The organism is Streptomyces sp. NBC_00691 (assembly GCF_036226665.1).
Taxonomy (GTDB): Bacteria; Actinomycetota; Actinomycetes; order Streptomycetales; family Streptomycetaceae; genus Streptomyces.
On record NZ_CP109007.1, the window covers coordinates 4,577,127 to 4,691,189 of the forward strand.

The 114,063-nt window shown below is 72.8% G+C and carries 99 protein-coding genes (2 of these 99 running past the window's edge); 55 read left to right on the forward strand and 44 right to left on the reverse strand.

Annotation, left to right across the window (positions count from 1 at the left end):
* The 4 genes from OG392_RS20745 to OG392_RS20760 all read right to left on the reverse strand — a co-directional run.
* Positions 1-776, reverse strand: partial view of a 1,4-dihydroxy-6-naphthoate synthase gene (locus OG392_RS20745; protein ID WP_329281563.1) — the 5' portion only. The gene continues 79 nt to the left of window position 1, outside the view; the window shows 776 of its 855 coding nt (coding positions 1-776); the start codon lies at positions 774-776; its stop codon lies beyond the left edge, outside the window.
* A complete protein-coding gene (locus OG392_RS20750) occupies positions 773-1,618 on the reverse strand; it encodes a futalosine hydrolase (protein ID WP_329281565.1) in 846 nt (281 codons plus the stop codon). The genes OG392_RS20745 and OG392_RS20750 overlap by 4 nt, the downstream gene beginning before the upstream one ends.
* Positions 1,619-1,625: 7 nt before the next feature.
* Positions 1,626-2,105, reverse strand: a complete 480-nt coding sequence (locus OG392_RS20755; protein WP_319311007.1) for a DUF2771 domain-containing protein — start codon at positions 2,103-2,105, stop codon at positions 1,626-1,628.
* A gap of 218 nt (positions 2,106-2,323) precedes the next feature.
* Positions 2,324-3,703, reverse strand: coding sequence for an MFS transporter (locus OG392_RS20760; RefSeq protein ID WP_329281569.1), 1,380 nt, complete (start codon positions 3,701-3,703; stop codon positions 2,324-2,326).
* Positions 3,704-4,151: 448 nt separating this feature from the next.
* Between OG392_RS20760 and OG392_RS20765 the strand changes: the two genes are divergently transcribed.
* Together OG392_RS20765 and OG392_RS20770 are read left to right on the forward strand one after the other, a co-directional pair.
* Positions 4,152-5,081: a DUF3027 domain-containing protein gene (locus tag OG392_RS20765; RefSeq protein ID WP_329281572.1), complete on the forward strand. Its 930-nt coding sequence runs from the start codon at positions 4,152-4,154 to the stop codon at positions 5,079-5,081.
* 365 nt (positions 5,082-5,446) lie between these two features.
* The gene (locus OG392_RS20770; RefSeq protein WP_329281574.1) at positions 5,447-8,593 is read left to right on the forward strand and encodes a sacsin N-terminal ATP-binding-like domain-containing protein; all 3,147 of its coding nucleotides are present in this window, start codon (positions 5,447-5,449) and stop codon (positions 8,591-8,593) included.
* 219 nt (positions 8,594-8,812) lie between these two features.
* Here OG392_RS20770 and OG392_RS20775 read toward each other — a convergent pair whose 3' ends face one another.
* Together OG392_RS20775 and OG392_RS20780 are read right to left on the reverse strand one after the other, a co-directional pair.
* Complete coding sequence (locus tag OG392_RS20775; RefSeq protein WP_329281575.1) at positions 8,813-11,221, reverse strand: cation-translocating P-type ATPase; 2,409 nt, start codon at positions 11,219-11,221, stop codon at positions 8,813-8,815.
* Between the two features lie 88 nt (positions 11,222-11,309).
* On the reverse strand, positions 11,310-11,621 hold the full coding sequence (locus OG392_RS20780) for a DUF2530 domain-containing protein (RefSeq protein WP_329281577.1): 312 nt from the start codon (positions 11,619-11,621) through the stop codon (positions 11,310-11,312).
* A gap of 148 nt (positions 11,622-11,769) precedes the next feature.
* Here OG392_RS20780 and OG392_RS20785 point away from each other — a divergent pair, with 148 nt between their 5' ends.
* Positions 11,770-13,221 carry an NCS2 family permease gene (locus tag OG392_RS20785; protein WP_329281579.1) on the forward strand — a complete coding sequence of 484 codons (1,452 nt, stop codon included), beginning with the start codon at positions 11,770-11,772 and terminating at the stop codon, positions 13,219-13,221.
* On the opposite strand, the gene OG392_RS20790 is transcribed toward OG392_RS20785, so the two are convergent.
* Positions 13,191-13,445: a hypothetical protein gene (locus tag OG392_RS20790; protein WP_329281581.1), complete on the reverse strand. Its 255-nt coding sequence runs from the start codon at positions 13,443-13,445 to the stop codon at positions 13,191-13,193. The two genes, OG392_RS20785 and OG392_RS20790, sit on opposite strands and share 31 nt — an antisense overlap.
* A 200-nt stretch (positions 13,446-13,645) precedes the next feature.
* Here OG392_RS20790 and OG392_RS20795 point away from each other — a divergent pair, with 200 nt between their 5' ends.
* Together OG392_RS20795 and OG392_RS20800 are read left to right on the forward strand one after the other, a co-directional pair.
* Positions 13,646-14,089: a MarR family winged helix-turn-helix transcriptional regulator gene (locus OG392_RS20795; RefSeq protein WP_329281583.1), complete on the forward strand. Its 444-nt coding sequence runs from the start codon at positions 13,646-13,648 to the stop codon at positions 14,087-14,089.
* Positions 14,090-14,115: 26 nt separating this feature from the next.
* Entirely contained in the window at positions 14,116-15,453 is a 1,338-nt protein-coding gene (locus OG392_RS20800) for an MFS transporter (protein ID WP_329281585.1), read from the forward strand.
* Positions 15,454-15,546: 93 nt separating this feature from the next.
* On the opposite strand, the gene OG392_RS20805 is transcribed toward OG392_RS20800, so the two are convergent.
* Entirely contained in the window at positions 15,547-16,053 is a 507-nt protein-coding gene (locus tag OG392_RS20805; RefSeq protein WP_329281587.1) for a GNAT family N-acetyltransferase, read from the reverse strand.
* Between the two features lie 33 nt (positions 16,054-16,086).
* Between OG392_RS20805 and thpR the strand changes: the two genes are divergently transcribed.
* Together thpR and OG392_RS20815 are read left to right on the forward strand one after the other, a co-directional pair.
* The gene (gene thpR, locus OG392_RS20810) at positions 16,087-16,671 is read left to right on the forward strand and encodes an RNA 2',3'-cyclic phosphodiesterase (protein WP_329281589.1); all 585 of its coding nucleotides are present in this window, start codon (positions 16,087-16,089) and stop codon (positions 16,669-16,671) included.
* Between the two features lie 210 nt (positions 16,672-16,881).
* Positions 16,882-17,871 carry an aldo/keto reductase gene (locus OG392_RS20815; RefSeq protein ID WP_329281592.1) on the forward strand — a complete coding sequence of 330 codons (990 nt, stop codon included), beginning with the start codon at positions 16,882-16,884 and terminating at the stop codon, positions 17,869-17,871.
* 20 nt (positions 17,872-17,891) lie between these two features.
* On the opposite strand, the gene OG392_RS20820 is transcribed toward OG392_RS20815, so the two are convergent.
* Entirely contained in the window at positions 17,892-18,437 is a 546-nt protein-coding gene (locus OG392_RS20820; RefSeq protein WP_329281594.1) for a MarR family winged helix-turn-helix transcriptional regulator, read from the reverse strand.
* An 80-nt stretch (positions 18,438-18,517) separates the two neighbouring features.
* Between OG392_RS20820 and OG392_RS20825 the strand changes: the two genes are divergently transcribed.
* Together OG392_RS20825 and OG392_RS20830 are read left to right on the forward strand one after the other, a co-directional pair.
* On the forward strand, positions 18,518-18,931 hold the full coding sequence (locus OG392_RS20825; RefSeq protein ID WP_329281596.1) for a carboxymuconolactone decarboxylase family protein: 414 nt from the start codon (positions 18,518-18,520) through the stop codon (positions 18,929-18,931).
* Positions 18,932-19,017: 86 nt separating this feature from the next.
* Positions 19,018-19,716, forward strand: a complete 699-nt coding sequence (locus tag OG392_RS20830; protein WP_329281598.1) for a PH domain-containing protein — start codon at positions 19,018-19,020, stop codon at positions 19,714-19,716.
* Here OG392_RS20830 and OG392_RS20835 read toward each other — a convergent pair.
* Complete coding sequence (locus tag OG392_RS20835) at positions 19,710-20,390, reverse strand: GDSL-type esterase/lipase family protein (protein ID WP_329281600.1); 681 nt, start codon at positions 20,388-20,390, stop codon at positions 19,710-19,712. The genes OG392_RS20830 and OG392_RS20835 overlap by 7 nt on opposite strands.
* Before the next feature lie 94 nt (positions 20,391-20,484).
* Positions 20,485-21,333 carry an alpha/beta fold hydrolase gene (locus OG392_RS20840; RefSeq protein ID WP_329281602.1) on the reverse strand — a complete coding sequence of 283 codons (849 nt, stop codon included), beginning with the start codon at positions 21,331-21,333 and terminating at the stop codon, positions 20,485-20,487.
* 130 nt (positions 21,334-21,463) lie between these two features.
* Between OG392_RS20840 and OG392_RS20845 the strand changes: the two genes are divergently transcribed.
* Positions 21,464-22,459: a WD40 repeat domain-containing protein gene (locus OG392_RS20845; RefSeq protein ID WP_329281604.1), complete on the forward strand. Its 996-nt coding sequence runs from the start codon at positions 21,464-21,466 to the stop codon at positions 22,457-22,459.
* Between the two features lie 110 nt (positions 22,460-22,569).
* Here OG392_RS20845 and serC read toward each other — a convergent pair whose 3' ends face one another.
* Positions 22,570-23,688, reverse strand: coding sequence for a phosphoserine transaminase (gene serC, locus OG392_RS20850; RefSeq protein ID WP_329281606.1), 1,119 nt, complete (start codon positions 23,686-23,688; stop codon positions 22,570-22,572).
* A gap of 51 nt (positions 23,689-23,739) precedes the next feature.
* Between serC and OG392_RS20855 the strand changes: the two genes are divergently transcribed.
* Positions 23,740-26,562 (forward strand): FAD-binding and (Fe-S)-binding domain-containing protein, encoded by a 2,823-nt coding sequence (locus tag OG392_RS20855; protein WP_329281608.1) that lies wholly within the window; start codon positions 23,740-23,742, stop codon positions 26,560-26,562.
* Positions 26,563-27,662: 1,100 nt separating this feature from the next.
* Here OG392_RS20855 and OG392_RS20860 read toward each other — a convergent pair.
* Complete coding sequence (locus OG392_RS20860; protein WP_329281610.1) at positions 27,663-28,520, reverse strand: LysR family transcriptional regulator; 858 nt, start codon at positions 28,518-28,520, stop codon at positions 27,663-27,665.
* A gap of 146 nt (positions 28,521-28,666) precedes the next feature.
* On the opposite strand from OG392_RS20860, the gene OG392_RS20865 reads away from it, so the two are divergent.
* The 8 genes from OG392_RS20865 to OG392_RS20900 all read left to right on the forward strand — a co-directional run bounded on the left by OG392_RS20865 (position 28,667) and on the right by OG392_RS20900 (position 37,798).
* Complete coding sequence (locus OG392_RS20865; protein ID WP_329281612.1) at positions 28,667-29,647, forward strand: EamA family transporter; 981 nt, start codon at positions 28,667-28,669, stop codon at positions 29,645-29,647.
* 112 nt (positions 29,648-29,759) lie between these two features.
* On the forward strand, positions 29,760-30,137 hold the full coding sequence (locus OG392_RS20870; protein ID WP_329281614.1) for a VOC family protein: 378 nt from the start codon (positions 29,760-29,762) through the stop codon (positions 30,135-30,137).
* Positions 30,138-30,265: 128 nt separating this feature from the next.
* Complete coding sequence (locus OG392_RS20875) at positions 30,266-30,448, forward strand: DUF1272 domain-containing protein (RefSeq protein ID WP_329281616.1); 183 nt, start codon at positions 30,266-30,268, stop codon at positions 30,446-30,448.
* Positions 30,449-30,605: 157 nt separating this feature from the next.
* A complete protein-coding gene (locus OG392_RS20880) occupies positions 30,606-31,415 on the forward strand; it encodes a TIGR03084 family metal-binding protein (protein WP_329281618.1) in 810 nt (269 codons plus the stop codon).
* Positions 31,415-33,106 carry an acyclic terpene utilization AtuA family protein gene (locus OG392_RS20885; protein ID WP_329281620.1) on the forward strand — a complete coding sequence of 564 codons (1,692 nt, stop codon included), beginning with the start codon at positions 31,415-31,417 and terminating at the stop codon, positions 33,104-33,106. The genes OG392_RS20880 and OG392_RS20885 overlap by 1 nt, the downstream gene beginning before the upstream one ends.
* Positions 33,103-34,704 carry an acyl-CoA carboxylase subunit beta gene (locus tag OG392_RS20890; protein ID WP_329281622.1) on the forward strand — a complete coding sequence of 534 codons (1,602 nt, stop codon included), beginning with the start codon at positions 33,103-33,105 and terminating at the stop codon, positions 34,702-34,704. Before OG392_RS20885 ends, OG392_RS20890 begins: the two co-directional genes overlap by 4 nt.
* A 26-nt stretch (positions 34,705-34,730) precedes the next feature.
* Complete coding sequence (locus OG392_RS20895) at positions 34,731-36,668, forward strand: ATP-binding protein (RefSeq protein ID WP_329287377.1); 1,938 nt, start codon at positions 34,731-34,733, stop codon at positions 36,666-36,668.
* Positions 36,665-37,798 carry an acyl-CoA dehydrogenase family protein gene (locus OG392_RS20900; RefSeq protein WP_329281623.1) on the forward strand — a complete coding sequence of 378 codons (1,134 nt, stop codon included), beginning with the start codon at positions 36,665-36,667 and terminating at the stop codon, positions 37,796-37,798. Before OG392_RS20895 ends, OG392_RS20900 begins: the two co-directional genes overlap by 4 nt.
* Before the next feature lie 59 nt (positions 37,799-37,857).
* Here the strand turns inward: OG392_RS20900 and OG392_RS20905 are convergent, their stop codons facing one another.
* Positions 37,858-38,658 carry a sporulation protein gene (locus OG392_RS20905; RefSeq protein ID WP_329281625.1) on the reverse strand — a complete coding sequence of 267 codons (801 nt, stop codon included), beginning with the start codon at positions 38,656-38,658 and terminating at the stop codon, positions 37,858-37,860.
* A gap of 184 nt (positions 38,659-38,842) precedes the next feature.
* Between OG392_RS20905 and OG392_RS37550 the strand changes: the two genes are divergently transcribed.
* From OG392_RS37550 to OG392_RS20930, 5 genes are all read left to right on the forward strand, one after another.
* Positions 38,843-39,652 carry an excalibur calcium-binding domain-containing protein gene (locus OG392_RS37550; protein ID WP_443054826.1) on the forward strand — a complete coding sequence of 270 codons (810 nt, stop codon included), beginning with the start codon at positions 38,843-38,845 and terminating at the stop codon, positions 39,650-39,652.
* Positions 39,653-39,831: 179 nt separating this feature from the next.
* Complete coding sequence (locus tag OG392_RS20915; protein ID WP_329281627.1) at positions 39,832-41,454, forward strand: AMP-binding protein; 1,623 nt, start codon at positions 39,832-39,834, stop codon at positions 41,452-41,454.
* Positions 41,451-42,179, forward strand: coding sequence for an enoyl-CoA hydratase family protein (locus OG392_RS20920; protein ID WP_329281629.1), 729 nt, complete (start codon positions 41,451-41,453; stop codon positions 42,177-42,179). Before OG392_RS20915 ends, OG392_RS20920 begins: the two co-directional genes overlap by 4 nt.
* The gene (locus OG392_RS20925) at positions 42,167-42,745 is read left to right on the forward strand and encodes a TetR/AcrR family transcriptional regulator (protein WP_329281631.1); all 579 of its coding nucleotides are present in this window, start codon (positions 42,167-42,169) and stop codon (positions 42,743-42,745) included. Before OG392_RS20920 ends, OG392_RS20925 begins: the two co-directional genes overlap by 13 nt.
* 374 nt (positions 42,746-43,119) lie before the next feature.
* Positions 43,120-44,163, forward strand: a complete 1,044-nt coding sequence (locus OG392_RS20930; protein WP_329281633.1) for an isopenicillin N synthase family dioxygenase — start codon at positions 43,120-43,122, stop codon at positions 44,161-44,163.
* A gap of 135 nt (positions 44,164-44,298) precedes the next feature.
* Here the strand turns inward: OG392_RS20930 and OG392_RS20935 are convergent, their stop codons facing one another.
* On the reverse strand, positions 44,299-45,399 hold the full coding sequence (locus OG392_RS20935; RefSeq protein WP_209496233.1) for a citrate synthase 2: 1,101 nt from the start codon (positions 45,397-45,399) through the stop codon (positions 44,299-44,301).
* Positions 45,400-45,635: 236 nt separating this feature from the next.
* On the opposite strand from OG392_RS20935, the gene pdxH reads away from it, so the two are divergent.
* Both pdxH and OG392_RS20945 read left to right on the forward strand, forming a co-directional pair.
* Positions 45,636-46,319 carry a pyridoxamine 5'-phosphate oxidase gene (gene pdxH / locus OG392_RS20940; RefSeq protein WP_329287378.1) on the forward strand — a complete coding sequence of 228 codons (684 nt, stop codon included), beginning with the start codon at positions 45,636-45,638 and terminating at the stop codon, positions 46,317-46,319.
* A 160-nt stretch (positions 46,320-46,479) separates the two neighbouring features.
* Entirely contained in the window at positions 46,480-47,838 is a 1,359-nt protein-coding gene (locus OG392_RS20945; protein ID WP_329281636.1) for a PAS domain-containing protein, read from the forward strand.
* An 83-nt stretch (positions 47,839-47,921) separates the two neighbouring features.
* Here the strand turns inward: OG392_RS20945 and OG392_RS20950 are convergent, their stop codons facing one another.
* Positions 47,922-48,689 (reverse strand): SIS domain-containing protein, encoded by a 768-nt coding sequence (locus tag OG392_RS20950; protein ID WP_055602727.1) that lies wholly within the window; start codon positions 48,687-48,689, stop codon positions 47,922-47,924.
* 196 nt (positions 48,690-48,885) lie between these two features.
* Between OG392_RS20950 and OG392_RS20955 the strand changes: the two genes are divergently transcribed.
* The 4 genes from OG392_RS20955 to OG392_RS20970 all read left to right on the forward strand — a co-directional run bounded on the left by OG392_RS20955 (position 48,886) and on the right by OG392_RS20970 (position 53,126).
* Complete coding sequence (locus OG392_RS20955) at positions 48,886-49,575, forward strand: metal-dependent transcriptional regulator (RefSeq protein WP_329281639.1); 690 nt, start codon at positions 48,886-48,888, stop codon at positions 49,573-49,575.
* 567 nt (positions 49,576-50,142) lie between these two features.
* Positions 50,143-51,033, forward strand: a complete 891-nt coding sequence (locus tag OG392_RS20960; RefSeq protein ID WP_329281641.1) for an alpha/beta fold hydrolase — start codon at positions 50,143-50,145, stop codon at positions 51,031-51,033.
* Between the two features lie 127 nt (positions 51,034-51,160).
* Positions 51,161-52,381, forward strand: coding sequence for an FG-GAP-like repeat-containing protein (locus tag OG392_RS20965; protein ID WP_329281643.1), 1,221 nt, complete (start codon positions 51,161-51,163; stop codon positions 52,379-52,381).
* 214 nt (positions 52,382-52,595) lie between these two features.
* Complete coding sequence (locus OG392_RS20970; protein ID WP_329281644.1) at positions 52,596-53,126, forward strand: GNAT family N-acetyltransferase; 531 nt, start codon at positions 52,596-52,598, stop codon at positions 53,124-53,126.
* Positions 53,127-53,135: 9 nt separating this feature from the next.
* Here OG392_RS20970 and OG392_RS20975 read toward each other — a convergent pair whose 3' ends face one another.
* Positions 53,136-53,603, reverse strand: a complete 468-nt coding sequence (locus OG392_RS20975) for a GNAT family N-acetyltransferase (protein WP_329281646.1) — start codon at positions 53,601-53,603, stop codon at positions 53,136-53,138.
* A 94-nt stretch (positions 53,604-53,697) separates the two neighbouring features.
* A complete protein-coding gene (locus OG392_RS20980) occupies positions 53,698-54,144 on the reverse strand; it encodes an Lrp/AsnC family transcriptional regulator (RefSeq protein WP_329281648.1) in 447 nt (148 codons plus the stop codon).
* A gap of 93 nt (positions 54,145-54,237) precedes the next feature.
* Between OG392_RS20980 and OG392_RS20985 the strand changes: the two genes are divergently transcribed.
* A complete protein-coding gene (locus OG392_RS20985; protein ID WP_329281651.1) occupies positions 54,238-55,074 on the forward strand; it encodes a TIGR03619 family F420-dependent LLM class oxidoreductase in 837 nt (278 codons plus the stop codon).
* Entirely contained in the window at positions 55,071-55,505 is a 435-nt protein-coding gene (locus OG392_RS20990; RefSeq protein ID WP_329281653.1) for a nucleoside deaminase, read from the forward strand. Before OG392_RS20985 ends, OG392_RS20990 begins: the two co-directional genes overlap by 4 nt.
* A gap of 185 nt (positions 55,506-55,690) precedes the next feature.
* Here OG392_RS20990 and OG392_RS20995 read toward each other — a convergent pair whose 3' ends face one another.
* The 3 genes from OG392_RS20995 to OG392_RS21005 form a co-directional block, all read right to left on the reverse strand.
* Entirely contained in the window at positions 55,691-57,343 is a 1,653-nt protein-coding gene (locus OG392_RS20995; RefSeq protein ID WP_329281655.1) for a transporter, read from the reverse strand.
* Positions 57,340-58,266, reverse strand: coding sequence for an ABC transporter ATP-binding protein (locus tag OG392_RS21000; RefSeq protein ID WP_329281657.1), 927 nt, complete (start codon positions 58,264-58,266; stop codon positions 57,340-57,342). Before OG392_RS21000 ends, OG392_RS20995 begins: the two co-directional genes overlap by 4 nt.
* Before the next feature lie 75 nt (positions 58,267-58,341).
* A complete protein-coding gene (locus OG392_RS21005) occupies positions 58,342-59,007 on the reverse strand; it encodes a bifunctional DNA primase/polymerase (RefSeq protein WP_329281659.1) in 666 nt (221 codons plus the stop codon).
* 279 nt (positions 59,008-59,286) lie between these two features.
* Here OG392_RS21005 and OG392_RS21010 point away from each other — a divergent pair, with 279 nt between their 5' ends.
* Together OG392_RS21010 and OG392_RS21015 are read left to right on the forward strand one after the other, a co-directional pair.
* Positions 59,287-60,669 (forward strand): transcriptional regulator, encoded by a 1,383-nt coding sequence (locus tag OG392_RS21010; RefSeq protein WP_329281661.1) that lies wholly within the window; start codon positions 59,287-59,289, stop codon positions 60,667-60,669.
* A gap of 123 nt (positions 60,670-60,792) precedes the next feature.
* Entirely contained in the window at positions 60,793-62,322 is a 1,530-nt protein-coding gene (locus tag OG392_RS21015) for a hypothetical protein (protein WP_329281663.1), read from the forward strand.
* 46 nt (positions 62,323-62,368) lie between these two features.
* On the opposite strand, the gene OG392_RS21020 is transcribed toward OG392_RS21015, so the two are convergent.
* Positions 62,369-63,679 carry an ABC transporter substrate-binding protein gene (locus OG392_RS21020; protein WP_443054828.1) on the reverse strand — a complete coding sequence of 437 codons (1,311 nt, stop codon included), beginning with the start codon at positions 63,677-63,679 and terminating at the stop codon, positions 62,369-62,371.
* 192 nt (positions 63,680-63,871) lie between these two features.
* On the opposite strand from OG392_RS21020, the gene OG392_RS21025 reads away from it, so the two are divergent.
* Both OG392_RS21025 and purU read left to right on the forward strand, forming a co-directional pair.
* Entirely contained in the window at positions 63,872-64,318 is a 447-nt protein-coding gene (locus OG392_RS21025; protein WP_329281667.1) for an SCO4402 family protein, read from the forward strand.
* A 46-nt stretch (positions 64,319-64,364) separates the two neighbouring features.
* The gene (purU, locus tag OG392_RS21030; RefSeq protein WP_329281670.1) at positions 64,365-65,216 is read left to right on the forward strand and encodes a formyltetrahydrofolate deformylase; all 852 of its coding nucleotides are present in this window, start codon (positions 64,365-64,367) and stop codon (positions 65,214-65,216) included.
* Between the two features lie 107 nt (positions 65,217-65,323).
* Here purU and OG392_RS21035 read toward each other — a convergent pair whose 3' ends face one another.
* A complete protein-coding gene (locus tag OG392_RS21035) occupies positions 65,324-66,583 on the reverse strand; it encodes a maleylpyruvate isomerase N-terminal domain-containing protein (protein WP_329281673.1) in 1,260 nt (419 codons plus the stop codon).
* Positions 66,580-67,161, reverse strand: coding sequence for a sigma-70 family RNA polymerase sigma factor (locus OG392_RS21040; RefSeq protein WP_030322256.1), 582 nt, complete (start codon positions 67,159-67,161; stop codon positions 66,580-66,582). The genes OG392_RS21035 and OG392_RS21040 overlap by 4 nt, the downstream gene beginning before the upstream one ends.
* Positions 67,162-67,340: 179 nt before the next feature.
* Here OG392_RS21040 and OG392_RS21045 point away from each other — a divergent pair, with 179 nt between their 5' ends.
* Entirely contained in the window at positions 67,341-67,748 is a 408-nt protein-coding gene (locus tag OG392_RS21045; RefSeq protein ID WP_329281677.1) for an STAS domain-containing protein, read from the forward strand.
* On the opposite strand, the gene OG392_RS21050 is transcribed toward OG392_RS21045, so the two are convergent.
* Entirely contained in the window at positions 67,726-69,234 is a 1,509-nt protein-coding gene (locus OG392_RS21050) for a class I adenylate-forming enzyme family protein (RefSeq protein ID WP_329281679.1), read from the reverse strand. The genes OG392_RS21045 and OG392_RS21050 overlap by 23 nt on opposite strands.
* Before the next feature lie 133 nt (positions 69,235-69,367).
* Between OG392_RS21050 and OG392_RS21055 the strand changes: the two genes are divergently transcribed.
* The 4 genes from OG392_RS21055 to OG392_RS21070 all read left to right on the forward strand — a co-directional run bounded on the left by OG392_RS21055 (position 69,368) and on the right by OG392_RS21070 (position 73,518).
* Positions 69,368-70,588, forward strand: coding sequence for an amidohydrolase family protein (locus OG392_RS21055; protein ID WP_329281682.1), 1,221 nt, complete (start codon positions 69,368-69,370; stop codon positions 70,586-70,588).
* Positions 70,588-71,724 (forward strand): acyl-CoA dehydrogenase family protein, encoded by a 1,137-nt coding sequence (locus tag OG392_RS21060; RefSeq protein WP_329281684.1) that lies wholly within the window; start codon positions 70,588-70,590, stop codon positions 71,722-71,724. Before OG392_RS21055 ends, OG392_RS21060 begins: the two co-directional genes overlap by 1 nt.
* A gap of 8 nt (positions 71,725-71,732) precedes the next feature.
* Complete coding sequence (locus OG392_RS21065; RefSeq protein WP_329281686.1) at positions 71,733-72,611, forward strand: acyl-CoA dehydrogenase family protein; 879 nt, start codon at positions 71,733-71,735, stop codon at positions 72,609-72,611.
* A 412-nt stretch (positions 72,612-73,023) separates the two neighbouring features.
* Positions 73,024-73,518 (forward strand): ATP-binding protein, encoded by a 495-nt coding sequence (locus OG392_RS21070; protein ID WP_329281689.1) that lies wholly within the window; start codon positions 73,024-73,026, stop codon positions 73,516-73,518.
* A gap of 70 nt (positions 73,519-73,588) precedes the next feature.
* On the opposite strand, the gene OG392_RS21075 is transcribed toward OG392_RS21070, so the two are convergent.
* Positions 73,589-74,515, reverse strand: a complete 927-nt coding sequence (locus OG392_RS21075; RefSeq protein WP_329281691.1) for a cyclase family protein — start codon at positions 74,513-74,515, stop codon at positions 73,589-73,591.
* Between the two features lie 100 nt (positions 74,516-74,615).
* Here OG392_RS21075 and OG392_RS21080 point away from each other — a divergent pair, with 100 nt between their 5' ends.
* The 3 genes from OG392_RS21080 to OG392_RS21090 all read left to right on the forward strand — a co-directional run bounded on the left by OG392_RS21080 (position 74,616) and on the right by OG392_RS21090 (position 78,057).
* On the forward strand, positions 74,616-75,605 hold the full coding sequence (locus tag OG392_RS21080; RefSeq protein ID WP_329281694.1) for an SDR family oxidoreductase: 990 nt from the start codon (positions 74,616-74,618) through the stop codon (positions 75,603-75,605).
* Positions 75,602-76,651, forward strand: coding sequence for a Zn-dependent alcohol dehydrogenase (locus tag OG392_RS21085; RefSeq protein ID WP_329281696.1), 1,050 nt, complete (start codon positions 75,602-75,604; stop codon positions 76,649-76,651). Before OG392_RS21080 ends, OG392_RS21085 begins: the two co-directional genes overlap by 4 nt.
* A gap of 137 nt (positions 76,652-76,788) precedes the next feature.
* Positions 76,789-78,057, forward strand: coding sequence for an MFS transporter (locus OG392_RS21090; protein ID WP_329281698.1), 1,269 nt, complete (start codon positions 76,789-76,791; stop codon positions 78,055-78,057).
* Here OG392_RS21090 and OG392_RS21095 read toward each other — a convergent pair.
* Positions 77,961-79,013 carry a GlxA family transcriptional regulator gene (locus tag OG392_RS21095; protein ID WP_329281701.1) on the reverse strand — a complete coding sequence of 351 codons (1,053 nt, stop codon included), beginning with the start codon at positions 79,011-79,013 and terminating at the stop codon, positions 77,961-77,963. The two genes, OG392_RS21090 and OG392_RS21095, sit on opposite strands and share 97 nt — an antisense overlap.
* Before the next feature lie 74 nt (positions 79,014-79,087).
* Here OG392_RS21095 and OG392_RS21100 point away from each other — a divergent pair, with 74 nt between their 5' ends.
* The 3 genes from OG392_RS21100 (at position 79,088) to OG392_RS21110 (ending at position 82,459) form a co-directional block, all read left to right on the forward strand.
* The gene (locus tag OG392_RS21100) at positions 79,088-80,335 is read left to right on the forward strand and encodes an MFS transporter (RefSeq protein ID WP_443054829.1); all 1,248 of its coding nucleotides are present in this window, start codon (positions 79,088-79,090) and stop codon (positions 80,333-80,335) included.
* A gap of 157 nt (positions 80,336-80,492) precedes the next feature.
* On the forward strand, positions 80,493-81,857 hold the full coding sequence (locus tag OG392_RS21105) for an MFS transporter (protein WP_329281703.1): 1,365 nt from the start codon (positions 80,493-80,495) through the stop codon (positions 81,855-81,857).
* Between the two features lie 20 nt (positions 81,858-81,877).
* Entirely contained in the window at positions 81,878-82,459 is a 582-nt protein-coding gene (locus OG392_RS21110) for a hypothetical protein (RefSeq protein ID WP_329281705.1), read from the forward strand.
* A 47-nt stretch (positions 82,460-82,506) separates the two neighbouring features.
* Here the strand turns inward: OG392_RS21110 and OG392_RS21115 are convergent, their stop codons facing one another.
* From OG392_RS21115 to OG392_RS21135, 5 genes are all read right to left on the reverse strand, one after another.
* Positions 82,507-83,121, reverse strand: coding sequence for a flavin reductase family protein (locus OG392_RS21115; RefSeq protein ID WP_329281707.1), 615 nt, complete (start codon positions 83,119-83,121; stop codon positions 82,507-82,509).
* A gap of 131 nt (positions 83,122-83,252) precedes the next feature.
* Positions 83,253-86,735 (reverse strand): hypothetical protein, encoded by a 3,483-nt coding sequence (locus OG392_RS21120; protein ID WP_329281710.1) that lies wholly within the window; start codon positions 86,733-86,735, stop codon positions 83,253-83,255.
* 294 nt (positions 86,736-87,029) lie between these two features.
* Positions 87,030-87,824, reverse strand: coding sequence for an enoyl-CoA hydratase/isomerase family protein (locus tag OG392_RS21125; protein ID WP_329281712.1), 795 nt, complete (start codon positions 87,822-87,824; stop codon positions 87,030-87,032).
* 22 nt (positions 87,825-87,846) lie between these two features.
* Positions 87,847-90,069 (reverse strand): acetate--CoA ligase family protein, encoded by a 2,223-nt coding sequence (locus OG392_RS21130; RefSeq protein WP_329281714.1) that lies wholly within the window; start codon positions 90,067-90,069, stop codon positions 87,847-87,849.
* A gap of 245 nt (positions 90,070-90,314) precedes the next feature.
* On the reverse strand, positions 90,315-91,466 hold the full coding sequence (locus tag OG392_RS21135) for a flavin-containing monooxygenase (RefSeq protein ID WP_329281716.1): 1,152 nt from the start codon (positions 91,464-91,466) through the stop codon (positions 90,315-90,317).
* 181 nt (positions 91,467-91,647) lie between these two features.
* Between OG392_RS21135 and OG392_RS21140 the strand changes: the two genes are divergently transcribed.
* On the forward strand, positions 91,648-92,097 hold the full coding sequence (locus OG392_RS21140; RefSeq protein ID WP_329281718.1) for a DoxX family membrane protein: 450 nt from the start codon (positions 91,648-91,650) through the stop codon (positions 92,095-92,097).
* Positions 92,097-92,501: a Zn-ribbon domain-containing OB-fold protein gene (locus tag OG392_RS21145; protein ID WP_329281720.1), complete on the forward strand. Its 405-nt coding sequence runs from the start codon at positions 92,097-92,099 to the stop codon at positions 92,499-92,501. Before OG392_RS21140 ends, OG392_RS21145 begins: the two co-directional genes overlap by 1 nt.
* On the opposite strand, the gene OG392_RS21150 is transcribed toward OG392_RS21145, so the two are convergent.
* The 10 genes from OG392_RS21150 to OG392_RS21195 form a co-directional block, all read right to left on the reverse strand.
* Positions 92,490-94,433, reverse strand: a complete 1,944-nt coding sequence (locus OG392_RS21150) for a serine/threonine-protein kinase (protein ID WP_329281722.1) — start codon at positions 94,431-94,433, stop codon at positions 92,490-92,492. The two genes, OG392_RS21145 and OG392_RS21150, sit on opposite strands and share 12 nt — an antisense overlap.
* 155 nt (positions 94,434-94,588) lie before the next feature.
* Complete coding sequence (locus OG392_RS21155; protein ID WP_329281724.1) at positions 94,589-96,838, reverse strand: FG-GAP repeat domain-containing protein; 2,250 nt, start codon at positions 96,836-96,838, stop codon at positions 94,589-94,591.
* 69 nt (positions 96,839-96,907) lie between these two features.
* Positions 96,908-99,061 (reverse strand): hypothetical protein, encoded by a 2,154-nt coding sequence (locus tag OG392_RS21160; RefSeq protein ID WP_329281726.1) that lies wholly within the window; start codon positions 99,059-99,061, stop codon positions 96,908-96,910.
* Positions 99,062-100,115: 1,054 nt separating this feature from the next.
* On the reverse strand, positions 100,116-100,667 hold the full coding sequence (locus OG392_RS21165; RefSeq protein ID WP_329281727.1) for a DinB family protein: 552 nt from the start codon (positions 100,665-100,667) through the stop codon (positions 100,116-100,118).
* Between the two features lie 42 nt (positions 100,668-100,709).
* A complete protein-coding gene (locus OG392_RS21170) occupies positions 100,710-101,369 on the reverse strand; it encodes an HAD family hydrolase (protein ID WP_329281730.1) in 660 nt (219 codons plus the stop codon).
* Positions 101,370-101,379: 10 nt separating this feature from the next.
* A complete protein-coding gene (locus OG392_RS21175) occupies positions 101,380-101,886 on the reverse strand; it encodes a DinB family protein (protein WP_329281732.1) in 507 nt (168 codons plus the stop codon).
* The gene (locus OG392_RS21180; protein ID WP_329281734.1) at positions 101,883-102,416 is read right to left on the reverse strand and encodes a hydrolase; all 534 of its coding nucleotides are present in this window, start codon (positions 102,414-102,416) and stop codon (positions 101,883-101,885) included. The genes OG392_RS21175 and OG392_RS21180 overlap by 4 nt, the downstream gene beginning before the upstream one ends.
* Before the next feature lie 86 nt (positions 102,417-102,502).
* Positions 102,503-104,731 (reverse strand): FG-GAP repeat domain-containing protein, encoded by a 2,229-nt coding sequence (locus OG392_RS21185; RefSeq protein ID WP_329281736.1) that lies wholly within the window; start codon positions 104,729-104,731, stop codon positions 102,503-102,505.
* 99 nt (positions 104,732-104,830) lie between these two features.
* Positions 104,831-105,337, reverse strand: a complete 507-nt coding sequence (locus tag OG392_RS21190) for a mycothiol transferase (protein ID WP_329287382.1) — start codon at positions 105,335-105,337, stop codon at positions 104,831-104,833.
* 64 nt (positions 105,338-105,401) lie between these two features.
* Positions 105,402-105,803: a J-domain-containing protein gene (locus OG392_RS21195; RefSeq protein ID WP_329281738.1), complete on the reverse strand. Its 402-nt coding sequence runs from the start codon at positions 105,801-105,803 to the stop codon at positions 105,402-105,404.
* 152 nt (positions 105,804-105,955) lie between these two features.
* Between OG392_RS21195 and OG392_RS21200 the strand changes: the two genes are divergently transcribed.
* Positions 105,956-106,792 carry a M23 family metallopeptidase gene (locus OG392_RS21200; protein ID WP_329281740.1) on the forward strand — a complete coding sequence of 279 codons (837 nt, stop codon included), beginning with the start codon at positions 105,956-105,958 and terminating at the stop codon, positions 106,790-106,792.
* A gap of 148 nt (positions 106,793-106,940) precedes the next feature.
* Here OG392_RS21200 and OG392_RS21205 read toward each other — a convergent pair whose 3' ends face one another.
* Positions 106,941-107,144: a cold-shock protein gene (locus OG392_RS21205; protein WP_015035453.1), complete on the reverse strand. Its 204-nt coding sequence runs from the start codon at positions 107,142-107,144 to the stop codon at positions 106,941-106,943.
* A gap of 261 nt (positions 107,145-107,405) precedes the next feature.
* Between OG392_RS21205 and OG392_RS21210 the strand changes: the two genes are divergently transcribed.
* The 5 genes from OG392_RS21210 (at position 107,406) to OG392_RS21230 (ending at position 113,153) form a co-directional block, all read left to right on the forward strand.
* Positions 107,406-108,278 carry a menaquinone biosynthetic enzyme MqnA/MqnD family protein gene (locus OG392_RS21210; RefSeq protein WP_030318861.1) on the forward strand — a complete coding sequence of 291 codons (873 nt, stop codon included), beginning with the start codon at positions 107,406-107,408 and terminating at the stop codon, positions 108,276-108,278.
* Positions 108,279-108,544: 266 nt separating this feature from the next.
* Positions 108,545-109,744, forward strand: coding sequence for a cyclic dehypoxanthinyl futalosine synthase (mqnC, locus tag OG392_RS21215; RefSeq protein ID WP_329281743.1), 1,200 nt, complete (start codon positions 108,545-108,547; stop codon positions 109,742-109,744).
* Between the two features lie 7 nt (positions 109,745-109,751).
* Positions 109,752-110,351 carry an imidazolonepropionase-like domain-containing protein gene (locus OG392_RS21220; protein WP_329281745.1) on the forward strand — a complete coding sequence of 200 codons (600 nt, stop codon included), beginning with the start codon at positions 109,752-109,754 and terminating at the stop codon, positions 110,349-110,351.
* A gap of 571 nt (positions 110,352-110,922) precedes the next feature.
* The gene (locus tag OG392_RS21225; RefSeq protein WP_329281747.1) at positions 110,923-111,618 is read left to right on the forward strand and encodes a demethylmenaquinone methyltransferase; all 696 of its coding nucleotides are present in this window, start codon (positions 110,923-110,925) and stop codon (positions 111,616-111,618) included.
* A gap of 248 nt (positions 111,619-111,866) precedes the next feature.
* Positions 111,867-113,153, forward strand: coding sequence for a geranylgeranyl reductase family protein (locus OG392_RS21230; protein ID WP_329281749.1), 1,287 nt, complete (start codon positions 111,867-111,869; stop codon positions 113,151-113,153).
* A gap of 86 nt (positions 113,154-113,239) precedes the next feature.
* On the opposite strand, the gene OG392_RS21235 is transcribed toward OG392_RS21230, so the two are convergent.
* Positions 113,240-114,063, reverse strand: partial view of a C40 family peptidase gene (locus OG392_RS21235; RefSeq protein ID WP_329281752.1) — the 3' portion only. It continues 61 nt past the right edge of the window; only the last 824 of its 885 coding nucleotides appear in the window; its start codon lies off the right edge, out of view; the stop codon is at positions 113,240-113,242.

Consider the following 114,063-nt stretch of genomic DNA (forward strand, 5'->3'; position numbering starts at 1 on the left):
GCCGCGTACCCGTGCTCGCCGAGGTCGGCCGTGAACTCGTTCACGTAGAGCCCGATGTGCTGGTCGGCGACCTTCGGGTCCATCTCCTGTGCGTGCTCCATGACGTACGGGCGCGTGGCCGCCGGGTCGTCCCAGGCCATCCGCACCGAGGTGCGGGCCGCGTCGGCGAGCCGCCGCAGGGTCTCCGCGCCGAGGGAGCGGCGGGCGACGATCGCCCCGAGCGGGATCGGCAGGCCGGTCGTGGACTCCCAGTGCTCGCCCATGTCGGCGAGACGGTGCAGCCCGTAGTTCTCGTACGTGAAGCGGGCCTCGTGGATGACGAGCCCCGCGTCGACCTTGCCGTCGCGCACGGCGGGCATGATCTCGTGGAACGGCATCACGACGACGTTCCCGACCCCGCCCGGCACCTTCTCGGCCGCCCAGAGCCGGAACAGCAGGTACGCGGTGGAGCGCTCGCTCGGCACCGCGACCGTCTTCCCGGCGAGGTCGGCGCCGGTCGCCTCCTCCCGGGTGAGGACGAGCGGCCCGCAGCCGCGGCCGAGGGCGCCGCCGCAGGGCAGCAGCGCGTACTCGTCGAGGATCCAGGGGAGCACGGCGTACGACACCTTGAGGACGTCGTGGTCGTCGGTGCCGCTCTCGGCCCAGCCGTTGGTGATGTCGATGTCGGCGAAGGTCACGTCGAGCCGGGGGGCGTCCGGGACACGGCCGTGCGCCCAGGCGTCGAAGACGAACGTGTCGTTCGGGCAGGGCGAGTAGGCGATCTTCAGCTTGGTCACGGCGAGGGCTCCACGAAGTCGGTGCTGGTGAGCAGCGGGAGGCTGAGCAGCTCGAAGGTGTCCCGGAGCGCGCCCAGGGCCTCGCCGATGCGCCAGGCGGCGCGGTCGCGGGGTCCGACGGCGTTCGACACGGCCCGGATCTCGACCACGGGCACGCCGTACGCGGCGGCGGCCTCGGCGACACCGAAGCCCTCCATCGCCTCGGCGGCGGCTCCGGGATGGCGCCCGGCCAGCTCGGACGCGCGGTCGGCGGTACCGGTGACGGTGGAGACGGTGAGCACGGGCGCGACGGTGTGCGGCCGGCCGGCGGCGTCCAGGGCGGCGGAGATCAGGCCGGTCAGGGTCTCCGGCACGGGATGGACGGACCGGCCGAAGCCGAGCTCGTCGACGGTGAGGTACCCGTCGGGGGTCTGCGCGCCGAGGTCGGCGGCCACGACGGCCGACGACACGACGACGGACCCGAGAGGCGCGAGGGGCTGGAACCCGCCGGCGATCCCGGCGGAGACGACGAGACGGTACGGGTTCGCGGCGGCGTACGGCTCGGAGACGTGCGGCTCGGGCGAGCCGGCGCGTGCGGCGTACGGCTCGGTGGTGCCGGTGAGTGCGCCGTACGCGAGCGCCGTCCCGGTCGAGGCCGCGACGGCGGCGGGTCCGACCCCGCCGACGAGCACGTCGACGACGGTCCCGGTGCGGGCGTCCCCGCCCGTGTGACGGAGCAGGGAGAGCCCCCCCGGCAGCGGCACGGGCTCCGGCCCGGGGCCGCCGAGGTGGAGGCCGAGGCCGGCGGAGACGGATTCCGCCTCCACCGCGACGGCCGTCACGATCAGGATCCGGTGGACCACCGGAGGATCAGGATTCCTTCTTCAGCTGGAAGTGCCAGACACCGGTCAGCTTCTTGCCGGTGTTCTCGACGATGGTCACCTGGGTGTTGTCGGTGGCCTCGCCGGTCTGGCTGGAGAAGAAGGCGCTGGCCGGAATGGTCCGGTACGTCTTCTTGTACGGCTCGGGCTCGGCCTGCTGGCCGCCGAGGAAGATGGTCCAGCCGTTGTCCGCGATCTCGGGGTCGACCCCGAAGCGGATCTTGTCGTCCATCGCCACGGTGATGGACTTCTCGGCCTTCTTGTTGAGGCACTGCTGGATCTGCGACTCCTTGATGGCGTCGCCGTCGTTGTAGCAGGCGGCCTCTGAGTGGATCGAGTCGGACCCGACCGTCACGGTCGCGATCGGAGTCGGCTTGTCGCAGGCGGAGAGAACGAGGAGCCCGGCGGAGACGGCCCCGAGGGCGACGGCGGCCCGGCGGCGCGAGCCGGAGAAGAACGCAACGGTCATGAGCCGAAGGCTATCGGGCCGCCGCGCCCGCGCCACGCGGGGGTACGGCGTGCCGCTGTCCGGTACCGGAAGGAGGGCGGCACGGAAGGGCGCCGCCGACCGGGGACGACACGCCGCCGGGCGCGGCGGGGAGACGGCGACCGACGCGGCGAGTCACCGCTGGTGACGCGAAGAGCCGGCGGCGTGGCGCCGGGCGGCGTCGGGGAACTCGGAGGCTCCTAGGCCACCCGCGTCTTCGACCGCCTCTTCGGGCCCGGCCGCCGCCGGGCCTCCGCGAGCAGGCCCCGTACGGCCAGGAGCGCGCCCGTGGCCAGGATTCCCGCCGCGACGGCCATGCCCAGCGTGCCGTTCAGAGGCAGGGCGATGCCGATCGCGCCGCCCACCACCCACGCCATCTGCAGCGCCGTCTCCGAGCGTGCGAACGCCGAGGTCCGTACGACCTCCGGCACGTCCCGCTGGATCAACGCGTCCAGGGACAGTTTCGACAGGGCCTGGGTGAGGCCCGCGACCGCGCCCAGAACGGCCACCATCACCCCGCCGAAGAAGATCGCCGTGAAGATCGCCGTGGCGCAGACCACGCTGATCATCGTGGCGATGATCACCTCGGGGCCGTGCCCCCGGTCCCGCAGGAGCGAGCCCATCGCCGTGCCGCACGCGTTGCCCACGCCCGCCGCCACGCCCACGATCCCCAGCGAGACGGCGGCGCTCTGCCCCGAAAGCGGATGCTCGCGCAGCAGGAACGCCAGGAAGAAGATCAGGAACCCCGACAGCATCCGCTGCGCCGCGTTCGCCTCCAGGCCGTGCAGGACCGAGGGCCCCACCGTCCGCAGACTCGGCTTCTTCTCGCCGTGCGTCAGCAGATGCGCCCGCCGCTCACCCTTCGCCGAATCCACCTTGGGCGGCATCCGCAGCGCCCAGAAGGCCCCCAGCAGGAACAGCACGCACGCGCCGTACAGCGGATACGGAGGTCCGAGCACCTGGAGCCCCGCGCCGATCGGCGCGGCGATGCCGGTCGCGAGCAGCCCGGCCAGGGTGACCCGGGAGTTCGCCTTCACCAGCGAGAAGTTCGGTGGCAGGAGCCGGGGCACGACGGCACTGCGCACCACCCCGTACGCCTTCGAGGCCACCAGGACCCCCAGCGCCGCCGGATACAGCTCGATCCCGCCGGTGGCGACCGCCGCCGACATCATGATCGCGAGGACCGCCCGGGTCAGCATCGCCCCGGCCATCGCGGCCCGCCGCCCGTGCGGGATGCGGTCGAGAAGCGGACCGATCACCGGGGCGAGCAGCGTGAAGGGGGCCATGGTGACGGCGAGGTAGAGGGCGACACGGCCACGGGCCTCGTCGGTGGGGACCGAGAAGAAGACCGTGGAGGCGAGAGCGACGGTGATCATGACGTCGCCCGCACCGTTCACCGCGTGCAGCTCGATCAGCTTCCCGAGCCCCGACTCGCCCGCGCCATGGGCGTGGGTGGCCTTGCGGATGCCCTTCGCGGTCCCCGTGAACGGCAGGTGCAGGGCACGGCCGACCTTCCGGCCCGCTCGGCGGAGCGGTCCGGCATGATCTTCGGATCGTGCGGGGGACCGTGCGGCTGCCACTCCGTCATAGTGCCCCACAGGCGCGCCGGACGAACCGTGGCGCGGCGGTGGAGGACGACTTCGGCCGATGTCTGAGGACGACTTCGGCCGATGTCGGAGGGGGTCGTAGCGGCGCACGGGTCGCTTTCGGCCCCTCCCGCCCACCTCCCCGACAGGGCTCCGAACGCCCTCCGGCCGTCCGCGATCCGGGCCACTTGGGGCGGGCAGGTGGGATGAGGCCCGCGAACGGGGTAGCGTGCGTAGCGCGTCACCGGCGGAAGCTTTCGGCCGCGCGCCTCTTCGGCATCCCGCAGAATGGATGGCGATAGGTGTGCCCGAGACACGCGAGACAGGTCGGGTGCGCGGACGTCGATGCGGCCCACAGGTCCGCTCCGCCCGCCGCCCGTGGCTTCGCTCCCGCCCCTCGGCCGGCGCACCCGTGAGACGGCGTAGGAGAGAAGCGAGACCTGTGAGTGCTGCGACGACGCGAAGCGGTACCCCGCGTACCCCGCGAGCCACGCGTATCCCCGACCGCCTGTGTGCCGAGGCCGTAGAGCTCGCGCGGGAGGCCGCCGAGGAGGCGGCCGCCCCCGGGATCGTCGGCGCGCACGTCGAGGTGGTCGCCGAGGGTGACCGGGTCGTCACCCACTACTTCGAGTCCAAGGAACCGGGCTACCGGGGCTGGCGCTGGGCGGTGACGGTCACCCGCGCCTCCCGCGCCAAGAACGTCACGCTCGACGAAACCGTCCTGCTGCCCGGCTCCGACGCGCTCCTGGCCCCCGAGTGGGTGCCGTGGAGCGAGCGGCTCCGCCCCGGCGACATGGGCCCCGGCGACCTGCTGCCGACCGAGGCGGACGACCTGCGCCTGGAGCCCGGCTACTCGGGCGAGGACGCGCCGCCGCCGAACTCCGTGGTGTCGGAGGAGCTGGCCGACCACCTCGACGTCGAGGACGCCGAGATCGTCGCCCGCACCCCTTCGCGGGGCGCGATCGCCGCGGTCGCCGAGGAGCTCGGCATGCGCCGGGCCAGGGTGCTCTCGCGGTACGGGCTCCACCTGGCCGCGGACCGCTGGGAGGAGTCCTTCGGCGCCCGCACCCCGATGGCCCAGGCGGCCCCGGCCACCTGCGAGTCCTGCGCCTTCCTGGTGCCGCTGGCGGGCTCCCTCAAGCAGACCTTCGGCATCTGCGCCAACGAGTTCGCCCCGGCGGACGGGCGGGTCGTGTCCCTCTCGTACGGCTGCGGGGGCCACTCTGAGGCCGCGATCATGCCGAAGCCGCCGCGGCCGGCGCCGCCGGTGCTGGACTCGATGGGGGCGGACGCCTTCCCCCTCCGCCCGGCGAAGGACTCCGGCTCCACGACGGAACCCGACGCGACCTCGGACGACCTGGGCCACTCGTAACCCCTCCCACCTCCGGTGGCCTGCCGCTCCCTGCCCGGGGGCGGCAGGCCACCCGTGCGCCCGGCGAAGAGGCGCCCCCACGCCCCCCCCCGCGGAACGACTGCCCCCGACGAGGGTGGCGGCGGGTGACGGCCCCGGCGGGGCGACGGCCCCGGCGGGGCGACGGCCTGCCGCAGGGGCCGGCCGCGTGGGCCGCGTCGGCGGGCACGGCTGCCACCGCGGCCCGCGCCCCCGACCCGTACCCCCGCGAGGCACCCTGGACGGTGGGGAACGCCCGTGCCCCGGCAGATCCCCACCTCCGGGCGCGGTACCTTCGGGCCCCCGGCCCCAAGGGGCCGGGTCCCGCACCATCAGCGCCCCGCAGAGTGGAGTCAGACGTGAGCGTCAGCGTCCGGACGACGACCGACGGAACCGATCCCTTCGGCACCGCCCGGCTGCGGCGGGGTGTGCTCGACGCCTGGGGCGCGTCCCCCGCCCGCTTCCGGGAGGACGCCAACGCCGAGGAGGACCTCGCCCTCGGCGGATACCGCGACCGCCTCGTCGTCGAACTCGCCCAGAACGCCGCCGACGCCGCCCACCGTGCCGGCGTCCCCGGCCGCCTCAGGCTCACCCTCCACCCCGCGGACCACGAGGGCCCCGCCCTCCTCGCCGCCGCCAACACCGGCGCCCCGCTGGACGCCACCGGCGCCGAGTCCCTGTCGACCCTCCGCGCCTCCGCGAAGCGCGAGCAGCAGGCGCACGGCGCGGTCGGCCGGTTCGGCGTCGGATTCGCCGCCGTCCTCGCCGTCACCGACGAGCCCGCCGTCCTCGGCCGCCACGGCGGCGTCCGCTGGTCCCTCGCCGAGGCCCGGGAACTCGCCGCCGAGTCCGCCCGGTACAGCCCCGGCCTCGGCGACGAACTGCGCCGCCGCGACGGCCACGTACCCCTCCTCCGGCTCCCGCTGCCCGCCGAGGGCACCGCCCCCGACGGCTACGACACCGTCGTCGTCCTCCCGCTCCGCGACGCCGCCGCCCGCGACCTCGCCGAGCGGCTCCTCGCCTCCGTCGACGACGCGCTCCTCCTCACTCTTCCGGGGCTCGCGGAGATCGTCGTGGAGACCCCCGAAGGGGTACGAACCCTCCGCCGTTCCGAGGACGACGGATACGTGCAGATCGTCGACTCCGCCACCGGCACCCACCGCTGGCGGAGCGTCTCCCACAGCGGCCCCCTCGACGCCGAACTCCTCAAGGACCGACCGGTCGAGGAGCGCCTGCGCCCCCACTGGACCGTCACCTGGGCCGTACCCGTGGACCCGGAGGGAGCCCCGCGCCACCCGCGTACGACCCCGGTCGTGCACGCCCCCACCCCCACCGACGAACCCCTCGGCATCCCCGCGCTCCTCATCGCCTCCCTGCCCCTGGACACCGCGCGGCGGCACCCGGCGCCCGGCCGGCTCACCGACTTCCTGGTGCAGCGCGCGGCCGACGCGTACGCCGAACTCCTCGCCGAGTGGCAGCCGGTGACCACCGCCACGCTCGACCTCGTCCCCGGCCGGCTCGGCAAGGGCCCCCTTGACGGGGCCCTGCGCGAGGCGATCCTGGACCGGCTGCCGAGGGTCGCGTTCCTGGCGCCCGCCGCCCCCACCGAGGAACTCCCCGCACTCCGCCCGATCGAGGCCGAGGTCGCGGAGGGCGCGGGCGCGGACACCGTCGAGGTCCTCGCCGAGGTGTTCCCGACGCTCCTCCCCGCCGGCCTGGAGCGCCGCCCGGAGCTCCGCACCCTCGGCGTCGGCCGCGTTCCCCTGACCGAGGCGATCGACCGCCTCGCCGGGGTGGACCGCGCGCCGACCTGGTGGTGGCGCCTGTACGACTCCCTCGCCGGCGTCGACCCGGACCGCCTGTCGGGCCTCCCGGTGCCGCTGGCGGAAACCGCCGAGGGGGCCCGGATCCGTACGGCGGTCGGCCCCCGCCAGGTCCTCCTGCCGCAGGACAGGACCCCCGCCGAGCTGACGCGGCTCGGACTCAAGGTCGCCCACCCCGAGGCGGCCCACCCGCTCCTGGAGAAGCTGGGTGCCCTGCCCGCCACGCCCCGCGCGGTCCTGACGACCCCGCAGGTACGGGCGGCGGTCGCGGCCTCCCTCGACGCGGGCGAGATCTGGGACGAGGACGCGGACACCCTGGACGCCGACGAACTCGTCGAGACCGTCCTCGCCCTGGTCCGTGACGCGGAACTCGACCCGGGCGAGGAGCCCTGGCTGGGCGCGCTCGCACTGCCGGACGAGGACGGCGAACTCTCCCCGGCGGGCGAGCTGGTGATGCCGGGCTCGGCGTTCGCCGCCGTCATGCGCGAGGACGAACTGGCCTACGTCGACGCCGAACTGGCCGCCCGCTGGGGCGAACAGCCGCTGGCCGCCTGCGGTGTGCTCGCGACCTTCGCCCTGGTCCGCGCCACCGACCTCCTGCTCGACCCGGACGAGGTCGAGCCGCGCGAGGGCGACTACCCGGAGCCGGACGACGCGGGGCTCCTGGACGCGGTCGACGTGTGGTGCGAGGACGTACTGGACCGGCTGCCGGAGACACCGGTGCCGCCGGTGGCGACGGAGATCGTGGCCGTACGGGACCTGGACCTGGTCGACGACGACGCCTGGCCGCAGGCGCTGGCGCTGCTCGCGCAGCCGCCGCTGCGGGACGCCCTCACCCAGCCCGTACGGATCCTCCTGCCGGACGGCACGACGGAGACGGTCCGCTCGTACACGGCGTGGTGGCTCCGCGACCACCCGGTCCTGGACGGCCGCCGCCCGGCAGGCCTGCGGGCGGCGGGCACGGACCCGCTCCTGACCGGCCTCTACGACTCCGCCGACGCGACCGGCTTCGAGGACGAGCAGGTCCTGAGGGCGCTGGGAGTCCGCACGTCGGTGGCGGCGCTGCTGGACGAGCCGGGCGGGGCGGCGGAACTCCTGACGCGCCTGGCGGACCCGTCGCGGGAGGTCACGGACGCCCAGCTGCACGCGCTGTACACGGCACTGGCCGACCTGGACCCGGAGCAGGTGACGCTGCCGGACGAACTGCGCGCGGTGGTGGACGGCGAGGTGGTCGTGGTGGACGCGGCGGAGGCGATGGTGGCGGACGCGCCGGACCTGCTGCCGCTGGCGGGCGGGGTGCCGCTGCTGCCCGTGTCGCCGGCGCGGGCGGCGGACCTGGCGGAGCTGTTCCAGGTCAGGCGGCTGAGCGAGGCGGTGGAGGCGGAGGTGGCGACGGTGGGCGAGGAGCACGAGGTGCCGGACTCCGTGCGGATCCTGCTGGGCCCGACGACGCCGACCACGTACGTCGAGCACGAGGAACTCAGGGCGGCGGACACGGAACTCGACTGGCGCCGGACGGCGGACGGCGTGGTTCACGCCTCGACGCTGGAGGGCGTGGCGGCGGGCCTGGCCTGGTCGGCGGGCCAGTGGCCGCGCCGGTTCGAGGTGGCGGCCCTGCTGGAGGACCCGTCGAGGACGGCGGAACTGGAGCGGGACCGCTGGTTCGACTGAGGTCAGGGAGGGGCCCTGGGGGTGGGCCGGGTTCGTGGGTCTCGGGTGCGGCCGCCCTCTTTCCGAGTGTGGCGGCCTGCACCACCGGGTCAAGGGCGCTCCCTGCGGTCGCGTCGCTGCGCGATGGGCTGTGCCCACCCCACCCGCCACTCGCACACCCGGCCCGCCCCAGGGCCTGGCCGTTGTCGGTCGCCGCGCACCAGCCACTCCGCGCACCGGCTACGCCGGGAACCTCCTGCTCACCCAGGCCCACGCGAACTCCAGCAGCACCCCGCCGGCCGCCGCGATCGCCACCGCCGTCCACGGCATCGTCACGCCCACCAGTTTCAGTGCGAAGAAGTCCTGGAGCCAGGGCACGATCAGGACCAGGAGGAACGCGCCTCCCATCGTGGCGACCAGGGTGAGGCGCCACCACGTGTACGGGCGGGCGATGATCGCCAGGACCCACATCGAGACCAGGAACAGGGTCAGGGTCGCCGCGCTCGTCTCCGCTTCCAGCGCCCCTTCGCCGCTGTAGTGGTGGCGGGCCAGGAGGTACGTCGTGAACGTCGCCGCCGCCGCGATCACTCCGCCCGGGATCGCGTACCTCATCACCCGCCGTACGAAGTTCGGCTTCGCCCGTTCCTTGTTCGGCGCGAGCGCCAGGAAGAAGGCCGGGATGCCGATCGTCAGTGTGGAGAGCAGCGTCAGGTGGCGGGGGAGGAAGGGGTACTCCACCTGCGAGCAGACCACCAGGACCGCCAGCAGGACCGAGTAGACCGTCTTCGTCAGGAACAGGGTGGCCACCCGGGTGATGTTGCCGATGACCCTCCGGCCCTCCGCCACCACCGACGGGAGTGTCGCGAAGCTGTTGTTCAGGAGCACGATCTGGGCCACCGCCCGCGTCGCCTCCGATCCCGAGCCCATCGACACGCCGATGTCCGCGTCCTTCAGCGCCAGTACGTCGTTCACGCCGTCGCCCGTCATCGCCACCGTGTGCCCGCGGGACTGCAGCGCCGCCACCATGTCCCGCTTCTGCTGCGGCGTGACCCGGCCGAACACGGCGTTCTCGTCGAGGACCTTCGCCATCTCCTCCCGGTCCGTCGGCAGGTGCCGCGCGTCGACGGTGTGCTCGGCGCCCGGCATGTCGAGCTTTCCGGCCACCGCGCCCACCGAGACCGCGTTGTCGCCGGAGATGACCTTCGTGGCCACCTTCTGGTCGGCGAAGTACGCGAGTGTGTCCGCCGCGTCCGGCCGCAGTCGCTGTTCCAGGACGACCAGGGCCGTCGGCCGGGCGCCCGTCGCGACCTCCGGGGAGTCGAGTCCGTTCGTCGTCCGTGCCAGGAGCAGGACCCGCAGGCCCTGCTCGTTGAGGTGGTCGATCTCGGTGAGCGTCGGGTCCCCGGCGGACAGGAGCACGTCAGGGGCGCCCAGCAGCCAGGTCGAGTTCTCGCCGTTGCCCTCGCTGAACGCCGCCCCGCTGTACTTCCGCGCCGACGAGAACGGCAGTGCCTCCGTGCACCGCCACTCCACCGTGTCCGGGTAGGCGTCGATGATGGCCTGGAGCGAGGCGTTGGGGCGGGGGTCCGATTCGCCGAGGGCGCCGAGGACCTTCCGTACGTACGATTCGTCGCCGCCGTCGAGGGGACGGAGCTCCGTGACGTCCATGCCGCCCTCGGTCAGCGTGCCCGTCTTGTCGAGGCACACGACGTCCACGCGCGCGAGGCCCTCGATCGCCGGGAGTTCCTGGACGAGACACTGCTTGCGCCCGAGCCGTACGACTCCGATCGCGAAGGCGACCGAGGTGAGCAGGACGAGTCCCTCGGGGATCATCGGGACGATGCCGCCGACCGTACGGGCGACCGCGTCCTTGAAGTTGTCGTCCTTGACGACGAGCTGGCTGATGACGAGCCCGATCGCGGTCGGGACCATCATCCACGTCACGTACTTGAGGATCGTGGAGATGCCCGTCCGCAGTTCGGAGTGGACGAGCGTGAAGCGCGAGGCCTCTTCGGCGAGCTGTGCCGCGTAGGCCTCGCGGCCGACCTTGGTGGCGGTGAACGCGCCGCCGCCGGCGACGACGAACGAGCCCGACATCATCCGGTCGCCGGGTTTCTTGACGACCGGGTCGGCCTCGCCGGTGAGCAGTGACTCGTCGATCTCCAGGCTGTCGGCCTCTGCGACCTCGCCGTCGACGACGACCTTGTCGCCGGGGCCGAGTTCGATGAGGTCGCCGAGGACGATCTCGGAGGTGGAGATCTCGGCGGCGACGCCGTCGCGCCGGACGCTGGGTTTCGCCTCGCCGATGACGGCGAGGCCGTCGAGGGTCTTCTTGGCCCGGAGTTCCTGGATGATGCCGATGCCGGTGTTCGCGATGATCACGAAGCCGAAGAGGCTGTCCTGGATCGGCGCGACGAAGAGCATGATCACCCAGAGCACGCCGATGATCGCGTTGAAGCGGGTGAAGACGTTGGCGCGGACGATGTCCGTGGTCGAGCGGGAGCTCCGTACGGGTACGTCGTTGACCTCGCCGCGGGCGACGCGTTCGGCGACCTCGGCGGAGGTGAGCCCGGCGGGACGGTGGACAACGGGCGGCCCCACCGCCTCGGCCTCGCTGCCACCCGTGTCGATCTTCGCCCGCTGAGTCATGTTTTCGACGGTACGACCGGAATCGACCGTTCACCTGCCGAGAAGGGCGAATCTCAGACCGGGGGAGGAGGGGAATCGTCCCCGGGCACTACGTGCCGGGGTGCGCCTCGGGGCCCTGGGCCGACCCCGTCCCGGCGGCCTCCTCCGCGGCCCGTGCCGCCTCGTGCCGCTTGATCGCCGCGTCCCGCTTCCGGACGTACCAGATGCCGATCAGGCCGAGTCCCGCTCCGGCGAGGCAGGTCCACACCCACCAGGTCAGGTCCCGGTCGTCGAACCAGCCGTAGAACGGGACCTGGACGAGGAAGAGGACGAACCACAGGATCGTTCCGCCGGTGATGGTGGCGACGACGGGCCCTTCGAGGGGCTCGGGTGCCTCGTGCTTCGGTGTCCACTTCGCCATGGGGGTCAGTCTAGGTGGCGGGAAATCGTATCTACGCGCGGAGATAGACGCTCGCTCGTTCATGTGTTCATACTGAAACGGTTTGCCTCTGGCGGGTTTCCTTCGTACGAACCGCCAAACGGACGTCTCCCGAAGAGGAACCCACCCCATGAGCACCACGGCCACCGCCAAGGCCATGCCCCCCGAGCCCTCCGCTCCCCAGGAGCCGACCTCGGGCCTCGACCGCTACTTCAAGATCTCGGAGCGCGGCTCCACCGTCGCCCGCGAGATCCGCGGCGGTCTCGCCACGTTCTTCGCGATGGCCTACATCATCGTGCTGAACCCGATCATCCTCGGCAGCGCCAAGGACATGTACGGGCACCAGCTCGACGGCGGTCAGCTCGTGACCGCCACCGTCCTCACGGCGGCGTTCTCGACGCTCCTCATGGGCGTCATCGGCAACGTCCCGATCGCGCTCGCCGCCGGCCTCGGCGTCAACACGGTCGTGGCGCTCCAGCTCGCGCCGCGGATGTCCTGGCCGGACGCCATGGGCATGGTCGTCCTCGCGGGCGTCGTCGTGATGCTGCTCGTCGCGACCGGTCTGCGCGAGCGCGTCATGAACGCGGTCCCGGTCGGCCTGCGCAAGGGCATCGCGATCGGCATCGGCCTCTTCATCATGCTGATCGGCCTCGTCGACTCGGGCTTCGTCTCCCGCATCCCCGACGCCGCGCACACCACCGTCCCGCTCCAGCTGGGCGGCGACGGTCACCTCACCGGCTGGCCGGTGCTCGTCTTCATCCTGGGCACGCTGCTCACCCTCGCGCTGATCATCCGCAAGGTGCCGGGCGCGATCCTCATCTCGATCGTCGTCATGACGATCGTGGCGATGGTGATCAACGCGGTGGCGACCGTCCCGTCCTGGGGTCTGACCACCCCGGAGTGGCCGGGCAACCCGGTCGCCTCGCCCGACTTCGGGCTCGTCGGCGAGGTCAGCCTCTTCGGCGGCTTCGAGAAGGTCGGCTACCTGACCGGCGTCCTGTTCGTCTTCACGGTGCTGCTGTCCTGCTTCTTCGACGCCATGGGCACGATCCTCGGCGTCGGCGACGAGGCCAAGCTGATCGACAAGGACGGCAACTTCCCCGGCATCAACAAGGTCCTGCTGGTGGACGGCCTGGCCGTGGCCTCCGGCGGTGCGACCTCCTCCTCGGCCACCACCTGCTTCGTGGAGTCCACGGCGGGCGTCGGCGAGGGTGCGCGCACGGGCCTCGCCTCGGTCGTGACCGGCGGTCTGTTCTCGGTGGCGCTGTTCCTCACGCCGCTGGCCACGATGGTCCCGTCCCAGGCGGCCACGCCCGCGCTGCTCGCGGTCGGCTTCCTGATCCTGGCCGGTTCGATCAAGGACATCGACTGGAGCGACTACACCATCGCGGTGCCGGCGTTCCTGGCCATGGTGATGATGCCCTTCACGTACTCGATCACGAACGGCATCGGCATCGGCTTCATCGCGTTCAGCGTGCTGCGGCTCGCGGCGGGCCGGGGCCGTGAGGTCCCGGTGGCCATGTACATCGTGTCGGCGGTCTTCGTCTTCTACTACGCGATGCCGGCGCTCGGCCTCACGTGACCGTGCGGGGTGTCGGTGGCCGTGTCGGCCACCGGCTCCCCGTCCGCCTCACCGTAGAACTTCTCCGTCTCGTCGACGGCGGTCTTGAACCGCTCGTCGAAATCCTCGCGAATGAGCGTCCGGACGACATAGTCCTGGACGCTCATTCCTCTTTTCGCGGCGTGACTCCTGAGCCGGTCGAGCAGCTCACCGTCGATGCGCAGGCTGAGCACTGTCGATCCCATGTCGTTCAGGGTCGGGGCAGCCGGGGCTCCTTTGCGTCACTTTCTGGATCCGACTCACTCGTTTGGGTGATACATGGATGCGGAAGCGTGATCTGCGTGCATGCGGTTCACGCAGGGGTACGGGTAAACGGGTGTGATCCGTTCGACGTCGGCATGTCCCCGTTGGTATTTAGGCAGGGTAATGAGTTAGGCTAACAAACATGCCTGACCTGTCCCACGGCTCAGCCGACGACGCCGCGGCCGTGAACGCGCTCCGCTCCTCCGTCATGCGACTGGGCCGACGCCTCAAGCACCAGCGCGTCGACGAGTCGCTGAGCCCCACCGAGATGTCGGTGCTCGGCACCCTCGCGCTCTGCGGCTCCGCCACCCCCGGCGAGCTGGCCCGCAAGGAGCACGTCCAGCCGCCGTCGATGACCCGCATCGTCGCGCTGCTCGAAGCCAAGGGACTGGTCCGGCTGGAGCCGCACCCCGACGACCGCCGGCAGAAGGTGGTCAGCCAGACCGAGCAGGCCGAAGCCATGCTCGAGGAGTCCCGCCGCAAGCGGAACGCCTGGCTGGCCTCCCTCGCCGAAGGCCTGGACGAGGACGAATGGGCCAAGCTGCGCGCGGCGGCCCCGGTCCTGGAAAAGCTCGCCCACCTGTAGTCCACGCGCCAAGGAGGCGACGCACTTTGAGTACGGGACCCGGAGCAGACTCCGCACCCGTCCACAAACCCACCCTCGACACCCGCGGGCGGGGGGAAACCTTCTCCTCGCTCAGGATCCGTAACTACCGGCTGTTCTTCACCGGCGCGATCGTCTCCAACACCGGTACATGGATGGCCCGCATCACCCAGGACTGGCTGGTCCTGAGCCTCACCGGCTCGGCCGCCGCCGTCGGTGTCACCACGGCCCTGCAGTTCCTGCCGATGCTGCTCTTCGGCCTCTACGGCGGAGTCATCGCCGACCGCTACCCGAAGCGGCGCCTGCTGCTCGTCAGCCAGGCAGCCCTCGGCCTCTGCGGCATCGCACTCGCCGTCCTCACGCTCTCCGGCAGCATCCAGGTCTGGCACGTCTACCTGATCGCCTTCCTCCTCGGCATGGTGACCGTCGTCGACAACCCGGCCCGGCAGTCCTTCGTCTCCGAGATGGTCGGCCCCGACCACCTGCGCAACGCCGTCTCCCTGAACTCGGCGAACTTCCAGTCCGCGCGGCTCGTCGGCCCCGCCGTCGCCGGTGTCCTCATCGCCGGAGTCGGCAGCGGCTGGGCCTTCCTCCTCAACGGCCTGTTCTTCCTCGCGCCCCTCACGAGCCTCCTGCTCATGCGGACGAGCGAACTCCACAAGGTGGAGCGCGCCCCGCGTGGCAAGGGCCAGCTGCGGGAGGGACTGCGCTACGTGGCCGCGCGACCGGAGCTGATCTGGCCGATCGTCCTCGTCGGCTTCATCGGCACCTTCGGGTTCAACTTCCCGATCTGGCTCACCGCCTTCTCCGGCGACGTCTTCCACGTCGGCGCCGGCGCGTACGGCTTCCTCAACACCCTCATGGCGGCCGGCTCGCTCGTGGGCGCCCTCGCGGCGGCCCGGCGCGGCTCGACCCGGCTGCGGATGCTGGTGATCGCGGCGGGAGTCTTCGGCGTCCTGGAGATCGCGGCGGCCCTGTCGCCGACGTTCTGGCTGTTCGCACTGTTGCTCGTCCCGATCGGCATGATCGGTCTCACGGTCAACATCACCGCGAACTCGGCCGTCCAGATGGCGACGGACCCGGCCATGCGGGGCCGGGTGATGAGCCTCTACATGATGGTCTTCGCCGGCGGTACGCCGATCGGCGCGCCGCTCCTCGGCTGGGTCACCGACACGTACGGCGCCCGCGTCGGCTTCGCGACGGGCGGCGTGATCTCGCTGGCCGCGGCGGTCGTCGTGGGCCTCGTCCTGGCGAAGGTCGGCGGCCTGAAGGTTGCCTGGGCCTGGCGTCACGGGCACCCTCAGGTGCGCTTCGTGGCACGGGAGCGGCTGGCGACCGCGGCCTAGGCCTTGGGCGGGCGGCGGGCGGCGGGCGGCGGGCTGGGGGCCGGGGCACCCCTCCCCAGCCCCGGCCCCTCCCGCCGTCGTCCTCGGCCGGTCTCAGACCCGCTTTTCCAGGACCTGGCCCGCCCAGTCGCCGACCAGGAACGTGTCGGTCGGGGTGAAGCCCTGGCCCTCGTAGTACGCGACGAGCCGGCCCTCGCTGCCCGCGAAGCAGTCCACCCGCAGCAGCGACACCCCCTGCCGCCGCGTCTCCTCCACCGCGTGGGCGAGCAGCGCCGCGCCCACCCCGTGGCCGTGGAACCGCGCGTCGGTCGCGAGCAGCCGTACGTACACCTCGGGCTCGTCCGCCGGTGCGATGTGCTGCCCGGGGAACGGGGTCAGCGTCATCGTCCCCGCCGGTACGCCGTCGATCTCGGCGATCCAGGGATCACCCTCGGCCATCGTGTCCTCGACCTGCTTGACCGCCTTGGGGCGGGCGGAGAACGACTCGGTGCCCCACTGCGCGGTGATTCCCTTGCCGTTGAGCCACACCACGGCGCTGTCGAGGACGCCGAGTATCGCGGGGAGGTCCTCCACCCCGCCCTTCCTGAGGGAGATCTTCATGCCGCAGAGGCTAACCGCTGCCACACTCGCCCCATGAGGCTCTTCGCCGCCGTCCTGCCACCGCGCGAGCGGCTGGACGAGCTCGCACACGTCGTCGACCGGCTCCACCGGCTGCCCGGTGCGGACGGGCTCCGCTGGACCTCGCAGCCCGGCTGGCACCTCACGCTCGCGTTCATGGGGGAGGTCGACGAGGAGCTGCTGCCCGAGCTGCGCGTCCGGCTCGCCCGTGCCGCGCACCGCACCCCGTCCTTCTCCCTGCGGCTCCACGGCGGTGGGCACTTCGGGAGGCGCGCCCTGTGGGCGGGGATCGCCGGGGACCTGGACGAGCTGCGGCTGCTCGCCGAGCGCGCGGACGCCGCCGCGCGCCGGGCCGGGGTCGCGATGGACGAGCACCGTCGCTACCAGGCGCATCTGACGGTCGCCCGCGCGCGGGGCGACGCGGCGGATCTCCATCCCTTCCTCGACGAGCTCGGCACCTTCGAGGGCTCTCGCTGGGAGGCGGGCGAGCTGGTCCTGGTGCGTTCGAACCTGCCGGTCAGCGGGGTGCGGGGGGAGCAGCCCCGGTACGAGACGGTCGACGGCTGGGCGCTGGGCGGGCGGCCGGAGGGAGCGGGGTGAGGACGGCGGCGGACGGCCGGGTAACCTCGAAGCGTGGATCCGAAAACCCGTAATCGCATCATGGCCGGCGTGCTCGTACTGATGTTCGCGATCATCGCGCTGGCATCCGTGTCGGGTCAGTAGCCGCCGGCGCCCGTCCCGCGCGCGCGTCTGCCACCCCGTGGGAACCCTCTTGCTTCGAGCGCACTCGAAGCAGTTGGCTTGGCGTTCATGGAGTACACGCAGCTCGGACGCACCGGACTCAAGGTCAGCCGACTCGTCCTCGGGACGATGAACTTCGGACCCCAGACGGACGAAGCCACCAGCCACGCCATCATGGACACGGCGCTGGACGCGGGGCTCAACTTCTTCGACACCGCCAACGTGTACGGCTGGGGTGAGAACAAGGGCCGGACTGAGGAGATCCTCGGCTCCTGGTTCGCGAAGGGCGACGGCCGCCGCGACCGTACCGTTCTCGCCACCAAGGTGTACGGGAACATGGGCGCCGACGGCGAGGCCTGGCCCAACCACGACAAGCTCTCCGCGGTGAACATCCGCCGCGCGGTCGAGGCCAGCCTCAAGCGCCTCGGCACGGACTACATCGACCTCTACCAGTTCCACCACATCGACCGCTCGACCCCCTTCGAGGAGATCTGGCAGGCGGTCGACGTCCTCGTCCAGCAGGGCAAGATCCTCTACGCCGGATCCTCCAACTTCCCCGGCTACAAGATCGCCCAGGCCAACGAGACGGCCGCCCGGCGCGGCTCGGTGGGTCTCGTCAGCGAGCAGTGCCTCTACAACCTCTTCGAGCGGCGTGCGGAGATGGAGGTCATCCCGGCCGCGCAGGAGTACGGCCTCGGGGTCATTCCCTGGTCGCCGCTGCACGGCGGTCTGCTCGGCGGCGTCCTGAGGAAGGAGGCCGAGGGCAAGCGGCGTACGGAGGGCCGCGCGGCGGCCACCCTCGCCGACCCGTCGTCCCGCGCGCAGCTCCAGGCCTACGAGGACCTGCTGGACAAGCACGGCCTGGAGCCGGGAGAGGCGGCCCTCGCGTGGCTGCTCACCCGGCCGGGCGTGACGGGCCCGATCGTCGGTCCGCGGACGCCGGAGCAGCTGACGAGCGCGCTGCGCGCCCTGGAACTCGAGCTGAGCGATGAGGTCCTGGCGGGCCTCGACGAGATCTTCCCGGGCCCGGGGCCGTCGCCGGAGGCCTTCGCCTGGTAGGCGTCTCCCGCTGACGCCCCCTAGGGGGCGCCGAGCCAGCTGGTGGCGTCCAGGCGGAACGCCGTCTCCGCTGGGACGACGTTCCGCAGGGCCGCCTCCAGGTCCCGGACGCGGTCGGCGCCGAGGGCCGCCGCCCATTCCGCCCGCAGTTCGTCGAAGATCGCCGCGGAGCGGGCGAGGGCGGCGTACCCGCGTGGCGTGAGGTGGACGAGTTTGCGGCGGGCGTCGGTGGGGTCGTCGGCGCGTTCGGCGTAGCCGAGGGCGAGGAGCCGGTCGACGGTCTTGCCGGCGGCCTGCTTGGAGACGCCGAGGCGCCGCCCGATCTCGCTGGCGGTGGCGCCCCGCGCGCCGATGGCCTGCATGGCGAAGCCGTGGGCGGGGCGCAGGTCGGGGTGGCCTTCGGTGGCGAGCCGGTCGTGGAGGCGGTCGATGAGGGTGCGGAAGCCGCCGAAGAGGAGCAGGGGGAGTTCGTAGCCCCTGCCGCCCCCGATCTCTCCGTCGCCGTTGTCCCCGTTGCCAATATCGACAACCTGGTTTACGTTTTCTCCCGACACATGGTCAACCATGTTGTCGATTCTACCCGGCCAGGCCGTGCGCCCGCCTGCCCGCCTGTCCGCTCACCCGCCCGTCCGACCTTGGAGAAGCCTTGTCCGTCGACATGCCCGCCCGTACCGCCAACGCCGTCGCCCTCCTCAAGGAGTCGCCCGAGACCCTCGACGGCTTCCTGAAGCTCAGTCAGACCTTCGAGTCCACCACCCTCGACCCGCACTCCCGCGAGACGGTCGTCCTGACCGTCGCCGAACGCAACCAGTGCCATCTCTGCGTCGACATGCACGAGGCCAAGATGGCCGCCCTCGGGCCCGCGCCCGACGCCGGACGGCTCGCCGCGATCCGTCGGTTCACCCTCCGGGTGCTCGCCTCCGCGGGCGCGGTGAGCGACGCGGAGCTGGCCGACTTCGAGGCCGCGGGCTACACCCGCCGCAACGCCCTGGAGGTCGTCCTCGGCATCGGCGCGTACACGCTCTCCACCTTCGCGAACCGGCTCACCAGGGCGTCGTGAAATGCCCTCCAAGCCCCTTAGGAATCAGGTGAGTTGAGCTCTACGCTGATGCTCCGTCACGCGGGGGACACCAGGGGGAGCGAACCATGGACACGCAGCGCGTACTGCCACGCGAGTACCGGATCAGATCCGGCCGGCTGGCCGCCGTCTACCTCGCGGCGGGCGTCGGACTGCCCACCGCGGGGCTGCCGATCTGGACCGAGGAGGACATCCCCGGCTGGGTCAGGACCCTTGGCACCCTGCTGCTGCTCGCCCTCCTCGGCTGGCTCGTCCTCGCGGCCCGGAGCAGCTCCACCTCCGCCGACCTCAAGGGCATCCGGGTCCGCGGCATGGTCAGGAGCCGGCGGCTCGCCTGGGAGGACATCCACGATCTCCGAGCCGTACCCAACCCGAGCGCGGCCATGGGCCAGGGGCAGCCGCGGATCATCTCCTACATGTACGGGCGCGACGGGCGCCGCGTCCAGCTCATGTACCTGGACGACAACCACGTCGCCGTCGACCGTGAGATCGCCGCGCTGCGGGTCGCGTGGGAGAGGCACCGCGGGGACGGCTGGTCGCCGAACGCCGCGGCCGACCGGCGGATCGACAGCCGGTCCCGCCGTGAGGGTTCGCTCCTGCGCGCGCTGTCCTGGGCCCTCATGTCGGTCCTCGCCGCCGTCGTCCTCTTCCTCGTCCTGCTGTTCACGGACAGCGACGCCATGAGCCCCGAGTGGATCCTGATCATCCCGGTGGTCGTCTTCCTCGTCGTCTGGATCGGATCCAGCCTCCGCGGCCGGAATCAGTAGCGGTACGGGCCGCCCAGGCCCCATGCCTGGTGCATCGCGTCGGCGAAGGCGGCCGCCAGCTTGTGCTCGCCCGAGGGGCCCGGGTGGGTGCCGTCATAGGTGTCCGTGTCGAGGTCGTACGACTCCGGCACAGCCGCCAGGAGAAGGGGCGAGGCCGCCGTGTCCAGGTCGGCGACCGCCTTCGCGAGCAGCTCGTTGAAGCGGGCGCACTCGCCGGCGAAGGGCGCGTCGTACCCGGCGCGCACGTTGGGGATGACGGGCAGGAGGACGGCGCGGACGCGCGGGTTCGCGGCGCGGGCCGTCGCGACGAACGCCCGGACGTTCTCCTCGGTCTGCTCGCTGTTGGTGTAGAAGCCGAGGTCGATCAGACCGAGCGAGATCAGCAGCACGTCGGCCCCGGTCGCCGTGACCGTGTCGCCGATCACGGGTGCCATGTGCAGCCAGCCCTCGCCCCAGCCGGCCAGATGACGCCGGGCGGGGGCGGGGTAGGCCGGGTCGGCGTACGTCTCCGAGGCCGGTGCGTCGGCGGCGGGGTCGTACAGCGTGGTGCGGGGGCCGACGATCTCGTACCCGCCGGGCAGAGTGGACTCCAGGTGCCGCCACATGCGGTACCGCCAGGTCCAGTCGCCGGCGCGTCCGATGGTCATGCTGTCGCCGACGAACAGAAAACGCATGGTCATATCATCGCGGACGCCGTCCCGGGCCTGCGACGTGATCCGGGACACGGGACGCCCGGCCCACGGAGGCCGGCCCGCCCCCACGACGCCCCTACGCCAGGAAGTCGCCGACCGCCCCCGCGAACCCCTCCGCGTCGTCGTGCCACGGGAAGTGCCCCGCCCCGTCCAGGACGACGAAGGCCGCCTTCGGGAACAGCTCCGCGTACGCGGCCGCCGTCGGGACCGGGGTGTTCACGTCCCCCTCCCCGGCCACCACGAGCACCGGCCGCGCGAAGTCCGCGAACACCGCGCGCGTCGCCTCCGGGAGGAAGGCCCCCTCGCTCGCGAAGACGCCCGCGCCCTCCCCGTTCCGCTGACTCTCCCCGGCGGCGTGCCGCTCCCGCGCGGCCTCGTCCCACGTCCCGTGGAAGAACGGCGCCACGGCCTGGAAGCTCTCGCCGGTCCCGCGCCCCGCCGTGACCTCTTCGAGCGCCGCGTACGCCGGGCCGAACCACGGCTCGTCCCGCCGCAGCCGCGCCGCCGCGAGCCGCTCCTCCGGCGCCGTGTCGAGCCCGACGGCCGCCGTGCCCGGGGTGACGAGCACGAGCCGGCCCACCCGCCCGGGGTGACGGGTCACGTACAGGGCGGCCAGGTTCGCCCCCGCCGAGTGCCCGAGGACATCGACGGTGTCGAGCCCGAGGTGCTCGCGCAGCGCCTCCACGTCCTCGACGAGCCGGTCGCAGCGGTACGAGGAGGAGTCGTCCGGCACGGCCGACGCGCCCGTCCCCCGGAGGTCGAGCCGGATCAGCCGCCGGTGCGCGGTCAGTCCGCCGAGGTCGCCGAGATAGGCGGAGTCCTGGAACGGACCGCCGGGGAGACAGAGGAGCGGCGCGCCGGAGCCGGACACATGGAAGGCGAGTGTCGTGCCGTCGGGCGCGGAGAAGGTCTGCGGGGTGGGCATGAGCGCGACCCTGGCAGTCGCGGAGATGCTGGTCAAGCGGGTTTCGCCGCCAGGCGGCGCGGGAGGTCACCGGGTGACGGACGATCTTCCCGTCAGGTGTCCGGGGCCGCGTCGTGGCAGGCTGGGGGGCATGCGATCTGCTCTGTGCGCCCTCGGCGCGGCGGCGGCCCTGGTACTGCTCCCGGCCGGCCATGCCCGTGCCGAAGGACAGGAGCCGGACCGGGACTTCACCATCGAGGACTCCCGTGTCACCGAGTCCAGCGGCCTCGCCGCGAGCCGGGCCCACCCCGGGATCTACTGGACGCACAACGACCAGGACGCCCCCCTGATCTACGGCATCGACTCCCGCACGGGAAAGACGGTCGCGACCCTCACCATGCAGGGCGTCGGCACCCCCCGGGACATGGAGGCGATCGCGGTCGGCCCGGACGGCGACATCTACGTCGGCGACATCGGCGACAACCTGGACGGCTCCTGGGACCACGTCTGGATCTACCGCTTCCCCGAGCCGAAGGTCCTCAAGGACCAGAAGGTGGCGGCCAGGCAGTACGTCGTGAAGTACGCCGACGGGGCGCGCAACGCCGAGGCGCTGATGGTCCACTCGAAGACCGGCCGGGTGTACATCGCGAGCAAGAACGAGGACGGCGGCGGTCTGTACGAGGGCCCCGAGCGGCTCTCCTCGTCCGGGACGAACACCTTCCGGCGGGTCGGCGAGGTCCCGTGGGTGACCGACGGCGCCTTCTCGCCGGACGGCGGCCACCTGGTCCTGCGCGGCTACCTCATGGCGCGCGAGTACGCGTGGAAGGACGGCCGGCTCGGCGACGGGGGCACGTCGATCGGAGCCCCGTTCCAGGGCCAGGCGGAATCGGTGACGTACACGACGGACGGCTCCGCGTTCATGCTCGGCTCCGAGGGCCAGAAGAGCCGTGTGGTGCGGCTGGAGCGGCAGGACGCCGGACGCTCCTCGCAGAAGCCGGGGAGCAGCCCGGACACCCCGGGTGCGCCGCAGTCCCCGCAGTCCCCGTCGGCCGACGGCGAGAAGGGGAACGTCACGGTCGGCTTCCTGGTCCTGGCGGGCGCGTTCGTCGTCGTCTTCGGCATCAAGCGACTGCTGCGGCGGGACTGACACGGGGCCGCACCCCGCACACGCCGAAGGGCCCGGTACCGGATGTCTCCGGTACCGGGCCCTTCGTCCGTGTCGCGTGCGCCTCGCACGGAGAGGTCACACGGTGCGTGTCAGAGCTTCTCGATCACGTAGTCGATGCAGGCCGTCAGGGCACGCACGTCCGCCGGGTCGATCGCGGGGAACATCGCGACCCGCAGCTGGTTGCGGCCCAGCTTGCGGTACGGCTCCGTGTCGACGATGCCGTTCGCGCGCAGCGCCTTCGCGACCGCCGCCGCGTCGATCTCGTCGGCGAAGTCGATCGTGCCGATGACCTGCGAGCGCTTGGCCGCGTCCGCGACGAACGGCGTCGCGTACTTGGACTCCTCGGCCCAGCCGTACAGCGCGTCCGAGGACTCCTTCGTGCGGGCCACGGCCCAGTCCAGACCGCCCTGGCCGTTGATCCACTTCAGCTGCTCGTTGAGCAGGAAGAGGGTCGAGAGCGCCGGGGTGTTGTACGTCTGGTTCTTCAGCGAGTTGTCGATCGCCGTCGTCAGCGAGAAGAACTCCGGGATGTGCCGTCCGGAGTCGTGGATCGACTGCGCCCGCTCCAGCGCGGCCGGGGAGAAGGCCGCGAGCCACAGGCCGCCCTCGGCGGCGAAGGACTTCTGCGGGGCGAAGTAGTAGACGTCCGTCTCGGTGATGTCGACCGGGAGACCGCCCGCGCCGGAGGTCGCGTCCACGAGGACGAGGGAGCCCTGGTCGGCGCCGGCGACCCGCTTGATCGGGGCGGCGACACCGGTCGAGGTCTCGTTGTGCGTGTACGCGTAGACGTCCACGCCCGCCTCGGCCACCGGCTCCGGGTGAGTGCCCGGGTCGGAGGAGATCACGGTCGGCTCGGCCAGCCACGGGGCCAGCTTGGCGGCCTTCGCGAACTTGGAGGAGAACTCGCCGAAGGTGAGGTGCTGCGACTTGCGCTCGATCAGCCCGTGGGTCGCGACGTCCCAGAAGGCGGTGGAGCCGCCGTTGCCCAGGATCACCTCGTAGCCCTCGGGGAGCGAGAAGAGGTCACGGATGCCGGAACGTACCTCGCCGACCAGGTTCTTGACCGGAGCCTGGCGGTGGGACGTGCCGAGGAGAGAGGTGCCGGTGGCGGCCAGGGCGTCCAGCGCCTCCGTACGCACCTTGGAGGGGCCCGCGCCGAAACGGCCGTCGGCGGGCTTGATGTCAGCGGGAATCTGGATATCAGCCACGAGGCGGAGAGTATCGGGTCGGGAAGGGGCCGGTCGCCGGATGTCCGCCCGATGAGACGAGCTCTGAGACATCCTGGCCTTGTGGGAACACACGAGCAACACACGGCGGGCCTGGCCGCCGACCTGCGCGCGGCGGTCGCCGGAGAGGTCGACTTCTCCGTCACCGCAAGGGCGCTGACGACCATGGACGCCTCCAACTACCGCCGCGTTCCGGCCGGTACGGTCGCGCCGCGCGACACCGACGACCTGGCGGCGGTCCTGGAGGTCTGCCGGGCGCACGGCACCACCCCGGTCGTCGCGCGCGGCGCCGGGACCTCGATCGGAGGCCAGTCGACCGGCGTCGGCGTCGTGCTCGACCTCACACGGCACATGGGCGGGATCGTCTCCCTCGACCCGGAGGCACGCACGGCCGTGGTTCGGCCGGGGCTCGTCCTCGACCGGCTGCGGGCGGCGGCCCGCCCGTACGGCCTGACCTTCGGCCCCGATCCGTCGACGCACAGCCGCTGCACCCTCGGCGGCATGATCGGCAACAACGCGTGCGGGGCGCACTCAGTCGCCTGGGGGACCACGGCGGACAACGTGCGCTCGCTGGAGGTGATGACGTACCGGGGCGACAGGTTGACGCTGGGGCGCGAGGGGCGGGGCGCGCCCGCCGGACTCCTCGACCTCGTCGACAGTCGTCTCGCCCTCCTGAGGACCGGTTACCCGGCCGGTCTGCCGCGCCGCATCTCCGGATACGCGCTGGACGCGCTGCTCCCGGAGCGGGGGGTGGACGTGGCCCGCTCGTTCTGCGGCAGCGAGGGGACGCTGGGGCTGGTGACGGAGGCGACGGTCCGGCTCGTCCCGCTGCCGGCCGATCCGGTGCTCGTGGTGCTCGGGTACGCGGACGAGAGCGCGGCGGCGGAGGCCGCGGCGGGGCTTCTGCCGTACCGGCCGCTGACCGTGGAGGGGATGGCCGCCGATCTCGTACGGGGTGCTTCCGGTCTGCCGAAGGGCGGCGCCTGGCTGTTCTGCGAGATGGACGGGGAGGGAGAGGCACGGCGGCTCGTGCGGGCGGCCGACGCGATCGGCTCCGCCGTCGTGCGGGACCCGGCAGGCCGGCGGGCGCTGTGGCGGATCCGCGAGGACGCGGCGGGTACGGCCACCCGGATCGCCGGGGACGGCTCCCGGACGGGGCCCGGGGGAGGCGGAGAGGCGTGGCCGGGATGGGAGGACTGCGCGGTGCCGCCGGCGCGGCTCGGCGCGTACCTCCGCGAATTCCGTTCGCTCCTTGCGGACTTCGGCCTCCGGGGAGTCCCGTACGGGCACTTCGGCGACGGCTGCGTCCACGTCCGGATCGACTTCGACCTGTGGACGGAGAAGGGCGTACGGGACTTCCGCCGCTTCTCGGAGGCGGTCGCCGACCTCGTGGTCGCCCACGGCGGCTCGCTCTCCGGGGAGCACGGCGACGGGCAGGCGCGGGCCGAGCTGCTGCCGAGGATGTACGGGAAGGAGCTCGTCGGGCTGTTCGGCGCGGTCAAGGACGTCTGGGACCCGGACGGCGGCCTCAACCCGGGGATGCTGGTCCGGCCGCGCCCGCTCGACGAGGGGCTGCGGTTCGCCGGGCTGCCGCTGGTGGGTCTTGGCAGGGAGGCGGCCCGGTGTGTGGGGGTGGCCAAGTGCCGTGTCGAGGGCCCGAGTTCGGGGCCGGGAGTGATGTGTCCCTCGTATCGGGCGACGGGGGAGGAGAAGCACTCGACGCGAGGGCGGGCGAGGCTGCTCCACGAGATGGCGCTCGGCGAGGTGATCACGGACGGCTGGCGCTCGGAGGAGGTCCGGGAGGCGCTCGACCTCTGTCTGTCGTGCAAGGGGTGCCGCAGCGACTGCCCGGTGGGCGTCGACATGGCCGCGTACAAGGCGGAGTTCCTGGACCGTCACTACGCGGGACCGTTCGGCTTCCTGCGCAGGCCGCGCTCGCACTGGACGATGGGCAGGCTGCCGCACTGGCTGGACCTGTTCGGGCGGGGGCTGAACGCCGGGATGCGGCTGCCGTTCGCGGCGCGCCTCGCGGGGGTGACACCGGAGCGGGCGATGCCGAGGGTGGCGGCGGGGACGTTCACGGCGTGGTTCGCCGAGCGCGCCTCGTCCCGCCCGCCGGCGGTGACGCTGTGGCCGGACACCTTCACGGACCATCTGGCACCGGAGGTGGGCAGGGCGGCGGTCCGGGTTCTTGAGGCGGCGGGGCTGGGGGTCGCGCTGCCGCAGGCGAGGGTGTGCTGCGGGCTGACGTATGTGTCGACGGGGCAGCTGGGGGCCGCGCGGAGGGTGATGCGGAGGGCGCTGGACGTGATGGAGGGCGAGGGCGGGGAGGCCGCCGGGCCCCTGGGGCCCGTGGTGGTGCTGGAACCCTCCTGTGCGGCGACGCTCCGGACCGACCTGCCGGAGCTGCTGCCGGACGACCCGAGAGCGGCTCGTCTGGCGGCGTCGGTGCGGACGTTCGCGGAGGCGCTGGAGACGCTGGCGCCGGACTGGGAGCCGCCGCGCCTGAACCGCCCGGTGACGGGTCAGACGCATTGCCATCAGCACGCGGTGCTGGGCGACGCGGCCGATCGCCGTCTGCGCGAACGCGCCGGTCTGACAGGGGACTTGGCGGGCGGCTGCTGTGGCCTCGCGGGCAACTTCGGCTTCGAGCCGGGCCATTACGAGGTCTCGGTGAAGTGCGCGGAGGATCAGCTGCTGCCGGCGCTGAGGAAGGCGGCCCCGGGCGCCGACATCCTGGCCGACGGCTTCTCGTGCAGGACGCAGATGGCGGACCTGGCGGGGGTGCGGGGCCGGCATCTGGCGGAGGTGCTGGCGGAGGCGGTGGACAGTGGACCGGGACCGTCCGGATCTTGACGCCGACCTCGGAGGGCACGGGCAGTGCGACGCCCCCGTTCGCGGGACGGACGAGGGTCGGTACGGGCTGGAACGGCTACGACCGGGTCTTCTGACGGGGCTCTGAACGGGTCTCTGGGGTGACCGTTCAGGGTGGGTCTCGGGTGCGGCCGCCCTCTTTCCGAGTGTGGCGTCCTGCACCACCGCGTCAAGGGCGCTCCCTGCGGTCGCGTCGCTGCGCGATGGGCTGTGCCCACCCTTGACCCGGCGGCGCAGGCCGCCTTTTCACACTCGGAGGGCGGCCGGGGGCGGGGCCGCGCGGGGGGGTCCGGGCAGTGGCCACGCGCCGTGGGCGGGCGTGGGGCCGGTGGGGTGGGGCTGGGTTCGCGGCGGGGCGGGGCGGGCCGCTTTCTCTTGTTTCGGGGTGCGCGGTTGTTGAGTGGGGCGGCCTGGCTTGGCTTGGCGACTGCCCGTCGCCGCGGGGCAGGGGTTCAGGCCCCGCTGGTCGCTGTCCGGTGGGTGGTGGGAGCGGGCGGCGAGAGTTTCCTGCACTTCATCGCCCGATAAGGGCGAGTTGCACCATTCGCCCACCTTTCCCCGGTGGGTTACTCGGAGTAATGTCGAGTTACTCACGCCCCGACCCGCCGGGAGTGACCAGCGGGGCTTGAAGCCCCGCCATCAACCGGCCTTTCGTCGCTGAGCGCCGCCCGGCCGCCCCATTCAACAACCGCGCACCCCGCACGAGTCGACGGATCCCCACCGACCCCGGCCGCGAACCCAGCCCCACCCCACCGGCCCGCAAGGCGCCCACGCCACCCCGGCCACTACCCGGGGCCCGGCGTGGACCCCGCCCCCCGGACCGCCCTCCGAGAGTGTCTTCGCTCCTGGAGGTGGTGGGTCAAGGGTGGAGCGCAGCGGAATCGGCGAAGCCGACGCGACCGCAGGGAGCGCCCTTGACGCGCCGCCGGAAGGAGCGACTCTCGGAAAGAGGGCGGTCCCACCAGAAGCCCGCTTGTCGGTCTCGCCGTTGCCGCCCGGCTTGCGCTCGTGTGCCCGCGGATTCGCGTTCCTTCGAAAGGAGGCCGGTCCCGTCGTCGGGTGCGGCGCCGAACGAGAGGGCGTCAGCCTCCGCTCACGATCTCCCGTGCCATCGCCACCAGCGCCCCCGTCGCTGGGTGCGGGAACGCGTCCCGCCAGGCCAGGACCACCGGGAGCGGCGGGGCGTCCGGCAGGGGCCGGTAGGTCACCCCCGGGTGCGGGTGCAGGGCCGCCGTCGACGCGGACGAGACGCCGACGCCCCTGCCCGCCGCGATCGCCGTCAGCCAGTCGTCGGTGTTGGCGACCGTGACCGTGGCCGCCGGGCGCGCGGCCGCCGGCCAGAGGGTGAGGGTGGTCGTGCCCGAGACCGTGTTGAGGACCACGGTTCCGCCGGCCAGGTCGTCGAGGGTGAGGCGGGGGTGTTCGGCGAGCGGGCCGTCGGCCGGTACGGCGGCGACGCGCCCCTCCGTGGTGAGTTCCTCCGTGACCAGGCCCGGCGCGTCGACCGGTCCCCGCAGCAGCGCCGCGTCCACCTCGCCCCGGGTCAGGCCGGCCGTGCGGTCGTCGATGCGGAGGAGTTCGAGGGGGGTCTCGGGGTGTTCGCGCTGCCAGCGGCGGAGCAGGGGTGTCGTGTACGGGCCGAAGGCCGACCAGGCGTGTCCGAGCCGGAGCGGCCGGTGGCGCAGTCTCGCCGGGTCGACGGCCGCCTCGAACGCCGCGAGCGCCGCCGCGGCCCGGTCCTGGAAGGCGCGGCCCTCGGCCGTGAGGGCGAGGTGGTGGGTGGAGCGGTCCACGAGCCGTGCGCCGAGGTGCTGCTCCAGGGCGGCGAGCGTGCGGGACACGGCCGGTTGGGTGAGGTGGAGCCGGGCTGCCGCCCTGGTGAGGCTGGATTCTTCGGCGATGGCGAGGAAGCAGCGGAGGTGGCGTAGCTCGATGCTCATGCGTCCGGAGCATAACCGCAGCGCAATCGGCATTTCCGGTGCCGCGCGGGGGCTCGTAGCGTGGGAGGGGACTCCGGTGACAGCAGACCGGTGGTGCACTATTCTGGACTGGAAGTTCAATGCAGTGAACACTTGAGGAGTGGTCGGTGGACATCAGTCCGGTCAAGGAGGCGGGCCCGGTGGGGACCGTGGTCGGCCCCGAGTCGCCGGCCGTACCCGTCGGCGGCGCCCAGGGCGTACCAGGGCCCAAGGGGCTCGCGGGCCACCGGTTCGGGCCCGTCGTGCTCGTCGTCACGGGCGGGCTCTCCGTGCAGTTCGGTTCGGCTCTCGCCGTCCTCCTCATGCCCCGGGCCGGCGCCCTCGGCGTCGTCACCCTCAGGCTCGTGCTCGCCGCGGCCGTCCTGCTGATCGTCTGCCGCCCGAAGGTCCGCGGCTACGGCCGGGCGGACTGGGGCACGATCGTCGCCTTCGGCGCGGCGATGGCGGGCATGAACATCCTCTTCTACCAGGCGGCCGACCGGATCCCGCTGGGGGCCGCGGTCACCCTGGAGGTCCTCGGCCCGCTGATCCTCTCGGTGGTCGCCTCCCGGCGGCTGATGAATCTGCTCTGGGCGGGACTCGCCCTCGGTGGCGTCGTCCTGCTCAGCGGCGGCGGCTTCGACCGTCTCGATCCGCTGGGTGCGGCCTTCGCGCTCGCGGCGGGCGCGATGTGGGCCACGTACATCGTCTTCAGCGCGCGCACGGGCCGGCGTTTCCCGCAGGCGGACGGCCTCGCGCTCGCGATGGCCTTCGGTGCCGTCCTCAGCCTGCCGCTGGGCATCGCGGAGGCGGGCGACAAGCTCCTCGTGCCCTCGACGATCGGCCTCGGCCTCGCGGTCGCGCTGATGTCGTCCGTCCTGCCGTACACCCTCGAACTCCTCGCCCTGCGCCGTCTGCCCGCCCCCACCTTCGCCATCCTGATGAGCCTGGAACCTGCCATCGCGGCGACGGCCGGCTTCCTCATCCTCAGCCAGGCGCTGTCCCTGACCGACGCGCTCGCGATCGCCCTGGTGATCGCGGCGAGCATGGGAGCGGTACGGACGCAGGTGCGGGCGGCCGCGCGCGAGCGGGGCAGGGTCGCGGGCTAGATCCGGTCGTCCCCGGCGGGCCGGTGCGTCGCCCCTGGTGTGCCGGTGCGTCGCCCCTCGCGGGTCGGTGGCACGAGCTTTCTCGATCATGCGCGGGTCCTAGGATCCGCGCATGATCGCTGAACTGCAGTGCCTCGTGATCGACTGCCCGGCCCCCGCCGAACTCGCCGCCTTCTACCGCTCGGTGCTGGGCGGCGAGGTCGACCGCCCGGACGCCCGGTGGTCCCTCGACGGGATGTGGTCCACCCTGCACACCCCCGGCGGGCTCGTCCTCTGCTTCCAGGGCGTCACGGACCACCGCCCCCCGACGTGGCCGACCCCCGAGCGTCCCCAGCAGTCGCATCTCGACTTCGCGGTGAGGGACCTGGAGGAGGCGCAGGAGCAGGTTCTCGCCCTGGGCGCGACGCTCCTGGACGCGGGCGGGGGTGACCGTGGCTGGCGCGTCTACGCGGACCCGGCGGGGCATCCGTTCTGCCTGGTCCGCCACTGAGTCCGGAGGTCGGCCGCCGCCGGCCGTGGCCCGATCCTGTCGCCCCCTGACCTCCGGGCTGTTTCGGGGGCCAAGGGGCGCCTCGGACGATGGGGCTGTCGTCCGAGGTGCGAGGAGAGGGGGGCGTCATGGCCCTGGAGATGCGTGAGCGGTGCGAGCGGTGCGAGACGGCGGTGCTGGTGGCGGAGGGGCCCGCAAGGATCTGTTCGTACGAGTGCAGCTTCTGCGTGCCGTGCGCCGACGCGATGGACGACGTCTGCCCCAACTGCGGGGGCGAGCTGGTGGCGCGGCCTCGGCGGGTGGCCGGGTAGCGGCGCCGTCGGGCGAGTGCGCGGCGCGGTCCGAGGGCCCCACGGGACGCTTCCCGGCCCGCCCCGAATCTAAAGCAAGCACGCTTGATTGTTTCTGTCGCCGCTGTCATGCTCCTCGCGAAGGCCCGTGAACGCCCGTCCCCGAGGGGAGCGCACCGTGTCCGACCCCGTCGTCGTCCTCGACGACCTGCGTGCCGAGAGTGACGCACTCGACCGGCTCGTGGGCGAGGTGAGCGAGGAGCAGTGGGCCGCGCCCACCCCCGCCCCCGGCTGGACCGTCGCCCATCAGATCGCGCACCTCGCCTGGACCGACCGGGCCGCGCTGCTCGCCGCCACCGACCCCGACGGCTTCGCCGCCGAGACCGCCAAGGCCCTCGCCGCGCCCGAGCGTTTCGTCGACGAGGGGGCCGAGGAGGGCGCGAAGCTGGCGCCCGGAGAGCTGCTCGCTCACTGGCGCGAGGGGCGTGAGCTGCTGCAGGAGGCCCTCCGGGCGGTTCCGGCCGGGGCGCGGTTCCCCTGGTACGGGCCGCCCATGAGCGCCCCCGCCATGGCCACGGCCCGGCTCATGGAGACCTGGGCGCACGGTCAGGACGTCGCCGACGCCCTCGGAGTCGTCCGTACGCCGACCGACCGCATCCGGCACGTCGCCTGGATCGGTCACCGTGCCCGGGGCTACGCCTATCTGGTGCGGGGTCTGCCCGTTCCCGCCGAGCCCGTCCGGGTGGAACTCGTCGCACCGAGCGGGGAGTTGTGGGTCTACGGGCCCGAGGACGCCGCGCAGTCCGTGACCGGGCCGGCTCTGGAGTTCTGTCTGCTCGTCACCCAGCGCGTGCACCGCGACGACACCTCCCTGGTCGCCGTCGGACCGGACGCCGCGCACTGGCTCACCATCGCCCAGGCCTTCGCCGGACCGGCGGGTCCGGGCCGGCCCGCCGAAGGGGCCCGGCCCGCCGAAGGAGCCCGCTGATGGTCCTCCGTATCGGCAACGCCTCCGGCTTCTACGGCGACCGGTTCGACGCCGTCCGCGAGATGCTCACCGGCGGCGGGCCCGAGGGGGCGCTCGACGTCCTCACCGGTGACTACCTCGCCGAGCTCACCATGCTCATCCTCGGCCGCGACCAGCTCAAGGACCCGGCCTCCGGGTACGCGAAGACCTTCCTGCGCCAGATGGAGGAGGGCCTGGGCCTCGCCCACGACCGCGGGGTCCGGATCGTCACCAATGCCGGCGGTCTCAACCCCGCCGGTCTCGCCGACGCCCTGCGCGTCCTCGCCGCCAAGCTCGGCCTGCCCACGCGGGTCGCGCACGTGGAGGGTGACCGGCTTCCGGCCGTCGACGGCGCTCTGGCCGCCAACGCCTATCTCGGGGGCGCCGGGATCGCCGCCTGCCTCGCCGCCGGCGCCGACGTCGTCGTCACCGGCCGGGTCACCGACGCCGCCCTCGTCACCGGGCCCGCGCAGTGGCACTTCGGCTGGGGGCCCGAGGAGTACGACAGGCTCGCGGGCGCGGTCGTCGCCGGGCACGTCCTCGAATGCGGCACCCAGGCCACCGGCGGCAACTACGCCTTCTTCCGTGAGCACGACCCGGCGCTCTTCCGCCGCCCCGGCTTCCCGATCGCCGAGCTCCACGAGGACGGCAGCGCCGTCATCACCAAGCACCCCGGCACCGGCGGCCTCGTCGACATCGGCACGGTCACGGCCCAACTCCTGTACGAGACGGCCGGCGCCCGCTACCCAGGGCCCGATGTCACCGCCCGCCTGGACACCGTCCGGCTCACCCAGGAAGGCCCCGACCGGGTCCGGATCGACGGCGTACGGGGCGAGGCGCCGCCCCCGACGGTCAAGGTCGGGCTCAGCCGGCTCGGGGGCTTCCGCAACGAGGTCGTGTTCGTCCTGACCGGTCTCGACATCGAGGAGAAGGCCGCCCTCGTGCGGGGGCAGATCGAGGACGCGTTCGCGGGCGGCCGCCCCCGCGAGGTCCGGTGGGAGCTCGTGCGGACCGACCGGCCCGACGCCGACACGGAGGAGACCGCGAGCGCCCTCCTCCGGCTCGTCGTCCGGGACTCCGCCCCGGAGGCCGTCGGCCGGGCCCTGACCGGCGCCGCCATCGAACTCGCCCTCGCCAGCTACCCCGGTTTCCATGTCACCGCGCCGCCCGGGAAGGGCGCCCCCTACGGGGTCTTCGAGAGCGCGTACGTCCCGGTCGGCGACGTCCCCCACACGGCCGTCCTCCCGGACGGGGCCCGCGTCCCCGTCCCCGTACCGCAGCGGACGCGGGAACTGGAGCCCGTCCCCGAGCCGGCCCTCCCGGAGCCGTTCCCGCCGGGGCCCGCCCGGCGGGCTCCCCTCGGCCGGATCGCCGGCGCCCGCAGCGGCGACAAGGGCGGCGACGCCAACGTCGGCGTCTGGGCACGCACGGAGGAGGAGTGGCGGTGGCTCGCGCACGCCCTGACCGTCGAGCGGGTGCGGGAACTCCTCCCCGAGACGGCCGGCACGGACATCACCCGGCACGTCCTTCCGCGGCTCCGCGCGCTCAACTTCACCTTCGCCGGGATCCTCGGCGAGGGCGTCGCCTCCCAGGCCCGCTTCGACCCTCAGGCCAAGGCCCTCGGCGAGTGGCTCCGCTCCCGCGCAACAGACATCCCGGAGGGACTCCTGTGACCGTCCTCGCCTCCGCCCTCGACACCGGCGGATCCGACTACCGGGCCCACCGCGCCGCCATGATCGACAAGCTGATCGCGCTGGAGGCCGAGCACGCCAAGGCGCTCGCGGGCGGCGGCGAGAAGTACGTCGCGCGGCACCGCAAGCGCGGCAAGATGCTCGCCCGCGAGCGGATCGAGCTGCTCGTCGACCCGGACACCCCCTTCCTGGAGCTGTCGCCGCTCGCCGCCTGGGGCAGCGACTACGCGGTCGGCGCCTCCCTGATCACCGGCATCGGGGTCGTCGAGGGCGTCGAGTGCCTGATCACCGCCAACGACCCGACCGTGCGCGGCGGCGCCTCCAACCCCTGGACGCTGAAGAAGGCCCTCCGGGCCAACGAGATCGCGTTCGCCAACCGTCTGCCGGTGATCTCGCTCGTCGAGTCCGGCGGCGCCGATCTCCCCTCCCAGAAGGAGATCTTCATCCCGGGCGGGGCGCTCTTCCGCGACCTCACCCGGCTCTCCGCCGCCGGCATTCCCACGGTCGCGGTCGTCTTCGGCAACTCGACGGCCGGTGGCGCGTACGTCCCCGGCATGTCCGACCACGCCGTGATGATCCGGGAGCGGTCGAAGGTGTTCCTCGGCGGTCCGCCGCTGGTGAAGATGGCGACGGGCGAGGAGAGCGACGACGAGTCCCTGGGCGGCGCCGAGATGCACGCGCGGACGTCCGGGCTCGCCGACCACTACGCCGTCGACGAGGCGGACGCGCTCCGCCAGGCCCGCCGGATCGTGGCCCGGCTGAACCACCGCAAGGCCCACCCCGATCCCGTCACGCCCGCCGAGCCGCCGACGTACGACGAGGACGAGCTGCTGGGGATCGTGCCCGGGGACCTCAAGACGCCCTTCGACCCGCGCGAGGTGATCGCCCGGATCGTCGACGGCTCCGACTTCGACGAGTTCAAGCCGCTGTACGGGCCGAGCCTGGTGACCGGCTGGGCGAGCCTGCACGGCTACCCGGTCGGCATCCTGGCCAACGCGCAGGGAGTCCTCTTCGGCCCGGAGTCGCAGAAGGCCGCGCAGTTCATCCAGCTCGCCAACCAGCGCGACATCCCGCTGGTCTTCCTCCACAACACCACCGGCTACATGGTCGGCAAGGAGTACGAGCAGGGCGGCATCATCAAGCACGGCGCGATGATGATCAACGCGGTGTCGAACTCCCGCGTGCCCCATCTGTCCGTCCTCATGGGGGCGAGTTACGGCGCCGGGCACTACGGCATGTGCGGCCGGGCGTACGACCCGCGCTTCCTCTTCGCCTGGCCCAGCGCCAAGTCCGCCGTCATGGGCCCGCAGCAGCTCGCCGGAGTCCTCTCCATCGTGGCGCGGGCGAGCGCCGTCGCGAAGGGGCAGCCGTACGACGAGGAGGCCGACGCCGGTCTCCGGGCGCTCGTCGAGGCGCAGATCGAGTCCGAGTCCCTGCCGATGTTCCTCTCCGGCCGGCTCTACGACGACGGGGTCATCGACCCCCGCGACACCCGCACGGTCCTCGGGCTGTGCCTCTCCGCGATCCACACGGCACCGGTCGAGGGCGCGCGCGGCGGCTTCGGCGTCTTCCGAATGTGAGGCACCTCCCCATGACCGAGCCCTCGATGATCACCTCCGTCCTGGTCGCGAACCGGGGCGAGATCGCCTGCCGGGTCTTCCGCACCTGCCGTGAGCTGGGCATCTCGACCGTCGCCGTGTACTCCGACGCGGACGCCGACGCCCTGCACGTCCGGGAGGCGGACACGGCGGTACGGCTGCCGGGGGCGACGCCCTCGGAGACGTACCTCCGCGGCGACCTGGTGGTGAAGGCCGCGCTCGCCGCCGGCGCCGACGCCGTCCACCCCGGCTACGGATTCCTCTCCGAGAACGCCGGCTTCGCCCGGCAGGTGACCGACGCCGGCCTGGTGTGGATCGGTCCGCCGCCGGAGGCGATCGAGGCGATGGCGTCCAAGACCCGCGCCAAGGAGCTCCTCGGCATCGCGCCCCTGACGGACGTGACCGAGGCCGACCTGCCCGTCCTGGTGAAGGCGGCGGCGGGCGGCGGCGGCCGTGGCATGCGGATCGTGCGGGAACTCGACCGGCTTCCGGAGGAGTTGACGGCTGCCTCGGCCGAGGCGCTCAGCGCCTTCGGGGACGGCGAGGTCTTCGTCGAGCCGTACGTCGAGAACGGGCGGCACGTCGAGGTCCAGCTCCTCTGTGACACCCACGGCACCGCCTGGGCACTCGGCACCCGTGACTGCTCGCTCCAGCGGCGCCACCAGAAGGTCGTCGAGGAGGCGCCGGCGCCCGGGCTGCCCGCCGCGCTCGAAGCGTCCCTCCTGGACACGGCCGTCCGGGCGGCGAAGGCCGTCGGCTACGTCGGCGCGGGCACGGTCGAGTTCCTGGTGGCCGACGCCCCCCGAGCTCTCGGTTCCGCTCGGGCCGGGGGGACCCCCAGGGCGCACTTCCTGGAGATGAACACCCGCCTCCAGGTCGAACACCCGGTGACGGAGGAGGTGTTCGGGGTCGATCTCGTCGCCCTCCAGCTCGCCGTCGCCGAGGGCCGCGCCCTGCCGCCGGAGCCCCCGGCCCCCCGCGGCCACGCGATCGAGGCCCGCCTGTACGCGGAGGACCCTGCGCGTGCCTGGGCCCCGCAGACGGGCGTCCTGCACCGCTTCGAGCTGCCCGGGGAGGGCCGGACCCGCCTCGACACCGGGTACGCCTCCGGGGACACGATCGGGGTCCACTACGACCCGATGCTCGCCAAGGTGATCGTCCACGCCCCGACGCGCGCGGAGGCGATCCGCAAGCTGGCCCACGCCCTGGAGCGGGCCGGGATCCACGGCCCGGTCACCAACCGGGACCTCCTGGTGGCCTCCCTCCGGCACCCGGAGTTCGGGGATCCGGGGCTGCTGGACACCGGGTTCTACGACCGGAACCTGGACGTGCTGACGGAGCCCCGGGACGGCGAGGCGTACGCGGCCGTCGCCGCCGCCCTCGCCGAGGCGTCCACCCGCCCGAGCCGCTTCGGCGGTGGCTGGCGCAACCTCCGCTCCCAGGACGAGACGCGGACCTACGGCGGTCATGAGGTCCGCTACCGGCCGACGCGGGACGGCGGGTACGAGGTCACCGCCCCCGAAGGCGTCCGGGTGGTCTCGGTGACCCCCGGCCGGGTGCGCCTCGACGTCGGCGGTGTCGTACGGGACTTCGGCGTCGCGGCGTACGGGGACGGCCTGGTGCACGCCGGACCGCACCGGCTCGCCGTCCGCCCCCGCTTCACCGACCCCCGTGAGCAGACGGCGCCCGGCTCCCTGCTCGCCCCCATGCCCGGCACCGTCGTCCGGGTCGCGGACGGCCTCGCCGTCGGCGACCGCGTCACCGCCGGGCAGCCGCTCCTCTGGCTGGAGGCCATGAAGATGGAGCACCGCGTCATCGCCCCCGCCTCCGGCACGCTCACCGCGCTCCACGCCGCCCCCGGCCGCCAGGTCGAGGTAGGTGCCCTGCTCGCCGTCGTCTCGGACGACGCCACGACCGAAGCAGCACAGGAGGACCAGACCGTATGAGCACCATGATCGAGAGTGAAGAGCTCACCGCGCTCCGCGCCGCCGTCTCCGCGCTCGGCCACCGGCACGGCCCCGGCTTCGACCGGGCGGCCCTGTGGGCGGAGGCCGGCAAGCTCGGCTATCTGGGGGTCAACCTGCCCGAGGAGTACGGCGGCGGGGGCGGCGGCATGGCCGAGTTGTCCATCGTCCTGGAGGAGGCCGGCGCGGCCGGCGCGCCGCTCCTGATGATGGTGGTCTCGCCCGCGATCTGCGGCACGGTCATCGCCCGCTTCGGCACCGAGGAGCAGAAGCGGGCCTGGCTGCCGGGTCTTGCGGACGGCTCCCGGACGATGGCGTTCGGCATCACGGAGCCCGACGCGGGCTCGAACTCGCACCGGATCACGACGACCGCGACCCGTACCGAGGAGGGCTGGGTCCTCAACGGGCGGAAGGTGTTCGTGTCGGGGGTCGACATCGCCGACGCGACGCTGATCGTGGGCCGTACGTCGGACGCCCGCACGGGCAGCCTCAAGCCCTGTCTCTTCATCGTCCCGCGCGACGCCCCCGGCTTCCAGCGGCGGCACATCGAGATGGAACTCGATGCGAACGAGAAGCAGTTCGAGCTGACGCTCGACGAGGTGCACCTGCCGGCCGACGCGCTCGTCGGCGACGAGGACGCGGGGCTGCTCCAGCTCTTCGCGGGCCTCAACCCGGAGCGGATCATGACGGCCGCGTTCGCGATCGGCATGGGCCGGTACGCGCTCGCGCAGGCAGTGAAGTACGCGAAGGAGCGCCAGGTGTGGAAGGCCCCGATCGGCGCCCACCAGGCCGTCGCACACCCGCTCGCCCAGGCGCACATCGAGCTGGAGCTGGCCCGTCTGATGATGGCGAAGGCCGCGCACCTCTACGACGCGGGTGACGACATGGGCGCGGGCGAGGCCGCCAACATGGCGAAGTACGCGGCGGCGGAGGCCTGTGTGAAGGCCGTCGACCAGGCGGTCCACACCCTCGGCGGCAACGGTCTGACCAAGGAGTTCGGCCTGGCCCGGCTCGTCACGGCGGCGCGGGTGGCCCGGATCGCCCCGGTCAGCCGGGAGATGATCCTCAACTACGTGTCGCACCAGACGCTGGGGCTGCCCAAGTCGTACTGACCGGGCGCGGAGTGCCGTCGGCCGGTGGCGGCTCGCCACCGGCCGTGCCGGACGCGCGCTCAGTCGTCGTGGTCGCCGGTCGGGTGGCTTCCGTCCACCCGGCCGACCTCGCCGGTCCAGCGGCGGACGGCCTCGGTGAAGTCCACGTGGCCGACCTCGTGGTGGGCGGCCACGAAGCGGCGGGCCGGCGGCTTCTTCGTCCAGTAGCGCTCGTCGAGCTTCGCCTCGCGGAGGAAGATCTCGCAGCCGACCGCGTTGGTGTGGAAGTGCAGTTCCAGCTCCTCCGGGCGGTTCCCCCCGGGTCGCTCGTCGACGAGCAGGAGTCCCTGGGCCCGGTAGACGTGGTATTCGGTGCGGGGGATGTTCCCGCTGTGGACGCGCGAGGTCCGGAGGGCGTATCCCTCGGCGGCGAAGGCGTCGAGGACGGCCTCGTGCAGGGGCAGCGCGGTGATGTGGACGGGGTCGTCGTCCGTCTGGGCCTTCACGCCCTCGGCCTCGACCTCGGTGTGGATGCCCAGACGGACCCCGAGGCGCTGCCCCTTCACCTCGGTCAGCGGGGTCTCCCACTTGAGCCGGTGGCGGATGGGGAGCCGCTTCTCCTCGCCCTTCTCCAGGGTGAAGTGGCCGCTGGCCGTCGGGTAGTCGAAGGTGTCGCCGCTGTATCCGTCTCCGTCGCCCTTGTGCGCGACCGGCGCGTCGGTGACGAGTTTCAGCCAGATCGACCTGACCTCGATGCGACGGTCGGCGCGCAGGACCAGTTCCCCGCTCAGGATGCCGCCCGGCAGGGCCGGTTCGGACTGCACGACGGTGTCGATCTCGAGCGGTATGCCGCCCATGCCCAGAAGGCGCTTGAAGACCATGGGCGCAGGCTAACCGCCCGATGACCCTGCAAGAGGCGGAAGTTCGGGCTCCGGGAAGTCCGGTCACGGCACGGAGTGCCGGTTCCGATCGTGTTTCACCCTCCGTACGAAGGGCTACCGGTTGTGAACATTCTGTGTACGATCCGTGCACGTCGCACACGCTCACAGCCTCCGGGAGACGCACGTGTACTCGCCTCCACCGCCGTTCCAGCCCGTTCCGGCCCCGCTGCCCGCACGGCGCTGGTGGCAGCACCCCGCCCTGATCATCTGCCTCCTGGTCTTCCTCCCTCCGGTGGGCATAGCCCTGACCTGGACGAGCCGGTGGAGCCAGAACAAGAAGGTCGTCGCGACCGTCCTCGGCGCCCTGTGGTTCCTGCTGCTGCTCCTCAGCGACTCCCCGGACGACGCGAAGAACGACGCGAAGGACGCGGCGAAGCCGACGGCCACGGCGACGGCCACCGCGCCGGCCGCCACCGCGACCCCGTCCCCCACTCCCTCGCCGACGGAGGAGACCCCGGCGATGCCCTCGCTCGTCGGCGGGAGCTACGCGGACGCCGAGCAGCTCCTCACCGACAACCAGGGCCGGGCCGAGGCCGCCTACGGGGACGTGGAACTGCCCGCCGCGTACGGCACCTGGACCGTCTGCTTCCAGAACCCCCGGGCCGGTGCGCCGGTCTCCTCAGCGGTGCCGGTGGTGCATCTGACGGCGCCGGGCACGCCCTGCCCGAAGGCCCCCGGCGAGGTGCTCCACAAGCCGGCCCCGAAGCCCGCGCCGACCACCCAGCGGCCGAAGCCGAAGCCCACCCAGGTGCCGGTTCCGACGCAGGAGCCGACGCCCGAGCCCACCGAGGACGACTCGTCCTCCGGCGGCAGCGTCTCCTACCGCAACTGCACGGCCGTCCGCGAGGCCGGTGCCGCCCCCATCCACGTGGGTGACCCGGGTTACGGCCGCCACCTCGACCGCGACGGCGACGGCGTCGGCTGCGAGAGCTGACACGAGGGCACGACGCACCGCCCGTCCCCGCACACGGGGGCGGGCGGCGCGCTTCCCGCGAATCATGCATGCATGCTTGATTGTTTCCCCGGAGTGCTGACAAGGTCTCCCCAAGCCGTACCCCCACACGCGATCCTGGCGACCACCTTCCACCTCTCCCACCTCTCCAGGGGGCTTGCATGGTGTTCCGCAGCGAGTACGAGGCCGTTCCGACCGTCTCCCGGCCCATCCACGACGTGGTCCTCGGCCGCGCGGCCGAGCGGGGCGACACCCCCGCGCTGATCGACGGAACGGGGGAGTTCACCCTCACGTACGGACAGGTCGACGCCTTCCACCGGCGGGTCGCCGCCGGACTCGCCGAGGCCGGGGTGCGGAAGGGGGACGTGCTCGCGCTGCACAGCCCCAACACCGTGCTCTTCCCCGTCGCCTTCTACGCCGCCACGCGCGCGGGTGCCGCCGTCACCACCGTGCACCCGCTGGCCACCCCCGAGGAGTTCGCCAAGCAGCTCCGTGACTCCTCCGCCCGCTGGATCGTCACCGTCTCCCCGCTGCTGCCCGCCGCCCGCGCGGCGGCCGAACTCGCGGGCGGAATCGAGGAGATCCTCGTCTGCGACGAGGCACGGGACGGCGCCCGCTCCCTGCAGTCCTTCCTCGGCTCCACCGGCCCGGTGCCCGAGATCGAGGTCGACCCCGACGTGGACGTCGCCGCGCTCCCGTACTCCTCCGGCACCACCGGCGTCCCCAAAGGCGTGATGCTCACCCACGCCTCGATCGCCACCAACCTCGCCCAGCTCGACCCGGTCATCCCCATGGGGCCCGGCGACCGGATCCTGGCGATCCTCCCGTTCTTCCACATCTACGGGCTCACCGCCCTCATGAACGCGCCCCTCCGGCAGGGCGCCACCGTCGTCGTCCTGCCCCGCTTCGAGCTCGACACCTTCCTCGGCGCCATCCAGAAGCACCGCATCAACGGCCTCTACGTCGCCCCGCCGATCGTGCTCGCCCTCGCCAAGCACCCGGCCGTCGCCGACTACGACCTGTCCTCCCTGGAGTACATCGTCAGCGCCGCCGCCCCGCTCGACGCGGCCCTCGCCGAAGCCTGTTCGGCGCGGCTCGGACTGCCGCCGGTCCTCCAGGCGTACGGCATGACGGAGCTGTCCCCGGGGACCCACGTCGTCCCGCTCACCGCCCGGAACCCCCCGCCCGGCACCGTCGGCAAGCTGCTGCCCTCCACGGAGATGCGGATCCTGTCCCTCGACGACCCGTCGAAGGACGCGGCGCCCGGCGAGGAGGGCGAGGTCGCCATCAGGGGACCGCAGGTCATGAAGGGCTACCTCGGACGGCCCGACGCCACCGCCGCCATGATCGACGCCGACGGCTGGGTGCACACCGGCGACATCGGCCGGGTCGACGACGACGGCTGGCTGTTCGTCGTCGACCGCGTCAAGGAACTCATCAAGTACAAGGGCTTCCAGGTCGCCCCCGCCGAACTCGAAGCACTGCTCCTCACCCACGAGGGCGTCGCCGACGCCGCCGTCATCGGCGTCACGGACGCGGACGGCACCGAGATCCCCAAGGCCTACGTCGTACGCCAGGCCGCCGCCCCCGGCCTCACCGCCGAGGACGTCATGGCGCACGTCGCCGCCCGGGTCTCCCCGTACAAGAAGGTCCGCGACGTCGAGTTCGTCGAGGCGGTGCCCCGGGCAGCGTCCGGGAAGATCCTCCGCCGAGAACTCCGCGACCGGGACCGTGAGGCCCGCGACCGAGAGCTCCCAGACCGAGAGTTGAGGGACCGCACATGACCCTGGTCGACGTCACCGAGGAGCGGGGGATCACCACCCTCGCCCTCGACTCCCCGGCCACCCGCAACGCGCTCTCCGCGGCGCTCGTCGCCGAGCTCGCCGACGCGCTCACCGCCTGCGGCAAGGACGCCGCGGTCCGGGCGGTGGTGCTCACCCACACCGGCACCACGTTCAGCGCGGGCGCCGACCTCAAGGCGCCGCCGAGCCCGTACGCCTTCGTCGATCTGCTCCGGCAGCTCGTCGAGCTGCCGAAACCGGTCGTCGCCCACGTCACCGCGGGCAGCCGCACCCGGGCCGGCGGCCTCGGCCTGCTCGGGGCCGCCGACATCGTCGTGGCGGGGGAGGGGGCCGACTTCGCGCTCACGGAGGTACGGATCGGGGTCGCCCCGGCCGTCATCTCCCTCACCCTCCTCCCGAAGCTGGAGCCCCGCGCGGCGGCCCGCCACTACCTGACGGGCGAGCGGTTCGGAGTGCCGGAGGCGATCGCCATGGGGCTCGCCACGGACCGGGAGGACGCCCTGCCCGGCATCCTCGACGCCCTCCGCGCCGCCTCCCCGCAGGGCCTGCGCGAGGCGAAGCGGCTGGTCACCGCTAGAGTCCTGGAGACCTTCGAACGCGACGCGGAGGACCTGGTGCAGAGGTCGGCCACGCTCTTCGCCTCCACCGAGGCGCGCGAGGGGATGACGGCCTTCCTCGAACGACGGGACCCCGCATGGCGGCTGTGACCGCACCCAAGCAGGACAGGAGCCGCGCCACCCGGCAGCGGCTCCTGGAGGCGGCCGTGTCCTGCCTGGCCGAACACGGCTGGGCGGGCTCCACGGTCGCCGTCGTCGCGGAACGGGCCGGCGTCTCCAGGGGCGCCGCCCAGCACCACTTCCCGACCCGCGAGGACCTGTTCACGGCCGCCGTCGAGTACGTCGCCGAGGAGCGCTCGAACGCGCTGCGGAACCTGCCCTCCCGCGACCGCCACGAGGCCGTCGCCGCGCTCGTCGACCTCTTCACCGGCCCCCTCTTCCGAGCCGCCCTCCACCTGTGGGTCGCCGCCTCCGGCGAGGACCAGCTCCGCGCGCGCGTGACCGAGCTGGAGGCCCGCGTCGGCCGCGAGTCCCACCGCATCGCCGTCGAGGTGCTCGGCGCCGACGAGTCCCGCCCCGGTGTCCGCGAGACCGTCCAGGGCCTCCTCGACATGGCCCGCGGCCTCGGCCTCGCCACCCTCCTCACCGACGACCGCGCCCGCCGCGAACGCGTGGTCGCCCAGTGGGCGCTCCTGCTCGACGAGGCGCTGGCGTGACGGGGAATCGGGCCGATTCGGGCCCACCCGAAACACCGGCGTAAAGATTCGGGCCCTCCCGAGGCCTCCACCTGGGAATCTTCCTTCCCGGTCCCGTCATGGCCGCACGTCCTCCCGTGGTACGTGACCCGCACCACAGTCCATCCCTGCCCACCGCAGTACTCTGGTCGCATGCCTACGCTCGTACGCCGTCGCCACGTGGACTTCGTCCGCGTCACGTCCATGAGCTGTCGCCGCTCCGCCTGACCCCCGAGGGGCACCACCAGCGCCCCCCGACGGGTCCCTCGTTCAGAGCCCAAGCCGACCGGCACCCGTGGCCCCCGCCCCACCCTCGGCGGCCGCCCCGGGCACCCGTAGACCCCGCGGACGCACCCATGACTCGCAGCTCGTACTCCTCGCAGCTCCCCATCGTCGACCTCTCCGCCGCAGACCGTGACCCCCAGGCCCGGCGCCTCCTCCACGCCCAGCTCCACTCGGCCGCACACGACGTCGGGTTCTTCCAGCTGATCGGGCACGGGGTGACCGAGGCCGAGACGCGGGCCCTGACCTCCGCGATGCACGCCTTCTTCGCGCTGCCCGAGGCCGACCGGCTCGCCCTCGACAACATCAACTCGCCGCACTTCCGCGGCTACACCCGCATCGGCGACGAGCGCACCGCCGGCGCACGCGACTGGCGCGACCAGCTCGACATCGGCGCCGAGCACCCCGCGCGGACCCCCGCGCCCTGGGAAGCCCCGTACTGGTGGCTCGAAGGCCCCAACCAGTGGCCCGAGGCCCTCCCCGAGCTGCGGACCGCGGCCCTGCACTGGATCGAGCGGCTCAGCGGGGTCGCCGAACGGCTGCTGCACGAGCTGCTCGCCTCGATCGGCGCGTCCGCGGACTTCTACGACGACATCTTCGGACCGCGCGCCCACCCGCACCTCAAGCTGGTGCGCTACCCGGGCAGCAGCGGCGAGGGCGACGACCAGGGAGTCGGCGCGCACAAGGACTACGGCTTCCTCACCCTGCTCCTCCAGGACCAGGTGGGCGGGCTCCAGGTCCAGCGGGAGGACGGGAACTTCCACGACGTGCCGCCGCTGCCGGGAGCGTTCGTCGTGAACCTCGGCGAGCTCCTCGAAGTGGCGACCGACGGCTATCTGATCGCCACCAACCACCGGGTCGTCTCGCCGCCCTCGGCGACGGAGCGCTACTCGGTGCCGTTCTTCTACAACCCGCGGCTCGACGCCCGGATCACCCCGCTGGCCTTCCCGTACGCGGAGACCGCGCCCGGCGTCACGGCCGACCCCGCGAACCCGCTGTTCGCCGAGTACGGGCGCAACGAGCTCAAGGGCAAGCTGCGGGCCCACCCGCTGACGACGGCCCGCCACCACGCGGACCTGCTGCTGCACCCGGAGGCGCAGCCGGCGCTGTCGTCCTAGGCGGTGTCCCGGCCGGTACGCCCTCCCGGCCGGTACGACCCCGGTTTCGGCGACGGCCATGACTGTGCGGGTCGGGCCGTCACCGTACGGACGGGCTCGGAGGCTCGGACCGGGTCACGCGGTCCGCGCTTCCGCTCAGCCCGCGATGTCCGCGTATCCCTCGATCTCGCGCGGGTTGCGCTGACCCGGCCCCGTGTAGCGGGCCGACGGGCGGACGAGCCGGCCCGTGCGCTTCTGCTCCAGGATGTGCGCCGACCAGCCGGCCGTACGCGCGCACGTGAACATCGACGTGAACATGTGCGCCGGGACCTCGGCGAAGTCCAGGACGATGGCCGCCCAGAACTCGACGTTCGTCGCCAGGACGCGGTCGGGGCGCCGGTTGTGCAGCTCCTCCAGAGCGGCCTTCTCCAGCGCGGCGGCCACCTCGTAGCGCGGGGCGTCCAGCTCCTTGGCCGTCCGGCGCAGCACGCGCGCGCGGGGGTCCTCGGCGCGGTAGACGCGGTGGCCGAAGCCCATGAGGCGCTCGCCCTTGTCGAGGGCCTGCTTCACGTACGCGGTGGCGTCGCCGGTCCGCTCGATCTCCTCGATCATGCCGAGGACGCGGGAGGGCGCGCCTCCGTGCAGCGGGCCCGACATGGCGCCGACCGCGCCGGAGAGCGAGGCGGCCACGTCGGCGCCGGTGGAGGCGATGACGCGCGCGGTGAACGTGGAGGCGTTCATGCCGTGCTCGGCGGCGGAGGTCCAGTAGGCGTCGACGGCCTTGACGTGCTTCGGGTCGGGCTCGCCGCGCCAGCGGATCATGAAGCGCTCGACGACGGACTCGGCCTTGTCGATCTCGCTCTGCGGGACCATGGGGAGGCCCTGGCCGCGGGCGGACTGGGCGACGTACGAGAGCGCCATGACGGCGGCGCGCGCGAGGTCGTCACGGGCCTGCTCGGCGGAGATGTCGAGAAGCGGTTTGAGGCCCCACACGGGCGCGAGCATCGCGAGGGCGGACTGCACGTCGACGCGGATGTCGCCGGAGTGCACGGGGATGGGGAACGGCTCGGCGGCCGGCAGGCCGGGGTTGAAGGCGCCGTCGACGAGCAGCCCCCAGACGTTGCCGAACGAGACGTGACCGACCAGGTCCTCGATGTCGACGCCGCGGTACCGGAGGGCGCCGCCTTCCTTGTCGGGTTCGGCGATCTCCGTCTCGAACGCGACGACTCCTTCGAGCCCGGGTACGAAGTCGGACATCAGGCGGCTCCTCTATCGATGATCGATCAACTGAATGGTGGTCGATGGTGGGGATTCAACAGTCGTCCAGCCCAAGAGTCTGTACGGTTCCGATGATGCGGGGAAGCGTGACATCCGGCACACTGCGCCGATCCGGCGAGTAAGGATTGGCGGCACGCGGTGCCGGGCAAACTGAGGCGCTGCGGCAGGATGGCCCCGTGACCGATCCTGTGAACGACGCCCTGGATCCCGCGGACATGCGCGAGCAGTACCGCACCACCGAGCTGTCGGCCGCCGACCTCGCGCCCGAACCGATCGCGCAGTTCACCCGCTGGTTCAAGGAGACCGCCGCGAATCCGGCGATCCACGAGCCGAACGCGATGATCGTCTCCACGGCCACCCCCGACGGCCGCCCGTCCTCGCGCACGGTGCTCCTCAAGCACTACGACCGGGCCGGCTTCGTCTTCTTCACCAACTACGACTCCCGCAAGGGCGTGGAGCTGGCGGCCAACCCGTACGTCTCGCTGCTCTTCCCCTGGCACCCGCTGGCCCGCCAGGTCATCGTCACGGGCCGTGCCGAGCGCATCGGCCGCGACGAGACGGTCGCCTACTTCCGCACCCGCCCGCACGGCTCCCAGCTGGGCGCCTGGGCGAGCCGGCAGTCCTCGGTGATCGCGTCGCGCGCGGAACTCCTCGCCCGGTACGGGGAGCTGGCCGCCCGCTACCCCGGCGACGCGCAGGTGCCGGTCCCGCCGGAGTGGGGCGGCGTCCGGGTCGTGCCGGACGCGGTCGAGTTCTGGCAGGGACACGAGAACCGGCTCCACGACCGGCTGCGGTACGTCCGCGAGGACGGCCCGGAGGCCCCGAACGGCTCACCGGGCTCACCGGGCTCACCGGGCTCGGAGGGCGAGACCTGGCGGGTGGAGCGCCTGGCGCCCTGACCGGCGCACATGCCGCTGGCGTACGCCCTCCCGCACCCGGCCGCGCACCCGCCCGCGCCCCCCGTTTCCGGATGCGTTTCCACGAGGCAACGATTTCGGTGAAGGTGATGTGCTCTGCGTCACGTTCCAGTTGAATGGCGGCAGCATGGGGGGTGCCGGGATGAGTGCTTTCACGGGGTCCGCGAGCGCGACCGCTTCCGTTCCCGGGGCAGGGGCCGATCTGCTGGCCGCGCTGCTCGACGGGATGGATGCGGCGCTCTGCGCGTTCGACGCCGACGGGACGGTCACGCACTGGAACCGCGAGGCCGAGCGGATCCTCGGCTGGTCCGCCGCCGAGGCGGTCGGCCGGCGCGGGTTCGAGGGCTGGGCGGCGCGCAGCGCCGACGCCGAGGAGACCCTGCGGCGGCTGATGGGGGCCATGAGCGGCCCCGGCCGGCAGGTCCACGAACTGGCGCTGCTCCGCAAGGACGGCGGCCGGGTGCTGGTCCGCAGCCAGGCCGCCGGCGTACGAGGGGCGGACGGCAGCCCGGCGGGGGTGTACTGCGCGTTCAGCGAGGTCCACGTCCAGCTCGACCTGGAGCGCTCGGTGGCGCTCAGCGAGGCGCTCTTCGAGGACGCGTCCTGGGGCGTCGTCCTCGTGGACGCCGACCTGCGCCCCGCCATGGTCAACGGCCACGCCGCCCGCGCCTTCGGAACGGGGCGTACGGCCCTGCTGGGGCGCCCCCTGGGCGATGTCGTCGTGCACGGCGCGGAGGAGCTGGAGGCCGCCCTCCAGCACGTCCTGGCGGAGGGCACGCCACCGGCGCCCGCCGAGGTGTGGGTGACGCTGCGGACCTCCACCGGGGAGCGGCGCCGGTGCTGGCGCAGCGGCTTCCTGCTGCTGTCCTCGCCGATGGCGGAGGAGCCGGTGCCGCTGGGGGTGGCCTGGCTCTTCCAGGACGTCACGGAGGAGCGGCTCGCGGCGCGCGAGGCGGACCGGCTGCGGTTCCGGTGGAGCCAGCTGCACCGGGCCGGCGCGGCCGCCGCGGAGTGCGAGGACCCGGCGGAGGCGGCGGCGGTGCTGCTCGACTTCGCGCTCGCCGGGTTCGCGGACCACGCCCTGGTCGACCGGGTCGCGGGCGAGCGGCGGCTGACCCGTGCCCTGGCGACCCCGGCGGGCGCGCCCGGCCCGGCGTCACCGGTGGTGGGCGGCGGCATCCCGCTGCGGTACGGCCCGAGGCACCCGGCGCTGCAGGCCTGGGACCGGGTGGGCACGGTCCGCGCGAGCGCGGGCCGCACGGCCGAGGTGTGGGCGGAGGCCCATCAGTGGCCCGCCGACGCGGCCCACGCGGTCTGTGTGACGCTGCGGTCCCGGGGCCGCACGCTGGGCGTGGTGACCTTCCTGCGGGCCGCGTGCCGCCGTCCGTTCGAGCGCGAGGACGTGGTCTTCGCGGAAGCGGTGGCGTCGAGGGTGGCGTCGGCGCTGGACCTGGGGGAGCGGACGGACGCGGTCCAGGAGGCCCCCGGGCGTTCCGCGTAGGGGCGCCCGGTGGTCCTGCCCCACGCGGCGTCGCTTCGTCGCGGGTCGTCGCCTCGTCGCGGGTCGTCGCGGACCCGGGCGCCCTAGTGCCGGTAGAAGATCCGGTCGCCGTACTCCGTCATCACACGGCCGTTCCACTCGTGGCCGCCGTCGACGTTCCCGGAGCGCAGCAGCGGGGGCTCGATGCCGCGGCGGACGAGGTCCTCGGCGGCGGCGGCCAGCGTGGCCTGCATGAGGGCGCTGGTGACGACGGTGGAGGCGGGCGCGAAGGGGGCCTCGATGCCCTCGTGGGTGAGTTCGGCGTCGCCGACGGCGATCCGGGAGTCGAGGACGATGTCGCAGTGGTCCTTGAGATAGGTCCCCGAGACGTGCCGGGACCTGGTCTCCGTCGCGTACGCCACCGAGGTGACGCCGATGACGGTGAGGCCGAGCGCGCGGGCGTTCATGGCCATCTCGACGGGCAGGGCGTTGCGCCCGGAGAGCGAGATGATGATCAGGACGTCCCCGGCGGTGGCGGGGGAGGAGTCCAGGACCGCCCCGGCGAGGCCGTCGACGCGTTCGAGGGCGGAGCCGAGGGTGGCCGGCATGACGTCGACGCCGACGACGCCGGGGACGACGAGCAGGTTCATGAGGGCGAGTCCGCCGGCCCGGTAGACGACGTCCTGCGCGGCGAGCGAGGAGTGGCCGGCGCCGAAGGCGAAGAGCCGGTTGCCGTTGGCGACGGCCTCGGCGATCGCGGCGCCGGCCGCCGCGATCTCGGCCGAGTCGCCGTCGCGCACCTGCTGGAGCAGGCCGATCGCGGCGTCGAAGAACTGTCCGGCCAGCTTGCTCTCGCCCGCGCTGTCGCCCATTCCAGAAGCTCCTTCTCGTCGCCGTCGCGTCGTCGCGTCATGTCGTGGTCGTGCCCTGGTCCTGCCCCGGTCGCCGATCACGGTGCGGTCTGGACCATTGCTCTGTCAATACCGCCTTGGGACGGTGAGGCCCGGTTGTCGGCGTGATGCGTCAGAATTGGTGCAGGGCCAGCGCACGACTCATCGAGGGGCACGTATGTCCGGACTGATCGACACAACGGAGATGTATCTCCGCACCATCCTCGAGCTTGAGGAGGAAGGTGTGGTCCCCATGCGTGCCCGGATCGCCGAGCGGCTCGACCAGAGCGGCCCAACGGTGAGCCAGACGGTGGCCCGGATGGAGCGCGACGGCCTGGTGGCCGTCGCCAGCGACCGGCACCTGGAGCTGACCGACGAGGGCCGCCGCCTCGCCACCCGCGTCATGCGCAAGCACCGCCTGGCGGAGTGCCTGCTCGTCGACGTGATCGGCCTGGAGTGGGAGCAGGTGCACGCCGAGGCCTGCCGCTGGGAGCACGTGATGAGCGAGGCCGTGGAGCGGCGGGTCCTGGAGCTGCTGCGTCACCCGACGGAGTCGCCGTACGGGAACCCGATCCCCGGTCTGGAGGAGCTCGGCGAGAAGGCGGAGGCCGAGGCCTTCCTCGACGACTCGATGGTGTCGCTCGCCGAGCTGGACGCGAGCGAGGGCAAGACGGTGGTCGTCCGCCGGATCGGCGAGCCGATCCAGACGGACGCCCAGCTGATGTACACGCTGCGGCGCGCGGGCGTGCAGCCCGGCTCCGTGGTGTCCGTGACGGAGTCCGCGGGCGGCATCCTGGTCGGCAGCAGCGGCGAGGCGGCCGAACTGGACGCGGACGTCGCGTCCCATGTGTTCGTGGCGAAGCGCTGACGCGCTGACTCCACACCCCGGCTGACACCGCATTCGCGGGAAGGGTGCCCCACCGGTCGTCGTACGCGACCGGTGGGGCGCCCTTCGGCGTTCTCCGTCCGGTTGCGCCGGAACAGGACACGTTCGAGTGCCGCTTCCGGTTCAACGGCCCTTGTGCGCCCCGGTTTACGCCGGAATGGCTACGCCCGCGCCCTCGCCGTGCCACGCTGGGGCGACAGGGTGCGATACCGGGGAGGGGTGGGGGCTGTGCAGCGAGCGGAAGCCGTGCGCCGGATGCCGCCCGCGCGGGCGGTCCGCGCGCCCCGGACAGCAGAGGACCCCGGCGCCTCGCGGCGCCGGGGCCTGTCCTCCCCTGTGCTGACCTGGAGCCCCGAGCTCTCAAGGTCAATCCCCTCGGACCGTTTTCCCCGAGCGGTCCGCCTCCCGTTCAAGATCTCCCCTCGGCAGCGGCCGTCAATCCTTGAGGCCTGTCACTCGAACGAGGGGTGTTGCGCGGCAGGAGCGCATTTTCGAATGCGAGTTCGATAGTCTGGCGTGGTTCGACGGCAAGCAGAGGGGGTGCCAGGGATGGCGCGACGACTCGACGTCACCGGGGCCGACGGCGTACGGCTGGCGGCCTGGGACTTCACGCCCGGGACCGCCCCGCAGGCCGGCCCCGGGGTCTTACTCCTCCACGGCCTGATGGGCCACGCGGCCCACTGGTCCCCGGCGATCAGCCGCCTCACGGAAGCGGCGGCCCGCCCCGACGCGAGCTCCCATCCGCACCACCGCCCCCGCATCGTCGCCCTCGACCAGCGGGGCCACGGGCACAGCGCCAAGCCCCCCGCCGCCTCCTTCACCCGCGAGGCCTACGTGGCGGACGCGGCCGCCGCCGTCGAGCAGCTCGGCCTCGGCCCGGTCACCCTGATCGGCCACTCCATGGGCGCCCTCACCGCCTGGCAGCTGGCCGCCGAGCGCCCCGAGCTCGTCCACGCCCTGGTCATCTGCGACATGCGCGCCTCGGCGCTCGGCGCGGCCTCGCAGCGCGAGTGGCGCGACTGGTTCCGCCGCTGGCCGACCCCGTTCCCGTCGCTCGACGCCGCCCGCCGCTGGTTCGGCGAGGAGGACCCCTGGGTCGAGCGCCCCCGCCCCGCCCGGGGCGCCTTCTTCGCCGAGGTGATGGCCGAGCACCCGGACGGCTGGCGTCCGGTCTTCGACCCGGAGCAGATGCTGACCTCCCGCGAGACCTGGGTGCACGACGCCCACTGGGAGTCCCTGGCCCAGGTCCGCTGCCCCACGCTGGTCGTCCGCGGCCTGGACGGCGAGCTGGGCAGAGCCGAGGCGCAGGAGATGGTCCGCGTCCTGCCGCACGGCGCGTACGCGGAGATCCCCGACGCCGGGCACCTCCTCCACTACGAGCACCCGGACGCCTGGCGCGAGGCGGTCGGCCCCTTCCTGAACGGCGTCCTGACCTCGTAGGAAAGGGGATTCGGCGGGCGCCCGCGGCGAGAGGCCACCCTCCTGTCGGGCGCACGCGCGGGACACGGTACGTTCCCTGTCGCGGCGCGTTCGAGGTCTTCTCCGCGCCGCTTCAGGGAGGAAATGCATGCGCACTTCACTGCTGCGGCGCCTGGCCACGGTGGCCACGGCGCTGGGGCTCAGCTCGGCCGGGCTCCTCGGCGCGGGCGCGGCGCCCGCTCAGGCCGCTCTCGGCGACTGTCCGTCGGGCTACTTCTGTGCGTGGAAGACCGACAACGGCTCCGGCACGATGTACAAGACCAACGCGAGCGTGGCGACGCTCGGGACCTGGGACAACACGTTCCGGTCGGTGATGAACCGCACGAACAAGTTCGCCTGCCTCTACGACGATGCCAACCACGGCCTCGACGGCGGCATCGGCGTCATGGACCCGAACCCCTCGGGCACCGAATGGGGCGGCCCCGGCAGCAATTCCGTCAGCTCGGTGAAGTTCGTCCCCACCGAGCGCGAGTGCGCCATGGACCCGTACCCGGAGTGGTACGCGGCCCAGGCCCCCAAGGCCGGCGGCTTCGGCGACCTGAACGGCGACCGGACCTCCGACGTCCTCGTCCGCGACATGGCCGGCCGTCTCTGGTTCCTGCCCGGCGACGGTTCCGGCAAGCTGATCGGCGCCGGCGGCTGGAACGTCATGAACCTCCTCACCCGGCACGGGGACCTCAGCGGCGACGGCCGAGAGGACGTCATCGCCCGGGAGACGGTCAGCGGCAAGCTGTGGCTGTACCCCGCCACCTCCACCGGAGTGCTCGGCGCCCGCAAGCTGATCGGCTCGGGCGGCTGGAACGTGATGAACAGCGTCACCGCCTTCGGCGACCTGTCCGGCGACGGCCGCTCGGACGTCCTCGCGGTCGAGAAGTCCACGGGCAAGCTGTGGCTGTACCCGGGCACGTCCACGGGCACGCTCGGCGCGCGGACGCTCCTCGGCTCGGGCGGATGGAACTCCATGAACGCCCTGACCGCGCCGGGCGACATGAACGGCGACGGCAAGGCCGACCTGATCGCCCGCGAGGCGTCCACGGGCAAGCTGTGGCTCTACCCGGGCAGGACGAACGGCTTCGGCGCCCGCACGCTCATGGGCACCGGCTGGAACGCCATGGCCTCGCTGCTGGCCGTCGGCGACCACAACGGTGACGGCCGCAACGACCTGTCCGCGACCACGAGCAGCACCTACGTCTCCCCCCAGCACCGGGGAGCGGGCGCGCTGGTCATGTACGCGGGCACGGGCACGGGCACGCTCGGCGCCGGCTCGCTGGAGACCGACACCTGGTGGCACCTGAACGGCGCGTTCTGACCCACCGCCCCTGACGGCGAAGGCCCCCGCCCCCGGATCACCCGGGGACGGGGGCCTTCGCCGTACAGGTCACCGGAGGTCTCCGCCCGCCATTCGGAAGCGAGGAGGAGACGGGCGCCTCCGCGCGGCGTCGTCGACGCGCGACGGAACTGGAACCCGGTCGGAGTACGTCCCGACAGGAGTCATGCCATTGCCGAGGACCAGGAGCTGTTCCGTGTCGGACGAGATCACACTGCGCCCCGTCACCGTCGAGGATCTCGACCTGTTCGAGCGGGAGTTGAGCGGCCCCGAGGGCAGCGGCCCGCACGCGTGGTCCGGCTACGGATCGACGGCGGACCTCCGCCGCCGCTTCGCGGAGAACGGCCTGCTCGGTCACGACGGAGGGACCCTCGCGGTCGCCGAGGGCGGAGTGACGGTGGGCAGGGTCAAGTGGTACCCGGGCAGTTGGGGCCCCGACATGGCCAACTGGAGCCTGGCGATCCAGCTGGTGCCGGGCGCGCGCGGCCGGGGGACGGGCACCGAGGCCCAGCGCCTGGTGACGGAGTACCTCTTCGACCACACGAGGGCCGAACGGATCCAGGCCTGGACGGACATCGACAACGTCGCCGAGCAGCGCGCGCTGGAGAAGGCGGGCTTCGCCAAGGAGGGCGTGCTGCGCTCGGCGGTGTGGCTCGCCGGGCAATGGCGCGACGCGGTGCTCTTCTCCCGGATCCGCAGGGAACGATCCGGCGGCTCCGGCACCTGACCCGCCGCATCAGTCCTTCTCGGGCCGCCACACGTAGCGGACGTCCGGCTCGCGCTCCTCGTTGCGCCGCCCGTCCGTCCGCTCCGCCTCGACGAAGCCGTGCCGCTCGTAGAACCTCTGCGCCGGCGCGTTGACCTGGAACGTCCACAGGCCGAGGCCCTCCGGCCGCTGCCGCTTGGCCAGTTCCACGAAGCGGTCGCCCAGGCCGCGGCCGCGCCACGACGGATCGAGGTAGAGCTGCTCCAGGTCCCCGCCGTCGAGCACGAGGAGCCCGACCACGCCGGCCTCCCCGGAGACCGCGACCCAGGTCTCGTGGTGCGGTACGACGACATGGGTGAACCAGCCCCGTACCGCGTCGTCGTCGTGGGCGCGGCGTACGGTCGGCAGCGCGGCGGTGAAGGAGCGCAGCCAGAGATCGGCGGTCGCGGTCGCGTCGGAGTCGACGGCACGCCGTATGTCAAGGTCGTCAGGGGTCACAGTGCGCGAGGATCGCACCCGGCGGGCCCAGGCGCACCCGAATTTGCGGCGCGGTACGGCCCGCTGCGGAGGGGGAGCGGGCCGGGCCGGGCGTTCAGGGGCGGGCGGGGCCGCGATGGGGGAGCGTCCGGCTGTAGACGACGCTGGTGGTCGTGCTGCCGAACCCCGCCAGCTCGTCCACCAGGGTCTCCAGGTGCTCCATGGAGGTCGCGGCCACCTTCAGCGTGTAGCAGTCGTCGCCGGTGGTCCGCAGGCACTCGAGGATCTCCCGCCGCTCGGCCAGCAGGCGGCGCAGCGGCTGGTGCTGGTTGCCCGGGTACTTCAGCCGGACGACGGCGAGGACGGGATAGCCGACCTTGGCCAGGTCCACCACGGCCTGATAGCCGGTGACGACGCCCTGCGACTCCAGGTTCCGCACCCGCTCCGTGGTGGCCGAGGAGCTGAGGTTCACGCGCCGGCCCAGCTCGCTGAGGGAGATGCGGGCGTCCTGCTGCAGCTGCTCGATGATCGCCCAGTCGAGTGCGTCGAGGTTCACGGCCATACGACGATTCTACCGGCAGAAGCACGGGAGAAGTCCGGTATCACCGGGAGGGTTTCGTTCCGTATCCCCTGATCGCAGGGATAGCCTCGACGCATGCGATGTGGCGTCAACGTCCCGAACTTCGGACCCGGAACGGATCCCGGCGTGCTGCGCGAGTGGGCGCGGACGGTGGAGGGCCTCGGCTTCGACCTGCTCATGGTGTCGGACCACGTGGCCGTCACACCGGACGTCGCCGAGCGGTATCCGGAGCCGTTCTACGAACCCTTCACCACGCTGTCCTGGTTCGCCGGCATGACGACCCGGCTGCGGCTCGGCACCACCGTGCTCGTCCTGCCGTACCGCCATCCGCGCCTCGTGGCGCGCATGGCGACCAACCTCCATCAGCTCAGCGGCGGCCGCTTCGTCCTCGGGGTCGGCGTCGGCTGGTCGCGCCAGGAATTCGACGCGCTCGACGTGCCGTTCACCGCGCGCGGCAGGCTGACCGACGAGTACCTGGGCACGCTTCGGGACACGTGGCGTGCGTCGCGCGAGACCGCCGCGGGCGATGCCACCGGCCTCGGCCCCCTCCCCGTGTGGGTCGGCGGCAACAGCGAGGCGGGGATCCGGCGGGCCGTCAGGTTCGGTGACGCCTGGCACCCGCTGCGCATGCCCATGGACCGGATGAGCGCGGTACTGGCGGAGCACACGCTGCCCGGTTTCGCGCCCCGTATCGCCCTGCGCCTGACAGCCGCTCCCGTCACCGACCCCGAACGGCCCGCCGGGGTCGGCACCATCGAGCAGATCGTCGACGACCTCGACCGACTCCGCCTGCTCGGCGCCGACACCGTCGTGCTCGACCCGTACCACGGAGATCCGGAGGAGACCCGCAGGCCCCACGAGGCCTGGCGGGCCCTCGCCACCGTGGCCACCCACTGGAGGACCCGCTCATGATCACCGCCGCCGACGAGACGCTCCTGCGGCGCGCCATCGGCCTCGCCGCCCACGCGGTCACCCTCGGGGACGCGCCGTACGGCTCCCTGCTCGCCGGCCCGAACGGCGAGATCCTCGCCGAGGCCCACAACACGGTGCGGCGCGACGACGACATCACCGCCCACCCGGAACTGAAGCTCGCCCGCTGGGCCGCCCGCGAGCTCGCCCCGGACACCGCCGCGCGTACCACCCTCTACACCAGCTGTCAGCCGTGCGGAATGTGCGCGGGCGGCATCGTGCGCTCGGGCCTCGGCCGGGTCGTCTACGCGCTCGCCACCGAGCAACTGATCGAGCTGAACCCGCGGTCGGGCGACTGGCCGGCGGTCGCGCAGGACGGCCCGGCCCTGTTCGACGAGGCGCGCGCGCCGATCGAGGCGTACTACCGGCCGTAGCGGAAGGCCCGCCCCGCGCCCGCGCCCACCGCGACGACCACCGCCCGGACGCGCCGCGGGTACGCCGACCGCCCGCACGCGCGGAGGGAACGTCGACCGCCCGCACGCGCGGAGGGAACGCCGACGGCCCGCCCGGACGTACCGGGCGGGCCGTCGACGTGTCCCCGGGGGACGGCAGTCGGCGACTATCCCTTGCTGACCGCCGCCAGGATCTCCGGCAGCCGCCTCGCCGTCCGCGGCGCCGCCACCTTCAGACCCACCCAGATCAGGAGCGCGCCGTAGAGCGTGCCGGCCGGGAACAGCAGCCAGAGCAGGGACTGCTGGTCGGAGACGTGGAGGTAGATCGTCGCGCCGATCAGCGGGGCGCACAGCAGCGGGGCCGTGAGCATGCCGCCGAGGATCGAGATCCACGCCAGGGCGCCCTGCCCCGGCGCCACGTTCTTGTAGCCGCTGTCCTGCGGGATCGAGTACGGGAAGACCGCCGAGGCCACCGAGCCCGTCGCCAGCATGGCGCCGAGCAGGCCGAGCGCCAGACCGAGGGCGTCCGGGAGCCGCTCCCAGTCACCGAGGACGGCGACCGTGAGGACCGTGACGAAGACCGCGTACGGGAGGGTGACCATGAGCAGGGCCAGGGTCCGGGCCCGGAGTTCGGCGAACGCGTCGGCCGTCGTCGAGATGGTCTGGGCGACCATCCAGAACGACGAGGTGTCCTGGCCGAACTGGTTGTACATCAGCATGCCGAGCATGCCGGAGGCGAAGCACGCCCAGTAGATCGAGCCCGTGCCCTGGAGGGCGTTCACGAGCGGGACGATCAGACCGAGGGCCAGCGAGGTGACAGCCCCGGCCTTGGTCTTCGGGTCACGCCACAGGTAACGCAGGCTGCGTTCCATGACCGCGCCCGTGCGCCCGTCCGGCAGGATCCGGGCGAGCCGCCCCTTGCCGTCGGCCTTGTCACGGACGCCCGCGTCGGAGGCCGCGCCGATCGTGGAACCGTCCGGCTCGACCATCAGCCGCACGAGGCTCCGCTGCCACCAGTACAGGAGCGCGGCGAGCGCGGCCGCCGTGAGCAGCAGCCGGGCGGCCGCCACCCCGTAGTCGCCCTGGCTCGCGGAGTCGACCGCGCCGATCGCGGCGGCAGGCGGCAGCCAGCCGACGACGGCCGCCGCCGGTTCCAGCGACTCCAGGCCGCCGGCCTCGCCCAGGCGCTGGGCGCCGAAGTTCACCACCTGCATGCCGACGGCGATGATCAGGCCGCTGAGCAGGGCCAGGTCCCGGCCCTTGCGGGAGGTGAGGAGCCGGACGTTGGCGGCGGCCACCGCCCGGGACAGCGCCACGCACGTCACGGCCGTCAGCGGTACGCCGAGGACGGCGAGGACGACGCCGGCCGCGCCGTGCGCGACGGACAGCGCGGCGCCCAGGGCCAGGACGAAGGTGAGGACGGGGCCGACACCCACGAGGGAGGCCACGAGCAGCGCCCGGACCAGCGGCCGCGGCCGCAGCGGCAGCATGACGAGCCGCGACGGGTCGAGGGTCTCGTCACCGCTCGGGATGAACAGCGGCATCACGGTCCAGGAGAGCGCGAGCGAGCCCGTGAGGAGGATCGCCACGCTGGCGGCGTCGGCGTTGCCCCGCATGAGCGCGAAGGCCAGTACGAGAGCCGCGGCGAAGACCGCGCCGAAGACGATGGACACGATGTACGCGGCCGTCCGTCCGCCGGACTGCTTCAGCCCGTTGCGCAGCAGGCTCAGCTTGAGCCGTACGAAGACGGAGGTGAGGGAGGGGACGGGGCCGGCCGCGGTGGCGGTGCCGGCGGTGGTCGTGGTCGGGAAGGCACTCATCGCTGCGACCCGCCCGAAGCACCGGCCTCGTCCGAAGCACCGCGCGCGTCCGGAGCACCGGCGCCGCCCGGGACTCCGGCGGCGCCCGTCCCGCCGCCCAGCCAGTCCAGCGAGTCACCGGCCGCCGCGCGCCCGTTCGCGCCGACGAGCTCCAGGAACGCCGCCTGCAGCGAGGGCGCGTCGCCCCGTACCTCGGCGAGCGTGCCCTGGGCGCGGATCCGGCCCGCCGCCATCACGGCGACCCAGTCGCAGAGCGACTCGACGAGCTCCATCACGTGGCTGGAGAAGACGACGGTGGCGCCGGAGGAGGTGTAGCGCTCCAGGACGCCGCGGATGGTCTGCGCGGAGACCGGGTCGACGCCCTCGAAGGGCTCGTCGAGGAAGAGCACCTCGGGGTTGTGGAGGAGCGCCGCCGCGAGGCCGATCTTCTTCCGCATACCCGTCGAGTAGTCGACGACCAGCTTGTTCTGCGAGCCGGTGAGGTCCAGGACGTCGAGGAGCTGCGCGGCCCGCTTGTCGACCTCGGCACCGGGCAGCCCCCGCAGCCGGCCGCTGTACGCGAGGAGTTCTCGGCCGGAGAGGCGCTCGAAGAGCCGCAGGCCCTCGGGCAGGATGCCGATCCGGGCCTTGACCTGGGCGACCGAATCGGGGTCGGCCCAGACGTCGTGCCCGGCGACCTGGATGCGCCCCTGGTCGGGACGGAGCAGCCCGGTGATCATCGAGAGGGTGGTGGTCTTGCCGGCGCCGTTGGGCCCCACGAGCCCGATGAACTTGCCCGCGGGCAGCACCAGGTCGATGCCGTTCACCGCGATCTGCTGGCCGAACCGCTTCCACAGGCCCTCGATGCGCACGGCAGGCGCCGCACCATCCCCCGGTGCGGCGCCCGCCGTGTCGAACGTTCCGTCAAATGCCTGGTCAGGCATGGTCTGTCTGCCCCTCGTCAGTCCCCGTGTGTCTTACGGGCCCACCCTAAGGGCGGGGCCCGCGGGGACCCAGGGTCATGACGTGCGGCTTCGCGCCTCCGCGGCTTCCCGGCCACAGGCGTAGGCGAGGGCGCTGATCAGCTCCTCGGCGTCGGGGAGCCAGCGGTTCGCCGGGGTGGGGCGCCTGGCCCACTGGACCGCGCCGCTGCCGCCGATGCGGGTGGGCGGGGCCGCCACGTAGTGGCCCTCGCCGCGGGTGGTGAGGTCGATGGAGGCCGGGACCCAGCCGAGCTTGCGGACGAGGTCGGGCACCTTGGTCGCGGCGCCGGGGAGGACGAAGAAGAACATGCGGCGGTCCGGGGTGCAGGTGACGGGGCCGAGCGTCAGCTCCATCCGCTCCATCCGGGCGAGCGCCAGGAACCCCGCCGACTCGGGTACCTCGATGGCGTCGAACGTACGGCCCGTCGGCAGCAGGATCGACGATTTGGGCTGCTTCGACCACATGCGCCGGGCTCCGACCCCGCTGCCGGTCGCCTGGGTCGACCAGTCGGGCCTGACCGCGTGGGCGCCGGGCACGGCGCACGCCTCCGCCCCGCAGGAGCAGCGCTCCCGGCCTTCGACGGCCTCCAGCCAGGTCCCGGGAAACACGTCCCAGTGCCGCTCTTCCGCGTACCGCACGGCACTGTCCAGCAGCTGCTCGCCGCGCTGCTTGGGGATCGGTGCGGCTTCCGTGACTCCCATGGTCTCTTCCACGTGGAACACAACTTCCCCCGTCACCTGGGGTTACGGCCAGGGCGCGGAGCGGTGTGAGGCATCGATCCTGCACGCGGGGCGCATCGGTGCACGAGCGGGGGCGCGCGGAGGGCCGGGGAGCTGGGGTGGGTACGGACAGGTGGGGGCGCCGGTGGCGAAGCCGCGGCCGACGTGTCCGGTTTCGCGTGTTCACATCGGCATTGACCGGATATTCACCGGGCAGTGATCCCTCCTTCGGTGATCACCGCACGGCCTCAGGGGGTACTCATGGCAGCCAGGCCACTCGTTCCGCGTCAGCTCAACGAACGGCTCCAGGCGCTCATCCAGGAGGCCGGCTGCTCCAACGCCGGCCTCGCCCGCAGGGTCAACATGGTCGGCGCGGAGCGCGGACTCGACCTGCGGTACGACAAGACGTCGGTGGCGCGCTGGCTGCGCGGGCAGCAGCCGCGGGGGCGCGCGCCGGGGATCATCGCCGAGGCCCTCGGCCGCAAGCTGGGCCGTACGGTCACGATCGACGAGGTCGGCATGGCCAACGGCCGCAACCTCGCGGCCGGGGTGGGGCTCCAGTTCGCGCCGACCGTGCCCGGCGCGATCGAGCAGGTCTGCGAGCTGTGGCGCAGCGACGTGGGCCGCCGCGACTTCCTCGCCGGCTCCACGGTCGCGGCCTCCGCGCTCGTCGAGCCCAGCCGGGACTGGTTGATCACGGGCCCGGACTCGCACGTGGCCCGGATGGCCGGGGCGCGCGTCGGGGTCGCGGACGTGGCGGCCGTGCGGGAGATGACGGCGGCGCTCGTCGACCTCGACCGGCGGTTCGGCAGCGGGCACGTGCGTCCGGTGGTCGTCCACTACCTCAACAGCGTGGTGTCGGGGATGCTGTCCGGCTCGTACCGGGAGTCGGTCGGGCGGCAGTTGTTCGCCGCGGTCGCCCGGCTCACCGAACTCGCCGGGTACATGGCGGTCGACACCGGCGAACCGGGCCTCGCCCAGCGGTACTACATCCAGGCGCTGCGGCTCGCGCAGGCCGCCGGTGACCGGGGCTACGGCGGCTATGTCCTCGCCGCCTCCATGAGCCACCTCGCCGCGCAGCTCGGAAACCCCCGGGAGATCGCCCAGTTGGCACGGGCCGCGCAGGAGGGGGCGCGGGGGAAGGTGCCGCCGCGCGCGGAGGCGATGTTCCAGGCGGCCGAGGCGCGCGGGCACGCTCTGCTGGGTGACCTCAGCGCCTTCGAGACGGCGGCGGGCCGGGCCGTGCGCGCCCTGGAGCAGGCCGATCCGGAGTCGGGTGACGACCCGGCGTGGATCGCCCACTTCGACCAGGCGTACCTGGCGGACGAACTGGCGCACTGCTACCGGGATCTGGGGCGGGCGGACGCGGCGGCGCGGGCGGCGGAGGAGTCGATCGCCGGACATCCCGAGACGCGCGCGCGACGCCGGGCGATCGGCCTCGCCCTGCTCGCCTCGGCACAGGTCCAGCAGCGTGAGGTCGAGCAGGCCTGCCGCACGGGCACGCGGGCGCTCGAACTGCTCGGCACGCTGCGGTCGTCGAGGGGCGCGGAGTACCTGGACGACCTGCGGGAGCGTCTGGAGCCGTACGCGGGGGAGGCGGTGGTACGGGAGTTCGGGGCGCGCATGGAGCTCCATGCCGCCTAGTCCCCGCCGGGGGCGGTGCCGTTCGAGAAGGTTGTGTAACCGGGCTCACACGTATGTGCGGAGCCCCGGGCGCACCCGGTAGCGTGAGCCGACGATTCCGTAGGTCCACCAGTAGGAGTCCCGGTGACGCAGAACGGACAGGGTCCGGAGCCGCAGTACCCGGCGGTGCCCCCCGCGCAGAACGCCCAAGGGGGAGCACAGCCGTACGGTGGCGCCTGGGGTCCCGCCGGCGCGGCGCCGGGCGGGCAGCCCCTGCCGCCCGCGCAGCCCCTGCCTCCGGAGGCGGCGCCGGGGGGCGCCGCCGACATGCAGTCCACCCAGTACCTGCCGCCGGTCCCGCCGCAGGGCGGGCCGCAGCCCGGCTACGGCTACCCCCCGCAGGGCGCGCCGCAGCCCGGCTACGGCTACCCGCCGCAGGGCGCCCCGGGCGGCCCCGACATGCAGGCGACCCAGCACATAGCGCCGGTCCCGGGCGGGATGCCGCCGGTGTCCCCGGTCCAGGGCGGGATGCCGCAGGCGCAGGGGCAGCAGCCGGGCTACGGGTACCCGCAGCAGGGGCCGGGCGGGATGCCGCAGCCCGGCCAGGCGCCCGGGTACGGCTATCCGCCGCCGGCCGGGGACATGCAGGCCACCCAGCACATCGCCCCCGTCCCGTCGCAGCAGGGCGGGCAGACCCAGTTCCTGGGCACCGGGCCCCTCCAGGCGCAGGGCCCCGGGCCCGCGGGCGCCTCGGACGCCACCCAGTACATCGCCCCCGTACCGGCGCAGGAGCCCGGTGAGCGGCAGCCGCCCGCCGAGTTCGACAACCTCTTCCGCACGGAGGCCCCGCAGGCCCCGCAGGCCCCGCGGCAGCCGCACGCGCAGGCGTACCAGCAGCCCGCCCCGGCTCCGTACCAGCAGCAGCATCAGCCGCCGCAGCACCAGCAGCACCAGCCGCCCGCGCCCCCGCAGCAGTACGCGTACGAGGGTGCCTACTACGACGACGGCGGAGACCCCGAGCCCCCGCGCCGCAAGTCCCCGGTCGCGCTGATCGCCGCCGTGGTCGTCGGCTGCGCGGTCGTCGGCCTCGGGGCCGGCGCGCTGCTCAGCGGGGGCGACGAGGACAAGGACCCCAAGAAGGGCTCGCAGAACGTGGCGGAGAGCTCCGCCGCCCCGTCCGGGGAGACGTCGGCCGCGCCCACCGAGAAGGCGGCCGACCCGGCGGAGCCGCAGGCGCAGGAGCTGAGCAAGCTGCTCGCGACCAGCAGCAACAGCCGTGACACGGTGATCAGCTCGGTCGAGTCCATCAAGCAGTGCAAGAACCTGGACAAGGCCGCGAGCGATCTGCGGGGCGCCGCCGAGCAGCGCCGGAGCCTGGTCACCAAGCTCCAGTCGCTGTCGGTCGACAAGATCCCGGACAACCCGGCCCTGACGGCCTCGCTCATCAAGGCCTGGGAGGCCTCGGCGTCCGCCGACGACCACTACGCGGCCTGGGGCGACCAGATGAAGGACAAGAAGGCCTGCAAGGGCGGCAAGGCCCGCTCGACCAACCACTTCCTCGCCGCGAACAACAAGAGCGGCGAGGCCACCGCGGCCAAGAAGCAGGCGGCCTCGCTGTGGAACCCGACGGCCACGAAGTACGGCCTGGAGAAGCGGACGTACACCCAGCTGTAGCCCCGGCCGCGCCCCCGCTGTGGTCATGGCCACAGCGGGGAGGGGCTCAGGGGGCGGTCAGCACGGTCTCGCCGACGTCGACGAAGCCGGGCCGCTGGGCCACCAGCCGGCCCTTGCGGACCACCTGGAACGTCACCTCGTGGTTGACGATCCGGGGGAAGCCGGGGGCGCCGAGCAGGTCCTCGTACTTCCAGCGCAGGGCCGGGGTCAGACCGCCGGTGTCGATCCGCGCGCCCCGGTCGAGGGCGTACGCGATCTGGGTGGCCGTGACCTTGTCGGTGTCGAGGGACTCGACGACCTCCTTGAGGACCGTGTAGGCGATCCAGGTGGTCTGGACGCCCGCGTCGGCCGGGTCCACCCGGTTGTCGGCGAAGGCGTGCTCCTGGATGACCTTCCGCATCGGGGCCCAGCTCTTGTCGGACGCCTCCGGGTACCAGCCGGTGACGAACGCGCCCTCGAAGGGGCTGTGGGCGCCGCCGGTGCGGTCGATCACGGGCTGCCCGACGCTGCCGAGGACGGACGAGATCCGCACACCGTCCTTCTTCCCGCCGGAGCCGTCACCGGAGCCGTCGCCCGAGCCGTCGCCGTTCCCGCCGCGCTCCTCCTCCGGGAGGCGGCGGAAGGAGTCGAAGAAGGTCTGGGTGCGCTCGCCGAGCACGGCCGTGACGCAGCCGGCCTCGTCACCGGCCTTCTCGCGGGCCTTGACGGCGGACTCGGTGTACTCGGCGGCGTCCTCGACGGCGGGGATGTCGACGGCGCTGCGGTGACTCGCCTTGCGCAGGCCCGAGTTGAGGAGTTCGGGGAGCTTGTCGCCGGCGAGGGTGTCGGGCCGGACGAGGGAGACCCTGCGGCAGGACGCGGCGAGCTGCATGCCGTGACCGGCGATGAGCGAGGCCTGGCCGCCGTTGACGGGGTACGAGAGCGGGCTGGTGAACTCGTCCTCGGAAATGCCGTAGCCGCCGATGTACGGGATGCCCGCGGCCTCCAGGGGGGCCATGAAGGCACGCCCGTTCTGGCTGTACGAGCCGACGACGGCGACGGCCTTCTCGCGGACGGCACGGCGGGCGCAGGCGGCCGCGCCGGTGGTGGTGTTGTGCTCGTTGCAGGTGAGGATGCGCAGCTCGTGGCCGTCGATGCCGCCCTGGGAGTTGACCCAGCGGGCGAACGTCTGGGCCATGGCGGGCATTCCGGGCATATTGGTGGCACGGGTCTGGTCGGGAGCCCACGTCATGACGGTGACGGGCTCCCTGGAACCCCCCGTGGTTCCAGGGAGCACGCCACAACCGGTGAGCAACGAGGCTCCGGCCGTCGCGGTCGTGACGTACGCGAGGAGTGAGGTCAGTCGCCGTCCGGTCATGGACACGCACATTTCCGCCTCACGGGTAACGCGGGAGTGAGCATGGTTCAACGCGGGGTGACGTGAAGGTGAATTACGGGGGCTGCGAGGGGGCGGCTCCGGTTACCGGACAAGGGAACGTACGATCGAAACGTGTCCAGTCCAGTCTCCGGTTCGGTTAACTCTTCCCGTCGCGGCCGTCGCTCCTCCACCATGGGCGGCATGCCGCTCAACGACATGCCGTGGTGGCGCTGGCGCAGCAACGTGCGCTCGGCGCTGCACATGCTCTCCGATCCCGGGTTCCACGAGACCACCTGGCTGGCCGGCCTCGACGGGTACGGCGACGTCACCGACGCCGTCTACCGCCTGGTCGAGGACACCTGGCTCGACAACTGGTCCGCCGAGAAGTACGTCGGTTCGATCTTCCGCGACACCGGCGAGGCCGCCCTCGTCGACGTCGCCGTCCTCCGGGTGCTGCGCATCATGCACCAGGTGGGCCCCGACGCCCCCGTCTCCGCCTACCTCCAGCACCCCGGGTGGCCGGAGGCCGTACGGGCCGCCCGCGAGGCCCACGTACACCTCGCGCAGGCCGACGGGGAGGACCCGGACACGCCGCCGCGCTCCCTCGACGTGCTGCACATCATGACGGGGTCCGCCTGACGGACGGTGGCTCACCGCGCACCTCCGGGTATGGCAGGCTGACGGGATGACCGACCAGTACGTCCTCACCCTCTCGTGCCCCGACAAGCAGGGCATCGTGCACGCCGTGTCGAGCTACCTCTTCATCACCGGGTGCAACATCGAGGACAGTCAGCAGTTCGGAGACCGCGACACCGGACTGTTCTTCATGCGGGTCCACTTCTCGGCCGAGGCTCCGGTGAACGTCGACAAGCTGCGCGCCAGCTTCGTCGCCGTCGGCGACTCGTTCGAGATGGACTGGCAGATCCACCGCGCCGACCAGCGCATGCGGGTCGTCCTCATGGTGTCGAAGTTCGGCCACTGCCTGAACGACCTGCTGTTCCGCTCGCGGCTCGGCGCGCTGCCGGTCGAGATCGTGGCCGTGGTCTCCAACCACACCGACTTCCAGGAACTCGTCGGCTCGTACGGGCTGCCCTTCCGGCACATCCCCGTCACCAAGGACACCAAGGCGGAGGCCGAGACCGAGCTTCTCGACCTGGTCCGCGAGGAGAACGTCGAGCTGGTCGTCCTCGCCCGCTACATGCAGGTCCTCTCCGACGACCTCTGCAAGCAGCTCTCCGGCCGGATCATCAACATCCACCACTCCTTCCTCCCGAGCTTCAAGGGCGCCAAGCCCTACCACCAGGCGCACGCGCGCGGTGTGAAGCTGATCGGCGCGACCGCGCACTACGTGACGGCCGACCTCGACGAGGGCCCGATCATCGAGCAGGAGGTCGAGCGCGTCGCCCACGACGTGACCCCGGACCAGCTGGTCGCGATCGGCCGCGACGTGGAGTGCCAGGCGCTGGCCCGCGCGGTGAAGTGGCACGCGGAACACCGCATCCTGCTGAACGGCCGCCGCACGGTGGTCTTCGCCTGACACCGCCGCCCCGGCACGCGGAGGTCGCCTCCGTCACCTTCGCGCGCCCGCGGCGCGGACGAACCGGCGCTCGGGACGGGCTGCCCGGACGAACCGGGCCGCGCGGCCTACAGCCGGCTCAGCGCCGCCGCGGCCGACAGGACGTCCCTGATCGCCTCGCGGTCGCCGTCCTGTCCCGCAGCAGCCTCCTGCGGGGAGATGTGCCCCGCGACCAGCTGGCAGAACTCCACCCCGTCCATCGCCACCTGCGCCACCACCTGCTCCGGCGAGCCGAGCGCCGCCGGGGAGTCCAGCGCGATGTACCAGTGGCCGCCGCCCGCGCCCTCCACCTCCAGGTGCAGCGAGCGGCCCGGCGCGCCCGCCGCGACCAGATGACGGGCGGGCGACGCGAGCCCCGCACGGCGCCGGTTCGCCAGGGCGCCCGGAAGCAGTCGCGCCGCCAGGTCGATCATGCTGTGCAGATGCGCCCCGCTCGGCGCCGCGTACGGGTACGCCACCGCGTTCGCGATGTCGTCCGCGTGCACCCAGCACTCGAAGGCCCGCTCCAGCAGCGAGTCCCGCAGCGGCAGCGCGAAGTCCTTGTACGTGACCGTCAGGTCCGCCACGCCCCGCCCCGCGAACGACACGGTCCGGATCAGCGTGTGGCTCTGGTCCCGCCACGGGGCGCGGATCGAGCGGTTCGGCGGCCGGTCCTGGCTCGACCAGAACGCGTCCGTCCGCTCCGTGGGCGACAGCTCCGGGGTCCCCGCGCCCAGCGGGTCGTCCAGGCCGAGCGCCGACGACACGAGCCCGTCCACCGCGAGGAGATGGCCCATGACCCCGGCGACCGTCGCCTTCCGGCGCACGATCCGGTCCTCCTCGTACCACTTGAGCCGGACCGGCGCGTGCCACTCCGACTCGCCGATGTCCCGGAGCAGGGCGTCGAGCCGCGCGGTCTCCGCGTCGTACGGCGTGACCCACTCCGGCACCGGGATGCGCGCCGGGCGCCGGCCCAGGCAGTTCTCCAGCACCCGGGACCGCAGGAGCGGGTCGAGGTCCAGATCCCGGTCCTCGTGCAGCAGCGCCACCGCGTCCCGCAGCCGCAGCGCCTCGTCCGCGCACGGCGCGCAGGCCGTCAGATGGTCCTCGACGGCCTGCGTCTCCCCGGGCGAACACGCCGAGAGCGCCCAGGCCCCGAGGAGGGACTTGAGCACCCCGTGCGTCAGGACGGGTACGTCGGGCTCGGGTTCCGCCCCGGGCTTCTCCTCCTCCGGCGCCCCACCCGGGCCGGCCGTCAGATCCGCGTGGTCGTCCGCCGCCCGGCGCGGCCCCGGTATCCACGGGGCGCGTGCGACGTCGTCCCCGTCGTCGCCGTTCGCCCGGGTCACCGCGCCCGTCCGTAGCCGGGCGGACCGCCGCCCTCGGAGAAGGGCCGGTTCGCCGAGGAGAGCAGCTGGAGCCCGAGGCGCAGGCGCCGCCGCGCCTCGTCCTCGGTGACGCCGAGGTCGGCGGCGGTCTGCCGGTAGTCCCGCCGCTGGAAGTACGCCAGTTCGAGCGCGGCCCGGAGCGGGGTCGGCATGGACGTCACGATGTAGTCGGCGCGGGCCGCGACCGAGGCCCGCCGGACCTTCTGCTCCAGCTCCTCCGCCGAACCCCGGCCGGTCTCCGCGTACGCCGTCGTCTCGGCCTGCCGCAGCCGGTGGACGGCCTGCCGCTGCGTCAGCTTGGCCACCCACGAGCGCAGGTTCCCCTGCTTGGGGTCGTACGCGTCCGGGTTCTCCCAGATGTAGCCGAAGACCTCGCGGGTGATCTGGTCGGCCGCGTCGTCGTCGTCGAGGACCCGGTGGGCGAGGCTGTGCACCAGTGCCGCGAACCGGTCGTACAGCTCGCCGAGCGCGGCCGCCTCACCGCGCGCCAGCCGCTGCTGCATCCTGCGGTCCCAGCGCGGTGGTGTGTCCATCGCCATCCGACCCTCGCCCCTCCCGGCTGCGGCGGCACTCCGTGTCTACTCCAAAGTAGTGCGCCGCTCCGACAACGCACCCATGTTTGCCGCAAGTGCGCCCTTGACGCGGACTCGGATGGTAAGGAAAGCGTCATCCTCGCGCTCAGGGGTTTCGCGGCCCGCCGGTGGGGCAGGCGCCGACCGTGACGACGATCGAGGTCGACGAGAACGAGTACGGCTCCTGGACGGTGTTCCGTGTACGGGGCGAAATGGATCTGGTCACCTCCCCCCGGATACGCCGCCGCGTCCACGACGCCGTGGCGGGTGGCCGTCACGACCTGGTGATCGATCTGTCCGCCGTCCGTTTCTGCGACTCCAGCGGGGTGGGGGTGCTGATCGCGTCCCGCCGGCTCCTCCGCTCCTGCGGCGGCCGGCTGCGCCTGATCCTTCCCGAGGACCGGGAGGGCCACGTCGGCCGGGTCCTCACCGCGCTCGGGGTCCGGCGCCTCTTCGAGGTGTACGAGGATGTGCGGGGAGCGCTGACAGGGGCGGCGGAACGCCCCGACGTGACCCTCCCCGGGCAGCAGGTCACCGACCGAATCGCTCCCTGAGCCGGTACTTCAGCACCTTCCGCAGCGCCTCGTTGCGGGGGAGCGCGGCCACCACCTCCAGCTGCTCCGGCAGCTTGTGGACCGAGAGGCCCGCCTCCCGCAGGAAGGCCGTCACCAGCGGAAGGGTCAGCGGGGCGGCTCCCGGGGGCTGTTCGACGACGGCGCAGACGCGCTCGCCGCGCTCGGTGTCCGGGAGTCCTATCACGGCGGCGTCGCCCACGTCCGGGTGCCGGTGCAGGAGGTCCTCGATCTCCTTGGCCGAGATGTTCTCTCCCTTGCGGATGATGATGTCCTTGATGCGGCCGGTCAGGACCAGGTGCCCGCTCGGGGTGAGGTGCCCGACGTCGCCGGTGACGAGGAAGCCGTCCTCGTCGAAGGCGGCGGCCGTCTGCGCCGGGTCGAGATAGCCCCGGCAGACCGCCTCCCCGCGGAGCCGCACCTCGCCGGAGCCGGTGATCCGGATCTCCATGCCGGCCGGCGGGCGGCCCTCGGTGGTGGCGAGGTTCTCCGGGGTGTCGTCGGGCGCGCCCATGGTGATCATGGGGACCTCGGTCATGCCGTACCCGTGGGTGAGCTGGCAGCCCAGTTCCTTCCGTACGGCGTGGTAGATCTCCGGCGGCTTCGGGGCGCCGCCGCCCGCGAGCAGCCGCAGGGTGGGGATGACCGGCTCGCCGGGCTGTTTCCGCTGTTCGGCGAGGAACATCGAGTAGAAGGCGGTGGAGCCGCCGGCGACGGTCACCCCGTGCCGCCGGTATTCGGCGAGTGCCTCGGGCAGCGCGAACTGTTCGAACATGACGGCCGGGAATCCGTACAGCAGCAGCATCACCGTGTAGTCGGGCCCGGCGATGTGGGCGTACGGGAAGGCCATCGAGCCGACGTCGGACGCGGTGAGCCGCAGCGCGTGGGCGAGGCAGGAGCCGCCCGCGAGGAGTGAGCGGTCGGTGTGCAGGACGCCCTTGGGGTCGGAGGTCGTGCCGGAGGTCCAGTAGATCCAGCGGACGTCGGTCCCGGAGGAGGGCGGCGGGGGCAGCGTCGCCGGGTCTCCGTCGGGCAGGGAATCGGGTCCGTAGGCCTCGAAGATCCCGTGCGCGCCGAGTCGCCGGGCCATCTCCGTATGGTCGAATCCGCGCCAGATTCCGGGGACGGCGAAGTACTCGGCCTTGGACTCGCGCAGCGCGAAGCCGACCTCCTTGTCCCGGTAGAAGGGGATCACGGGCGTCTGTACGGCTCCGATGCGGGCGAGCGCGAAGGAGAGCACCGCGGTCTCGATGCGGGTGGGCAGCTGCCAGGCGACGACCGTGCCGGGGCGCACCCCCATGGCGTGGAGCCCCGCGGCGCAGCGCTCGGCGCGCTCGCGCAGCCCGCCGAAGGTGAGGACCCGGTCGCCCTGGAGGAGGACGGGCCGGTCGGGGGTGAGGGCGGCGCGGCGCTCGACGAGCTCCCAGAGCGTGCGGGCCGCGCCCAGGGCGTGTGCGGTCTGATCCATGACCGGACTCCTCTTGGCTGACGTACCGTCAGATCGTGCGGTGAGCGTAGAGGCCGGGCGCTTGTCGGTCCAGGGGTGCGGGGCTAGCCTGATGCCGTCAGATCTGACGGTCCATCAGAAACATGGAGGGGTCATGACGGAACTGCCCCGCGTCATCAGCGTCGACGACCACGTGATCGAGCCCGCCCACCTCTTCGAGACCTGGCTCCCGAAGAAGTACCGCGACCGCGGACCCCAGCCCCTCACGGCCGGCATCGGAGAGCTCGCCTACGTCGCCGGCAAGTACCAGATCACGATGGACCCGGACGGCCCGCCGACCGACTGGTGGATCTACGAGGACCTCAAGTTCCCGTACAAGCGCAACATCGCCGCCGTCGGCTTCGACCGCGACGACATGACCCTGGAGGGCATCACCCGCGCCGAGATGCGGCGCGGCTGCTGGGACCCCAAGGCACGCCTCGCCGACATGGACCTCAACCACGTCGAGGCCTCGCTCTGCTTCCCGACCTTCCCCCGCTTCTGCGGCCAGACCTTCGCCGAGGCCCACGACAAGGAGGTCGCCCTCGCCTGCGTGCGCGCCTACAACGACTGGATGGTCGAGGAGTGGTGCGGCGACAGCGGCGGCCGGCTCATCCCGCTCTGCATCATCCCGCTCTGGGACATCGACCTCGCCGTCGCCGAGATCCGGCGCAACGCCGCACGCGGCGTCAAGGCCGTCACCTTCTCCGAGATCCCCACCCACCTCGGCCTGCCGTCGATCCACTCCGGCTACTGGGACCCCTTCTTCGCCGTCTGCCAGGAGACCGGCACGGTGGTCAACATGCACATCGGCTCCAGCAGCCAGATGCCCGCCGCCTCGCCGGACGCCCCGCCCGCCGTCCAGGCCTCCCTCAGCTTCAACAACGCGATGGCCTCGATGATGGACTTCCTCTTCAGCGGGGTCCTCGTGAAGTTCCCCCGGCTCAAGCTCGCCTACAGCGAGGGCCAGATGGGATGGATCCCCTACGCCCTGGAGCGCGCCGACGACGTCTGGGAGGAGCACCGCGCCTGGGGCGGCGTCCGCGACCTCATCCCCGAGCCGCCGTCCACGTACTACTACCGGCAGATCTTCTGCTGCTTCTTCCGCGACAAGCACGGGATCGCCTCCCTGGACGTGGTGGGACGCGACAACGCCACCTTCGAGACCGACTACCCGCACGTCGACTCGACCTTCCCGCACACCAAGGAGGTCGCCCTCGACCACGTCCAGGGCCTCGACGACGAGACGATCTACAAGCTCATGCGCGGCAACGCCATCCGCATGCTCGGCCTCGACTTCGACCGGGGCGTCGACTTCGGGTGGGGCAGCGCCTGATGGACCTCTCCTGCACCGACGAGGAGGAGGAGTTCCGGGCCCGGCTCGCGGCCTGGCTCGCCGCGACGCTGCCAGGACTCCCGCCGCGACCCGACCCGCTCGACTGGCCCGCCCGCCGGGCCTACGACTGCGGCTGGCAGCGCCGGCTGTACGACGCCGGGTACGCCGACGTGCACTGGGACGCCTCCCCGACACAGCGGCTGATCTTCCTGGAGGAGACCGAACTCGCCGGCGCCCCCTACGTCGGCGCCAACTTCGTCGGCCTCCTCCACGCCGGACCGACCATCGCCGCCGAGGGCACGCCCGCACAGCGCGCCCGCTGGCTGCCGCCGGTCCTGCGCGGCGACGAGGTCTGGTGCCAGGGCTTCAGCGAGCCCGACGCCGGCTCCGACCTCGCCTCGCTGCGGACCAAGGCGGTACGGGACGGGGACGCGTACGTCGTCACCGGACAGAAGATCTGGACCTCGCACGCGGAGGTCGCCGACTGGTGCGAGCTGCTCGTCCGCACGGACCCGGACGCGCCCTCCAGGCACCGGGGCATCACCTGGCTCGCGATGCCCATGGACGCCCCCGGCGTCACGGTACGGCCGCTGCGGACCCTCGCCGGCTCCACGGAGTTCGCCGAGGTCTTCCTCGACGAGGTGCGGGTGCCCGTCGAGAACCGGGTCGGCGAGGAGAACGACGGCTGGCGGGTCACCATGGTCACCCTCTCCTTCGAACGCGGCACCGCGTTCGTCGGCGAGGTCGTCGCCTGCCGCCGGCTCCTCGGCGAACTCGCCCGCGCCGCACGCAAGAACGGCACCTGGGACGACGCCGTGCTGCGCCGCCGCCTCGGCCGGCTCTCCGCCGAGTTCCAGGCCCTGTGGCGGATCGTCCAGGCCAACGTCAGCGAGGCCCAGGCGACCGGCGGGGTGCCCGGCGCGGGCGGCTCCGTCTTCAAACTGCACTACTCGCACGCCCGCCAGGAGCTGTACGAGGCCGCAGCCGCCGTCCTCGGCCCCGACGCGCTCGACCTCGGGCGCGACTGGACCCTCGACCGGCTCTCCTCGCTCTCGTACACGATCGCGGCCGGCACCTCCCAGATCCAGCGCAACATCGTCGCCGAGCGCATCCTCGGCCTGCCGAAGGGCCGGTGACCCCCGCCATGGACTTCCGACTCACCGAGGACCAGCAGGCCCTGCGGCGCGGTGTACGGGACCTCCTCGAAGGCCGCTTCGGCCGGGAGGCGCTGCGGGCGGCGGTCGACTCCGGCGGCGCGCTGGACCGCGACCTGTGGCGCGGGCTCGGCGCCGCCGGATTCTTCGCCCTGCGCCTGCCGGAGGAGGCGGGAGGCGTGGGACTCGGCCTTCCGGAGGCGGTCCTCGTCTTCGAGGAGGCGGGCCGGGCGCTGCTCCCGGGGCCGCTCGTGGCGACGCACCTGGCGGCGGGCTCCGTGCCGGGCGCCGCGGAGGGGGACGTCGTCGTCACGGAGGTGGCCGAGGGGCTGGTGCCGTGGCTGGACGCGGCGGACGTGGTGGTGGGGGATGCCTCCGGCGCCGTACCGGTGCGGTCGGTCGACCCGCTGACGCCCCTGCACCGCGTGCCCCTGCCCCCACCCGCTCCCGGCGGGGAGGAGACGAGCCCCGAGGCCGTCCTGCTCACCGCCGCCGAGCAGGTGGGCAGTGCCGGGCGGACCACCGCGGAGGCCGTCTCCTACGCCCGCCGACGGGAGCAGTTCGGTCAGGTCATCGGCGGGTTCCAGGCCGTCAAGCACCTCTGCGCCGGGATGCTCGTCCGGACGGAGCTCGCCCGCGCCGCCGTCCGCGCCGCCTCCCTCACCGTCGACCCCGTCGAGATCGCCGGCGCCAAGCTCCTCGCCGACGAGGCGGCGACCGCCAACGCCCGCGACTGCCTCCAGGTCCACGGCGGCATGGGCTTCACCTGGGAGGCCGACGTCCACCTCCATCTGAAGCGCGCCTGGGTGCGGGCCGGGCTGCGGCTGCCCGCCGCTCGCGCCGAGGAGGCGGTGGCCGCCGGACTGTGACTCCCGGCATCGCTCTCCGCTCCCACCGGGTCACGGACGGTTGAAATCTGGTTGTGTCCTTCGGCGCGGCCGTCACGGCCCGGAGTCGGCCTCCGCCTCCGGTACGCTCCGTGGGATGCGAGTGCTCGTTGGCCCGGATCGTCCCGGTGTCGCCCCTGAGGTGACTCCGGGCCCGGGAATGCGCGCCGCTCGCGCCCCGAGGAGGCGCCCCGCGCGCTCCTGTTCGACTCCCCGCAGCGCGCGTCGCACAGTATGGACTACGCGTACTCCTTCGCGCTGGAATATGCCCGAAGCGCTTGTTGCGGTGACTGTACGTCAACCATGCTGTCTCACAAGGGAATCACGTTCCGTAAGGGCGTCGATGGCTGTGAGGCGCGAGGCGATGTGTCCGCCGGTTCGGATGGTGTGAGCGGTGCAGGTGCTTCAGGTTCAGTTGGAGGTCGGGCCCGACCCGGCGGAGGTGGGGCGAGCCCGGAGGTGGGCCCGGTCGCGACTCGCCGGTTCGGGCATAGGCGATGACGAGCCGCTGGCCGAGACGCTGGTGCTGCTCATCTCCGAGCTCGTGACCAACGCGGTGGTGCACACCGGCTGTCCGGCCGTCCTGCGGATGCTGTTCGCGGCGGAGGGCGGGGTGCGCGTCGAGGTGGCGGACGCGAGCGACCGTCCGCCGCGGCCCCGGCACGCGGAGGGCGACGACACCAACGGGCGCGGCCTGGAGCTGGTCGACGGCCTCGCGGACCGGTGGGGCTGGCAGCCCGAGGGCGCCGGCAAGAGCATCTGGTGCGAGGTCGACCGGGATCCGGCCGCGCCTTCGCCGGGTCCGGGGCACGGCGCGGGACATGGCTCGGGGCACGTCCCCGGCGCGGGACCGGGGACGTCGGTGACGCCCGGCCGGGTGCGCTGCTGACGGTTGGCGGCCGGGTGGCGGACGGCGGCGGCCGAGCCGTGCGCGCCGCCACCCGTCGACGTACCGGTGCTCAGAGGACGGCGACCGGTGCGACCGGTGTGCCCGTACCGCCCACGAAGGGCTCGGGCATGGCGGAGAGCAGGAAGGCGTAGCGCCGCTCTTGTGCACAGGCTGTGGACAGAGCTTCCAGATTCCAGTTCTGCCCCTGGAGCATGCCCATCTCGACCAGGTCGAGGGCGTGCACGGGCAGCCACAGGTCCTCGACCTCCGGCGGGAAGATCTCGAAGGTGAGGGTGTCGTTGGCGACGGCCGCGACGTCCCGGGCGTGGAACCACTCCGGCGTACGGATCGAGAGCCCCGGTGACGGGAAGGCGTATCCGTGCCGGTCGCCGGCCAGGTACGACCGCATCTGGCCCGTCCGTACGAGCACGATGTCGCCCGACCGTACGGTCACCCCGCCGAAGTCGGCGGCCTCGTCCAGGTCCTCGGGCGTGACGGCGTGGTCGCCCGGCAGCCGGTCCAGGCCCTTGGCGGCGGCCACGTCGAGCAGGACCCCGCGGCTCACGAGATGGCGGGCGGTGTGGATGCCGCTGAACTCGGAGCGGCCGTGCGGGGTGATGGTGGTGGCGGGGCGGCCGTTGTAGAGGTGGCCCGAGTGGGAGACATGGGTCAGGGCATCCCAGTGGGTGCCCGCCTGGAGGCCGAGGGTCACGGCGTCATCGCTGGTGGCGACCGTGCCGGGGCCGAAGAGCTCCTGGTTGATCTGGACCATGACGTGGAGCGGATTGACCCGCCCGGGGATCATGCCGGTCTGGACGCCGTCCTGCTTCAGGTCGACGGCGAGGGGGACGCGGTGGCCGGTGCGGACGGTGGCGACGGCCTCCCGTACGACCTCGTCGGTGACGAGGTTGAGGGTGCCGATCTCGTCGTCCTGGCCCCAACGTCCCCAGTTGTTGACGCGCTTGGCGATCTCGTGGAATGCGGCGGGCAGAGACATCGGGGCCTCCGGGGTCTTGTTTTCCGGTATCTGACGGACCGTAGAATCCTGACGACGAATGAATCTAACGGACCGTCAGAAACTGCGGGAGGGGCCGGACGTGGGGAACTTCTTGGCTGGCAAGGTCGTCGCCGTGACGGGCGCGGGGCGGGGCATCGGCCGCGCCGTGGCCCTCGCGTGCGCGGCGGAGGGCGCGAAGGTCGTCGTCAACGACTACGGCGTGTCGATCGAGGGCGGGGAACCGGCCTCGGAGATCGCGCTGTCGGTGGTGAAGGAGATCGAGGCGGGAGGCGGCACGGCGGTCGCGGTCGCCGACGACATCTCGACGATGGCGGGCGGGCAGCGCGTCGTCGACGTCGCCCTCGCCGAGTACGGCCGCCTCGACGGGGTCGTGTGCGTGGCGGGCATCCTGCGCGAGCGGATGCTCTTCAACATGTCCGAGGAGGAGTGGGACCCGGTCGTCGCGACACATCTGAAGGGCACGTTCACGGTCTTCCGGGCGGCCTCGGCGATCATGCGGCGCCAGGGGACCGGGACGCTGATCGGCTTCACCAGCGGCAACCACCAGGGCTCGGTGGCGCAGGCCAACTACTCGGCCGCGAAGGGCGGGATCATCTCCCTCGTACGGTCGGCGGCGCTCGGCCTCCACAAGTACGGGGTCACGGCGAACGCGGTGGCCCCGGTGGCGCGGACCCGGATGTCGGCGAACGTCCCGATGGAGCTCAAGGAGATCGGGGAGCCGGAGGACGTGGCGGCCCTCGTGGTCTATCTGCTCTCCGAGCGGGCCCGCGAGGAGAAGATCACCGGCCAGGTCTACACGATCGCCGGCCCGAAGATCGCGGTCTGGGCGCAGCCCAGGGAGCTGCGGGCGGGATACGCCGAGGGCGGCGCCTGGACCCCGGAACGGATCGCGGACTTCCTGCCGGGGACGGTCGGGGTGGACCCGATGCCGATGCTCGCCCGCCTGGAGGAGATGGCCCGGGCCGCGGCGGCGGGCGACCGCCCCAACGCGGGAGCCCGCTCCGGGACGAACGAGGGGGCGGGCCCCGACGGAGGCGCGGCCGACACCGGGACGGAGAACCGCTCATGAGGGGCGTGGTGTTCGACGGGAAGCAGGTCCAGGTCGTCGACGACCTGGAGGTGCGGGACCCCGGACCGGGGGAGGTGCTCGTGGGGATCGCGGCGGCCGGACTGTGCCACAGCGATCTGTCGGTCGTCGACGGAACCATCCCCTTCCCCCCTCCCGTGGTCCTCGGACACGAGGGCGCGGGCGTCGTCGAGGCGGTCGGCCCGGGAGTCACCCACGTGGTCCCGGGTGACCACGTGGCCCTGTCGACCCTCGCCAACTGCGGAGCCTGCGCGGACTGCGACCGCGGGCGGCCCACCATGTGCCGGAAGGCCATCGGCATGCCAGGACAGCCGTTCTCGCGGGGCGGACGGCCGCTCTACCAGTTCGCTTCGAACTCGTCCTTCGCCGAGCGGACCGTCGTGAAGGCGGTCCAGGCGGTGAAGATCCCGCGGGACATCCCGCTGACCTCGGCCGCCCTGATGGGCTGCGGCGTCCTCACCGGCGTCGGGGCCGTCCTGAACCGGGCGAAGGTCGGGCGGGGCGAGACGGTCGTCGTCATCGGCACCGGCGGGATCGGGCTCAACGTCCTCCAGGGCGCGCGGATCGCCGGCGCGCTGACGATCGTGGCCGTGGACACGAACCCGGCCAAGGAGGCGGTGGCCCGGCAGTTCGGGGCGAGCCACTTCCTGACCTCCACCGACGGGGTGCGGGGCATCCTTCCCACCGGCGCCGACCACGTCTTCGAATGCGTCGGGCACACCGGTCTCGTCCGGACCGCGATCGACCTCCTCGACCGGCACGGGCAGGCGATCCTCCTCGGCATGACCGCGCCGAAGGCGGAGGCCCGCTTCCTGCCCGCCGCGATGTTCCTGGACAAGTCGGTGCTGGGCTGCCGGTACGGCTCCTCCCGCCCGCAGCGCGACATCCCCCTCTACGCCGAGTTGTACCGCTCGGGCCGCCTCCTCCTCGACGAACTCGTCACTGCCACGTACCCGGTGGAGGAGTTCGCGAGGGCGGTGGAGGACGCGGAGGCGGGCAAGGTGGCCCGGGGGGTCCTCACTTTCTGAGGGTGCGACACGCCGCCGCGGTCCGGCGGTCCGGCCCGCGGTACGCCGCCGCCGTCCGGCCGTCCGGCGGGGGCGATGGCCGGCGGGAGGGAAAACGAGCTGGGCCTCGGGGGGCGTGCCTCGTTACGGTCCTGAGCATGTCCTATCGCGAGCTCGCCACCCGCCCCGTTCTCGCCTGGTCCGCCGTCACCGTCGCCGGTCGGCTCCCCGTGGCCATGGCCCCGCTCGCCCTCGTCTTCCTCGTCCGGGAACGGCCCGGCGGGTACTCGCTCGGCGCCGTCCTCGCCGCCGCGTACGTCCTCGGGGAGATCGTCGCCGCGCCCGTCCTCGGCCTGCGGCTGAACGCCGAGCGCGCGCGGCCCCAGCTCGTCGCCGGACTCGCCGTCGGGGCCGCCGGGTTCGCGGGCCTCGGGCTCGTGCCCGGGGCGCACCCCGCCGTGCTCGCCGCCCTCGCGCTGCTCGCCGGCGCCGGACCGGCCGCCGTTCCCGGCGGCCTGCGCGCCCTCCTCACCAGCCTCGTCCCCGAGCGGGCCGTGACCCAGGCGATGAGCATGGAGTCGGTGCTGACCTTCGGCATCTGGGCCGCCGCTCCCGCCCTCGCCACCGGCCTCGCGCTCGGCGTCGACCCCGCCGTTCCCCTGCTGCTCATGGGCGTCCTCATGGGCCTGTCCGTCGCCGGGCTGTGGGCGCTCCCGCCGGGCTGGCAGCAGGAGGCCAGGGAGGACGGCACGACGCTGCGACGGGCGCTGCTGCGGGTCTGGCCGGTGTACGTCCTGGGGGCGGCGAGCCTGACCCTGCTCGCGCTCGCCGAACTGATCCTGCCCGCCCTGCTCGAACAGCGCGGGATCGGCATCGGCTGGGCGGGACCGCTGCTCGCCGGGTTCTCGATCGGCTCGGCGGTCGGCGCGTTCGTGTACGGCCTGCGGGGGCACTGGCCGGGCCCCCTCGCCGTCCAGTCCCTCCTCCTGGTCCTGGCCGTGGCCTCGGGCGTCGCCCTGGTGGCCCTCCTGCCGTGGACGGCGGCCATCGCCGTGGCCCTGGTCGCCGCCGGGCTCCTCCAGGCCCCCGCCATGCTCACCCGGAACCTGGCCCTGCGGCAGCTCCTGCCGCCGTCCGCGCTCGCCGCCGGGTACTCGGTGATGTACGCGGCCGTGGGCGCCGGTTACGCGGCGAGCGGCACCCTGGCGGGCGGCCTGCTCAAGGTCGTCGCGCCGTCGACGGCGATCCTCTGCGGGGTCGCCCTGACGGTGCTCCTCACCGCGGTCGCCGCGGTGGGGGAGCGGCGGCTCCTGCGGGAGGCCCCGGAAGCTCAGGAAGCGGCCTCCGGGACGACCTCCGAAGCCGCCTCGGAGACGGCCTCCGAGGCGTTCCCCGCGGACGCGGACGTGCGGAACGTCCGCCGGTAGGACGTCGGTGTCACCCCGATCGCGCTCATCAGGTGCACCCGCAGCGACTGCGCCGTGCCGAATCCGGCGTCCTGCGCGACCCGGTCGACGGGCAGGCCCGTGGACTCCAGGAGGTGCCGGGCGCGTTCGACCCGCTGCTGGGTCAGCCACTGGCCGGGGCTGACGCCCACCTCGTCACGGAAGCGGCGGGTGAACGTCCGTACGCTCATCGCCTCCTTCTCGGCCAGGTCCCGCAGCTGGATCGGCTCGTGGAGGTGGGCGAGCGCCCATGCCCGCGCGGTGGTCGTGGTGTGGGTCCCGGCCTCCGGCAGGGGCCGCTCGATGTACTGGGCCTGGCCGCCGTCCCGGTGCGGCGGTACGACGGTCCTGCGGGCGACGTCGTTGGCGACGGCCGTGCCGTGGTCGCGGCGCACGATGTGCAGGCACAGGTCGATCCCGGCGGCCACGCCCGCCGAGGTGAGGACGTCGCCGTCGTCGACGAACAGCACGTCCGCGTCGACCCGCACGCGCGGGAAGAGCCGCTGGAAGTGCTCGGCCGAGGACCAGTGGGTGGTGGCCGGGCGCCCGTCCAGGTACCCGGCGGCGGCGAGCACGTACCCGCCGGTGCAGATGGAGACGAGCCGGGTGCCGGGCCGGATGTGGGCGAGCGCGGCGGCCAGTTCGTCGGTGAGCCGTCCCTCGTCGTAGACCGGGCCCAGCTCGTACGAGGCGGGGACGACGACGGTGTCGGCGGTGGCGAGGGCCTCCGGGCCGTGTTCGACGTGGATCGAGAAGTCGGCGTCCGTCGGCACCGGGCCCGCGGCCGTCGCGCAGGTGACTATCTCGTACAACAGCCGTCCCCCGGGCGTGCGGGCGCGGCCGAAGATGCGGTGCGGAATGCCCAGCTCGAAGGGGAGGAGGCCGGGCAGCGCGAGCACGGCGACGCGGTGCGGGGGCGGTTCGGGCGACGGCGGCACGGGCGGTGCTCCCTCCGGAGACCGGTCGGAATTCAGTGGTGGTGTAGACCACATGGTGATAGGTCTACCTCTCCGTGACGGACAACACGTACAAGTCTGAGGCCGCCGAGCGGATTCCCGCCCCGGCCGAGCCGCCCGCACTGTGGAACCGTAACTTCCGGCTCTTCTTCGCCGCCCGGGCCGTCGCCGTCTTCGGCGAGGGCATGGTTCCGGTCGCCTTCGCCGCCGGACTCCTCGGCGCCGGCCACTCCGGCGCCACCGTCGGCTACGCGCTCGGCGGCTGGACCGCCGCCTTCGCGCTCTTCGTCCTCTTCGGCGGAGTCCTCGCCGACCGCTTCACCGCCCGGCGCATGATGATCCTCGCGGACCTGCTGCGGCTCCCCGGAGCGGCCGTCCTCGCCGTCACCTTCACCCTCGGCGGCCCGCCCCTCTGGGCGGTCTACACCCTCTCCGTCCTCAGCGGCGTCGGCGCCGCCCTCTTCCAGCCGGGCGTCGCCTCGACCATCCCGCGCATCGCCCCCGACGTGCAGCGCGCCAACGCCGTCCTCCGGGTCGTCGAGGCCCTCATGATCATGGCGGGTCCGGCGGCCGCGGGCGTGCTCGTCGCCGTGTGGAACGCGGGCGCCGCCTTCGCCGTCAACGGCGCGACCTTCGCGGTCAGCGCCCTCTGCCTCACCCTGATGCGGATCGCCCCGATCCCCTCCGACTCCCTGCGGCGGGACTCACTCGGCGCTGAACTCGTCGGCGGCTGGACGGAGTTCAGGGCGCGGAACTGGCTCTGGGGCGTCATCGCCATCTGGACCGTGTACGGGCTCACCGTGGCCGGCCCCATGGTGCCGCTCACCGCGAGCCTGGTCACCGGGGACCACGGCTCGGCCGCGTACGGCGTGCTCATGGCCGTCAACGGCGCGGGCAGCGCCGTCGGTGGCCTGCTCGCCCTCCGGCTGCGCCCGCGCACGCCCCTCGCGGCGGGCGCGGTCGCCCTCCTCGGCCTCCCCGTGAACCTCGCGCTGCTCGGCCTGGGCGCGCCCGTGGCGCTGCTCGGCGCGGGCCAGTTCATCGGGGGCGCGGCCTTCGCGTTCTGGCTGGTGATGTGGTCGACGGCCGTGCAGACGCACGTACCGCAGGAGGCCCTGAACCGGATGCACGCGTACGACGTGGCCGGCTCGCTCCTGATGATGGGCGTCGGGCGCACCCTGTCGGGGCCGGTGGCGGCGGCGGTCGGCACGGAGGAGGTCCTGCTGACGGGGGCGGGGATCGCGGTGCTCGTGGTGGGTGCGCTCCTCGCGGTACGGCCGATCAGGACACTGCCGAGGGTGTGAGCGGGCGGCGCGGTCTCCGGTCCGTGGCCCGGTGCATGTCACGGTTCATGTCCCGGTCCGTGGCCCGGAGCATGTCCCGATCCGTGTCCCGATCCGTTCGAAAGCTGTCATCCGGGCCAATGGTCGGGTACGGGGGCGGACAGGGATGCTCAGTGGCATGGCCCAGACAACCGAGACGCCGCCCGCCGATACGCCCGACGGGCGGGCTCCCCGCAGCCCCGCCGCTCCCGCCGCATCCGCCCCGCACGGCGGCCCGCGCCCGCCCCGCACTCCCCGCCTCCACCGGGCCTGGTTCGTCGCGGCGGTCACCTTCGTCACGATCATCGGCGCGGCCGCGTTCGCGTCGCTCCCCGGCCTGCTGATCGAGCCGCTGCACCAGGAGTTCGACTGGTCGCGGGGCACGATCGGCTTCGCCGTCTCGGTCAACCTCGCCCTCTACGGCCTCACGGCCCCCTTCGCCGCCGCCCTCATGGACCGCTTCGGCATCCGCCGGATCGTGGCGGTGGCGCTGTCCGTCATCGCGCTGGGCTCGGTGCTCACGGTGTGGATGACGGCGGCCTGGCAGCTCGTCCTCTTCTGGGGCGTGCTCGTCGGGCTCGGCAGCGGCTCGATGGCCCTCGCGTTCGCGGCGACCGTCACCAACCGCTGGTTCGTCGCCCGCCGGGGCCTGGTGACGGGCATCCTCACGGCGGCCGGCGCGTCCGGGCAGCTGGTGTTCCTGCCGCTGCTGTCCTGGCTGGTCGAGCACCACGGCTGGCGCCCGGCGGCCGTGACCGTGGCGCTCGCCGCGCTCGCGGTGGTCCCGTTCGTGTGGCTGCTGCTCCGGGACCACCCTGCGGACGTCGGACTCGCCCCGTACGGCGGGGAGTACGCGGAGAAGCCGGCGCCCGTCACGGGCGCGGCCCGGCGTGCGGTCACGGTGCTGTTCAAGGCGGCCCGCACAGGCCCGTTCTGGCTCCTGGCGGGAACGTTCGCGATCTGCGGCGCGTCGACGAACGGCCTGGTGAAGACCCACTTCGTACCAGCGGCCCACGACCACGGGATGCCGGTGACGGCCGCGGCGGGACTGCTCGCGGTCATCGGGGTCTTCGACGTCGTCGGCACGATCGCCTCGGGCTGGTTCACCGACCGCTTCGAGGCCCGCCGGCTCCTCGCGGTCTACTACGCGCTCCGCGGCGTCTCGCTCCTCTTCCTGCCGATGCTGCTCGCGCCGTCCGTGCACCCGCCCATGCTGTTCTTCATCGTGTTCTACGGCCTGGACTGGGTGGCCACGGTCCCGCCGACGATCGCCCTGTGCCGTGAGCACTACGGCGAGGACTCGGCGATCGTCTTCGGCTGGGTCCTCGCCTCCCACCAGGTGGGCGCGGCCGCCGTCGCGTTCGCCGGCGGAGTGGCCCGTGACGTCTTCGGCTCGTACGACCTCGTCTGGTACGCCTCGGGCGCGCTGTGCGCGGCGGCGGCCCTGATGGCCCTCGTGATCCGCCGACCCCGGACGGGGGCGGTGTCCCTGGCGGGAGCATGATGGCCGGCGGGGGTGATCGCATGAGCGGCCGGGACATGGGTGTGCGGGTGCCGGGCGTCCGGCACGTGCGCGACCGGGACGGGAGCGCAAGGGAACCGGAGGAGCGGGGCGAGGGCCGTACGTACGGCCGGATGCTGTGGGTCTCGGTGCTGGCCCTGCTCCTGGAGGGGGCGATCGCCCTGATCCTGCTCGTGGTGTTCGGCGACGCCGGGCAGCCCGAGCCGGGCGAGGAGCGCCTCAGCGCCCTGACCCTCCTCGCGCTCCCGCTCCTCGCGGTGGTGGGCCTGATCCCGACGTTCGCGGTCTCCGCCGTGCTCGTGCTGCCGGTCGTGCTCCTCGGCGAGGGCCTGACGCGCCGCCTGGGCGGGCGTCCGACCGGCTGGCAGCTGCTCCTGTCGACCGCCGCCGGGGCCCTGTCGTGGCCGCTCGCGGGCGGGCCGGGCTGGCTGGTGGCCACGGTGTGCCTGGCCGCGGCTGTCCTCGTCACGCGCCACGCGCGACGGGGCTCCTTCGTGGCCCTGCTGGTCTGGGGGACCGTCGCGGTGCTGACGGTGTTCCTGCTGGGAGGCGCGGTGGTGTACGCGGGCGTGACCGGGGCCTGAGTCGGACTCCGCCCAGGGCCCCGGCCGGGCCTGGGCACCCGGCCGCCCTAGGAACTCAGCCGCCCGAACCTCCCCCGGTGGAACAGCAGCGGTGAGGGCCCCCCGTCCTCCGCCGCGCCCAGCGACTCCACCCGTCCCACCACGATCAGATGGTCGCCGCCGGTGTGCACGGTGGTGATCGCGCAGTCGATCCAGGCGGGCGCGCCGGCGAGCCGGGGGGAGCCCGTGACCGGGGCCGGGGTCCAGTCGACTCCGGCGAACTTGTCCGCACCGCTGACCGCGAACGACCGGCACAGCGGGCCCTGGTCGGCTCCGAGGATGTTGACGCAGAAGGTGCCCGCGGCCGCGATCCGGGGCCAGGTCGTCGACGTACGGGCGACCATGAAGGCGACCAGGGGCGGGTCGAGGGAGAGGGAGGCGAAGGACTGGCAGGCGAACCCGGCCGGTCCTTCCGCGTCGAGCGCGGTCACGACGGTGACCCCGCTCGCGAAGTGGCCGAGGACGCGGCGGAATTCGGCCGGGTCGACGGGCGGTCGCTCGTCCTCCCGTACCGCGCGCAGTACCGGCCGGGGCAGTGGTTCCACGGCCGTCGGCGAACCGGCCGCTCTCAGGTGTCGGACGACGGTGGCCGCCATCCCCGCGTGTCCCATCACACCGCCCATTGAACCTGACGGTTCGTCAGATGAGAAGGGGCGGGCGGTGTGGAGACCCGGCGGGCGGGCCGCACGCGAGAGCCCCCGGGGCGACGGCCGGACCGTCACCCCAGGGGCTCTTCAACCGTCCGAACGGGAGGTCAGCCGACGACCGCACCCGTCGCCCGGGTCCAGGCGACACCCGAGGAGTGCCCGGTGCGGAGAGCGGTCACCCTGACGGTGATCCGCGTCCCGCGCTGAGCCTTGGCGGGCGTGAACGTGGCGCGGGTGGCCCCGCCGATCGCCCGTCCGTTCGCGTACCACTGGTAGGCGTACGAGGTCGGCGCCGGCGTCCACGTGCCCCGGTTCAGGCCGAGCGTCCGCCCGACCTTGACCGTGCCGGTGACGGAGGGCGCACTGGTCGCCTTCGGCGCGTATCCGTACGCGACGGTGTACCCGACGGTCGTGTACGCCCCGCTCAGGTGCCCGGTGCGGTGAGCCGTCACGGTCACCGAGAGCTTCTTCCCGGCGACGGCGCCGCCGATGACGTACGTCGACGCGGTCGCGCCGGAGATCGCGACGCCGTTGGCCCGCCACTGGTAGGCGTACGAGGTCGGCGCGGGCGACCAGGTGCCGACCACGGCGGTCATCCGGTTGCCGACCCGCGGGGAGCCGGAGACGTACGGCAGTCTGGTGGCTCGGGGCGCGACGCCCTTCACCACCGGCGCGCCGCTCGTCGCGGTCACCTGTGGATGTCCGGCCTTCCGCGCCGTCACCGCCAGGGACAGCTGCCGGCCCTGGAGCGCGGCGGGAATCGTGTACGTGGAGGCCGTCGCCCCCGCGATCGCGACCCCGTTCGCCCGCCACTGGTACGTGTACCCCTCGGCGGCCGGCGTCCAAGCCCCGGCCGTCGCCGTCACCTTGCCGCCGACGACGACGGTGCCGGTGATGCCGGGGGCGGCGGTGGCGCGGAGGGGGGCGACGACGGTGACCCGGCCCCGCGCGTACGTGTCGCCGTCGTGCGTGACCACGTTCAGGTTCAGCGCGGTGCGCGGAGCGTTCGTCAGATCCAGCGCGACGCTCATGCTCCGCCGGTCGGGAGCGACGGAGACCGTGGTCGAGCGGGCACGGAAGCCGCCACCGGACACCTCGACGACGTCCTTCTCGTGCAGCGCCGCACCGGTGACCGTCATGGTGACCTTCCCGGCGCCGACGGTGCCGGGACTCACGGCGGTGACGGCCCGGGTCACGGTGCCACAGACGGACGGGCAGAACGCCGTGGCCCGCACCTCGGTGGGCGCCTGGGCGGGAACGGACGGCAGCCCGATCACGAGGGTGGTCGGCCGGGAGTCGTTCGTGTAGCTCTCGCCGGGGACCTGGCAGTCGTAGTACCCGCGGCTGCTCCCGTCGCAGAGATCCGAGCGGGTCTCGTCGTACAGCCGGGGCGTGGGCGTCCTGCGGAGCTCCTGCGCCGGCGTGAACGACAGCCTCACCACGTCGTTCGCCGCCGTCGGAAGCACCGCGCAGAGCGTGGACCTCTGCTCGGACAGCGTGTCGACGAGCGGACCGAAGCCGTACGTGATGTCCGGGACGCGCACGCACTCCGGCGCGGGCCCGGCCGCCGTGGCGATGCGGGCGGCGTCGAGGCGGTAGGCGGGGGTGGTGGTGCCGCCGTACCCGACCCGGACGATCGCCTGGTAGCCCGCGGAGCCGGAGACGGCGCAACCGGGGCCGAAGGACGGACACGCGGCTTCGCCGCGGGCGTCGTACACCCCGAGTCCGATCGCGCCCGCCGCCGCCGTGTACCGGGCGGCGAGGTGCAGGGTGTCCCGTGCGTCCGGAGTGGTCACCCGGTGGCACACGAGGGTGCCGTCCTCGGCCGTGACACCGGCGGCCGACGCGGCGCCGACCTTCGTCGCCGGGGTCGTGACACAGCCGCGCGCGGTGGCGGTGACGTCACGGCGGACGAGGGTGTGCTCGGTGGGTGTGGCTCCGGCGTCGCCGGGGACGAGGACCGTGTACGAGAGTCCGGGCGTCAGGGCGCAGTCCTCCTCGGTCTCCCCCCAGCCGTTGGTGCCGCAGACCCTCTCACCGTGCTCGTCGAGCACGGTGATACCGAGGGGCTGCGGACTCTCGACCCTGATCAGCTCGCGGGCGGAGTGGTCGCCCGCCGGGATGGTCAGGCACTCGCCGAAGACGCCGTCGCCGGTCCGCACGGTGGCCGCGGCCGGCCGCGCGGTGAAGTCGCCGGCCGGGAAGACGCGGCAGTCGCTCGCCACGTCCGTCCGGTGCACGGTGAGCCCGTAGCCGCCGGTGGCCCCACCCGCGGGTCCACGCTCCACCAGAAGGCTGTAGGGGGCGGTGCCGTCCAGGCCGCAGGTGCCCGAGGACAGCTGCTCCTCGGTCCAGCAGAGAAGGGTGCCGGTGGCGTCGATCACCGAGAGGTCGGGCCGCACGCCGTCGTTCTCGGAAGCCGACAGGACGGCCACCTGGGAGCCCTGCGGCACCGGCAGGTTCAGGCAGTCGACCTCGCCGGGCACGCCGAGCCCGGCCCGGAGGGGCTGCCCGAGTACCACGGTCTCGCAGCCCTCGGCGGCGGACCTCCGGTCGAGGATCCGCACGTCCTGGTCGGCGACCAGGGTGTACGTGACGCCCGCGAGGAGCCGGCAGGAGGTCAGGTACTCGCAGATCCGGCCGCCCGGCGCGTACAACGTGAGCGCGCCGGTGAAGCCGGACGGCTGGATGGCCCGTACGTCGTACCCGCCGGTCGCGGCCGGCGTGAACGTCTTGCACCCGGTCGGCGGCGAGACCCGTGTCGGCGCCGTGCCGTAGGCGTTCACCCCGACGGTCGCGCAGCCCACGGGGTGGGAGATCTGCCGGACCTTCAGGGTGTACGGGACGGGGTAGAGGCCGGCCGAGGGGTTGAGCTGCGCGAGGACGCGGTAGCCGCCGGTTCCCGCGGGCAGCACGCACTCGTAGCCGACACTGCAGAGACGCTTGCCCGTGCCGTCGGTGATCCACGCGCTGACGTTGGCGGGCGCTTGGGGCTGGATCTCCGAAGTGACCAGCTCGCCCGGTGCGGCGGTGAAGGGGTGACAGACGATGCCGACTTCGCCGGCCGTGCCCGTCGTCGCGGCCGTACCGAAGCCGGTGTCGGCGGGGTCCGGGCAGCCCGGGCCCGCCATCAGCGGGACGACGGCGATCAGCGAGTCATGCAGGGGGTAGCCGGCGGTGGACAGGCCGAGCGTGTACGTGCCCGCGGCCAGCTCGCAGGGGCGCTCGTCCAGCAGGGGGCAGGCGACGGGCGTCCCGCCGGAGGAGAGCGTGAGAGTCGGGACACCGCCGGCCATGACCACCCGGTGCAGGCCCGGCTTCACCACGGTGACGGTGAAGCAGGTGGTGCTGTTCGGCTCCAGCGTGACCCGGCGGACCGCGTCGCCCGGGTCCCCCAGCGGGGCGAGCGGGAGAGCGGGGCAGGGGTCGGCGGTGGGTTCCGTGCCGGGCGTCGGATCGGCCGTCGGCTCCGTCGGCTCCGTCGGCTCCGTCGGGTTCGGTGACGGTTCGACGGTCGGCGACGGCGCGGGCGTCGGGTCCGTCGTCGCGGACGGCTCGGGCACGGACGGTGTCGGGGCCTGCTGCGGCACCGCCGGGTCCCCTGCCGGAGCCGCGCTCACCGGGGGCACCGCCGCCGGCGGTGTCGCCGCCAGCGCCGTGCCCGTCGGGAGCAGCGGGCCCAGGAGGGCCGTCAGCAGTACCGGGACGAGCAGAAGAGATCTACGGGACGTGCTGGATCTTCCGGATCTTCCGGGTCTACCGGATCTTCCAGATCCTTCGGATTCATCGCGCGAGCGCGCGGAGTTGGGCATTCCGTTCCCCCCGGAGCGGCAGTGTGTGGCATATGCGGCTCACACCCTAAAGCCCCGGTACGACAGGTACCGCTACCGCCCCTCGTACCGCGCCTCCCGGCGCTCCACGAAGCTCGCCACGCCCTCCTTCGCGTCCTGCGTCGTCATGTTGATCTCCTGCGCCGCCGCCTCCGCCGCGAAGGCTGCGGCGCGGTCCACGTCCAGGGACGCGTTCACCAGCTGCTTCGTCAGTGCGAGGGCTCGTGTCGGGCCCTGCGCCAGTCGTTCCGCCCACTCCCGGGCCGTCTTCGGCAGCTCCTCGGCCGGCACGACCCGGTTCACCAGGCCCATGCCGTACGCCTCCGCCGCCGACACGGCGTCCCCGAAGAACATCAGCTCCTTCGCCCGCTGCGGCCCGATCAGCCGGGGGAGCAGATACGCCCCGCCCCCGTCCGGGACGAGCCCCCGGCGTACGAACACCTCGATGAAGCGGGCCGATTCGGACGCCAGGACCAGATCGCACGCGAACGCGAGATGCGCCCCGATCCCCGCCGCCGTCCCGTTCACCGCCGCGATCACCGGCTTCTCGCAGTCCATGACGGCCCCGATGAACCGCTGCGCCCCACGCCGGATGGTGCGCGCCACGTCCCCCGGGACGGTCTCCGTGACCGCCGGTGCGCCCCGCAGGTCCGCCCCCGCGCAGAAGCCCCGGCCGGTCGCCGTCACCACCACCGCCCGGACGTCCGGGTCGGCGGAGGCCGCGTCGAGCAGGGCCATGATGCGTTCCCGCTGGTCCCAGGTGACCGCGTTCATCGCCTCGGGGCGGTTGAGGGTGATCCACGAGACGCCGTTCTCGACGGTGTGGAGGACATCCGGCACGTCGGTCACAAGAGCTCCCAGGAGGTGTTGGCTAGCGACAGACCGCGAGGGCGTCCAGGGCCACCGCGCCCTGTCCCCGCGGCAGCACCATCAGCGGGTTGATGTCGAGCTCGGCGAGGTCCCCGTCGAGTTCCAGGGCCATCCGCTGCACCCGCAGCACCACCTCGACGAGCGCGTCCACGTCGGCCGGCGGCGCACCCCGCACCCCGTCGAGCAGGGCCCGGCCGCGCAGTTCGCCGAGCATCGAGCGCGCCTCGGCCTCCCCGAAGGGCGGGACCCGGACGGCCGTGTCGTTCAGGACCTCCACCAGGACCCCGCCGAGCCCGACCGTCACGGTCGGGCCGAACAGGTCGTCGCGGGTCACGCCCACCACCATCTCGACCCCGCGCCCGACCATCTGGCAGACGAGGATCCCGTCGAGGTCGATCGACTCGAAGCGGGCGATGTCGGTGAGTTCGCGGTACGCGTCCCTGACCTGGCTCGCGGAGGTCAGCCCGACCTTCACCAGGCCCAGTTCGGTCTTGTGGGCGAGCTGCGCGCCCGAGGCCTTCATCACGACCGGGTAGCCGACGAGCCCGGCGGCCCGGACGGCCGCCGCGGCGCTGGTGACGAGCTGCTCGCGCGGTACCCGGATCCCGTACGCCCGCAGGAGCTGCTTCGCCGCGTGCTCGCTGAGCCGTCGGCCGGGCCGCATGAGCGCCTGGGCCTTGCGGAAGGAGGGGGAGGGGACGCGGGGGGCCTCGTCGAAGGGGGAGCGGTAGGCGGTGGTGAAGCGGTGGTGGTCGAGATAGGCCTTCACGGCGCCGATGCAGTTGGCGAACGTACGGAAGGTGGCGACGCGCGAGGAGCCGAGCAGGGTCGTGCGGTACGCGTCCTCCGTGCCGACCGGGGATCCCCACACCACGCACACCAGCTTGTCCGTCGCCTCCGCGGCGTCGACGAGGTCCTGGGCGAGCTTGTCGCTCATGGGCGGGAACGGCCCGGTGATCGGACAGATCAGCACGCCGACCGACGGGTCCGCGAGGATCGCGTCGATGATCTTCCGGCCGCGCCAGTCGCCCACCGGGTGTCCGCCGTTGTCGACGGGGTTGGCGACGGAGAGGTACGCGGGGATCCACTCGTGCAGTTCGTCCTGCTTGGCCTGCGACAGGGTCGGCAGCTGGAGGCCCGCCTCGGTGGCCAGGTCGGCGAAGTGGGCACCCGTACCGCCGGATATGGAGTAGACGACGACGCCGTCGGCCTGCGGGCGGCGGGCGCGGGCGAGCAGGGTCGCGGTGTCCTGGAGCTGGTCGAGCCCGTCGACCCGGATCACCCCGAACTGGCGCATGGCCGCGTCGACGACCTGGTCGGCGCCGGTGAGCTTGCCGGTGTGGGAGGCGGCCGTACGGGCCCCCGTCTCCGTGCGGCCGACCTTCACGGCGACGACCGGGACGCCGTGGCGGGCGGCCCGGTCGGCGGCGAGGAGGAAGGAGCGGCCGTCCTTGAGGCCCTCGACGTAACAGGCGATGGCGCCGACCTCGGGCCGTCCGGCGAAGTACGAGATGAAGTCGGAGGTCTCCAGGTCGGCCTCGTTGCCCGTGGGAGCCCAGTGGGAGAGGCGGACGCCCAGCTCCTGGAGGGTGAAGACGGGCCGCCCCTGGTGGCCGGACTGGGTGATGAGGGCGACGGCGGGGCCTTCGAGGTCCTCACGGAAGCGCTCGAAGGCGTTGAGGTTGGTGTTGGGGCCGAGGAGGCGGAGTCCGGAGCGGCGTACGGCGGCGGCGAGACGTTCCTGCGCGGCGGCCCCGGCCTCGCCGGTCTCGGCGAAGCCGGAGGCGAAGGCGACCGCGAACTTCACCTTGGTCTCGGCGAGTTCCTCGATGACGGGGAGCGGGTCGGCGACGAGGAGGACGGCGAGGTCGACGGGTTCGGTGAGCGCGCCGACGGAGGGCACGCAGTCGATCCCGAACACGCTGGTACGGGTCGGGTGCACGGGCACGAGCCGGGCGCCGACCCGCTCGGCCCAGGCGAGCAGCTGCCGGGTGATGCCGGTGTTGGGCCGGCCCTCGGCGTCGGAGGCGCCGACGACGGCGACGGACTCGGGACGGAAGAAGCGGTCGAGGTCGGGCACGGCGGCGTGCAGCGGACGCCCGCTGACGTCCTGGTCCCCGGGTGCGGCGGTGACGCCGTGCACGGCGGTGCGGGGTGACTCCCCGCAGGCGACCACGCGGGCGCGGAGATCGGTGGTGAAGGTGCCGTGAGTCGATCCAAGCATGTGTTCCGCCCGCCCTTCACCCATCCGTATACACCTGACGCCCAGTCAGATTACAGAACTGACGGCCAGTCAGGAATAGGTGTGAGGCGGCGGGTGTGAGGAGGGCGGGCGCGGGCCGCCCCGGCGGAGACCGGGGGCGCGCACGGCCTCGGGCTGGGGTGGGGCGGGCGCGGCCTCGGCCCCGGCGCGGGCACAGCCGCACCCCCGCCCCCGCCCCCGCACCCCCGCCCCCGGTCCCCGGCGCGTCACTTCGCGATGCGCCGCGCGATCTTCTCCGCGTCGATCGCCAGCTCACGGAACATCCCGCTGATGGGGTTCGTGAACCCCGTGAAGTACAGGCCGGGTGCCTCGCGCGGGCAGCGCGCCCCGTGCACCACCGGATGCCCGCGCTCGTCGAGCACGTCCAGATGCCCGACGAGGGGCTCCAGGGCGCGCCGGTAGCCGGTCGCCGCGATCACCGCGTCAGGGGCGATCCGGGTGCCGTCGGCGAGGACGACCTCGCCGTCCTCGAAGGCCTCCACGGCCGCGACGACCTCGACCTTCCCCGTCCGCACCGCGTCGATCAGACCCACGTCCTGCACCGGGATCGCGCCCTCGCGCACCCGTGTCGCGAGGCCCTTCTCCGGCCGGGGCAGCCCGTACGCCGAGAGGTCGGGCGTCCCGACCCGGGCCGTCAGGGCGCCCAGCCGGTCGACGAGGGCCGCCGGCAGACGGCGGACGAGGATGCCGGAGCGCTGGGCGGGCCAGCCGGCGGTGGTGCGCTTCACGATGTGCGGGACCGTCCGCACGGCGAGCCGCACCCGGGCGGCGCCGCCGTCGGCGAGGTCGGCCGCGATCTCGGCGCCGGTGTTGCCGATGCCGACGACGAGGACGTCCTTCCCGGCGTACGGCTCCGGGTTGCGGTAGGCCCGGGCGTGGTCGAGGCGCCCCTTGTACGCGTCGCGGCCGGGCCAGTCGGGGAGGCGCGGGGTGTGGTTGTGGCCGGTGGCCACGACGACCGCCCGCCCGGTGAGCCGGCGCCCGCCGGTCGCGTGCAGGACCCAGTCCGCGCCGGCGCGTTCGACCCGGAAGACCTCGACGCCCGTCACGATCTCCAGCTCGTGCTTCTCCGCGTACTTCTCCAGGTAGCGCACCACGTCCGCGCGGGCGACCCAGCGTCCGAAGGATCGGGGGATCCTGAGGCCGGGGAGGGCGGAGAGCCGCCGGGTGGTGTGCAGCCGCAGCCGGTCGTAGTGGGCGCGCCAGGAGGCGCCGACGGCGTCGGACTTCTCCAGGACGACGGCCCGGACGCCCCGGGCGCGCAGGGCGGCGGCGACCGCGAGTCCGCCGGGGCCCGCGCCGATCACGTACACGGGGTGGTCAGCCTGTGGAGAGAGTGCAAGGGGGGTGGTGGCCATGAATGCTGAGCGTAATGACGTGTACACGCTGTGGGTCTCGGTCAAGAGGGATTTCGGTTGCGAATCGGTCACGCCGATCACCCGCCCCCGGCGCCCGTCGCCCGCCTCTTGCGCGGAAGGCCGGGCTGCGCTGAACTGACGTACCGTCAGATCCAGTGGTGTCCCACGAGGGGGAGCGCGCATGCAGACCGTCTGGCTCACCGGCGCCGAATGGCTCGCCGTCCTCCGCATCGGCCTCGGCCTGTGGTGGCTGGAGAGCTGGCGCCACAAGGACAAGAAGGGCTGGTTCGAGCGCGGCACCGGCATCGCCTGGGCCGCCGACGTGGCGGGCAGGCACAAGTGGCCGCAGGTCAAGAAGGGCTTCGAGGTGATCGTCGCACCGCGCCCCAAGCTCATGGCGTACGTCGTCGTCTACGCCGAACTGGCCCTCGGGCTCGGCCTGGTGGCCGGATTCCTGACCCCGGTCGCCCTGATCGGCGGCCTCCTCCTGAACCTTCTCTACCTCGTCCTCGTGATCCACGACTGGGCCGAGCAGGGGCAGAACGCGATGATGGCGCTCATCTCGCTCGTCGCGCTCCTCGCCCTCTCCTGGCAGACCTGGTCCCTCGACCACGCGATCGGACTCTTCTGATGACGGCTGCCGACCCCGACATCGACACCTTCACCCGGCCGTACTGGGACGCCGCCGCCGAGAGCCGCCTCCTGCTGCGCCGCTGCGCGGCCTGCGACCGCGTCCACCACTACCCGCGCGAGTTCTGCCCGCACTGCTGGAGCGAGGACGTGACCTGGGAGCGCGCGAGCGGCCGCGCGACCCTCTACACCTGGTCGGTCGTCCACCGGAACGACCTCCCGCCCTTCGGCGAGCGCGTCCCGTACGTGGCGGCGGTCGTGGACCTGGCGGAGGGGCCGCGGATGATGACGGAGGTCGTGGACGTGGCGGAGGCGGACCTCCGGATCGGGATGGAACTGGAGGTCGCCTTCCGCCACGAGGGGGAGGTGGTGGTCCCCGTCTTCGGCCCGCGGTCAGAGGGCTGAGATGTTCCGCCAGACCTGCTCGCTCTGGCCGGAGCCGCAGGTGTACGTCATGGCGAACGACCCGGCCGTCAGGCACCGCCCGTCGCTCGCGTTCCTGAACATCCGCCCGGCGGACGTCGAGGAGACGACCTTCCAGGACTGGGCCGAGGAGCCGGTGCACGCGGCGGTGGTGACGGTGGTGTTCCCCGCCGGCTGGAGGCAGCGGCCGGAATGCCGGTTCTTCAGCCGGAACGTGCCGTCGGCGCCGGGCGAGTAGGTCCAGGAGAACCAGTACGTGCTGCCGCCGTTGCCCGTCGATCCGCACGCTGCGGACGTGACGAGATCGCCGAAGCCCGCGTTGTACTCCGCCAGGCAGTTGCCGGTGGTCGCGTTCTCCAGCGAGTACGTTCCCGAGGGAGTGCCGCCGCCGGAGGCCGGCGGCGGCGCGGGCTTCGTCGTCCGCGGCGGCTGCGTGGCCGGAGGAGGGGTCGTGGTGCCGCCACCGCCGGGGGTCGTCGGGTTCGAGCCGCCACCGGAAGGATCGACGGATCCACCGCCGGAGCCGCTGCCGGAACCACCACCACCCCCCGGCCGGGTGCCGGTACCGCCGACGACACCACCGCCCCCCGCGCCGCCCCCCGCGCCGCCGTCGGCGGGCGGGGGAGCGCCGGGCGAGGACGCAGGCGGCTTGGACGACGGCGGCTCGGAGCCGGGCGGGGTCGTGGCGGAAGGCGAGCCGGGCGCGGTCGGCGGCAGCGCCACGTTCGCCGGCTGCGAGGCCACGGCGGACGGCGACGACGCGGGCCCGGGGCCCGCGCCGAGCTGACCCACCTGGTACGGGCCGAGGGCCACGGTCAGGGTCGTGCCGGCCGCCACGACGACGGGCACGGCGAACATGACGAGCCGGTTGCGCCGCTTCTCCCGCGGCCCGCGCGCACCGGAACCCGTGACGGCGAGGGGATCGGGAGCGGCGGTGGAAGGTTCCTTCGCGCCCGCCTGCGGAGTGAGGGAGGCGGTGGCGACGTCCTCGGCGGGCTCGGCCTTCGCGAGCTTCGCCAGGTGCCCGGCGGTCGGCGCCCCGGCGGCGAAGGCGGCCCGCTCGGCTATGCGCTCGCCGACGGCGGAGGGCCAGAGGGCGCCCGCGGCGCGCTCGCTCGTGAGCTCGACGAGCGCGGGGGCCGTGGGCCGGTCCGCCGGGTCCTTGGCGAGGCAGGTGCGGATGAGGTCGGCGAGTTCGGGCTCGGTCTCCGTGAGGCGGCCGAACTCGGGCTCGGCGTGGACGACGCGGTAGAGCAGATCGGGCCCGGAGCCGTCGCCGAAGGGCGGTCGGCCGTTCGCCGCGTAGAGGAGCAGGCTGCCGAGGGCGAAGACATCGGCGGCGCCGGTGAGCCTGCGGTCGGCGACGGCCTGCTCGGGGGCCATGTAGGCGGGGGTGCCGATGACCATGCCGGTCTTCGTGAGCCGGCTCTGGTCGGCGGCGCGCGCGACGCCGAAGTCGATGAGGGAGAGGCCCGAGGAGGTGAGCATGACGTTGGAGGGCTTGAGGTCGCGGTGCACCATGTCGGCGCCGTGGACCACACCGAGCCCGGCCGCGGCCTCACGGAGGAGCCGCCAGAGGGCGGCGCCGGGAAGCGGGCCGCCGTGCAGCCGGATCGCTTCGTTGAGGGTGATGCCCGGGATGTACTCGGTGGCGAACCACGGTGGTCTGGCCGTGCGGTCGCTGGCGAGCAGCTTGGTGTTGGCACCGGCCGGGAGCCGGGCCAGGTTGTCGAGCTCGTGTCCGAAGTGACTGAGGAAGTCGGCGTCCTCGGCGAGCACCGGAAGAACCCGCTTCACGGCGGCGAACTTCCCGGGCACGGCGCCGAGATAGACCCTCCCCATCCCCCCGGACCCGAGGACACCGAGCAGCCTGAACGCGCCGATCTGCCGGGGATCACCCGGTTCCAGCGGCATGGCCCCGCTGCCGTCAAGACTGCCCGCATTCGGATTGTTTTCCAGTTCCCCCTGCATGGGCCACACAGTAGCCGAGCCCTCTGTCGATCTGAATGGCGGTCAGACGGCGAGGGCCCGGCGTCAACTGCAGCCTCTGATAACGCAGTTCCGGTGCGTCAGAAGACGGCGATGTCCCCGGCGCTTCCGGGGGTGTAGGCATTCCGGCGGGGCTTGAACGGCTCGCGCCAGTCACCGGTGCTCTCGTACAGGTAGCCGCCCTCACCCCCGTAGGCCCCCGGGTCGGGGAAGGACACGACCAGGTCGGCTCGGCCGTCGCGGGTCACGTCGCCGAGGGTGATGAACCGGGAGTACTCGTTCCAGCCGCCGCCGATCCTCACCCGGGAGGCGAAGGTGCCGTCGCCCTTGCCGAGGTACAGCCAGAGGACACCGGCCCCGTCACGGGCGACGAGGTCTCCGGCGGGCGCTCCGGCGAGGTTTCCGGTGGCGGCGATCTGGTTGTAGACGCCCCAGCCACCGCCGATCTTCTTACGGCCACCGAGCGGGGCGTCGATGTTCCCGGTGCCGGGGTACAGCCAGAGGTCGCCCGACCTGTCGGCGGCCAGGAGGTCGGGCTTTCCGTCCCCGGTCACGTCGGAAGTGCCGCTGATCTTGTCGTAGACACCCCAGTTCGTGCCGATCCTCTTGCGGCCGCCGAGCTGGGCGGGGACGTTCCTGTCACCGGGATAGAGCCACAGACCGCCGCTCCTGTCCCGGGTGACGACATCGGGTTCGGCGGTGCCGCCGAGATCGCCGGGGACCGTGAAACGGTCGTAGATGTTCCACCCCGTCCCCCGCACCTCGTGCGCGGAGTCACCCCACGTGACCCAGCCCGCGGACGGGGAGTGGTCACCGTCCGCCGACCGCAGGACACCCTTGTCGTCCACCATGAGCGGGTCGGCAGACCCGTTGTCGCTGAAATCGTGCGGGTGAGGCCTGCGGGTGACGGTGAAGGTGCCCTTCTGCTCCGCCGGGGGACCCACGCCGTCGAGCGGGGAGACGCTGGTGCACCACGTCCACGTGCCGTTCCGTGCCGCGCCGGACGAGAGCCAACCCCCGTCGGGGTAGCGGAAACTGCCCTCCCAGGTCATGGTCACGCTTCCGGCACCGGCCGTGGAACCGCTCGCGCTCCAGGCGGATGACCCGAAGTCCCCGCAATACGCGTTGTCGCCGGGAACAAGGGAGAGCCGGACCGTGGCCGCCCTGCTCACGTCGATGGTGAACGGGACCACGCCCCGGTTCTTGTCGAGGTCCAGCACCTGCGGAATGTTGTGCCCCCTCACCACGACCCCGGTCGGCTCGCCGGTGCGGGCCACGAGCTGCCGGGTGATGTCGCCGTCGGCGTCGGCGGCGACCCGGTACAGCCCTTCGCCTTCGCCCTCCGCCAGGGAGCCGCCGCGCACCAGGAGGGTGCCGTCCGGGGCGGTGGCCAGACTCGTCGCGTGGGTCAGGATCTGCTTCGCGGGTTCGGTGGCCAGGGACTTGGCGTCGAAGGCCGACTGGGCGTTCCGCCGGGTCTCGTGGACCAGCCAGGAGCCGGTCAGCCCGATGTCGACGCGTCCGTAGGGGTTGGCGGCGAAGCGCTGGACCGCACCGGTCGACCGGTCGGTGACGACCACCTCCTGGTAGTCGGTCCGCTGGCGTTCGACCCAGGCCACGTGGGTGGCGGAGAGGGCGGCGGTCGGGGAGTCGGCCGAAGGACGCGGGTTCTCGTACGTCTCGGTGACCGTGCTCGTCGCGAGGTCGATCACCGCGAGGCGGGACTTGCCGTCGGCCTGGAAGCCGACCAGCGCCGTGCCCTTCACGGCCGACACCAGGGTGAACGAACCCGAGCCGGCGGGCAGTCCGGTGACGGGACGGTTCGACACCGCGCCGTCGGCGGCGGAGCCCACCAGATGCGGTTCCACGGCCCCGGTGGGGGTGGTCACGCTGGTGAGGACGGTCGCGCCGACCGCGCCGAAGGCGGTGTGGACGCCGTCGGTGAGCGCCTTGAGGTCGATGGCGACGGGGGCCGCGCCGGAGGCCATGTCCTGGACGTGCAGGACGCGGTCACCGGTGGTGGTGACCAGGATGTCGGAGGCGCCGGCCAGGACGGGAGCCTGGGAGGCGACGACGGAGGAGGCGCCGTCCGCAAGGCGGGTCCAGCGGTACCCACCGGCGGTGTTCCTGCTGAGGAAGCCGGTGGCACCGGCGCTGACGATCTCGGAGCCGAGAGGGAACGGGATCACCTCCGCGGGCGCGGCGGGCGCGGAGACGGTGGTGGCGGCGAGCGCGGCGGGAGCCGCCGCCAGGGTTCCGGCGGTGACGGCGAGGGCGGCGGTGACCGCTGCGGTCAGACGACGGGAGCGGGCGGGTCGTACGGGGGACAAGGTCGGTTCCTTCCAGAAGGCCGGTCACGGGCGACCGCCGGACCTGCGGACCGCGCGTCAGGACGCGTGTCAGGAGTAGTCGTCGAACTTCGCGGTCTCGCCCGCGTAGAGCGGTTCGGGGTTCTCGGTGGTGAGCGGCCAGTCCCACGAATCCGTGGCGGTGTGCGAGCTCGTGCCGGCCGGACCGATGCCGAGCAGGTTGTTCGGGAGCCCGGGGTGGAGGGGGCCGACGGCGACGAGATGGGTGAACTTGTTCCAGCCGTCGCGGATCCTGGTCCGTGGGGCGAACGTGCCGTCGCCCTTGCCGAGGTACGACCAGAGGACGCCGGCGCCGTCGACGGCGACGAGGTCTCCGGCCGGGGCTCCGGCGAGGTTTCCGGTGGCGACGATCTTGTTGTAGACGCCCCAGCCGCTGCCGATCTTCTTCCGGTCGGCGAGCGGGGCGTTGACGTTCCCGGTGGCGGGGTAGAGCCAGAGGCCGCCGGACCTGTCGGTGGCGAGCACATCGGCCCTGCCGTCGCCGGTCAGGTCACTGCCGCCGGTGATCTTGTCGTAGATCCCCCAGCCGGTCCCGATCCTCGCCCTGCCCGTGAAGCCGCCGTCCCCCTTGCCCCGGTAGAACCAGAGCGCACCGGCCTTGTCCCGGGCCAGCAGATCGCCGACGGAGGAGCCCGCGAGGTCGCCGGTCGCCTCGATCCGGTCGTACACCTGCCAGCCGCCGCCCAGCAGGGTGCGCCGCAGGGGCTTCAACGTGCCGTTCGTGAGGTACGTGTCGTCGCGCCACAGCCGGCCGGCGGCGTCCCGGGCGAGGACGTCCGGCGAACCGTCGTCATTGAAGTCGTGCGGGGAAGCGGAGCGGGAGAAGACGAACGCACCCGAGGTACGGAGGGCTGCGCCGATGCCGTTGAGCGGCGTGGCGGTCATCTCCCACGTGTAGGCGCCCTTGGGGCCGGGTGCGCTGTCCAGGTTGCCGTTCCACTGGTAGTACAGGCCGTACGGGTTCCCGTGACGCAGGGTCAGACCCGTCGCGGTGTGACGCAGGACGAGATCGAGACGCACGTTCTCCCGCGACAGGCGCCACTGGAACGTCGTGTTGTAGCCGTCCTTGCCGCCGAGGGCGATGGCTTCGGGGACCTTGGACTCCAGCAGGCTGAGAGCGGTGGACTCGCCGCTGCTCGCGACGAGTTCGGCGGAAGGGACGCCGTCGGAGCCGACCGAGATCCGGTAGAGACCCTCACCGTGCGCCGCGGTGCCGCCGCGCATCAGCAGGGTCCCGTCGGGGGCGACGACCGAGGACGAGCGGTGGTCGAGCAGGCGGATCGTCCGTCCGTCCCTGACGTGGTGCGCGGTCAGCGGGACCAGGTCGGGGGAGACGGCCCGGGCGAGGCCGAGCGGGTCCGCCGTGAGGGCCCAGTCACCGATGATCTGGACCTGGACGCGGTCGCCCGTTCCCAGCGGCTTGGTCGTGGCCGCGCCGGTGGCCCGGTCGACGAGGACGAGTCCGTAGCGCTGGTCGGCCATCCATCGGGTGGTCGCGAGGGTGGTGGCCGAGGAAGCGACCTCGGGGCCCGGATACGGCACCGCGGTCGTGCCGGTGACGGTCCCGGTGACGGTGCCGGTGGCGACGTCCACGACGGTGTAGTTCGACGTGTCGCCGGCCTGCCGACCCCTGATCAGGACCGTCTCGGGTGTGGCCTCCACGACCGTGCCCGCGGGCACGCCCGACACCCTGCGGTCCACGATCCGGCCGCCCGAGGTACTGACCAGGTGGAAGGCGCCGTCGGACCACATGACGAGCGTCGAGCCGCTGAGCGCCAGGAAGTCGTAGACGACGCCGCGGCCGGACAGGTCGATGGTCACGGGGTCGCCGCCCCCGGCCATGTCGTGGATCCGGTAGACGTCCGGTGCCGACCGCACGACGACGACGTCCGACCTGGTGTTGCCGAGCGGGGTCCCGGTGAGCTGGGTGGTGGAGCCGTCGGAGTAGCGCGTCCAGAGGAGGTCTTGGTACTTCTCACCCTTGGTGAGGAAACCGTGCGGCCCCGCGCTGACGATCTCGCTCTTGGCGGGGAAGGACAGTGTGGCCTGCGCGTCTGCGCCGAAGACAGCGTGCGCGGTACCGGCCGCAGGGACGGCGGTCGCGGGCACGGTGGCGAACGCTCCCGCGGTCAGCGCGAGCGCGGTGGTGACGGCGGCTGCCAGGGTGCGGGCTGCACGAGGCATGGTGGTATCCCCCCGATTGTCGAGATTGCGGGCGCTTCGCGCGCCGCACCTCAAGAGACCTACGAGCAGTCAGGGGGGTTGTACGGGAACCAACTTGAGTTCGAATGGGGGGTGAACGGGGTGGGGTGTCGGGGGTGGGCCGGGTTCGTGGGTCTCGGGTGCGGCCGCCCTCTTTCCGAGTGTGGCGTCCTGCACCGCCGGGTCAAGGGCGCTCCTTCGTCGCGTCGCTGCGCGATGGGCTGTGCCCACCCTTGACCCGGCGGCGCAGGCCGCCTTTTCACACTCGGAGGGCGGCCGGGGGCGGGGCCGCGCGGGGGTCCGGGTAGTGGCCGGGGTCGGCGTGGGCGGGTGCCAGCCGGTGGGGTGGGGCTGGGTTCGCGGCGGGGCGGGGCGGGCCGCTTTCCCTTGCTTCGGGGTGCGCGGTCGTTGAATGGGGCAGCCCGGCGGCGCTTAGCGGCTGCCCGTCGTCGTCGGGTGGGGATTCAGGCCCCGCTGGTCGCTGTGCGTGGGTGGTGGGAGCGGTGGGCGAGAGTTTCCTGCACTTTCATCGCCCGATAAGAGCGATTCACCCCATTCGCCCTTCCCTCCCGGGTGAGTTACTCGGAGTAATGTCGAGTTACTCACGCCCCGACCCGCCGGGAGTGACCAGCGGGGCTTGAAGCCCCGCCATCAACCGGCTTTTCGTCGCTGAGCGCCGCCCGGCCGCCCCATTCAACGACCGCGCACCCCGAACCCACCGGCGGATCCCCACTCGCCCCGGCCGCGAACCCAGCCCCACCCCACCGGCCCCACGCCCGCCCACGGTGAGTGGCCACTGCCCGGGGCCCGGCGTGGACCCGGCCCCCGGACCGCCCTCCGAGAGTGTCTTCGCTTCTGGAGGTGGTGGGTCAAGGGTGGAGCGCAGCGGAATCGGCGAAGCCGACGCGACCGCAGGGAGCGCCCTTGACGCGCCGCCGGAAGGAGCGACTCTCGGAGAGAGGGCGGTCCCACCCGCCACTCACCCACCCGGCCCGCCCTGAGAGACCGGCCCGAGGCGGCCGGCGCACGCTGTGGATCACACCCCGACCGCTCCGTCGATCCGTTCGCGGATCAGGTCGGCGTGACCGTTGTGACGGGCGTACTCCTCGATCATGTGGATGAGCACCCAGCGCAGGGAGACCGTCCCCCGCCACGCGTCGTACCCCTCGGCGTCGAGGCGCGGAGCCTCGGCCACGAAGGCCTCCGCGAAGGCGACTTCGGCCTCCCAGGCCGCCCAGGACTCCGCGACGGTCCCGGGCTCGGGGTCGGAGCCGTCGAAGTCGCCCTCGGGGGCTTCGACGGAGGAGAAACGCAGTTCGACGTCGTGCCCGGCGAGCACGGACCGGAACCAGCGGCGCTCCACGTCGGCGAGGTGCCGCACGAGGCCGAGCAGGGACAGTGAGGAAGGCGGCACCGAGCGCACGGCCAACTCCGCCGTCAGCCCGGAGCACTTCAGTTTCAGCGTGGCTCGCTGGGCGTCCAGCATGGCCACGAGCATGGTCTTCTCGTCGCCCGTCGCAGGCCCGCCGAAACGGTGCCCGCTCTCGGCGCCGCTGAACAGTTCGATCCGTCGGTCGGGAATCTTCATACCCGCATCATGTGCTCCGAGTGCCCGCTCCCGGAACTCCGCTCAGGCGTGAACTGCCCTTTCCGGCAGGCCACTTCCTCGGCCTTCCAGTGCGTCCACGATGTGGGGTGCGGCCTCCGCCAGGGTCCGGAAGTGCCGGTGGGCCCCGGGGTGCGGGGCCTCCGTGTTGACCGTCCAGACCGTCATCCCGGCCGCGAGGCCCGAGCGGACTCCGGACGGTGCGTCCTCGATCACCAGGCAGTCCGCCGGGTCCGCGCCCAGCTTCTCGGCCGCGAGCAGGTACGGCACCGGGGACGGCTTCCCCTCGGCCACCGACGCCGCGTCCACGATCAGCCCCGGCATGGGAAGGCCGGTCCGCTCGAACCGACCCCGCACCCGGTGCTCGTAGTTCGAGGTGACGAGCGCCCATCGGCCCGCCGGAAGGGCGTTCAGCAGCTCGGCGGCCCCGTCGAAGGCCGCGTACGAGCCCGTCCGGACGTCCTCGTCCTCCAGCGCGTGCAGCAGGGCGAGGCACTCGGCCGGGTCCCGGCCCGGGACCACGGCCGCGAACGTCTCGACGGGCCGCGTCCGGAGCGCGACGGCGTACACCTCGTCCCCGTCGACGCCGTACCGCGCGGCCCACTCGTGCCAGACGCGGCGCTGGTTGGCGACGGCGTCCATGAGGGTGCCGTCGACGTCGAAGAGAACGAAGGTCCTGGTCATGCGTCTGATGCTAGGACCCGGTCGTGCCGTCCACCAGCTCGCGCAGGATGTCCAGATGCCCGTTGTGGCGGGCGGTCTCCTCGACGAGGTGGAGGAGGATCCAGCGGAGGTCGACGTGCCGGCCGTCGCGGATGGCTCGCTCGGCCCGGGTGTCCAGGTCGTTCCCGGCGACGAGCTCGCGGTAGCGGGCGCTCTGTTCGGCGTATTCGTCGAGCAGTTGCGCGAGGGGGAAGTCCACCGCGATCCGCATCTCGCGGTCGGGGTCCTCCTCGGTCCAGGGACCCTTGTCCTCCTCGCCGAGGAAGACCATCTGGAACCAGTAGTACTCGACCCAGCGGAGGTGGTTGACCACTCCGCTCAAGGTCATCAGGGGGGAGCCCGGCAGGGGTGCCCTGCGGGCGTTCTCCGCGGAGACGCCCTCGCACTTGGCGCGGACGGTGTCCCGCGCGTAGTCGAGGAACGTGGTGAGCTGGGTGCGCTCGTCCCACGCGGACGGGGTGTCGTGGATTCTTGTCATCGCACGTAGCGTCCCCGATCACCTCGTCCCTGTCGATCTGTTTCTCGGTGCTCCGGATCCGTCCGGCGCTCCGGACCGCCGGACGGCCCGCCCGTCTCGGGCGGATCCGGCGTGTTCCGCAGCCTCTTGGCGCCGAGCCGGACGGCGTACCGCTCGCGGGCCGCGAAGTCCGCAGCCCTCCACACCACCGGGTGCCCGACCTCCGCGCAGAGGTGGAGGATCGCGTCGTCCCCGACGTGGACGCCGACATGGGCCCCGTACGCGACGGCCGTGGAGTTGAACAGGACCAGGTCCAGCGGCCGTGCCACCGGCGCGTGGACCGTGGCCGCGGTGTCGCTCCACAGTTCGGAGGAGCGCAGCTCAGGGGGGATCAGACCGTGGTGCCTGAGCACCTCGTACGCGAACAGCTGGCAGTTGGCCCCGGCCGCGAGCCCCGGCCGGGCGGCCACGGCGGCGGCACCCGGGTAGCGGGAGCCCACGTACCGGACGGTCCAGAACTCCGCCGGGAGGGTCGTGGTGATCGACTCCATCGGTCGTCCCTCCTTCGGGCGGGGCCGCCGGTGGCCGGTGGCAACACGTCGGACGGCCGGGGGATCGGTGGCCCCGCCCTCACGCGTCAGACGATCGGGTGACGCGGGGTCGGCGTCGCGGGGTAGACGGAGCTGGTCTCGCGCGGGCCGAACGGCGCCTCCGCGGTGCCCGTGCCCCGGTAGACGAACGAGCCGCCCTTGCCGTAGGCGAACAGGTCGCCGTGCCCGTCGCGGTCCACGTCCCCCATGCCGACGAGATGGGTGTACGCGCCCCAGCCCGAGCCGACCCTGACCCGGGCGGCGAACGAGGAGCCGGTCGCGCCCTGGTAGAGCCAGAGGACGCCCGCGGTGTCCCGGGCGAGGAGGTCGCCCTGCGGCGTACCGGCGATGTCGCCGACGGCGGTGATCTGGTTCATCGCGCCCCAGCCCCCGCCGACCTTGACCCGGCCCCGGAAGGGCGAGGACCAGCTGCCCGTGCCCTGGTAGGCCCAGAGGACGCCGGACGCGTCGGTGGCGAGCAGGTCGGACCAGCCGTCACCGTTCAGGTCGCTGCCGCCGGTGATCTTGTTGTAGCCGTTCCAGCCGGCGCCGATCCTGGTGCGGCCGGCGAAGGTGCCGTCGCCCTTGCCGAGGTACAGCCAGAGGACGCCGGAGGTGTCCCGCGCGACCATGTCGGGGGCGGGGGCGCCCGCGACGTTGCCGACGGCCTCGATCTGGTCGTAGCCGTTCCAGCCGGGGCCGACGAGCTTGCTCTCCAGCGACCAGTAGTCGGAGGAGGACGAGGTCTTCCTGACCTCGTCGCGCCACAGCCGGCCGGAGGCGTCGCGGGAGAGCAGGTCCGGGGCGCCGTTGTCGTCGTAGTCGTGCAGGCCCGCCGCGCGGGTCACCTTGAAGGTGCCCGTCTTCTTGAGGTCCGGGCCCACGCCGTTGAGCGGCTTGGCGTCGAGCTGCCAGGTGTAGTCGCCGTTGGGGGCGGGGACGCCGTCGGCCAGGGTGCCCTGCCACTCGCGGCGGACCCCGGCCTGGTTCTCGAACGGGAACTCCAGGGTCCTGCCGGTGCGGACGTGGCGCAGGGTGACCTTGCCGCTGGCGTTCTGGCGGGACAGCTGCCACCCGAGGACGACCTTGCCGCCGTTCTTGTCCAGGTCGACCGTGGACGGGACGTCGGTGGAGGTGAGGGCCAGGTAGGTGGGGGCCTCGGTACTGGCCACCAGGGCGGCGACCGGTATGCCGTTGTCGCCGGGGAGGATGTGGTAGATGCCCTCGCCCAGGGCGACCGTGCCACCGCGCGCGTAGAGGTCGCCGTTGGGGGCGGTGGCCGTACTGGAGACGTGGTCGAGGAGCTTGACCGTGGTGCGGGGGTCGGCCAGGGAGCGGGCGGTCAGCGGGAAGAGGGCCGAGGCGACGGGGGCGGTGCCGCCGTTGAGCTCGCTGGTGGTGACCCAGTTCCCCACCAGGTTGACGTCGATGTCGGCGCCGGTCGAGGCCTGGCCGAGGTCCGTGGTGACCTCCGGGGCGTCGATGCCGCGGAGGGTCGTCACCAGCCGGACGCGGTGGGAGGTGGTGCGCTCGATCCAGGCCCAGTGGGTACGGGAGACGAAGGCGTCGGCGCCGGTCTGCTCGGAGTGGGTCTGGCGCGGACTGTCCACCGCCTGGCCGGTGGCGGTGTCGACGGCGACGAGGAAGGTGCGCAGGCCGGTGCCGGTACCGGTGGAGTACTGGATCAGTGCGACGCCGGGGGTGCTGGCCCAGACGCGGCCCAGCCGGGCGTTGCCGGGGATGACGGTGACGTCGCGGATGGTGGTCGTGCCCGTCGTGCGGCTGACCAGGTTCACGTCGAGCACACCGGTGTCCTCGTCGGTGTACGACATGACCAGGGTCTCGCCGGCTGTGCCGCGGAGCACGTAGCGCTGGTCGTTGTGGGACAGCCCGTACCGGATGCCGGTGTCGGTGCGGTTCATGTCGTTGATCCAGTAGGTGGACTCCGTCTCCTTGCGGGAGAAGACGATGTCCGACTGGCCGCCCGTGAAAGTGGTGCGGGGCTCGGTCAGGAACCTGGTGGGACCGTCGTTGTACTGGGTCCAGCGGTACTCGGTGCCGGACGGGTACACGGCGCGGGTGAGGTAGCCCGTCGCTCCGGCGCTGACGATCTCCGTGGGGTGGGGCAGCGTGATCACGGCGGCCGCCTGGGCCGGGGCCCGGACGGCGGTCACCGGGGCGGCGGTCGCGGGCACCGCTGCCAGCGCCGTTCCCGCCGTGACGGCGAGGGCGGCGGTGACGGCGGCGAGAAGACGGGTGGACGAGCGGTACTGCACGGTGGATTCCCCCCAAGAACAACCGGCTGCGGCGGTCGCCGCACACCGGTTGGACTCATGATCGACACCGATGGTTGTGCGGGGCCGGCCGGTCCCGTGCTACCGCCGCTCCACCACGCCCCGGACGAACGCGGCCTGACCCGCGTGCTGGAGGTCCTCCGCGATCACCGACACCAGGCGCACGCCGAGCGTGACCGGCGGGTCCCAGGCGGCGTCGACGACCCGGTCCAGGTCCGCGTTCGTCACGGGCCGCACCAGGTCGAGGGTGCGCGCGTGCACCGCGTCGTAGTGGCCGAGCAGCAGCTCGGCCGGGGCGCGCACCGCGCCCACCTGGGCACTCGTCTGGCCGTACCCGGTCGCCCCCTTCCCGAAGGGCAGCCCGAAGCGGTCCCGCCAGCCGTCCGTGTCCCACAGCTGGTCCGTGCCGAAGGCGCCCGCGAGGTGATCGTCCTGGATCCGGGTGAGGTGCCAGACGAGCCAGGCGATCGAGTTGGCGTCCGGATCGACCCGGGCGGCGAGCTCGTCCTCGGTGAGGCCCTCCACGGCCTCGTGGACGGCGTCCCGGATCCGGCCGAACGAGTCGGCCAGCAGGCCGGCGCTGTTCATGGGGGACATGAGGGGCTCCTCTCGACGGCGAGTGAGCGGGGAGGACGGGCTACGCCGAACAGGGCTACGCGCTCCGCCCCGCCCGCCACCGCTCGACCGTCGCCTCGACGTCGAAGGGCTTGAGGTGGAGCGGCGGACCGGCCGGCGGGCGGAGCAGTGCCTCCGCGATCCTGGTGTTGATCTCGCCGAGGATCCGGCGGACCTGGCTCTCCGAGACGGCCGCGGCCACCGCTTCCTCGGCGTCCTCGGCGGCCTTGCGCAGGGCCAGTGAGGGCGGGAGCACGGACGCGCCCTCGCGGTGCATCTTCCCCTTGATCCACCACAGCTCGTCGTACGGTGCCGAGTCGTCGGGGAGCGGCTTTCCGAAGCCCGAAAGGCGGCTGAACTCGCCACGCTCCGACGCCTCGCGGATCTGCTTGTCCACGAACGACTCGAAGCTGACTCCGGGCGGCTTGCGTTCGGTCATGTGTCCAGACTACGTAAGCCCCGCGGTACGGGTGTGGTCTTCGCCGTCTTCTGCGAGACGCGATCTTCCGGCACGCTGTGGTCCGTTCCCTCTTGGTCAACGCGCGTCGACCCCTGTCCCCAGGACCCCAACCCCCACGTACCGGAGGACGCATGCGTGCCCGGATCACCCCCCTCGGCACCCTGCTCGCGCTCGTCGCGGGCCTGCTCACCGCGCTCGTCACCACCACCCCGGCCCAGGCCGCGCCGCTCTTCAAGGCGCCCTTCCCGTGCGGCCAGACCTGGACGTACAGCCATCACTCGGCCGAGGTCCGCCAGGCCCTCGACTTCGTCCGGTCCGACGGCGGCACGACCGCCGGCACCCCGGTCCTGGCCTCGGCGTCCGGGACGGCGTACCGCTACTCCCAGCCGTCCGGCGCGGGCAACTACGTCGTGGTCGACCACGGCGGCGGCTGGAAGACGTACTACTTCCACCTGAACACGTACGGGGTGGCCGACGGCGCCGCGGTCTCCCAGGGCCAGCAGATCGGCACCACCGGCAGCACGGGCAACAGCTCCGGCGCCCACATCCACTACGAGCAGCTCTACAACGGCGTCGGCCAGTCCATCGTGATCAACGGCTCCTCGCTCGCGCCCTACCCCGGCTCGTACGGCTCCAAGTCCCTGAACAGCGACAACGGCTGCTCGGGCGGGGGAGGCGGGAAGTACTGGGTCGACACCTTCGCGAACGCCACCGGCTACGCCCAGGCGAACACCACCGCGGCCCAGGGCGTTCTGAACCGGGGCACGAACTACGTCTACTGCAAGGTCTGGGGCCAGGAGATCCGGGACGCCGCCGGGAACGTCAACCACTGGTGGCTGAAGACCGACCTGGACACCGTGTACGCCGGGAAGAACGGGCGCGGGGCGTACGTCTCCGCGTACTACCTGTCCCGCTGGGGCAACGACGAGGCCCGCGACAACAACGGCACCGTGATCCCGAACTGCTGAGGGCCGCCGCAGGGCCCTCGGACGAGCGGGGCTCCCGCTCGTGGACGGGCGAGCCCCGGACAAAGGGCAGGAGCCCCGCTCGTGCCCGAGGGCACGGAGCGGGGCTCCTTGGGTACTGCTCTAGTCGTGCTTCGCCGACCCAGGCACCTTAGGCCGGGGAGACGTTCTCCGCCTGCGGGCCCTTCGGGCCCTGCGTGACGTCGAAGGTCACGAGCTGGTTCTCCTCGAGCGAACGGAAGCCGTTCGCGTTGATCGCGGAGTAGTGGACGAAGACATCCGGGCCGCCGCCGTCCTGGGCGATGAAGCCGAAGCCCTTTTCAGCGTTGAACCACTTCACGGTTCCGGTAGCCATGAGCCCTCCTATGGGCCAAAGGGTCGCCCTGCTCCAGAACCTGCAAACAAGTCTGAAAACTACAAAAGCCTGCGGGTCACATGCTCCGCAGGCTCTGTACTGCAAGGGAAACCAAACTGCAACTTGCGTTGAGCGTAGCACGCAGGCCGCCCGGGACGGTAGAGGGAAAGATCACTTCACTCGCATGTTTGATCTCGCTCCGTGTGCTGACGCGCGTGCCCCGGCGATGCCCACAGTACGAGACGGGTCTAGCCTCACGATGTGGACAATGCAACCGACGACCAGCAGCGCAGCCGGCCCCGCGTCGGGCACATCCAGTTCCTGAACTGCCTCCCCCTGTACTGGGGCCTGGCCAGGACCGGAACGCTCCTCGACCTCGAGCTGACCAAGGACACCCCCGAGAAGCTCAGCGAGCGGCTCGTGCGGGGCGATCTGGACATCGGCCCCATCACCCTCGTCGAATACCTCCGCAACGCGTCGGACCTGGTCGCGCTCCCCGACATCGCCGTCGGCTGCGACGGGCCCGTCATGTCCTGCGTGATCGTCTCGCAGCGGCCCCTGGAGGAGCTGGACGGGGCGCGCGTCGCACTCGGCTCCACCTCCCGCACCTCCGTACGGCTCGCCCAGCTCCTCCTCGCCGAGCGGTTCGGGGTGGCGCCGGACTACTACACCTGCCCCCCTGACCTGGGCCTGATGATGCAGGAGGCCGAGGCGGCCGTCCTCATCGGCGACGCCGCGCTCCGCGCCTCGCTGCACGACGCGCCCCGGCTCGGCCTCCAGGTCCACGACCTCGGCCTCATGTGGAAGGACTGGACGGGCCTCCCGTTCGTCTTCGCCGTGTGGGCGGCGCGCAAGGACTTCCTGGCGCGCGAGCCGGAGACCGTCCACGAGGTGCACCAGGCGTTCCTGGCCTCCCGTGACCTCTCGCTGGAGGAGGTCGCCAAGGTCGCCGAGCAGGCCGCCCGCTGGGAGACCTTCGACGCCGAACTGCTGGAGCGGTACTTCCGTACGCTCGACTTCCGCTTCGGTCCCGAGCAGCTCGCCGGGGTCCGTGAGTTCGCCCGCAGGACCGGCCCCACGACCGGCTTCCCGGCCGACGTCACCGTCGAACTGCTGCCGCCCGCACGGGATTAGCGGGGCGCGCGCGTTCCGGGCCCCGTTCCCGGTTCCCGATTCGGCTCCCGCCGCCCTTCCGGGAGCCCTTCCGTCGATCTCCCGGTGGTCTTCCACGGGTCTCCCGGAATTCGCCGTCGCGTCTCCGTTCGGCAATTCACCCCTTTATCCATGTCCGGACCGTCCGTATTACCGCCACGCCCCCGCACACCACCCGACGGAAGCGGTGAGGAGCGCTGGCGTAGGCTGGTTCGGTCGACAGAACCCCTCCGAAAGGGACACACCCGGTGACCGAGAAGGCCGAACTCCAGTCTGTTCTCGACCGCGCTGCCGCGGGTGGCCGGATCACCCCCGAGGAGGCGCTCGACCTCTACCGCTCGGCGCCCCTGCACGCCCTCGGCTCCGCCGCCGACGCCGTGCGCCGCCGCCGGTACGCGGGGACCGAGCACATCGCGACGTACATCATCGAGCGGAACATCAACTACACGAACGTCTGCGTGACGGCGTGCAAGTTCTGCGCCTTCTACGCGGCCCCCAAGGACACGAAGAAGGGCTGGAGCCGCGACCTCGACGACATCCTGCGCCGCTGCGCGGAGACCGTGGAGCTCGGCGGCACCCAGATCATGTTCCAGGGCGGCCACCACCCGGACTACGGCGTCGAGTACTACGAGAAGCACTTCGCCGCCATCAAGGCCGAGTTCCCGCAGCTGGTCATCCACTCCCTCGGCGCGTCCGAGGTCGAGCACATGGCCCGGATCAGCGGGGTCTCCGTCGAGGAGGCCATCACCCGCATCCACGCGGCGGGCCTCGACTCCTTCGCCGGCGCCGGCGCCGAGCTCCTGCCGGAGCGGCCGCGCAAGGCCATCGCCCCGCTCAAGGAGAGCGGCGAGCGCTGGCTGGAGATCATGGAGATCGCGCACAACCTCGGGGTCGAGTCGACGTCCACCATGCTGATGGGCACCGGCGAGACCAACGCCGAGCGGATCGAGCACCTGCGGATGATCCGCGACGTGCAGGACCGGACGGGAGGCTTCCGGGCCTTCATCCCGTACACGTACCAGCCCGAGAACAACCACCTCAAGGGCCGCACGCAGGCCACGCTCCTCGAGTACCTGCGCATGATCGCCATCGGCCGGCTGTTCCTCGACAACGTCGCACACATCCAGGGCTCCTGGCTCACCACGGGCAAGGAGATCGGCCAGCTCACCCTGCACTACGGCGCGGACGACCTCGGCTCGATCATGTTGGAGGAGAACGTCGTCTCCTCGGCCGGCGCCAAGCACCGCTCCAACCTGCGCGAGATGATCGACATGATCCGTACGGCGGACCGCGTCCCGGCGCAGCGCACCACGACGTACGAGCACATCGTCGTCCACGACGACCCGGCGAACGACCCGGTCGACGAGCGCGTCGCCTCCCACATCTCGTCCACGGCGATCGAGGGCGGCACGGCACACCCCGAGCTGAAGCTCCTCGACGCCAACTGACGCGCCCGTGCTGACCATCCACGTCGCCGAGGCGTCGCCCGAGACGGCCGTCCTGGTCGACGCCGACCACATCGCCGCCGTCGGCCCGTACGACGACCTGGTCGCCGTCAGGCCCGAGGCCCGGGTGCGCCGGTGGCCCGGCATCCTCACGCCCGGACTCCTCAACCCGTACGGCCCCGAGCTGCTCGAAGGCATGTACCACCCGGACCCCCGGGAGGCCGAGGGCTTCGGCACCGAGCCGATCCCCGGCGAGCGGGCGCAGCGGATCTTCCGTGCCGACCCGTCGCGCCGCGCCGCCTCCGCGCGGCGCGGTGTGCAGCGGCTCCTGGCCCACGGGACGGTCGCCGTCGCCGGCGAGCTGCGGGGCCGGGCCGCCGTCGACGCGGTGCGCCGGGCCGGTCTCGCCGTCGGCCGGCGCCCGGAGCGGCTGCACGGCGGCCCGTCCTTCTCGCCGTCGCCGCTGATCCTCCTGCCCGGTCTGATCCCGGGCGGCCCCGCGCGCTTCGCCGTCTTCGACGTCCCCGACCGGGCCGGCCTGGTCCGCCTGGGCCCGTCCACCTGCGTCGCCACCGTCATCGGCGGGCGGCTGGTGTTCCGGCAGCGGTAGCCGCGCCGTCGCGGGGCCTCGGCGACGGCCAGCAGTTGTCGCGGTGTCACCGGCGCCGACACGTTCTCGGGTTCGACGGAGAGCCGGACGCGGCTCCCGCCGTACAGGAAGGTCACGTACGACCCCGGCGTCTCCAACGCGTTGACCGGCACCGAGCGCAGCTGCGCCGGACGGTCCCCGTCGAACGTCACGGCCTCGCACCTGACCGAGCAGGGCCGCCACCCGCTGCTGGTGGGCGGCGAGGCGCTCGCGCTCCGACCCGGACAGGCCGTCGGGGTCGTCCCGCGGGATGATCCGCCGGCCGGTCCGTCCGCCCGTCCGTGGGCCGTCCCGTCCGGTGCCGGGCCGGCCGGGCCGTCCGCCGGGCCGGGCCCCGCCCCGGATGCGGCGCCGGGCCCCGCCCCGGGCGCGGGTCCCGGTCTCGCCTCGGTCGGTATCGCCATCGCACCCCTGCCTTCCTCGCCGGCGTGCGCCGGCGGCTGTCATGCACTCACCCCGTCCTTGAGCGCGTTCGGGTCCGAAAGGTCGAAGCGGTACCAGGACGAATTCGGGCGGCTGCCACAATGGCCGGGTGACCCGAGCTTCCCTGGACAAGCAGCCGCACGAAGTCGCCTCGATGTTCGACGACGTGGCGGAGAACTACGACCTCACGAACGACGTGCTCTCCCTGGGCCAGGACCGACGCTGGCGCAAGGAGGTCGCGAAGGCGGTCGACGCGCGCCCCGCGCAGAAGATCCTGGACCTGGCCGCCGGCACGGCCACCTCCTCGCAGCCCTTCGCCCGCGCGGGCGCGTACGTCGTGCCCTGCGACTTCTCCCTCGGGATGCTCCGGGTCGGCAAGAAGAACCACCCGTGGATGCCGTTCACGGCCGGTGACGGCACGAAGCTGCCGTTCCGCGACGACGTGTTCGACGCGGTCACTATCTCCTTCGGCCTGCGGAACATCCAGGACACCGAGCAGGCGCTGCGCGAGATGTACCGCGTGACCAAGCCCGGAGGCCGGGTCGTCATCAGCGAGTTCTCGCACGCCACCTGGGCGCCGTTCCGCACGGTGTACGAGGAGTACCTGATGCGCGCCCTGCCGCCGGTGGCCCGCGCGGTCTCCTCGAACCCGGACGCGTACGTGTACCTGGCCGAGTCGATCCGCTCCTGGCCCGACCAGCCGACCCTGGCGGGCCTGCTCCAGAAGGCCGGCTGGTCGCGGGTGGCCTGGCGGAACCTGACCGGCGGCATCGTCGCCCTCCACCGGGGCTTCAAGCCCGCCTGACCCCTGGCGCGTCCGGCCGGGCGCTACTTCACGTGGAGCCCGTGGCCGCCCACGCCCGTGTACACGGCGTCCGCCACGTCCGGGTGCACGGGCGTCCCGTCGTGGTGCGGACGCACGAATCCCGCTCCGTCTCCCTCGGCCCGCACGGTCCTTCGGGTGGCCCTCCGGACGGTCCGCGACCCGCCCCCATAGACTGCCCCGGTACGTCCGTACCGCCCCCTACCGTCGAGTCTTCGGGAGAATCCGCCGTGACCGAGCAGCCCCTCTCCGAGCACAGCGCAGATGTGATCGTCGTCGGGGCGGGCCCGGCCGGCTCGACCACCGCGTACTACCTCGCCAAGGCCGGACTGGACGTCCTCCTCCTGGAGAAGACGGCGTTCCCCCGCGAGAAGGTCTGCGGCGACGGCCTCACCCCCCGCGCCACCAAGCAGCTCGTCTCCATGGGCATCGACATCTCCGAAGAGGCCGGCTGGCTGCGGAACAAGGGCCTGCGGATCATCGGCGGCGGCGTCCGCCTGGAGCTCGACTGGCCGGAACTCGCCTCGTTCCCGGACTACGGACTCGTCCGCAAGCGCGACGACTTCGACGAGCAGCTCGCCCGCCAGGCCCAGAAGGCCGGCGCGCGCCTCTACGAGCGCTGCAACGTGGGCGCCCCGATCATCGACGACCGTACGGGCCGGATCACCGGTGTCCACGCCAAGCTCGGCGACGAGAAGCGCGAGGTCACCTTCCACGCCCCGCTCGTCGTCGCCGCCGACGGAAACTCCACCCGGATCTCCCTGGCGATGGGCCTGCACCGGCGCGAGGACCGGCCCATGGGCGTGGCCGTACGGACGTACTTCACGAGCCCCCGGCACGACGACGACTACCTGGAGTCCTGGCTGGAGCTGTGGGACCGGCGCGGTCCGCAGGACCGGCTCCTGCCCGGCTACGGCTGGATCTTCGGCATGGGCGACGGCACGTCCAACGTCGGCCTCGGCATCCTCAACTCCTCGAAGGCCTTCCGCGAGCTGGACTGGCGCGAGGTCCTCAAGGCCTGGTGCGCCTCGATGCCGGAGGACTGGGGCTTCACCCCGGAGAACATGACGATGCCGATCCGCGGCGCCGCCCTCCCGATGGCCTTCAACCGTCAGCCGCACTACACCAAGGGCCTGCTGCTCGTCGGTGACGCCGGCGGCCTCGTCAACCCGTTCAACGGCGAGGGCATCGCGTACGCCATGGAGTCCGGCCAGATCGCGGCCGACGTCATCGTCCAGGCACACGCCCGCGCGACCCCCGCCCAGCGCGAACTCGCCCTGCGGAACTACCCGCAGGTCCTCAAGGACACCTACGGCGGGTACTACACGCTCGGCCGCGCCTTCGTGAAGCTCATCGGCAACCCGAAGGTCATGAAGATCGCGACCCAGCGGGGTCTGACCCACCCGATGCTGATGAAGTTCACGCTGAAGATGCTGGCGAACCTCACCGACCCCACGGGCGGCGACGCCATGGACCGCATCATCAACGGTCTGTCGAAGGTCGCCCCGAAGGCCTGACCACCGGGCGGACCGGGACGGCACAGGGAAAAGCCGTCACTCCCCCGAGGAGTGACGGCTTTCGCGTGCCGTGAGGTGCGGGTCGGTCAGAGGAGACGGACCGCGCCGGAGGGCATGTCCCAGTCCAGGGAGCGCTCGACGACACCGGTCGACGAGTTCTGCGCGCCGACGTAGTTGCCGCCGCCCACGTAGATCGCGACGTGGTACGAGCCGCTGCGGCTGCCCCAGTACAGGATGTCGCCCGGCTGGAGGTTGCTCAGGGAGACGGAGGTGCCCATGCTCGACTGGTCGTACGAGATGCGGGGCAGGTCGATGCCGGCCTCGCGGTAGGCGGCCTGGACGAGACCGGAGCAGTCCCACGAGTTGGGGCCGGTGCCGCCGGTGACGTACGAGTCGCCGACCTGGGCGCGGGCGAAGGCCACGATCGCGGCGGCGGAGCCGGAGGGGGCCTGCGTCTGGGAGTCGCCGGAACCGGCCGAGGAGCCGGAGTCCGAGGAGCCGTCGCTCGCGGACGTGGCGGCGAGCTGGGTGCGCTCGCTCGTGCGGGAGGCGCGCTCCTGCGCTTCCTTGCGCTCCTGCTCGGCCTTGGCGTCCGCCTCGGCCTTGAGGCGGGCCTTCTCGGCCTTCTCGGCCGCGGCCTTGCGGTCGGCCTGGGCCTTGGCCGTCTTGGCCTCCTGGGCGGCCTTCTGCAGCGCCAGGTTCTCCTGCGTCTGGAGGCTCTGGTCGAGAGCCTCCTGCTGGGAGGCCTCGGCGGAGGCGGCGACGGCGGAGGCGAGACCGGTGCCGGCCTCGAGGGAGCCCAGGGTGGGCATTTCGATGGTCTCGGTCACCGGCTCGGCATTCGCCGGCCCGGCAGCACCGGCCACCGCGATGGTGCCGAGGACGCCACCGGCAACTCCGGCTCGCAGCG

What these genes read in the sequence shown, in the direction of transcription:
- OG392_RS20755 (WP_319311007.1), bottom strand. Translation starts at nt 2,105, where the DNA reads ATGACCGTTGCGTTCTTCTCCGGCTCGCGCCGCCGGGCCGCCGTCGCC.
- OG392_RS20775 (WP_329281575.1), bottom strand. Translation starts at nt 11,221, where the DNA reads ATGACTCAGCGGGCGAAGATCGACACGGGTGGCAGCGAGGCCGAGGCG.
- OG392_RS20780 (WP_329281577.1), bottom strand. Translation starts at nt 11,621, where the DNA reads ATGGCGAAGTGGACACCGAAGCACGAGGCACCCGAGCCCCTCGAAGGG.
- OG392_RS20785 (WP_329281579.1), top strand. Translation starts at nt 11,770, where the DNA reads ATGAGCACCACGGCCACCGCCAAGGCCATGCCCCCCGAGCCCTCCGCT.
- OG392_RS20790 (WP_329281581.1), bottom strand. Translation starts at nt 13,445, where the DNA reads ATGGGATCGACAGTGCTCAGCCTGCGCATCGACGGTGAGCTGCTCGAC.
- OG392_RS20795 (WP_329281583.1), top strand. Translation starts at nt 13,646, where the DNA reads ATGCCTGACCTGTCCCACGGCTCAGCCGACGACGCCGCGGCCGTGAAC.
- OG392_RS20805 (WP_329281587.1), bottom strand. Translation starts at nt 16,053, where the DNA reads ATGAAGATCTCCCTCAGGAAGGGCGGGGTGGAGGACCTCCCCGCGATA.
- thpR (WP_329281589.1), top strand. Translation starts at nt 16,087, where the DNA reads ATGAGGCTCTTCGCCGCCGTCCTGCCACCGCGCGAGCGGCTGGACGAG.
- OG392_RS20815 (WP_329281592.1), top strand. Translation starts at nt 16,882, where the DNA reads ATGGAGTACACGCAGCTCGGACGCACCGGACTCAAGGTCAGCCGACTC.
- OG392_RS20820 (WP_329281594.1), bottom strand. Translation starts at nt 18,437, where the DNA reads ATGGTTGACCATGTGTCGGGAGAAAACGTAAACCAGGTTGTCGATATT.
- OG392_RS20830 (WP_329281598.1), top strand. Translation starts at nt 19,018, where the DNA reads ATGGACACGCAGCGCGTACTGCCACGCGAGTACCGGATCAGATCCGGC.
- OG392_RS20835 (WP_329281600.1), bottom strand. Translation starts at nt 20,390, where the DNA reads ATGCGTTTTCTGTTCGTCGGCGACAGCATGACCATCGGACGCGCCGGC.
- OG392_RS20840 (WP_329281602.1), bottom strand. Translation starts at nt 21,333, where the DNA reads ATGCCCACCCCGCAGACCTTCTCCGCGCCCGACGGCACGACACTCGCC.
- OG392_RS20845 (WP_329281604.1), top strand. Translation starts at nt 21,464, where the DNA reads ATGCGATCTGCTCTGTGCGCCCTCGGCGCGGCGGCGGCCCTGGTACTG.
- OG392_RS20855 (WP_329281608.1), top strand. Translation starts at nt 23,740, where the DNA reads ATGAGACGAGCTCTGAGACATCCTGGCCTTGTGGGAACACACGAGCAA.
- OG392_RS20860 (WP_329281610.1), bottom strand. Translation starts at nt 28,520, where the DNA reads ATGAGCATCGAGCTACGCCACCTCCGCTGCTTCCTCGCCATCGCCGAA.
- OG392_RS20870 (WP_329281614.1), top strand. Translation starts at nt 29,760, where the DNA reads ATGATCGCTGAACTGCAGTGCCTCGTGATCGACTGCCCGGCCCCCGCC.
- OG392_RS20875 (WP_329281616.1), top strand. Translation starts at nt 30,266, where the DNA reads ATGGCCCTGGAGATGCGTGAGCGGTGCGAGCGGTGCGAGACGGCGGTG.
- OG392_RS20885 (WP_329281620.1), top strand. Translation starts at nt 31,415, where the DNA reads ATGGTCCTCCGTATCGGCAACGCCTCCGGCTTCTACGGCGACCGGTTC.
- OG392_RS20895 (WP_329287377.1), top strand. Translation starts at nt 34,731, where the DNA reads ATGATCACCTCCGTCCTGGTCGCGAACCGGGGCGAGATCGCCTGCCGG.
- OG392_RS20900 (WP_329281623.1), top strand. Translation starts at nt 36,665, where the DNA reads ATGAGCACCATGATCGAGAGTGAAGAGCTCACCGCGCTCCGCGCCGCC.
- OG392_RS20905 (WP_329281625.1), bottom strand. Translation starts at nt 38,658, where the DNA reads ATGGTCTTCAAGCGCCTTCTGGGCATGGGCGGCATACCGCTCGAGATC.
- OG392_RS20915 (WP_329281627.1), top strand. Translation starts at nt 39,832, where the DNA reads ATGGTGTTCCGCAGCGAGTACGAGGCCGTTCCGACCGTCTCCCGGCCC.
- OG392_RS20920 (WP_329281629.1), top strand. Translation starts at nt 41,451, where the DNA reads ATGACCCTGGTCGACGTCACCGAGGAGCGGGGGATCACCACCCTCGCC.
- OG392_RS20925 (WP_329281631.1), top strand. Translation starts at nt 42,167, where the DNA reads ATGGCGGCTGTGACCGCACCCAAGCAGGACAGGAGCCGCGCCACCCGG.
- OG392_RS20930 (WP_329281633.1), top strand. Translation starts at nt 43,120, where the DNA reads ATGACTCGCAGCTCGTACTCCTCGCAGCTCCCCATCGTCGACCTCTCC.
- OG392_RS20935 (WP_209496233.1), bottom strand. Translation starts at nt 45,399, where the DNA reads ATGTCCGACTTCGTACCCGGGCTCGAAGGAGTCGTCGCGTTCGAGACG.
- pdxH (WP_329287378.1), top strand. Translation starts at nt 45,636, where the DNA reads ATGCGCGAGCAGTACCGCACCACCGAGCTGTCGGCCGCCGACCTCGCG.
- OG392_RS20945 (WP_329281636.1), top strand. Translation starts at nt 46,480, where the DNA reads ATGAGTGCTTTCACGGGGTCCGCGAGCGCGACCGCTTCCGTTCCCGGG.
- OG392_RS20950 (WP_055602727.1), bottom strand. Translation starts at nt 48,689, where the DNA reads ATGGGCGACAGCGCGGGCGAGAGCAAGCTGGCCGGACAGTTCTTCGAC.
- OG392_RS20955 (WP_329281639.1), top strand. Translation starts at nt 48,886, where the DNA reads ATGTCCGGACTGATCGACACAACGGAGATGTATCTCCGCACCATCCTC.
- OG392_RS20960 (WP_329281641.1), top strand. Translation starts at nt 50,143, where the DNA reads ATGGCGCGACGACTCGACGTCACCGGGGCCGACGGCGTACGGCTGGCG.
- OG392_RS20965 (WP_329281643.1), top strand. Translation starts at nt 51,161, where the DNA reads ATGCGCACTTCACTGCTGCGGCGCCTGGCCACGGTGGCCACGGCGCTG.
- OG392_RS20980 (WP_329281648.1), bottom strand. Translation starts at nt 54,144, where the DNA reads ATGGCCGTGAACCTCGACGCACTCGACTGGGCGATCATCGAGCAGCTG.
- OG392_RS20985 (WP_329281651.1), top strand. Translation starts at nt 54,238, where the DNA reads ATGCGATGTGGCGTCAACGTCCCGAACTTCGGACCCGGAACGGATCCC.
- OG392_RS20990 (WP_329281653.1), top strand. Translation starts at nt 55,071, where the DNA reads ATGATCACCGCCGCCGACGAGACGCTCCTGCGGCGCGCCATCGGCCTC.
- OG392_RS20995 (WP_329281655.1), bottom strand. Translation starts at nt 57,343, where the DNA reads ATGAGTGCCTTCCCGACCACGACCACCGCCGGCACCGCCACCGCGGCC.
- OG392_RS21000 (WP_329281657.1), bottom strand. Translation starts at nt 58,266, where the DNA reads ATGCCTGACCAGGCATTTGACGGAACGTTCGACACGGCGGGCGCCGCA.
- OG392_RS21005 (WP_329281659.1), bottom strand. Translation starts at nt 59,007, where the DNA reads ATGGGAGTCACGGAAGCCGCACCGATCCCCAAGCAGCGCGGCGAGCAG.
- OG392_RS21010 (WP_329281661.1), top strand. Translation starts at nt 59,287, where the DNA reads ATGGCAGCCAGGCCACTCGTTCCGCGTCAGCTCAACGAACGGCTCCAG.
- OG392_RS21020 (WP_443054828.1), bottom strand. Translation starts at nt 63,679, where the DNA reads ATGACCGGACGGCGACTGACCTCACTCCTCGCGTACGTCACGACCGCG.
- OG392_RS21025 (WP_329281667.1), top strand. Translation starts at nt 63,872, where the DNA reads ATGGGCGGCATGCCGCTCAACGACATGCCGTGGTGGCGCTGGCGCAGC.
- purU (WP_329281670.1), top strand. Translation starts at nt 64,365, where the DNA reads ATGACCGACCAGTACGTCCTCACCCTCTCGTGCCCCGACAAGCAGGGC.
- OG392_RS21040 (WP_030322256.1), bottom strand. Translation starts at nt 67,161, where the DNA reads ATGGCGATGGACACACCACCGCGCTGGGACCGCAGGATGCAGCAGCGG.
- OG392_RS21050 (WP_329281679.1), bottom strand. Translation starts at nt 69,234, where the DNA reads ATGGATCAGACCGCACACGCCCTGGGCGCGGCCCGCACGCTCTGGGAG.
- OG392_RS21055 (WP_329281682.1), top strand. Translation starts at nt 69,368, where the DNA reads ATGACGGAACTGCCCCGCGTCATCAGCGTCGACGACCACGTGATCGAG.
- OG392_RS21060 (WP_329281684.1), top strand. Translation starts at nt 70,588, where the DNA reads ATGGACCTCTCCTGCACCGACGAGGAGGAGGAGTTCCGGGCCCGGCTC.
- OG392_RS21065 (WP_329281686.1), top strand. Translation starts at nt 71,733, where the DNA reads ATGGACTTCCGACTCACCGAGGACCAGCAGGCCCTGCGGCGCGGTGTA.
- OG392_RS21075 (WP_329281691.1), bottom strand. Translation starts at nt 74,515, where the DNA reads ATGTCTCTGCCCGCCGCATTCCACGAGATCGCCAAGCGCGTCAACAAC.
- OG392_RS21085 (WP_329281696.1), top strand. Translation starts at nt 75,602, where the DNA reads ATGAGGGGCGTGGTGTTCGACGGGAAGCAGGTCCAGGTCGTCGACGAC.
- OG392_RS21090 (WP_329281698.1), top strand. Translation starts at nt 76,789, where the DNA reads ATGTCCTATCGCGAGCTCGCCACCCGCCCCGTTCTCGCCTGGTCCGCC.
- OG392_RS21105 (WP_329281703.1), top strand. Translation starts at nt 80,493, where the DNA reads ATGGCCCAGACAACCGAGACGCCGCCCGCCGATACGCCCGACGGGCGG.
- OG392_RS21110 (WP_329281705.1), top strand. Translation starts at nt 81,878, where the DNA reads ATGAGCGGCCGGGACATGGGTGTGCGGGTGCCGGGCGTCCGGCACGTG.
- OG392_RS21115 (WP_329281707.1), bottom strand. Translation starts at nt 83,121, where the DNA reads ATGGGCGGTGTGATGGGACACGCGGGGATGGCGGCCACCGTCGTCCGA.
- OG392_RS21130 (WP_329281714.1), bottom strand. Translation starts at nt 90,069, where the DNA reads ATGCTTGGATCGACTCACGGCACCTTCACCACCGATCTCCGCGCCCGC.
- OG392_RS21135 (WP_329281716.1), bottom strand. Translation starts at nt 91,466, where the DNA reads ATGGCCACCACCCCCCTTGCACTCTCTCCACAGGCTGACCACCCCGTG.
- OG392_RS21140 (WP_329281718.1), top strand. Translation starts at nt 91,648, where the DNA reads ATGCAGACCGTCTGGCTCACCGGCGCCGAATGGCTCGCCGTCCTCCGC.
- OG392_RS21145 (WP_329281720.1), top strand. Translation starts at nt 92,097, where the DNA reads ATGACGGCTGCCGACCCCGACATCGACACCTTCACCCGGCCGTACTGG.
- OG392_RS21150 (WP_329281722.1), bottom strand. Translation starts at nt 94,433, where the DNA reads ATGCCGCTGGAACCGGGTGATCCCCGGCAGATCGGCGCGTTCAGGCTG.
- OG392_RS21160 (WP_329281726.1), bottom strand. Translation starts at nt 99,061, where the DNA reads ATGCCTCGTGCAGCCCGCACCCTGGCAGCCGCCGTCACCACCGCGCTC.
- OG392_RS21165 (WP_329281727.1), bottom strand. Translation starts at nt 100,667, where the DNA reads ATGAAGATTCCCGACCGACGGATCGAACTGTTCAGCGGCGCCGAGAGC.
- OG392_RS21170 (WP_329281730.1), bottom strand. Translation starts at nt 101,369, where the DNA reads ATGACCAGGACCTTCGTTCTCTTCGACGTCGACGGCACCCTCATGGAC.
- OG392_RS21175 (WP_329281732.1), bottom strand. Translation starts at nt 101,886, where the DNA reads ATGACAAGAATCCACGACACCCCGTCCGCGTGGGACGAGCGCACCCAG.
- OG392_RS21180 (WP_329281734.1), bottom strand. Translation starts at nt 102,416, where the DNA reads ATGGAGTCGATCACCACGACCCTCCCGGCGGAGTTCTGGACCGTCCGG.
- OG392_RS21190 (WP_329287382.1), bottom strand. Translation starts at nt 105,337, where the DNA reads ATGAACAGCGCCGGCCTGCTGGCCGACTCGTTCGGCCGGATCCGGGAC.
- OG392_RS21195 (WP_329281738.1), bottom strand. Translation starts at nt 105,803, where the DNA reads ATGACCGAACGCAAGCCGCCCGGAGTCAGCTTCGAGTCGTTCGTGGAC.
- OG392_RS21200 (WP_329281740.1), top strand. Translation starts at nt 105,956, where the DNA reads ATGCGTGCCCGGATCACCCCCCTCGGCACCCTGCTCGCGCTCGTCGCG.
- OG392_RS21205 (WP_015035453.1), bottom strand. Translation starts at nt 107,144, where the DNA reads ATGGCTACCGGAACCGTGAAGTGGTTCAACGCTGAAAAGGGCTTCGGC.